This is a genomic window from Pseudomonas sp. HMSC08G10, from assembly GCF_001808425.1.
Taxonomy (GTDB): Bacteria; Pseudomonadota; Gammaproteobacteria; order Pseudomonadales; family Pseudomonadaceae; genus Aquipseudomonas; species Aquipseudomonas guariconensis.
Window position 1 is genome coordinate 54,604 of the sequence record NZ_KV793306.1, and the last position, 114,719, is coordinate 169,322.

A 114,719-nucleotide genomic window follows, 5' to 3' on the forward strand; every position below is an offset into this window, starting at 1 on the left:
GCAACACCACCGCCGCAGCTGCGTTGGCCAGTGTCCTGTTGGAGTGCTCGGCGCAGGCCCTGAGCGGTCCGGGTACCGGTCTGGATGCTCTCGGCGTGCGGCACAAGGCGCAGGTGATCGAGCGTGCCCTGGCGCTGCACGGCTTGCGTGCCGACGACCCGCTGCAGGCCCTGGCCTGTGTCGGTGGTTTTGAAATCGCCGCGCTGGTCGGTGCTTACCTGGCCTGTGCCCAGCAGGGGGTGGCGGTGTTGGTGGACGGCTTCATCTGCAGTGTCGCTGCCCTGGTGGCGGTGCGCCTGAACCCTGATTGCCGACCTTGGCTGCTGTTCGCTCACCAGGGCGCGGAGCCGGGACATCGGGCATTGCTCGAAGCGCTGCAAGCGACCCCGCTGCTGGCCCTCGGCTTGCGGCTGGGCGAGGGCAGCGGTGCGGCATTGGCCGTGCCGCTGATGCGTCTGGCCTGCGCCTTGCACGGGCAGATGGCGACCTTCGCCGAGGCCGCAGTGGCGGATCGCTCGGCATGAGGCTCGACCTGCTACGCCACGGCGAAACCGAATTGGGCGGTGGCCTGCGCGGTAGCCTGGACGACGCCTTGACCGAGCGCGGTTGGGCACAGATGCGCGAAGCGGTAGCCGATGCGGGGCCCTGGGACGTGCTGGTCAGTTCCCCGCTGCGTCGCTGCGCACAGTTTGCCGATGAGCTCGGCGCGAGACTGGTGCTGCCGGTGCAACGCGAAGCTGGCGTGCGTGAGCTGCACTTTGGGGATTGGGAAGGGCGTAGTGCTACGCAGATCATGCAGGAACAAGCGGATGACCTGGGGCGCTTCTGGGCCGACCCGTATGGCTACACGCCGCCCAATGGCGAGCCAGTGAGTGCATTTGCCGAGCGGGTGCTCGCGGCCGTCGACGACTTGGGCAGGCAGCACCTGGGCAAGCGCGTGTTGATGGTCACCCATGGCGGCGTGATGCGGCTGCTGCTGGCGCGTGCCCGCGGCCTGCCGCGTGAACAGCTGCTTCAAGTCGAGGTCGGGCACGGGGCGTTGCGGCGCTTGCGCCTGGCGAGCGATGGCCAGTTGCGTGAGGAGGGCTGAAGTGCTGCCGTTCTGGATCGCCCTGCAGTTTCTCAGCAGTTTGCCGGTGCGCTTGCCGGGGATGCCGGAGCCTCGGCAGATGGGCCGTTCGTTGTTGTTTTACCCGGTGATCGGCCTGCTGTTCGGCCTGCTGCTGTGGTTGGCCAGTCATTGGCTCGCAGGTGTCGCCGCGCCCTTGCACGCGGCCTTGCTGCTCACACTGTGGGTGCTGCTCAGTGGTGCGCTGCATCTGGACGGCCTGGCCGACACTGCCGACGCCTGGCTGGGGGGCTTTGGTGATCGCGAGCGCACCTTGCAGATCATGAAGGACCCACGCAGCGGACCGATCGCAGTCGTAACCGTGGTACTGGTGCTGTTGCTCAAGTTCTGCGCTCTCTGGGTGCTGGTGGAGCGCGATGCAGGTGCCTGGCTGGTATTGGCCCCAGTGGTCGGCCGGGCTGCCTTGCTGGGGCTGTTCATGGGCACCCCTTATGTGCGACCGGGAGGACTTGGCCAGGCGCTGGCCGACCATCTGCCCAGGCAGGCGGCGGGCTGGATTCTGGTTGCCAGTGCGCTGGTCTGCGTGCTGTTCGGTGGTTCGACGGTGCTGTGGGTGCTGCTGGTGTCGGTCGTGGTCTTTTTCTGGATTCGTCACCTGATGTGCCGACGCCTGGGCGGGACCACAGGGGACACCGCCGGGGCTCTGTTGGAGCTCTTGGAACTGACGGTGGTATTGGGGCTGGCGTTGTCGGGGCATTGAGGTCTCTGTTGTCAAAGCTGGATTTTTCACGTGCAAAGGCCTGACACAACGACACCATGCAACTTCCCGCAATGTTGCTGAACGGTTTCCCTGGCGAGGCGGGCGTATGCTCACGGGCCGACTCATAGATCAGGGAGCCCTCGCATGCGCCATTGGATGTTCGCCAGCCTCTTGGCACTGGCAAGCCTGCCGGCCAACGCTGCAGACCTCATCGATTTCTGGAACACCCCCCGCCATGGCGGCAACAGCTTCAATCGTTTGCCTCCCGATCAATCCTACTTCCAGGCACTGAGTGGCTACGGCGCCACCTGGGTGCGGTTGTCATACGACAAGTGGAAGCCTGAGGGGCGTGACTTTCTGCTCGGTGATGCTGACGCCTACAACAGTCTTTCACAGCAAGATCTGGCGCAGTTGAAGACCGTGCTGGACAACGCCCATGCCGCAGGTCTGAAGGTGGTGATCGCCCCGCTTTCGTTGCCGGGCATGCGCTGGTCACAAAACAACCAAGGCCAGTTCGACGACCGACTCTGGCAGGACAAGCGCTACTGGGCCCAGGCGGTCAACTTCTGGCGCGACCTTGCCCAGGCACTGAAGGATCACCCTGCCGTGGCGGCCTACAACTTGATCAACGAGCCTGCGCCAGAGCGCAATGCCGGCCTGGCCGAGCATGCCGAGCAGCAGCGTATGCAGCAGTGGTACGCCGGCGAGCAGGGTGGGCCGCGTGATCTGCCGGCCCTGTATCGCGAGCTGGTGGCGGCAATTCGTGAGGTGGATGCGACCACCCCGATCATGGTCGATGCCGGCTGGTACGCAGCAGCCGATGCCTTCGGCTATTGGCCGGCGGCTTTGGCGGATGGGCGAGTGCTCTACAGCGTGCACATGTATGAGCCGTACTCGGCCACCAGCGCGCCGAACATGGCGCGCAAGCAGCCGATTCCCTATCCGGGGCCGGCACCCTTCGGCGGCAAGCGTGAACGATGGGATGGTGAACGGGTAGCGGCTTATCTTCAAAAGCCGCTGGATTGGGCGGATGCGATGGGGGTTCCCCGCTCTCGTCTGGTGGTGGGGGAGTTCGGCTGCATGCGCCGACTGGCCGGTTGCAAGCAATACCTCGAGGATGTCCTCACTGTCTTGGACAAGCAGCAACTGCACTGGGCCTTCTACAGCTTCCGGGAAGACAACTGGGACGGCATGGACTACGAACTGGGCGCGACCAAGGTCCCCTGGCGCTACTGGCAGGCGATCGAAAAGGATGAACCTGATCCGCTGGCCCGCCAGGCCACGGCTGAGTTCGAGCCGATTCGCCGGCGGTTGGCGCCATAACATCAACTTTGAAATTTATTGCAACATTTCGGATGCGGGTATATACACGCACTCATGCTGACCAGTGAATGCATCTGTACCCATCTGCGCCGCGCCGCCCGCGGGGTGAGCCGGCACTACGACGAAGCCCTTGCCGGCTTCGGTGTCAATGTCGCGCAGTTTTCCCTGTTACGTCACCTGCAGCGGCTCGATCGGCCAAGCATCACCACCCTGGCCGAAGCCATGGGCCTGGACCGCAGCACCCTAGGGCGCAACTTGCGCGTGCTGGAGGCTGAAGGGCTGGTGAAGCTGTCCGATGGCGATGACCAACGCAATCGCCTGGTGCTCCTGAGCGCGACGGGCGAAGCGTTGTTGCGCGCTGCGCACCCCGCGTGGGAACAGGCTCAGCGGAAATTGATCGAGCGATTGGGCGAAGGGCAGCGGGACGTGCTGATCGGGCTGCTGGAACGCCTGGCCTGATGTTTTACAACTAATAAGTGGGTATATACCCGCATGAACCTTGCGATGTGCTGGAGAGAACGACGATGACCTCGGTATGGCGAACCAGCGGGTGGGTATTGTTGGGGGCGGCGCTGATTTTGGCGTTGTCCCTGGGGGTGCGGCATGGCTTTGGCCTGTTCCTGGCGCCCATGAGTTCCGAGTTCGGCTGGGGAAGGGAAGTGTTCGCCTTCGCCATTGCCCTGCAGAATCTGATCTGGGGCCTGGCCCAGCCCTTTGCCGGGGCCCTGGCTGACCGCCTGGGCGCCGCGCGGGTCGTGATCATCGGCGGGATTCTCTACACCGTTGGGCTGGTATTGATGGGCATGGCCGACTCGGCCTGGTCGCTCTCGCTAAGCGCGGGTCTGCTGATCGGCATTGGGCTGTCCGGTACATCCTTCTCGGTCATTCTCGGGGTTGTGGGACGCGCGGTCCCGGCGGAAAAACGCAGCCTGGCCATGGGTATCGCCAGTGCCGCCGGCTCATTCGGCCAATTCGCCATGCTGCCGGGGACGCTCGGCCTGATCCAGTGGCTGGGTTGGTCGGCGGCCTTGCTGGTACTGGGCCTTCTGGTGGCTTTGATCGTGCCGTTCGTGGGCCTGTTGCGTGATCGACCGCTTCCGAATCACGGTACCGAGCAGACACTCGGCCAGGCGCTGCGCGAGGCGTGTTCGCATTCAGGGTTCTGGTTGCTGGCGCTGGGCTTTTTCGTCTGCGGTTTCCAGGTGGTGTTCATCGGCGTACATCTGCCGGCCTACCTGGTGGACCAGCATCTGCCGGCGACCACCGGCACCACCGTGCTGGCGTTGGTCGGGCTGTTCAATATCGTCGGTACCTACACCGCCGGTTGGTTGGGCGGGCGCATGTCCAAACCGCGTTTGCTCACGGGCTTGTACCTGTTGCGGGCGGTGGTGATCGTGTTGTTCCTGTGGGCGCCGGTGACTCAGGTCAGTGCTTATCTGTTTGGCATCGCCATGGGGCTTTTGTGGTTGTCCACGGTCCCGCTGACCAATGGCACCGTGGCCACAGTGTTCGGTGTACGTAACCTGTCCATGCTCGGTGGCATCGTCTTCCTGTTCCATCAGTTGGGCGCCTTCCTCGGTGGTTGGCTGGGCGGCGTGGTGTATGACCGTACCGGCAGCTACGAGCTGGTCTGGCAGATCTCGATTCTGTTGAGCGTGTTGGCTGCTGCCCTGAACTGGCCTGTGCGCGAGCGTCCTGTGGCACGCCTGCAGGCCCAGCCAGCATGAACCGCTCCCTGACGCGCGGGTTGCTGGCAGCAGGCGCGTTCGTGCTGCTGGCACTGGCATGGTGGGGCTGGCATGAGGGTGGTCTGGCGTTGATGCAGTTGGGCATGGGCGTTTGTTAGGCGCTACCCTGCAGGTAACGGATTTTCATCTTGCAGGAGTGCCGACGATGTCTCTACGCAGGTTTACCCTCTCGTTACTGGTTCTTGCCGCCGCTTCGTCCAGTTGGGCGGCCGATTGCCCCGCCTTGCTGCAAGGCAGCCTGCCCGAACTGCGTGGCAAGGAGCAGATCGATTTGTGTGAGCGCTTTGCCGGCAAACCGCTGGTGGTGGTCAATACCGCCAGCTATTGCGGTTTTGCGCCGCAGTTCGAGGGGTTGGAGTCGACCTACAAGGCTTACCACGAAAAGGGCCTGGAAATGCTCGGCGTGCCTTCGAACGACTTCAAGCAGGAAGATGCCGACAGTGAGAAGACCGCCAAGGTGTGCTACGCCAACTATGGCGTGACCTTCACCATGACCAAGGCCCAGGCTGTGCGTGGCAAGGATGCGGTGCCCTTGTTCGTTGAGCTGGCGCGTCAGAGCAGTGCGCCGAAATGGAATTTCTACAAGTACGTGGTAGATCGCCAGGGCAAGGTGATCGCCAACTTCTCCAGCCTGACCAAGCCTGACGACCCCGCCTTCCAGGCAGCGATCGAAAAAGCCATCGCTTCCCAGCCATGATGTTCAGTGCGCGTGGGGGCGTTGATCCCACGTTGGCCGAGCCTGGGTTGGTACAGGCATGAAAAAACCGCCACGAGGGCGGTTTCTTCATGTAGCGGGTGCAACTCAGAAGCGGTAGGTGAGGGATGCACCGATGCCGTGAGCGCTGTTTTCGTACTTGGCCTGGTAGCTGCCCTTCAAAGCGCCTTCCTGCAGGGAGTCCGGACGATTGTTGACCTTGGTGTCTTCTTCCCACAGGTAGGAGTAAGCCACGTCGATGGTCATGTCGTCGTTCGGGCTCCAGCCAGCACCGAAGCTGACCGCCTTGCGATCGCCAGTCGGGATACGTGGCGAACGGTCGTGGTTGTTGGTTGGCGACTGGTCGACGGAGAAGCCTGCGCGCAGGGTCCACTCCTTGTTCACCTTGTAGGCTGCGCCAATGGCGTGGGCCCAGGTGTCGTGCCAGTTCTGCTCTTCGGTGATGGTCTTGAGCGGATAGCCTGCGGGAGCCTCGTTCTCGACAGTAATGTTTTCCAGACGGCTCCAACGAGTCCAGGTGCTACCGGCATACAGCGTCCAGTTGTCATCCAGTTCGTGAGTAATGGAGAAATCTACCGACTCAGGGGTCTTGATCTTCAGACTGGCGTCGAACTTGCCGCTCAGGCCGATGGGCAGAGGGTATGAAACGCGGGTGTTGCCTTCGAGCTTGTAGTCGACCATCGAATGGTAGGTCAGGCCCAGGCGGGTGCGATCAGTGGCCTGTACCAGTACACCGATGTTGTAGCCCACGGCGGTATCGTCGCCCTTGATCTTGACTTCGCCATCGCGAGAGCCCGGGCCAGCAAAGGCCTGGCTGCTGAGGTTCGAACCCAGTTCACCCTTGATACGGTTGATGGTCGGGCCAAAGCCAATCGACACCTTGTCGTTGAATGCATAGCTGACGGTCGGCTGGAATGTTACGACCTCGACTTTGCTCTTCTTGCCCCAGTAACGTGCGGCATCATCTCCACCGTAGTCGGTGATCAGGCCGAAGGGTACATACACACCGAAGCCTACGCTCCAGTGGTCATCGATCGGCTTGACGTAGTAACCCATTGGTACGCCGACGGTTGGCACCATGTCACCGTCAGTCTCACCCCCGTAGTTACTTCCGCGACCCGAGATATCGGTCTTGGCGATGACGGCAGCTCCGCCGACGGTAACTTGTTCGCGCTTCAGGCGCGACATGCCGGCAGGGTTGCCATAGACAGTGCTGGCATCTTCGGCAGAAGACGAACGCCCTGCGAAACCTGTCCCCATACCGCTGACGCTTTGTTCGTTGAGGGCGAAACCTGCTGCGAACAGTTGGCTGGATGCGAGGGCGACAGCTACACCGAGGGAGGTTTTGAGCATTGCTTTTTTCATTATTGTGAAACTCCTTGGGTTCTCCGGGGCGAAAAGCTACCAACAATTTACGTGCTGCGCTATAGGCTCAATCGCAGCAGTTCGTGTAGTTTTGTAGGACAATCCGACCAAAATTCCCTTTTTTCCGGTTAATTTGTAAGGCACCTCTTAAGATGCTTCCGAAAGAATGGGGTTCACACAAAGATGCCAAGCGTGGGTGAAATCGCGCAGGCGCCCTTGGGGGTGGAAGATTTGGCGCCAGATGCGCGCCAGTCCCAACAGGTCATCGGCAGCTGGCAATCGAGGGGCCTGCTCTTCGATGAGCATCCAGGCGATCGCGGTGGAGTAACGCAGGTTGACTGCAAGTTCTAGGTGAGGACCGCGAAGGAATGCATGTTGGCTGGCCAGGCCGCGGACCAGGCTCGCCAGATCCGGATCGCGTGCCAGGTAGTCGTCCCAGAGGGCCTGATGTCGAGTTTCGCCGATTCGGTAGAGGCCGTGACCGCGCCTGTCGTGCAATGCCGAGCCGAGTGCCGACTGGCTAGCGGCCACGCCCAGCAGCAAGGCTTCGGCGCTTTCGCAATGACGATCCAGGTAGATCAGGGTCGGTCGGATCACATACTGACACAACTCTTTCGCTGCGATGCCCATGATGCCCTCGATCAGTTAAGGGCCGACGGGCGCTGGAGCTTGGCAGCTGGTGAATTGATCAGGCCCGCCGGAAGCGGCTCGCACCGCTCGAGTTGAAGTGTAGTGTGATAATCGTGGTGTAAAGGGCTGTTTTTAAATCGATTGCTGCCGGACGCCTCGGCGTATATGCCTTGTAGCAATTACGCCAAGAACGATCAGGCTGGCAAGCGAAGGGGTTACCGAGCGTGTGAATACATGGGTATATGTCGTTCACGCGGCCAACGACTGGCGAGTGCGCTCGATGATGGCCTGCAGCGGCGCGCTGCGGTTGTACTGCTCGGGGTACAGACGTTCGGTATGGCACGCGACGCCATGCTCGTCGACCAGGGTGAAGCTGAAGCTGCCCTTGCGAGGTGCGACGATGAGGCACTTCAAGGGGGCGAAGGCCTGGGACAGGGTGCCGATGGCGGATTGGATCTGATGATGAGTATTCATATTGTTTGGATGTTCCTGCATTTAACACGGGGTTCGATCCGTGCATCTTAGAAACGTTCCAGTGACGCCTTTATTAAGGGACGAAGAACCTGACTGGAACAGGGCAGCCAGAGGAGGCGCAAGCAAAATGTGGGCGCTGGGCTGACTGGTAGGTACATCAGAAGGCGGGCAAGGCACGCCAGGACCAAGGTTCGAGGCCTCTGGGTGAAGAATCCCGATCAATCTGTTACGTGATTCGTGATGGAGCAGCGGGGCTGCCTGGGAATCATCGAAAGGGCCGGTCCTGGTTTCAGCAATGGCTACTCGTTGGGTCGAGCGAGGCACTGCAAGGACACTGTTGGCCAGAATTGACTTTCAGCTGGGTACTAACGGTGAGCACCCTACCCTAACCATCTGTACCTGGCAAGCGATTTCGTGTTTTGCCAGGCTAGCCGAGCAGTATGGCGTTTAATTGACTGACTGTGAAGTGGGGCGCAGCCCGGCAGTGGGGACGATGCCTACACCAGTGACATCCAAATGGCTTTAAATCGCTCACTTGTGCACACACTGACAACGACTTGTAACAACTTGGCAACAGGCTACGGGAGCCTCGCCAATGACTTGACTGTGCGCTTAAGTCAATGAAAAAAAACACTAATTTTTGCTGGTGAAAAAATCGACAGTTTGACCAAAAGCCCCATTTCATGGGGCTTTGAGGCCTCGTAGGGGGGGTTGTCCACCGAGTTATCCACAGCTTCTGTGGATTGTCCCGAGCGCTTGCTCTAGGACGGGCGTGCCAGCTGTTTTTCGAATTGTCCGACAATCATGAGGCAGCCCAGAAGCGATACCATGGCTTCAAAAAACGTCAAGAAAAGATCATAGAAATTTTTTTACTTCGCCCCAAAAGCGCCGGGTCATCCGGATAAAAAAAGAGTAGAGTGGCGCGCCTCTCGAGTTGCCTTCGCTGTTGGTCATGAAGTTTCGCGGTAAACACCTCGCCAGTCCTCCTGTCTCTTCGTCAGAGCCTTATTCCAAACGCTTTTCCTTGAAAGTGGCCCTGTGGCTGCTCGACAGTCCACGCCTGGGGGACAAGACGCACGTCAAGCACCTGGCCGGCCGCCTGTTAAAGCAACCCGCGCGCCAGGGCGTGGTAGTGGCCCAGAGCCGCCTGGGGCAGATGCTTTGCCGGGAGTGCGGCAATGCCCGCGACCGGCGCATCGGTCATGACCTGTTGCGCCAGGCTGCGCGCGCGGGCGATCGTCGTGCGCAACTCGAATATGGTCGCCTGTGTCAGGCCAGCGAGCCGGAGCAGGCCCGTTATTGGTTGGAGTTGGCGGCAGGGCAGGGGTCGCAAGAGGCGCGGCGGTTGCTCCGACAGCTGCTTCCGGTTTGAGCGCCTATCGCAGGAGAGTCCTGCTACGCCCGCGATGGAGCAGGCTTTACCCTTGTGGCAGGAGCGGTAAAGCCACCCAAAGCCTCAACTGATAAGCTGCACGGCATTGTCGAACATCGATTGGAGTCGCTATGGCAGTGGATCTTGCCAGTATCCTGCTGGGCCTCGTTGCCGCAGCCGTCCCTTGCCTGGGTTGGGCATTGCAGTTGCAGCGACAGCTGTCGGCCAGGCAATCGGAGCTGGCCTTGGTGCAAGAGCGCCTGTCCAGCGCCCAACTTGCCCAGGAAGGTCTGCAAGCGCAACTGGAGGCTTGCCGTGATGAGATCAGCGACCTGAGCGAGGCGAACGTGGTCAAGCAGACCACCTTGGCGGCCCAGGCCCGAGAACTCGAGTTATTGCAGATCGATCGCGACAACGCCCGTGATGCCGCCCACGCCTGGCAGCTCGAGCGGGCCAATCGCGAAGCCGAGCAGCGTCGCCTGGAGGCCCAGGCCGCACGCCTGGAGGCCGAGCTGCGTGAACAGCAGGAAAGCCACCAACAGCGTCTCGAAGACCTGCAGGAGGCGCGCGATACCTTGCGTGCCCAGTTCGCCGAGATGGCTACCAAGATCTTCGATGAGCGTGAACAACGTTTCACCCAGACCAGCCAGCAGCACCTGGGCCAGTTGCTCGACCCACTCAAGGAACGCATCCAGGCGTTTGAGAAGCGCGTTGAGGAAAGCTACCAGCAAGAGGCGCGCGAGCGCTTTTCCCTGGGCAAGGAGCTCGAGCGCCTACAGCAGCTCAACTTGCGCCTGTCGGATGAAGCCACGAACCTGACTCAAGCCTTGAAGGGCCAGAAGACCCAGGGCAACTGGGGGGAGCTGATTCTCGAGCGGGTGCTGGAGCATGCGGGGCTGGAGAAGGGGCGGGAGTACCAAACCCAGGTTAGCCTCAAGAGTGCCGACGGGGAGCGTTACCAGCCCGACGTGCTGATCATGCTGCCAGGCAACAAACAGGTCGTGGTCGATGCCAAGGTCAGCCTCACGGCCTACCAACAGTTTGTGGCTGACACCGATGCCGAACGCGCCCAGGCTGCCCTCAAGCAGCACGTTCAATCCCTGCGCAGCCATGTCAAAGGGCTATCAAGCAAGGATTACAATCGTCTGGACGGTTTGCACAGCCTGGATTTCGTCCTGCTGTTCGTGCCCATAGAAGCGGCGTTCTCGGCAGCCTTGCAGGCTGAGCCCAACCTGTTCCAGGAAGCCTTCGATCGGCAGATCGTCATTGTCAGCCCGACCACCTTGCTGGCGACTTTGCGGGTCATAGACAGCCTGTGGAAGCAGGAGCGCCAGAGCCAGAATGCCCGGGAAATCGCCGAGCGAGCCGGGTGGCTGTACGACAAATTCGTCTTGTTCATCCAGGACCTGGACGAACTGGGCAGCCGCCTGCAGCAGGTAGACAAGGCCTATGCCGCTGCCCGCAACAAACTCTGCGAGGGTCGCGGCAACCTGGTCAGCCGCAGCGAGCAACTCAAACTGCTTGGCGCCCGGGCCAGCAAGAGCCTGCCGGGCGAATTGCTCGAGCGGGCGCTTGCCGAGGGTGTGCCGGCTGGCGAAGCGCTTACTGAACCAGGCTCAGATGGCGATTGAGCAAGGCGCGCAAGGCCGCCGGCTTGACTGGTTTAGCCAGGTAGTCGAGGCCGGCGGCGTGCACCATGGCGATGGTTTCGTTGCGCCCGTCCGCGCTGATCACCACGCCAGGCACCGGTTCGCCCAGGCGGGTGCGTAGCCAAGCCATCAGCTCGGTACCGGTCTCGCCATCGTCCAGGTGGAAATCCACCAGCGCCAGGTGCGGGCGCATGCCTTGGGCCAGCAACTCTTCGCATTGTTCCCGGTTGCGCGCCGTCCAGACCTGGCAGCCCCAGCGGCTGAGCAGGCTGTTCATGCCCAGGAGAATGCTGTCTTCGTTGTCCACGCACAGCACCTGCAAGCCGGCCAGGGGCTGGCTGACCTGTTCCACGGGCGTGCGGGTCTCGGGCGCCGGGGCTCGGGCGATCGGCACGCTGACCCTGAAGACACTGCCCTTGCCTGGCCAGGAGCGCACTTCCAGTGGATGCCCCAGCACCCGGCACAGGCCATCGGCGATTGCCAGGCCCAGGCCCAGGCCTTTTTCAGCGCGGGTCTGGTGACTGTCCAGGCGCTTGAACTCTTGGAAGATCACCTGCAACTTGTCGTCGGCAATACCCGGGCCTCGATCCCAGACCTCCAGCCACAGGCGCTCGCCCTGGCGGCGCACGCCGAGCAGCAGCGGACTCTTGCCGTACCGTAGGGCGTTGGTCAGGAAGTTCTGCAACACCCGGCGCAGCAGTTTCATGTCGCTTTCGACCCGCAGCCGGCTGCCCCGCAGGCGGAACTCCAACCCCTTCTCCGCCGCCAGCACCTTGAATTCGGTACCCAGGGTATCGAACAGTTCGTTGAGGGCGAACGGCTTGGGATCGGGCGTGATCTTGCCGTTTTCCAGCCGTGAGATGTCCAGCAGGTCGCTGATCAGTTCCTCCGCCGAGCGCAGAGAGCTGTCCATGTGCTGCACCAGTTGCCGGGCCTCTTCGTTCATGCCTTCAGCCTGTTGCGACAGGGCGGCGGAGAACAGCCGCGCAGCATTGAGCGGCTGCATCAGGTCATGGCTGACCGCGGCCAGGAAGCGGGTCTTGGACTGACTGACCGCTTCGGCACGGCTCTTGGCTTCCGATAACGCCTGGTTGAGCTGGGAGAGTTCTTGGGTCCGTTCGGCTACCCGTTGCTCCAGGCTTTCGTTGGCATCCTTGAGCGCCTGTTCGGCTTCGCGGAAGGGCGTGATGTCGGTGAAGCTCATGACAAAGCCCCCGCCTGGCATGGGGTTGCCGATCAACTCGATGACCCGGCCATTGGGGAACAGCCGCTCGGAGGTGTGTGCTCGGCCCTGGCGCATCCAGTGCAGACGGCGTGCGACATGCACCTGTGCCTCGCCTGGGCCGCACAGGCCGCGTTCGGCGTTGTAGCGGATGATGTCGGCGATCGGCCGACCCACGCTGATCAGCCCGTCGGGGTAGTTGAACAACTCCAGGTAGCGGCGGTTCCAGGCCACCAAGTGCAGGTTCTGGTCTACCACGCTGATGCCCTGGTTGATGTTCTCGATGGCGCCTTGCAGCAGGGCGCGGTTGAACTGCAGCACCTCGCTGGCTTCGTCGGCGATGCGAACCACGTCTTCAAGCTGCATCTCTCGGCCTTCGATGGCCGCCTTGACCACTGCGCGGGTCGAAGAGGTGCCAAGCACACCCGCCAACAGCCGCTCAGTGTGCTCGATCCAGTCGCCGTCGGCGTTCTGGTTGGGGTTGAAGCCCTTGCCCTGGCGATAGGCGAAACGAATGAAGCTCTGCCGCGCCCGCTCTTCGCCCACAAAGCGCGCAGCCAGCTTGAGCAGATCGTCGATCTGTACCGCCAGCAGCGACCGGTTGCTGGGCCTGGCGCTGCTCTGTTGACCGATGAAGCGGCCTGCCTGCCAGTGCTCCGAGACGCGTGTGCGCGACAGGATCGAGACCCAGGCGAACAGGATGAAATTACCCGCCAGGGACAGCACCACACCCTGGGTCAGTGGGGTGATCGGCAGGTTCAGCGGGTTGCCGTGCAGCCAGGCAAGGCCGGGGAACAGTTGCAGTGACCATCCCAGGCTGTGGGCGGCGATCGGCAGCACCAGGGTGTAGAACCATAGGAATATCCCGGCCGCGAGGCCTGCGAATACGCCGCGGCGGTTGGCCTGCTTCCAATACAGCGCCCCCAGCATGGCTGGCGTCAATTGGGTTACGGCGGCGAAGGCGATCTGGCCGATGGTCGCCAGGCTCGCGGTGGAACCCAGCAGACGGTAGCTGACATAGGCCAGCAGGAGAATGGCAACGATGGTCACTCGGCGCACCGAGAGCATCCAGTGGCGGAACGCCTCGAACGGCCGCTCGGCGTTCTTGCGACGCAGCAGCCACGGCAGCAGCATGTCGTTGGATACCATGGTCGACAAGGCCACCGCCTCGACGATGACCATGCCGGTGGCGGCTGAGGCACCACCGATGAACGCCAGCAATGCCAGGCTCGGGTGGGCCTCGGCCAAGGGTAGGCTGATGACGAAGGAGTCGGAGATCACCGTGCCTGGCAGCAACATCTGCCCGGCCAGGGCGATCGGTACCACGAACAGCGCGGCCAGTGCCAGGTACAGGGGGAACACCCAGCGGGCCATACGCATGTCCTGAGGCTCGATGTTTTCCACCACAGTGACATGGAACTGGCGGGGCAGGCAGATGATGGCCATCATCGCCACGGCAGTCTGCACCACCATCGAAGGCCAGTTGACGGTTTCCTGCCAGTAGGTTTCTAGATGCACCGACTGTCGCGCCTGAGTGAACAAATCATCGAAGCCGTCGTACAGATTGAACACGACGAACGCGCCGACGGCGAGGAAGGCCAGCAGCTTGACCAGGGATTCGAAGGCAATCGCCAGGACCATGCCCCGGTGGTGTTCGGTGACATCAAGGCTGCGCGTGCCGAAGACGATGGCAAATAATGCCAGCACCAGCGAAATCACCAGTGCGGTGTCTTGCACTCGGGGGCCAGTGGCGTCGGCGTTGGCACCGATCAGCAGATTGACACCGAGCACGATGCCCTTGAGCTGCAAGGCGATGTAAGGCAGCACGCCTACCAGGCAGATCAGCGCCACCACCACCGCCAGCGACTGGGACTTGCCGTAGCGTGCGGCGATGAAGTCGGCAATCGAGGTGATGTTCTCTTGCTTGCTGATCAGCACCATCTTCTGCACCACCCAGGGCGCGAAGACCAGCAGCAGCACAGGCCCCAGATAGATTGGCAGGAACGCCCAGAGCTGTTCGGCAGCCTGGCCGACCGCGCCGAAGAAGGTCCAGCTTGTGCAGTACACCGCCAGCGACAGGCTGTACACCCAGGCGCGCAGGCGTGGCGGCAATGGCGTGCTGCGACGGTCGCCATAGAAGGCGATGGCGAACATGATGGCCATATAGGCCAGGGCGACCACGGCGATCAGCCCACTGGACAACGACATGCAAACTCCGGAGCAAAAAAGGAAACGCGGTCCCGATCAATCAGTCTGGCACGCAGTCTGGGGTTCGTCAGCGCAGACGATGGTCGCAGTGGCAGGACGCCGCAGGCCTGGGCTTTGTCACGACCCTGTCGGCGCCGGCTTGGCACAGCAGGTGGCGTATTAAGGCGTCATGGCCGCTCCATCGCACCTCTTGTCCCCAGGTAATAGAACCCTGCCGCCAGTATCACCGACAACACCAGCAGGTAGAAGATTGCCACCGGCACCATCAGCCCCAGGGCGAAACCGACGAGCACAGGTCCCAGGGCCGCGCCGAGGTTGGAGAGGTTCTGCGCGCCATAATAGACCCCGCGCAGGTGCTCCGGCGCGATCAGGTCGATGAACATGTATTCGGCCGGGATCACGATGATCTCGCCCAAGGTGAACACCAGCATCGCCAGGCACCAGGCCATGACCGAGCCTGCCAGGGAAAAGCCCAGCAGACCGAGCACGAACAGTGTCATGCCGGCCATCAGCCAAGGCATCAGACGCTGGCGGTCGATGCGGCGGCCCACCAGGTACTGCAGTGCGATCACCGTGGTGGCGTTGGTGGTCACAAGGTACCCCACCAACCTCGCTGCCTCGCTGGCGCTGGTGGTGACCACCAGGTATTGGGAGAGGTAGGCGGTGAACTGTCCGAACACCACGGCACTGAGCACGCCGCCTAGGGTGAAACACACCAGCCGACGGTCCCGCGCCAGTTGCAGACCGACCTGGGCAAAGCCGGCGCCGGGCTGGTTTGGCTCGCTTATCTTCAGTTGTCGCACGCCCAGGCGCTGGTACAAAAGGGCCATGCCCAAGCCGATCGCTGCGGACACCACAAAAGGCAGGTGGTCGTTCAGCTCGAGCAGGGCCACCCCGAGCAGAGGGCCTGCTGCATAGGCGATGTTGCTCAAGGTGTACTTTATGGCGAATACCTCGGCCCGCTCGGACACTGGCAGTAATGTGCAAAAGCCTGCCTTGGCGGCGATGTCGACCACCGCCAGGGCCAGGTTGATCAGCACCAGGCACAGGAAGAACAATGCGGCCCAGCGGCTGGCGATGGCGCCGACGAAGGCCAGGGCGAACGTCAGCATGGCGCCGATTAGCAGGGCATAGTTGCTCAGGGTGTCGACCAGATGTCCGCCATACAGGCTCAGCAATGACGCCAGGATCAGCGCGCCGCCGATCAGCAGCCCGATGTGGCTGACCGGCAACTGGAAGTTGTCCGCCAGGTAAACCACCAGGTAAGGAAGGGTAATCGCCCGGGCCAAGGTCAGTGCGAACGTGATCGCAAGCAGCAGGCGCACGGGGGTGGGGTAGCGATATAGGGCGGCGAGCATCGGACATCCTTGTTGTCGAGTGGTGCCAGTGGCCAAGCATAAGGATAGGCACACGGTTTGTCGTGTGTCCGGTGGAGGAGGGCGTGGCGGTCGCAAATAGCCGCACGCATTCTTCCGGTTGCCAGTGAGCCCCATTCCCATGCAGATTTGTGGCTTCTCGCGCTGTGCGTGCCTCCAATGTAAAAGCCCAATCAGGTACACGGACGATGAGTCACCCCTCGCAATTCACCCTGCTCGGCAAGCGGCGTTTTCTGCCGTTCTTCATTACCCAGTCGCTGGGTGCCTTCAACGACAATCTGTTCAAGCAGTCGCTGATCCTGGCGATCTTGTACAAGCTCAGCCTGGAAGGCGATCGCTCGATTTGGGTCAATCTCTGCGCGCTGCTGTTCATCCTGCCGTTCTTCCTGTTCTCGGCACTGGCCGGGCAGTTTGGCGAGAAGTTCGCCAAGGATGCGTTGATCCGCGCGATCAAGTTGGCAGAGGTCGTCATCATGGCCATTGGCGCGACCGGATTTGTCACTGGCCACCTGTACCTAATGCTGCTCGCGTTGTTCGCGATGGGCACCCATTCGGCGCTGTTCGGCCCGGTGAAGTACTCGATCCTGCCCCAGGCTTTGCGTGAAGAGGAACTGGTCGGCGGTAATGGCCTGGTGGAAATGGGCACCTTCCTGGCGATCCTGGCCGGAACCATCGGGGCTGGGGTGATGATGTCCTCTGGCAGTTATGCTGCGGTGGTCGCAGGGGGAGTGGTCGGCACCGCGGTGCTCGGCTACCTGGCCAGCCGCTGGATCCCTCGGGCGGCCGCCGCTGCCCCGCAAATGAAGCTGGATTGGAACATCTTCAAGCAATCCTGGGCCACCTTGCGCCTGGGGCTGGGGCAAACGCCAGCGGTGTCGCGCTCGATCGTCGGCAACTCCTGGTTCTGGTTCGTCGGCGCCATTTACCTGACCCAGATCCCGGCTTATGCGAAGGACTGGTTGCACGGCGATGAGACCGTGGTGACGCTGGTGCTGACGTTGTTCTCGGTGGGTATCGCCTTGGGGTCGCTGCTCTGTGAGCGTTTGAGCGGGCGTAAGGTGGAGATCGGCCTGGTGCCGTTCGGCTCCTTCGGCCTGACCCTGTTCGGCCTGCTGTGGTGGTGGCACTCGGGCGATGTACCGGCAGGGGAGGTGCCCCATGACTGGCTGGCGCTGCTTGGCATGGGCCAGGCTTGGTGGATCCTGCTTTCGATCGTGGGCCTGGGGGTGTTTGGTGGCTTCTATATCGTGCCGCTGTACGCCTTGATCCAGGCGCGTACGCCCGAAGACCAGCGGGCCCGGGTGATCGCTGCCAACAACATCCTCAATGCGCTGTTCATGGTGGTCTCGGCGATCATCACCATCGTGCTGTTGAGCGTGGCAAAACTGAGTATCCCTCAGCTGTTTCTGGTGGTGTCGTTGCTCAACGTCGCGGTCAACGCCTACATCTTCCGCATCGTGCCCGAATTCACCATGCGCTTCCTGATCTGGCTGCTCAGCCACTCCATGTACCGCGTCGAACATCGGGACCTGCAGTGCATCCCCGATGAGGGCCCGGCGTTGCTGGTGTGCAACCATGTGTCTTTCGTCGATGCACTGCTCATCGGCGGCGCCATTCGCAGGCCGATACGCTTTGTCATGTACTACAAGATCTATAACCTGCCGGTGCTCAATTTCGTGTTCCGCACCGCCGGGGCCATCCCCATCGCCGGACGCAGCGAAGACGAGGCCACCTATGAGCGCGCCTTTGCGCGAATTGCCGAGTACCTGGCCGATGGCGAACTGGTCTGCATCTTCCCTGAAGGAAAGCTGAGCGCCGATGGCGAGATAGATGTGTTCAAGGGAGGGGTGAGCCGCATCCTGCAGGAAACACCCGTGCCGGTGATTCCGCTGGCCTTGCGAGGGCTCTGGGGCAGCTTCTTCAGCCGCGATCCGAACAAGGGCTTTTTCAAGCGTCTTTGGTCGAGGGTGACGTTGGTGGCTGGCGCCGCCATCCCGGTGGAGGCGGCGCAGCCCAATGCACTACGCGAGAAGGTCAGTGCCCTGCGTGGCGATGTGCGTTGAGTGATGTGGGCGCAAGGTCAGCTAGTGCTGACCTTCAGGCCGATCAGGCCGGCGATGATCAGTGCAACACTGATTAGGCGCATGATCGCCATGGATTCGCCGAACAGGATGATGCCAGCGATGACGGTGCCGACGGCGCCGACGCCGGTCCATACGGCATACGCCGTGCCCAGCGGCAGCTCCTTCATTGCCAGACCCAGCAGGCCCAAGCTCACGGCCATGGCGGCAACAGTCAGTGCGGTGGGGAGTGGACGGGTGAAACCGTCGGTGTACTTCAGGCCTACGGCCCAGCCGACTTCGAACAGGCCAGCGAAGAACAGGATGATCCAGGACATGGTGGGTCTCCATCGTTGTTAAGGATGGGGCCGTCCCCCTGAATGATCACGCAGAGCGTCGTGAGGTCGTCCTCACAGTGCGCACTATACTGCCCATTTCCAGAAAACAGGGCAAGTCCGACGGACTCACGGTGTCGCAGCTTCAAGCTCCAAGCCTTAAGTGAAGCAGCACGGTGCTGGCCGCACCGCGCTGTCGCTTTTGACTTTCTTCTTGCAGCTTGTGACCGCTCTTAGACCCCCTGCGGGATCTCCTCGCCACCCAGGGCTTCGAACAGCGCCGGCAGGAACTCGGTGAAGGTCATCATCATCAGGGTGAAGCTGGCATCGAACTGCTGCTGGGCTTCTTCACCGCCATCCTGCTCGGCTTGTTCCTGCAGCAACTCCTCGAACTTCAGGCGCTTGATCACGGTCTTGTCGTCCAGCACAAACGAGAGCTTGTCCTGCCAGGCCAAGGCCAATTGGGTGACTACCTTGCCGGTGCCCAGGTGCAGCTGGATCTCTTCGCTGGCCAGATCCTGACGCTTGCAACGAACGATGCCGCCGTCCTCGTGGGTATCGCGCAGCTCGCACTCGTCCAGGACGAAGAAGTCTGGTGCAGGTGCCTGAGACTTGACCCAGTCGGTCATGGTCGCGCTCGGGGCGATCTTCACGGTGACCGGACGCACCGGCAGCGAACCCATGACTTCACGCAGGGTCGACAGCAGGTCTTCAGCGCGCTTGGCGCTGGCCGAATTGACTAGGATCAGGCCTAGGCGCGGGGCGATGGCGGCGAAGATCATCGAACGGCGGATGAAGGCGCGGGGCAGGAACGATTGGATGATGTCGTCCTTGATCTGGTCGCGCTCCTTCTTGTAGACCTTGCGCATCTGTTCGGTCTCGATCTCCTCGATCTTTTCCTTGACCGCATCGTTGACCACGCTGCTTGGCAGGATGCGCTCTTCCTTGCGCGCGGCGATCAGCAGGAAGTCACCGCTGACGTGCACCAGAGGAGCATCCTCGCCCTTGCCGAATGGGGCGACGAAACCGTAGGTGGTCAGCTCCTGGCTGGCACAAGGGCGGGCCGGCTTGCTGGCCAAGGCGGCTTCCAGCGCCTCGGGTTCGAACGGGATGTCCTGGGTCAGGCGGTAGGTCAGCAGGTTCTTGAACCACATGAGGGGGAATCTCTCCTTAATGCATAAGGCGGGCATTATTCTCCGAGGGGCGGTCACAGGCCAACCCTGTCAGAGGGCCACCAGACACTTATTCATAAGGAAAAGCCTGGTTGTGCTAGGTCTTTGAAAGATCTGAAAATTTTTTTTAAAAAAGTGCTTGCCAGGGTGGCAGGTCCTCCGTAGAATGCGCGCCACACCGAGACGTTGGGTGATTAGCTCAGCCGGGAGAGCATCTGCCTTACAAGCAGAGGGTCGGCGGTTCGATCCCGTCATCACCCACCACTTCTCGATGTTTAGCGCAGCGGTAGTTCAGTCGGTTAGAATACCGGCCTGTCACGCCGGGGGTCGCGGGTTCGAGTCCCGTCCGCTGCGCCATATTCCAGCTTCCAGGGCCCACTGAACACCCGGAAGCCACAAAAAAAGCGACCTTAGGGTCGCTTTTTTTGTTTCTGCTCTTCTCATCCAGGCTTCGCGAGCGTGGCGCTCGGCATCGTGATTGGGGCGCCGCTTACGCCCCTTCCCGGAATTCAAGCCATCGCGGTTGCCAAGGCCTTTTCTTCCTCGCGCAGCGTCAGCACTTCCACGCTAGTCTCTGTCACGGCCACGGTATGTTCCCACTGGGCCGACAGCGAATGATCGCGGGTAATCACGGTCCAGCCATCGCGCAATGTACGCGTACCACGCCCACCCTGGTTGATCATCGGTTCGATGGTAAAGACCATGCCAGGCTTGAGTTTCATGCCCATGCCCGGCTGGCCGAAGTGCAGCACTTCAGGGCCTTCGTGCATCTGCTGGCCGATACCATGGCCGCAGTACTCCCGGACCACGCTGTAGCCTGCCGCCTCGGCATGAACCTGGATGGCATGGCCGATATCGCCGAGGGTCGCGCCGGGGCGTACCTGGGCGATGCCTTTCCAGAGCGCCGTATAGGTGGTATCCACCAGGCGCCGGGCGTCATCGCTGACCTGGCCGAGACAGTACATTTTCGATGAGTCGGCAATGTAGCCGCCCTGTTCCAGGGTGATGTCGACGTTGATGATCGACCCTTCCCTAAGCACCTCATCGGCCTTTGGCATGCCATGGCACACCACGTGGTCCACGGAGGTGTTCAGCGCATAAGGAAAGCCGTACTGCCCCTTGCTCGCCGGCCGCGCCTTGAGCGTCTGGACGATGAAGGCCTCGGCGCGGTCGTTGATCTGCAGGGTGGTCACGCCAGGGCGAATGAAGCTGTCCAGGTCAGCGAACACCTGGGCCAGCAGTTGACCTGCCCGGCGCATGAGGTCGAGTTGGGCCGGGGTCTTGAAGATCACTTGGGACATGGGCAGGGCTAGGATCACAATGGCAAAGAGTCGCCAGAATAGCCCTACGGACGATACATGCGCCACCGCTTGCCAGGGAGGGCGAACAGGTGCTTGAAGCGCGAGGCCCGAAGCTGCAAGCTGCCGGGCATGAACCTCGATACCCGCATCAAGTACCGCCATCTGTTGTGTTTTCTGGAGATTGCCCGCCAGGGTAGCCTGGCCAGGGCTGCCGATGTATTGGCGATCAGCCAGCCGGCGATATCCAAGACGTTGCGCGAGCTCGAAGAGCTGCTCGAAACCCGCCTGTTCGAGCGCACCCGGCAAGGCGTCGAACTGACCGCCGCTGGCACCTTGTTCATGCGTTACGCCGGGCCCAGCGTCCACGCTCTACGTGAAGGCGTGGGAAGTGTGCGCGGCGAGGCGCGGGCGCCGTCGCAGGTGCGCATCGGTGTGTTGTCGACAGTCGAGAGCCTGCTCATGCCGGAGGTGCTGTGCCGGCTTCACCAGCGGCATTCGGCCTTGGTGATCGAAGTGGTGACTGGCGCCAGTGCGCAACTGCTTGGGCAGTTGCGTCTGGGTGAGCTGGAGCTGGTTGTAGGGCGCATGACCGACAGCCCCCAGATCCAGGGGTTGTCCTTCGAGCATTTGTACAGCGAGTCGATGAGTTTGGTGGTACGGCCCGGCCATCCTTTGCTGGCGCGCCATCCCATTGAGCGCGCGCGGGTTGGCGACTACCCGCTGGTCCTGCCGCCCCAGGGCACGACCATCCGCCAGCACGCTGATAGCCTGTTCGTGCAGTGCGCGATCCAGATGCCAGCCCAGCGCCTGGAGACCTTGTCCTTGGCCTTGAGCCGTCGTTACCTGCTCGGCAGCGATGCGGTCTGGGTGGCGCCGCGTGACGCGGTACTGATCGACTTGGGGCGTGGCGAATTGGTCGAACTCGACCTTGGTGTGCGCGAGCCTGGTGGTTCGGTGGGTATCTGTCGTAATGCCGCGTTGCCCCAGGGTGTGCCTGGACAATGGGTATGCGAGGTGATGCGTGAAGTCGCAGGGCAGTACCGGGATGGTCTGTATCCGTGAGCGTGCAGGCCTTTGGCCATGCTGAAGGTGCACGGGCAGCTCAAATCTGACTTACGTAGGGACAATGACACCTTCAATTGATCGGAAATATCCGTGAACTTATCGGACATTCCCTGCTCTCATGCCGGTAGCCATTGGTCACGGCCGCCTGCTAAGCTCGCGGCTTTACCTGATTGCCCTTATGGCGCATGAACAAGGAACTAGCATGAAACAGCATCGTTTGGCGGCTGCGGTTGCCCTGGTTGGCCTGGTCCTGGCGGGCTGCGACGCTCAGACCAGCAGCGTCGAGCTGAAGACTCCGGCACAGAAAGCCTCCTACGGTATCGGCCTGAACATGGGCAAGAGCCTGGCTCAGGAAGGCATGGAAGACCTTGATTCCAAAGCAGTAGCTCTCGGTATCGAGGATGCGGTTGCCAAGAAAGAGCAACGCATCAAGGATGAAGAATTGGTCGAGGCTTTCACCGCGCTGCAGAAGCGCGCCGAAGAACGCCTGGCCAAGGCCAGCGAGGAAGCGGCTAGCGCCGGCAAGAAATTCCTCGAAGAAAACGCCAAGAAGCCAGGCGTGGTCACCACTGCGTCGGGCCTGCAGTATGAAGTGGTCAAGAAAGCCGACGGCCCGCAGCCCAAGCCTACCGACGTGGTGACTGTCCACTATGAAGGCAAGCTGATCGATGGCAAGGTCTTCGACAGCTCCGTCGAGCGCGGCAGCCCGATCGACCTGCCTGTCAGCGGTGTGATCCCAGGCTGGGTAGAAGGCCTGCAACTGATGCACGTCGGCGAGAAGTACAAGTTGTACATCCCGGCTGACCTGGCTTACGGCGCCCAGAGCCCGAGCCCGCTGATCCCGGCCAACTCGGTCCTGGTGTTCGACCTGGAACTGATCGGTATCAAGGATCCGGCCAAGGCAGAAGGTGAGGCCGAGGCTCCGGAAGCTGAAGCACCTGCCAAGTAATCGCGCTGTTTACAACGCCCCGTCTCGACGGGGCGTTGTCGTTTCTGGGATTTGACGAAGGCGAACCTCGCCGCGGCTGTACGGTCGTAGCAGGAGTAGGGCAGCCCCGCAGCAAAACGTTTGCGGTTATGAAACGACTGTGTAAAAAACGCCCGATCTGAGCGAGACCCTTGCCCAGTGGGCGCCTCGCGTCGGAAACTGCACCCTGTTCACAAGGTTATCCACAATAAATGTGGATAACCTTCCCTGCCGATATGGAGGCCTCATGAGCGCACCCTGGAATTTTGCCCGCTTCCTGCCCTTGGCGGAGCGTCTGCTCAGCCGTGGCCGTCTGCCAGCCCTGTTGTTCGCCGTCGCGCGCAAGGGGCCGAAGCTGAGCCAATTGCGTGAGGATGTGCGTCTGCTGCAGGCCCTGTGCCTGGCGTGGTGGCGTGGCGAGTACCGGGCCATCAGCCCCAAGGCGCTGGTCACGGTGGTGGCTGGCCTGCTGTACTTCGTAAGCCCGCTGGACGCCATTCCCGATTGGCTGGTGGGCATTGGTTTTCTCGATGACATCGCCGTGCTCGGCTGGGTGCTCAAGACCGTGGCCGATGAGTTGAACCGCTTCAAGGCCTGGCGCGACAGCCAGGCGCCCGAGCGGCTGCGGGTGGTGGAACGGCTGCCGGATTCCCCTGAAAGCCTGCGCCTGGAGCGTCGCGCCCCTTGAGGATGGCACCGGATTCCTTGCCGTTCTGATATGAAACTGAGCCTATTTCGTCATGCAAAACGCTGATCTGCCCGACCTGCACAGACGCCCGCGCTTGGACATATAATTGGCATAAGGATTATGCCTACGGATTACATGCTGTAATCCTACGTAAAGGGGGTTGTAATGGGTATTCAGGTCATCAGCCGGGACGGTCAACCCGAGTACGCCGTAGTTCCCTGGGAGCAATATCAGGCGTTGCTCAAGGCGGCCGGGCAGGCGCCTGCTAGCGTTGAACCAAAAGCCACTGTGGATGCCCAGGCGCCGAGCCTGGCATCGTTGAGCGATTTGACGCGATTGCGTGAAGCCAAGGGGCTGGCGCCGGAACAACTGGCACGCAATGTCGGTATCAGCCCCGCCTATCTGGGCATGATCGAGTCCGGCGAGCGCCAACCAGACGCTGCGATCCTGCGCAGCCTGGCCTGGCATCTGGGTATCGCAGGCTGGAGCGAGCCATCATGAGCCAGGTCAGGATCAGCCGACAGCATTGGGAGAGCCTGCTGGGCGAACTGGATGTGGCCCGGCGTCAACGTCACCTGCTCACGTACCGTGCCTTGATCGAACGCCTGCAGCTTCCCAGCCCGGCCATGCAGACCTTGACCGCTGCCCTGGAGTACCTCGCTGTCCTCGATGCCCGTGCCGATCAGCCATTGCGCAGCTCGTTGGTGATCAGCCAAGGTGCCAGCCGCCTGCCGCGTACCGGCTTTTTCGAGTGTGTCGAGCGTCTGGGGCGTTTCTCCGGGCCAGTCGATGGCCTGGAAGCGGCGTCTTGGCATGCCTCCGAAGTGGTGCGGGTGTTCGAGTACAGCTATCCGGAACACGCCTGACGCAGCAGCACGTTCAGGCTGCGGTCTGTTCGGTGATCAACCTCAGCAGGTCCAGCACGCGTCCTATGCCCAGATAACGGCCGTTTTGGGTGATGACGAAGTCCTCATCGAGGCGTTGGCGAACCCGGCTGGTGATCAGGCGGCTGGCCTGGCGTAGTGAGTGCAGACGCTCCATGGCCAGAAACTCTACGCTCATCAGTTGCGCAACCGCCTTGCCCGGAGTGATCAACAAGTCCTGGCGATGGATGAGGCCGCAAGGCCTGCCATGATCATCCAGCACAGCCAGGGAATTGACCCCGGCGCAGGCCTTGAAGGCATTGAGCACCTCTTCAATCTCGCTATCAACCCTCACTGCCCGCTGCTCGATCAGCAACGCGCGCAAATCGTTAGGCCTGGCCCTGGCGGCAGGCGCCTCGCTGTCCGTCTGCAACAGCGGCTGGAAGTCTTCGCGTAGCGGATACTCCTGCGGGCGGCCGAGCAGATAGCCCTGAACCAGATCCACGCCCATTTCCCCAAGTACCGTCAGTTCTTCGGCCAGCTCGATGCCTTCGGCGATCACTTGGGCCTTTGAGGCGCGGGCGATCTGCAAGATGGAACCAACGAATTCGCGCTTGAGCGGGTCCAGGTGGATACCGTCGATGAAATGACGATCGATCTTCACGTAGTCCGGCCGCAGCTCCGACCACAGGCGCAGGCTGGAATAGCCTGCGCCCAAATCGTCCAGGGCGATGGAAAAGCCCATGTCGCGGTAGTGGTGCAAAGCGTTGGACAACAACTGGAAATCGTCGGTCGGGGTGTGTTCGGTCAGCTCGATGACCACTCGGCTCGGCGGCAACCCGACTTGCTCCAATAGCTTGAGGGTGCGGCCGGAGGGGTAGTTGGGTTCGAGCAGCGACTCGGGTGAGACGTTGAGAAACAGCTTGCCCTCCAGTGCCTGGTCGCAGAACCGCCGGCAGGCACTGTCGCGGCAGGCTTCTTCCAGTTCAGTGAGGCGGCCGGCCTGATGGGCGATGGCGAACAGGTTCAGGGGCGCGTGCAACGGGCTGTTGGAGGGGCCGCGACTGAGTGCCTCGTAACCGAGGACGCGGCGTTCGGAAAGACAGATGATCGGCTGGAACAGGCTGTGGATGCTGCGTTGAGCCAGGATGGCGCTCAATGCGCTGAGCTGTTCGGTGACGGTCATGGACTGCTTCCTGAAAGAAAAAGGGCCGGGCGCTTGCGCGTCCGGCCCTTCTATTTCACGACAGCCGAATGACTATTTGATGACAGGTCGCATTATTCTGCCATCACGCTCTCAGTGCTTGGCCACCTGCGAATTGAGGCTCAGGTAGTCGAGTAGGATGCGCCCTGTCTCGGACAGGTAGGCATCGTCTTCCGGCTTGGTGTCCTCGTCCTCGGTGGGCAAGGCGTCCTCGTCTTCCTTCTTGAGCTCCTTGAGTGGCTCTTCGCCCTTGGCTTTGCGACGGATGTTCTCCAGTGCCAGTTGCTTGGCTTCGATCTCGTCGTGGCGGGCGCGGCGCTCCTGCTCGTTGAGGCTGACAGTCTTTTCGTTCATCAGCTTCTGGGTCAGGGCCAGGCGATCGCGGATATAGGCAAATTCCGGATCCTTGGCGCTACGCGCATCGTGACGGGCCTTGAGCTCGGTCAGGAACGGCTTGAACGGGTCCATGGCCGGGCGCACGACAGGGCGGATGGTGTCCCATGGCATGGCTTCGGGCAGGGCGCTTTCGCCGATTTCCTTGGTGTCGATGATCGATGGGTAGTCGATATCCGGCAGCACGCCCTGGTGCTGGGTGCTCTGTCCGGAAACCCGGTAGAACTTGGCCAGGGTCAGTTTCAGCTCGCCGTGATTGAGCGGCTGGATGGTCTGCACGGTGCCTTTGCCGAAGGTCTGGCCGCCGATGATCAGGGCACGATGGTAGTCCTGCATGGCACCGGCGAAGATCTCCGAGGCCGAGGCCGAGAGGCGGTTGACCAGCAGGGCCAGCGGGCCTTTGTAGAAGGCACCGGGGTTTTCATCCTCGAGCACGTCGACACGGCCGTCGCTGTTGCGCACCAGCACCGTCGGGCCTTTCTCGATGAACAGGCTGGTCAGTTCGGTGGCTTCCTGGAGGGAGCCGCCGCCGTTGTTGCGAAGGTCGATGACCACACCGTCGACTTTTTCTTTCTGCAGCTCGGTGAGTAGCTTCTTCACGTCGCGGGTAGTGCTCTTGTAGTCCGGATCGCCTGCGCGATAGGCCTTGAAGTCCAGGTAGAAGGCTGGAATCTCGATGATGCCCAGCTTGTACTCGCGCCCATCCTGCTTGAGCTTGAGCACCGACTTCTTGGCGGCCTGCTCCTCGAGCTTCACCGCCTCGCGGGTGATCGACACAATCTTGCTGGTCTGGTCGTTGGGCGCGTTGCTGGCCGGGATGATCTCCAGGCGCACCACCGAGCCTTTCGGGCCGCGGATCAGCTTGACCACTTCGTCCAGGCGCCAGCCGACCACGTCGACCATTTCCTTGTTGCCCTGGGCCACGCCGATGATCTTGTCGGCCGGTGCCACCTGCTTGGTCTTGGCCGCCGGGCCTGCCGGCACCAGGCGCACGATCTTGACCTGGTCGTTGTCACTTTGCAGCACAGCGCCGATGCCTTCGAGCGACAGGCTCATGTTGATATCGAAGTTTTCGGCGTTATCCGGCGACAGGTAGTTGGTGTGCGGATCGTACGACTGGGCGAAGGTATTGATGTAGGCCTGGAAGATATCCTCGGCACGGGTCTGGTCCAGGCGCGAAAGTTGGTTCTTGTAGCGCTTGGTCAGGGTTTCCTGGATCTGCTTGGGATCTTTGCCTGCGATCTTCTGGCGCAAGACTTCATCTTTGACGCGCTTGCGCCACAGGTCGTCGAGCTCGGCCTCGTTCTTCATCCACGGGGCATCCTTGCGGTCGACCAGCAAGGTTTCGCGGGTGGTGAAGTCCATTTTGTCGACGCCCTTGTCCAGCTCCGCGAGCGCGAAGTCCAGGCGCGATTTCACGCGGTCCAGGTAGCGCTTGTAGATGGTGAAGCCAGGCTCCAGGTTGCCGCTTTTGAGGAAGTCGTCGAACTGGGTCTTCCACTTGTCGAACTGGGCGATGTCGGCGGCGGTGAAGTAGCTACGCGAAGGATCGAGCAGCTTGATGTAGCTGTCGTAGATGATGATCGAACGGGCGTCGTCCAGCGGCGGCTTGCTGTAGTGGTGGCGCTTGAGCAGTTCCACTACGTTGAGACTGGCGACGATCTCGTCGCGGTCAGGCTGCAGGCTGTCCCACTTGTTGGCGGCCGATGCATTGCCGCCGAGCGTGAGACTGCCGAGGCCGATCATGAGGGCGAGGGCTGTGCTGGGCAGGAAATGCTTCATGCTGATTCGACGTAAAGGCAATTGATCACGCATAGTAGGCCGTCTTTTCCGTTCGCCGGCTCCAGGAGAGCCGGACGCATACTGCAAAAAGCCCGGGACATGGCGATCCCGGGCTCAGTCATGACTCAACTATGGAGGCACTGTGAAGGCATTGCAAGGCGTTGACGGACATGTGGCCTGGGTAGAAGCCGAGCGCCCGGCCTGTGATGCGGGTCAGGTCCGAATCCGTGTGGCTGCAGCGGGACTCAACCGTGCCGATCTGCTCCAGCGCGCAGGCTTGTACCCGCCGCCCCCAGGTGCCAGCCCGTACCTGGGCCTGGAGTGCGCGGGGGTGATCGCGGAGGTCGGCCCGGGCGCGGATTGGCGTGTTGGCGACCGGGTTTGCGCATTGCTCGCAGGTGGCGGCATGGCCGAGGAGGTGGTGGTCGATGCCCGCCATGTCCTGCCGGTCCCCGAAGGCCTGAGCCTGCACGAGGCGGCAGCGATCCCTGAGGTGTATGCCACGGCCTGGCTGAACCTGTTCCAGCTAGCGGGCCTGCAGGCCGGTGAAAAGGTCTTGGTACATGCCGGGGCCAGTGGAGTGGGGTCGGCGGCGATCCAGCTGTGCAAGGCGTTCGGCAACCCCGTGTGGGTCAGTGTCGGCTCGCAGGATCGTCTGGCCTACTGCCAGGCGCTGGGTGCGACCGGTGGCGTGGTGCGCAACGAGAATCTGGAGGCGCTGGAAGGCTTCGGCCCGTTCGATGCGATCCTCGATCCGGTGGGGGCCAGCTACGGGCCGCTCAACCTCAAGCTGCTGGCCCGAGACGGGCGTTGGGTGATCATCGGTCTTATGGGCGGGCGCAAGGCCGAGCTGGACTTGGCGCAACTGCTGGCCAAACGGGTGCAAGTCACAGGCTCCACGCTGCGCAACCGTGACGATACCTTCAAGGCTGAACTGCTGCGAGACCTGGGCCAGCAGGTGTGGCCGCTGTTCAGCGAAGGTCGGCTTTCACCGCAACTGGTGGACACCTACCCGGTGGCCTTTGCCGAGGCGGCGTTTGCGGAGCTGGCGAGCAACCAGGTGTCGGGCAAGCTGGTGCTGGTGATCGATCCTGCCTTGGTGTAAGCCGGGCAGGCCTGTTCGCAGGTAAGCCGCTCCCACTGGTGTTGTGGGAGCGTTTCTACCCGCGAACAGGCTGTGAACATCAGCTCCAGCTCAGGATTGGCCACCCATTGATCTGCGCATGCTCACGCAACACCGGGTCCGGGTTGACCACATGCGGGTAGTCGACTTTCAGCAGCAGTGGCAGGTCATTGCGCGAGTCCGAATAGAAGCTGGCGCCTTCGAGGTTCTCCTGCTCTTGGTCCAGCCACTCCAGCAGTCGGGTGATCTTGCCTTCACGATAGGTCAGCACGCCATGGGTCTTGCCGGTGTACACGCCATTCACCGCTTCCAGCTCGATGGCCAGGTATTCGTCCACGCCCAGACGCGCCGCGATCGGTCCCACCAGATGGGTTCCCGAGGCGGAGATGATCAGGATGCGGTCGCCACGCTTGCGGTGTTCGGCAATGCAGCGGCAGGCATCGCCAAAGATGATCGGTTCTATCACGTCTTCGACCCAGGGCTCGATCAGGTGTTCGACCTCCTCGAGGGTACGTCCTGCTATCGGCTCCAGGCTGAAGGCCATGTACTCTTCCATCTGCAGGTGGCCTTTGCCATAGGCTTCCATCAATTCCTGGTCGCGTCGCAGGAATTCCTTGCCGTCGACCCAGCCCAACTGAGCCATCTGCTTGCTCCACAGCGAGGCGCAGTCGCCGTGGATCAGGGTTTCGTCCAGATCGAATATTGCCAATGCCATTGTGTTGTTCTCCTTAGGCCACTTCTCGTAGCGCCGTGGGGTCGATCGACAGGGACACCCGCTGGCCATCGGCATGCAGGTCGGCCGATGAGCGATTGAGTACGTCCACCACCAGTTCCACGCCACGCACCTGCACCCGGTAGCGGATGACGTTGCCCAGCAGGCTGTGGCTGCGTACCTGGCCTTCGAGCTCGCCGTCCAGGTGCAGGCTGATGGCTTCCGGGCGGATCGCCAGGCGGGCGGCCACCGGGCGCTGCAACAGGCGGCTGGCGGCGTCCGGGTCGAGCAGGTTGTAGTTGCCGATGAAACCTGCGGCGAACAGGTCCACGGGTGCTGTATAGAGGGTTTCGGCATCGCCGCTCTGGACAATGCGTCCTTGGTTCATCAGGAAGATCCGATCGGACATCGTCAGCGCTTCTTCCTGGTCGTGGGTGACGAAAATGGTGGTCAGCCCCAGCTCGCGTTGGATCGCGCGGATCTGCTCTCGCAGGTGCTTGCGGATACGCGCATCCAGGGCCGACAGTGGCTCGTCTAGCAACAGCAGACGAGGGCGGGTCACCAGCGATCGGGCCAGGGCCACGCGCTGGCATTGGCCGCCGGAGAGCTGGTGCGGATAGCGCCCGGCAAAACTGCCCAGCTCCACCAGCTCCAAGGCCTCGCGAACCCGGGCCTGGCTCTCGTCGGCCTTGGTCTTCTGCATGCGCAGGCCGAAGGCGACATTCTGCTCCACGGTCATGTTGGGGAACAGCGCGTAGCTCTGGAAGACCATGCCGATGCCGCGCTTCTGCGGGCTGACGGGCACCAGGTCTTGGCCATCGAGCAGGATCCGGCCGCTGTCCACGGGGGTGAGGCCGGCGATGCAACGCAGCAGGGTCGACTTGCCGCAGCCGGATGGGCCCAGCAGTGTGACGAACTCGCCGCGTTCGATCTGACAGTCGATGTCGTGGAACACCGGGCTGCCGGCATAGCTTTTGTGCAGTTTCTGTACGCTGACGAAGCTCATGTCAGGATTTGTCCTTGTTCAGGCGATTGGCGACCCAGGTCAGCACCAGCACGAAGGCGAAGTAGGAGATTACCAGTGCACTGTTGAAATGGCCGCTGCTGTTGCGCATGTTGTTCAGGTACACCTGCAAGGTCTCGTAGCGTGTACCCACCAGCAGGTTGGCGAAGACGAACTCGCCGAACAGGAAGGAGAACGACAGCAGCAGTGCCACCATCAGGCCCTTGCGCAGGTTCGGCAGCACCACCAGGAACGCTGCCTGCCAGGTGCTGGCACCAAGCAGTTGGGCGGCGTCCATCAGGTCGCGCAGGTTGATCGCCTGCAGGTTGTTGGTGATCGCCCGGTACATGAAGGGCAGGGCGATGGTGAAGTAGCAGCCGATCAGGATCCAAGGCGTACCGACCATGGCCATCGGGCCACTGCCATACAACTGCAGCAGGCCCACCGAGGACACCACTGGTGGCACGGCGAACGGCAGGAGGATGAGGATGTTCATCAGCGCGTCCAGCCGCGGAAAGTGGTAATGCACCACGAACAGCAAAGGCAGGATCAGCACCACCGACAGCACCAGCGCACCTACGCACACCAGCAGCGACTGGCCGAAGGCTGCGAGAAAGCGCGGCTCACTCCACAACGCCAGGTACCACTTGAAGGTCAGGCCGCTGGGCAGCAGGCTCGCCGACCAACTGGTGGCCAAGGAGTAGAGCAGGGTGCCGGCCAGCGGCAACAGCAGGATAATGAACAGCAGGTACACCACAACCCGGTGATAGAAGCTGGTGCGAGGTTCAGCGCGCATGGTAGCTCCTCTTGAGCAGCCATTGATGGACCACGGTGACCAGTGTCATCAGCCCCACCAGCACCATGGCCAGGGCGCTGGCCAGGTTCGGATCCAGGGTGATGTCACCGGCCACCAGGGCGGCGATGCGGATCGGCAGTACGTTGAAGTTGCCGGTGGTCAGGGCGTAGACGGTGGCGTAGGCGCCCAGAGCGTTGGCCAGCAGGATCACGAACGTGCCCAGCAACGCCGGAGCCAGCACCGGCAGGCCGATGTGCCGCCAGAACTGCCAATGACTGGCACCCAGCAGGGCTGCCGACTCGCGCCAGTCTTCCCGCAGGGCGTCGAAAGCCGGGTAGAGCAGCAGCACGCCGAGGGGAATCTGGAAGTAGGTGTACACCAGGATCAGGCCGCTCTTGGAATAGATACTGAAATCCTCGAGCAGGCCCACCTGCTTGAGCAGCAGGGTCAGGGCGCCGTTGAAGCCGAGCAGGATGATGAAGGCGAAGGCCAGCGGTACGCCAGCGAAGTTGCTGGTCATGTTGGCGAAGGCACTGACGAAATCACGCAAGCGTGAATCCACCTGGCGCAGGGAGTAGGCGCCGAGGGTCGCGATGACGATGCCGAACAGGCTCGACCAGAAGCTGATCTCCAGACTGCGTTGCAGCGCCTGCAAGTAGAACTTCGAGGCGAAGACCTTGCTGAAATTGGCAAGTCCCCAGCCGCTTTCACTCTGCAGGCTGTTGATGGCCACCCAGGCCAAGGGCGCGATCTGGAAAACAATGAAGAACACGGCAAACGGGAGCAGGCAGAGCAGGGCCAGGTAGCGGCCACGTTGGCTGGCATTCACTTGAGCAGCTCCCGGCAGACTGGCTTGTCATGTGGCGCGCCGAGCAGCTCGCAGATCGTGCCGCACAATTCAGTCTGCAGGGGCGTGGCCGCAGGGTCCAGGCTGAATGCCTCGCCGAACACGAACAACGGCACTTCGCGCTCCTCGGCCAGCAAGCCATTGTGCGAGCGGTCGTTGTTCATGCCGTGGTCGGCGGTCACCAGCACCTGATAGCCCTCCTGCAGCCACAGCGGTAGGTAGTCGGCCAGCAGGATGTCGGCGCTGCGAGCGGCATTGCGGTACTGGCTGCTGTCCAGACCATGGCGGTGCCCGGCGTCATCGATGTTCATCGGATGGACCAGCAGGAAGTTCGGCGCATGGCGCCGACGCAGGTACTCGGCATCGGCCAGCAAGTGCGAGTCGGGGTAGTGGTCGGCGTAGTAGAACAGGCCGTGTTGGATCGGCAGCTTCGGCGCGTGGGTGTGACGGTCGCGCAACGGGTCGAAGGGCGAGCGGTTGTACAGCTCGCTAAACCAGTGATATGCCGCCGCCGCGGTCCCTAGGCCCGCTTCGCGGGCATAGTGGAAGACACTGCGCTGGGTGGACAGACGATTGATGTTGTTGTGCACGATGCCGCTGTCGATGGGCGGGACACCGGTGAGAATGCATTCGTACAGCGGGCGTGACAGCGATGGCAGCTCGCACTCTACGCGGTACAGGGCGGCACGGTCGGCCTCGACATAGGCATGCAGATGACCCATGGCGTGGTGGGCCACCTGATGGTTGAGGCCGTCGAGCAGGACCAAGATGACGTTGTGTTGCATGGTGGCTCCCAGTGGAGCTGCAAGCTGCAAGCTACAAGCGGCAAGAAGAAGCAGGCATGTCGATCACCTGCTTTGACTTGAAGCTTGCAGCTTGGCACTTGAAGCTTTTTATTCCATCTCGATGATCACTTGCTCTTGCCACATCTGCGGCAGCTTCTTGGAAGTGGCCTCCCAGGCCTCGGCATTTTTGATCGGTTGGGCGGCGCTGTACTGCTCGTTCGGCAGCAGCTTGGCCTGCACCTCGGCCGGCAGCTTCAGGTGTTCGGCGCGAATCGGACGGGCGTGGCCGATGGCCAGGTTGGTCTGACCGGCATCACTGAAAATGTACTCACGCGTCAACTTGGCCGCGTTGGGGTGCTTGGCGTACTTGTTGATGATAGTGGTGTAGCCGGAGATCACTGAGCCATCGGACGGGATCAGCACCTCGAAACGCTTGGGATCGATCTGCTCCCGGTAGCTCAGGCCGTTGAAGTCCCACACCACGCCAACTTCCACTTCACCCTTCTCTAGAGTCTGGATGGTCGGGTTGGCCAGCGACAGGCGCTTTTGCTGGGCGAGTTTGGTGAACAGTTGCAGGCCGGGTTGCAGGTTGCTCTCGTCGCCCTTGTAGGCGATGGCTGCGGCGAGCACGCCATTGGCAGCCTGGGCGGCGGTGCCTACGTCGCCGATGGCGACCTTGTACTTGCCTTTTTCCAGGTCGTGCCAGGTTTTCGGGCGCTCGCTTTCCTTGACCAGGTCCTTGTTGATGATGAACGCGATGGTACCGGTATAGGCCAAGGCCCAGTGGCCGTCCTTGTCCTTGGCCCACTCTGGAACTTGATCCCAAGTACTGGGTTTGTACGGTTGGGTCACACCTTTGGTGGCGGCGATGGGGCCGAAGGCGGCGCCCACGTCACCGATGTCGGCACTGGCATTGTCCTTCTCGGCATCGAGCTTGGCGATCTCCTGGGCCGAGCTCATGTCCGTGTCGCTGTGCTTGAGCCCGTATTTGCTGGCAAGGTCCGCCCAGGTGCCTTTCCAGTTGGCCCAGGCATCCGGCATGCCCACGCTATTGACGGTGCCTTCCTTGCGAGCGGCCTCTTCCAGGGCCTTGAGATCGGTATCGGCGGCCATGGCCGAGGTGCACAGGGCGATGGCCGAGCCCAGCAGTGACGCCATGAAGAACTTTTTCATCCGAAGCTCCTTTGGTGGGGCCTTGCAGTGTTGTTGTAGGAAAACCGTTCGTTTGCGAACCTTTGGTCTAGGTCAGCAATCCTCGAGCCAAGGTAGGCCGGTTGCGTGACAGTTTGATGTACGAGCAGACCCGCAACCCTGCGATGCAGGCCCTGGCACTACAGCGTAGACCAGATCGCAGGCCTTTATTCGCAAGGCCTTGCTCGTTTCCCGGGCCAGCACTGGTAGTCTTTGTCACAGGATGTTCATCAGCCCTCCCTAGGCTTGCACTATTCTCCAATTGCCCAACATTGGGGCTGGACTAGTCCATACAGGTAACCTTGATGCACTCGACGCCACCGCGCGCGGTAACAGCCATCTGCCATGCCCTGCAGGAGCAGATCGAACACGGCCTGCTGGCGCCGGGCGGCAAGCTGCCGGCCGAACGCAAGCTCAGTGAGGTGTTCGACACTACTCGCATTACTCTGCGCGAGGCGCTGGTGCAGTTGGAAGCCCAGGGGCTGATCTATCGTGAGGAGCGGCGGGGCTGGTTCGTGGCGCCGGAGCGGCTGACGTACGATCTGATCGAGCGCAGTCACTTCCATGCCATGGTCCGGGCGCAGGGGCGGGTGCCGAGCACCGAATTGCTGTCGGCGCGCTTGCAGCCGGCTTCGGCGGTGATTTGTGCGCGGTTACGCTTGCCGGCGTTGTCCAGCGTGGTGCAGATCTGCCGCTTGCGGCGCATCGACGGGCGTGCGGTGCTGTATGCCGAGCATTACCTGAACCCTAAGTATTTTCCTGGGATCCTGGAGTTGGATCTTGGTCAGTCGCTGACCGAGATCTATGCCAGAGCCTATGGGATCGCTTATGGCCGGGTATGCTTCGAGATCCTGCCGACCGCGTTGCCGGCTCCGGCTGCCGCAGCCCTCAAGGTCTCGGCGGGTAGCCCGGGGTTGCATGTCACCCGGGTCAACAGCGACCAGCATGGGCATCTGATCGACTGTGACCTGGAATATTGGCGTCATGACGCGATACGGATTCGGGCTGAGGCGGGGTGAGTTCAGGCATTGGGGTACCGCCGGTCTTGCATGCAGCAGACCGGCGGGGCCGGTTGTTGAGATCGCTTAAGTACGAAATTTTTTTTCGTACTTAACGTACAGTTCGTTAAGTTTATCCAGTTCGGCCAAGGCTGCCTGGTAAGGCTTCTCGACCTCCGATCTTCCCACCCATGCATCAGGGTTGAACGGGTCATTATTCAATGTAATGGAAAGCTCTCGTGGGCCATCGGGTATGAAAGGCCTCAACAGGCTTTTACGGCTGCGCATGCTGCTGAGCTTACCGAATTGCGCGTCTATCTTTGAGTAAATGGCATGAAGGGCACCTTTTGCATTCTCTACTTGAGCAGGTATTGCCCCGGCTACTGCATGTTTTGTGGTAACGGTTATTGATTTTTCCACTTCTGTGGCGACTTTTATCGCTTTTGATACGGGAAGGGTAAGAGGGTATTGTGGTAAACCCACGCCTGTCGCCATTTTGTTTGCATCGTTGGTCATTTGATCATCGGTTATTTTTTCACGGAGCTTTTCCATGGTTATTTCTTTTTCTAGGAAATGTTTGATTTTATGCCCAAGGCCGCCTTCGGCCGTTTCGTTTATTTTTTTTGTCATGTCGAGGTCTGGCGTCAACTCAGCCTGCGGGAGTATTTTCTCTGCCGCTTTCTTTACAACGGTTTTCCCGACGAGCCCTCCTACGCTAGCCCCCCAGGTTGCGCCTACAGCGGCTCCTGGAACGTTGGCGATAACCCCTCCTACAGCGCCTCCTATAGCCCCTCCCGCCGCACCGCCCAGAAGGCCGCCGGCCATGCCAATGGTCGTAGCGAGCGCTTCCAAAACGATCGACATCAACACGTAAATAATCCGGCTTTCGGTTTGGCTTCGCATATAATCTTGAATTTGAAGCCTGGTGTTACGGATCATACTGGGTGCGCTCTTCAGCGCTTGGAACTCATGGTAATACCCTTCGGCATTCAACCCGTTGTTGTCTTTTAAGGCAATGGGGTTGTTTCGTACCATTCGATAAAGATTAAGTCCATCGACCGTACCGGCTGGGTCTGCACTGAGCCAGCGCCCTACCCAGGGTTGGTAATACCGATAGCCGTAATAATAGAGTCCCGTGGCATCGCGCTCTTTCCCGGAGTAACGCACGGTTTTGTAATCGGCTTCTGTCTGGTTGCGGGCAGTCCATACCGCAGAACCGCCGTAGGGGTAGTACTCTTCATAGCTGATGATTTGACCGTCGCTATCGAGTTCGAGCCCGACGCTGTCTATGAGATTGGAATAGCCGTAGCGCAGTGAGTCGTTGCTGACGCCTGGCGGCGTGCCGGTTTCCCAGTGCAGTAATCGCACTTGAGCATTACCTGCTTCGCCGACGGTGATCACGTGAAGCCGTTCTTTTATCGCATCGCCCCTGGCACGGGCACGCATTTCCAACCCTGGCAAATAAAGTACGTATCCCGTTTGGGCGCCTGCCTGTTGGGAGTTGTATTTGGCGATCCGTTGGCCGTCTGCACCGTAGCGGTAGCTTTCCTGGTCGACGGCGCTTTCATCACCGGCCTGTGGCACGACCTTGTCGAGCTGCCCGCGGGGCGTCCAATGAAGGGATTGGCCAGGTTGCAGTTGCAACTGATTGCCCGCTGCATCGAACAAGGCATCGACCTTTGCAGGGTCTTCGGTCAGCGACTGCAATACCGCCCGATTGCTGCGATTGGACACTGTCATGTCCAGGGTGTAGCTGTTGTTGGAAGCGGGTGCGCTGTGTGAGATACGCGTCAGGTTGCCAGCGCGATCGTATTGGTAACGACGTGTGTAGTTGGTGTAGGCCCCGTCGTTGGTCGGGAGTGGGATGGTGGGGGAGGGAGGCCTAGGGCCTTGGCGGGGCATATCGGCCATTTCACGGCCGCTGGCTGAGATCAGTTGATAGAGGCTGTCATATACATAGCGATTGACCGGTACGATCTTCTGATTACGCCAGAACCGCGTCGCCTCCGCATCATTGTGCACACTCAGGATATTACCAACTGGGTCATATTCGTACCGTATGTCTTGCAGGACTTTCGCCTCGCTGCGCCCGGCACGTCGTTCGATCTTGCTACCTAGCAGGCGCTGAGTCCGCTGTTCGTAGGTGTAGGTGGTAATGACGCCGTTGCCCTGTTCTTCCCACAGCTTTTGTCCGAACGCGGAGTATTCCACAGCCTTCAAGATAACCCGCGTCGTACCGCCTTTCATGATCAGCCGAGTGCTACGCAGCATGCCGGCTATGTCATAGGTCTGGCATCGGGTATGGCCGAGCGCATCGCGTTGCTCGATGGCGGCTCCCGTCGCGTCGATACGATATGAGGTCGTGAACGCATCCGGTGCCAGTAGCTTGTCCCAAACTGCCGCGTCCTCTCCCTGCCAATCGGCTTCGGTGCCTTCCGCCAGCAACTGTTGGGTGGCGGAAAGTACGCTTGCGGTCAAGCCGGCGCTGTCCGTCTGCCAACAACCTGCCGTGTCATAGTGGCGCACGCATCGGCCTGCAAGATTCTGATCCTTCGCAGTCTGGGTGTTGTCGCCCCAGACCAAGCGTTCTGTGATGCGGGGGGGGGCTTCGGCGATATGCTCACTCACGTGTAGCAATCGCCCTGCAAGCGGTGGGGTTTCATAGTGCCAGCGATGGAGCACGCCTGTGGCGCCAATGCTCAGGCACGGGCGGCCGTGAACATCGTTGAGCGAGAGCGTGACGCCCGCGTCGGCACTGTCGCTACGCAGGACATCGCCCGTCAGCGAGTTATGAAATTTGTAATTGGGTTGGGTCGTCGCGTCTACGGCTTGGCGTTCATGGAGGCGAGGATCGATGCTTTGCTCAAGCTGCGCAAGGGCGTTGAACCGGTGGCGGGTGATGCGTTCGTCGAGTTGTTCGGGCGTATCGGGATGGCGATGATAAGCGATATCGCGGATGCCTAATCCTCGGTTGTCTCGGACGGTGACCGTAGGCGTTCCGTTATGAAGTGAAAAGTCTATGTGTCTCAACTTGCAGTTACCTTGATCATGTTGATTTTTCGCCACCCCCAGAGGGGAGTGAAGAATCAGCTTGATTTGGCTGTATGGCTGACTGCTAGTCGGAAAGCGCTGTTTGATGTATCGGAAAAGCCGCCAGGCATGGCGGCATCCCTGTCGTAATCAGATGAGTATCAATCGGCGGCCGTGCCTCCACCCGCCGTCACGACCTGCACCGACAACCGTGGTGTCGCCAGATCCAGCCCTGCTTCATCGAGCTGGCGCTTCAAGGCCAGATTGAATGCCCGCGACACCTCCCATTGCTTGATGGGCGCCGTCTTGAACCGCGCCCGCAAGATGGCCGACCCTGATTCGAAGCTCTCTACCCCCTGCAGCTCCAAAGGGGACCAGATGTTGCGCCGCATCAGCGGGTCGTTGCGCAGCTTCTGCCCGACCTCGCGAATCAAGGTGATCGCTTGGTCGATCGCCATGCTGTGGGGAATGGCCACCCTGAAGATCGCGTAGCCGAACTCGCGGGAGTAGTTCTTGATGCTCTTGATCTCGCTGAACGGAATCGTATGCACGATGCCGTCGATGTCTCGCAGCCGCACGGTACGAATGGTCAGGCCTTCGACCGTGCCCAGGTGACCACCGACATCCACATAGTCATCGATGGCCAAGGAGTCCTCGATGATGATGAACAGGCCGGTGATCAGATCGGCTACCAGCGACTGGGCGCCGAAACCGATCGCCAGGCCGATGACACCGGCACCGGCGAGCAGCGGAGTGACATTCATGCCCATGTTCGCCAGGGCGACGATCACCGCGATGATGAAGATCGCCACGAACATGACGTTGCGGATCAGCGGCATCATGGTTTGTGCGCGAGCGTTGGCCAGGCCCCGGCGTGAGCGCACCAGAGCGTGGTGTACGGCCGTGTCGGCCAGGATCCACACCAGCCAGGCAGCAATCATGGTTCCTGCCAGACCCACCAGGCGCATGCTCACTTCATGGCCATCGCCCCCGGCGAAATTGATCATCGACAGCCCCCAGACCCGCAGGCCCAGTTCGATGAACACCAACCAGATGAACAGGTGCACCAGAGCGTAGCCGAAGTTGCGCAGGCGCTCGGCGTATACCTCCTGGCGTCGGTTGGCGCGCTTGGGGTTGGCCGCGTGACGACGCACCAGGCCGTTGAGCACCATGCACACCACCACTAGCACGGTGCACATCAGCGACTGGCGCAAGGCCGTGCTGGTGTCACCGGCCGAGACGAACGTGGCGAACAACGAGACAGCTACCAAGAGCAGCGCCGGTACGAACCAGAAGCTGCCGAGGATCTCGATGGTGTCGCTCAGGGTTCGCCGGGTCAGGCGTCGGGACAACGGCTGGTTGCGAATCAAGTGAGCGATGGGGCGGCGAAAGCGCAGGATGAACAGGCCGGTGCACACCGCCGCCACCACATTGGCCAGTGTCGCCAGGGCATGGGCCAGGTGGCTGCCCAGGGCGGTCGTCATGCGCGGGTCGCTCATCGCCTCGCCAAACGCGGCGAAGCTGCCGATCAGCCACAGCGGGCGGAACGCCTGATGGCGCAGGATGTACAGGGCGCGGTGGCGATGCGGGCCGTCGAGCAGTGAGAAGGCGATCACGCAGATCGCCGAGAACAGGGTGCCGACCACCAAGGCGTAGGCCAGGACCATGGCCAGTGATTTGCCCAGGGAAGAGGGCAGGGCGAAGCTCAGGTAGACCGTGAACACCAGTGCCACCATCCAGGGCCCAAGCTTGCGCAAGGCAAAGCGGACCAAGTCCCAGGTGCGCGGGTGTTGGGGTAGTTCTTCGGTCAGGCCGAAGCGCAGGCGCACGCGATGGCCGATCCAGTTGAAGGCATACGCCAGCAGGCTCCAGACCGCGATGATCGCCGCGAAGCCGAACAGGATCGCCGGCCATTGATGCACGGGAACGATCAGGGCCGCGAGTTCCTGCTGGGCCTGGTCGATTTCCAGGGACCAGCGCCGGAATGGGCTGGCGTCGCCGCTGAATTGCTTTTCCAGGTCGTGCAACGCGCCGCCGATCAGCCCGAGCACGCCTTGTTCGACGGTCGGTTGCGACTGTTTGGTGGCATCGCGCAGTTTTTTCAGGTCGGCCAGCAGCTTGGCGCGTTGCTGGTCGTTCTCCAGGTTCTTGATCACCTCATCGAGCGACTTGCCCAAAGGCTCGGTCGCCTCCGGCTGCGCTGGCGCACTCGATCCGAGCAGGCTTGGCAGGCCCGCGGCCTGGGCCGGGGTGATGAACAGGAACAACAGCAGGAACAGGCAACGCAGGAGTGCAGGCACCGGGAAATCTACCTCAGGTCAAACGATTGACCGAGTGTAGAGGTTTATGAGGGCAGTTGCTCCAGGATCTTCCAGCAAGTGAGGCCGAAGATACCCAGGGTTCCGATCCACATCATCAGCACGCCGATATTGCGTTCGCGCAGGCTGAAACCGATGGTTAGCAGCAGCAGGAACAGGAAGACCGGCAGGAACAGCGACAGGAACGTCATGGACAGGAATCCTTCTGAAAGATGGGGCCATGCTTTAAGCATAGCGGCTCGGGACGCAGGCGAGATTGATCAAGGACAGGAATCGAGCATGCCGACAGGGCATCGGTGGGTGCTGGCGACGCCGGGAAAAGGGCCGCAAAGCGGCCCTTGGGCCACTCAGGGCAGTTCGCGGCTACGGTAGAACGCGGTGAGCACCTTCACCAGGTGCGCCAGGTCATGGCTGCCGCATAGCTCGCGGATCGAGTGCATGGCGAAGGTCGGCAGGCCGATGTCCACCGTGCGCACGCCCAGGTGGCTGGCGGCGATCGGGCCGATGGTCGAGCCGCACCCCATGTCGCTGCGTACCACGAAGCTCTGCACCGGCACTTCCTCGGCCATGCACAGGTGGCGGAAGAAGCCCGCGGTTTCGCTGTTGGTGGCGTAGCGCTGGTTGTTGTTGACCTTGATGACGGGGCCCGCGTTGAGCTTCGGCCCATGGTTGCCGTCGTGCTTGTCGGCATAGTTGGGGTGCACGCCGTGGGCGTTGTCAGCCGAGACCATCAGCGAGCGCTGGATGGTTCGCACATAGTCGTCGCCATCGGGCAGCAGGCGCTGCAGGGTCTGTTCGAGCATTGGACCGTCGGCGCCGCAGGCTGAGCAGGAACCGACTTCCTCGTGGTCGTTGCATACCAGCACGCAGGTTTCGTCGCTGTCCGCCGCCAACAGCGCCTGCAGACCGGCATAGCAGGAAAGCAGGTTGTCCAGGCGGGCAGCAGCGATGAAGTCACCATTGAGGCCGATCAGCGCAGCATCCTGTGTGTCGTAGAAGCTCAGCTCGTAATCCAGCACCACGTCGGCATTGAGGTCGTGCTCGCGCGCCAGTTGCTCGGTGAGCAGGGCCCGGAAGTCCACGCGCTCGTCACCGGCCACCTGGGCCAGGATGGGGGGCAGTTCGAGCTGAGGGTTGATCGCCCAGCCTTCGTTGGCGGTGCGGTTGAGGTGGATAGCCAGGTTCGGGATCACCGCGATCGGCAGCTTGAAGTCCACCAGTTGGCTCTCGACCTTGCCGTCGCGACGGAAGGTGACCCGGCCGGCCAACGACAGGTCGCGGTCGAACCAAGGCGCGAGCAGCGCGCCGCCGTAGACCTCGACGCCCAGTTGCAGAAAACCGTGGCGCTGCAGCTCAGGCTGCGGCTTGACGCGCAGGCACGGGCTGTCGGTATGGGCGCCGACCATGCGGATACCGCCGAGCAATGGCGATTGCTTGCCCAGCTTGATAGCGATGATCGAGGAGTCGTTGCGGGTCACGTAATAGCGGCCACCTGGCACCGTCGCCCAGCTGTCGCGCTCGTCCAGGCGCTGATAGCCGGCGGCCTCCAGACGTTGGGCGAGGCTCGCGGTCGCATGAAAAGGCGTCGGGGAGGCCTTGAGGAAATCGATCAGGCCAGCATTCAGGGAATCGCGCATAACTCACTCCGGTTCGAGCTTCAAGCTTTAAGCTGCAAGCTTCAAGCAAGAGCGGCAGCTTGGGCAAGTTCCGCGCCATCCGCTTTAGCTATTTCTTGCAACTTGTCGCTTGAAGCTTGTAGCTCAAAAAGGTGCCGGGCACTCGAACTTCAACCGCTCGCCCGTCACCGGGTGGGTGAAGCTCAGCATGCTCGCATGCAGGCACAGTCGATCGTGGGCGGCCAGGGCTTGGGGATTGGCGTACAGGCGGTCGCCCAGCAGTGGGTGGCCGATCGAGAGCATGTGCACGCGCAATTGGTGCGAGCGCCCGGTGATTGGGGTCAGCTCCACCCGGCAGTGATCGCCGCAGCGCTCGAGGATGCGCCAGAAGGTCAGGGCATGCTTGCCCTGTTCGTGGTCCACCACATGACGGGGTTTGGTCGGTGGGTCGTAGCGCAGGGGAAGATCGATGCTGCCGCTGTCCAGCGTCGGTTGACCCCAGCACAACGCGGTGTAGGCCTTTTCGGTCTCGCGGTCATGGAACTGGCGCGAAAGCTCGCGGTGGCTGTCGGCATCGCGGGCCAGCAGGATGATCCCGGAAGTTTCCCAGTCCAGTCGATGAACGATCAGCGCATCAGGATAGCCGTTGTGCTGCAGGCGGGTGATCAGGCAGTCCTTGTTGTCCTCGGCGCGACCTGGCACCGACAGCAACAGTGTCGGCTTGTTGACCACCAGGATGGCAGCGTCTTCATGGAGGATCTGGACGTTCGACAGCGGCATTGCAAAGTCTCTTTGGAAAGCACTGTGGGAGCGGCTTGTCCAATGCTTGCGTCAGCCTGGGCTGGCACGATCATCGGACAAGCCGCTCCCACAGGGGCGACCCGAAATAGCTGGATCAGCGATCGGGCAGGGTGATGTTCAGCTCCAGGATCGAGCAGCTACCCTGGTTCTCAAGCTCGATATGCACGTCGTCGCTGCCGATGTTCACGTACTTGCGGATCACTTCCAGCAGTTCTTTCTGCAGGGCTGGGAGGTAGTCCGGCTCGCTACGTTGGCCGCGCTCGTGCGCCACGATGATCTGTAGACGCTCTTTCGCTACCGACGCGCTGCTTTGTTTCTGTCTGCCACGAAAGAAGTCAAAAAGGTTCATGGTTTACTTGCCTCCAAACAGGCGCGCGAAGAATCCTTGCTTCTGCACATCGATGAACCGCAGTGGCTTCTCTTTGCCCAGCAGGCGGTCGACAGTGTCGCTGTATGCCTGACCGGCATCGCTCTGGTCGTCCAGGATCACTGGAATACCTTGGTTGGAGGCCTTGAGCACGGCTTGGGATTCAGGGATCACACCCTTGAGCTTGATCGCCAGGATCTCTTCGACGTCGGCGATGCTGAGCATTTCGCCCTTTTCGACGCGCTCAGGATGGTAACGGGTGATCAGCAGGTGTTCCTTGATCGGCTCTTCGCCGTTCTCGGAGCGGCGCGACTTGCTCGACAGGATGCCCAGCATGCGGTCGGAGTCACGAACCGAGGAAACTTCCGGGTTGGTCACCACGATGGCTTCGTCGGCGAAGTACATCGCCAAGTGAGCGCCTTTCTCGATGCCGGCCGGGGAGTCGCAGATAACGAAGTCGAAGGATTCCTTGAGCTCCATCAGGACCTTCTCGACGCCTTCCTGGGTCAGGGCGTCCTTGTCGCGGGTCTGGCTGGCAGCCAGCACGAACAGGTTTTCCAGGCGCTTGTCCTTGATCAGGGCCTGCTGCAGGTTGGCTTCGCCGTTGACCACGTTGACGAAGTCATACACTACGCGGCGCTCGCAGCCCATGATCAGGTCGAGGTTACGCAGGCCCACGTCGAAGTCGACGATGACAGTCTTGTAGCCACGCAGTGCGAGGCCGGTACCGATAGCGGCGCTGGTGGTGGTCTTGCCCACACCCCCCTTGCCGGAAGTAACCACGAGAATCTTGGCCAAGGTGTTTCACCCCTAAATAAACGGGACGCGTGTCCCTGCAAATACAAAAAACGGCAACGGGAAAAAAGTTGCGCTAAAAATGCCGGCAAGTATCCGTTAAAGACGGGTGATGTTCAACACATCGCCGGACAGGCTGATCTGCACGCCAGCCCCCCACAGCGGGTCGCGACGCAGGTCTTCGCACACCTTGTACTGACCGGCGATGGAGACCATCTCCGCCGTCATCTGCTGGCAGAAGATACGGGCCCGGGTGTTGCCCTTGATGCCAGCAAGCGCGCGACCGCGCATGGCGCCGTACACATGGATGTTGCCATCGGCGAGAAGTTCCGCGCCGGGGCTGACCGAGGCAGTGACGATCAGGTCGCCGCCCTGGGCGTAGATCTGCTGGCCGCCGCGTACCGGCGTCGTGATGATGCGGGTGGGGCGCACTTCAGGTTCAGCCGGTGGTGGCGGCGGAGCTGGCGCGGGTTCGGGTTTCTTCACCTCGGGCTCCGGTTCCAATGGCCGCTCACGCGCACCGGAGGGCGGCAACACGGGCAGATCGATGGCGATCGCCGCGGCGATGTCCTCGATCCGGCTGGCCCGCACGGCCAGGGTGCGCAGGCCATGGTGGCGGCAGACGCGCATGAGGCCGGGGAGGTCGATCGTCCCGCAGTCGGCCGGCAGCTTGTCCAGGGCCAGTACCAAGGGGGTATTGCTGAAGAAATTGGGGGCCTGGGCCACTTTCGCCGCCAGTTGCCGGTCGAGGGCTTCGAGGTCGTTGCGCGCCAGTTCCAGCACAGTGATGGCAAGCATGCTGCCTTTGAGCTGGAAGACGGGTGCGGTATCGGAGGTCGGGTTGAGGCTCATGGTCTGCATAGACGGCTTGTTGCGAAAAAAGTGCCCTGACTTATAACGATAAGACCCGTTGGCCGCAACCGCAGCCGAACCGATGTAGAATGGCCACCTTTGTCTTGCCGGAAGCTTCAATGGAACGCCCGCGTTTTCGTCCGTATTTTCTTCACCCACGATTTTGGGGTCTTTGGTTGGGCCTTGGCCTGCTGTGGCTGGTCGCCCAGTTGCCATACCGTGCCCTGTTGGCCTTGGGCCGTGCCTTGGGCGCGCTGATGTACCGGGTCGCCGGTGAGCGCCGGCGTATTGCCGCGCGCAATCTGGAGCTGTGTTTTCCGGAGCTGTCGCGCGACGAACGGCAACATCTGCTCAAGGAAAACTTCGCTTCGACCGGCATCGCCTTCTTCGAGATGGCCATGAGCTGGTGGTGGCCCAAGCCGCGTTTGGCACGCCTGGCCCATATCGAGGGCCTTGAGCACCTGCAGGCCGCCCAGCGGGAGGGGCAGGGTGCCATCCTGATGGCTGTGCATTTCACCACTTTGGAGATCGGCGCCGCCCTGCTGGGCCAGGCCCATACCATCGATGGCATGTACCGAGAGCACGGTAACCCGCTGTTCGACTACATCCAGCGCCTTGGTCGCGAGCGCCACAACCTCGATTCGCTGGCGGTGGAGCGCGACGATGTGCGCGGCATGCTCAAGCTGCTGCGCGGCGGCCGCGCCATCTGGTACGCGCCGGACCAGGACTACGGCGCCAAGCAGAGCATCTTCGTGCCGTTGTTCGGCATTCAGGCCGCAACCGTCACGGCGACCACCAAGTTCGCCCGCCTGGGCAAGGCCCGGGTGATCCCTTTCACCCAGAAGCGCCTGGAAGATGGCAGCGGCTATCGTTTGGTCGTTCACCCACCACTGGAGGACTTCCCCGGCGAGACCGAAGAGGCCGATTGCCTGCGTATCAACCAATGGGTCGAAGGTGTGCTGCGGGAGTGTCCGGAGCAGTACCTGTGGGCCCACCGGCGTTTCAAGTCGCGTCCGCCGGGAGAACCGCGGCTTTATGACAAGAAAAAGCGCTGATCGCGAGTGACAACGATGGCGCCCCTCCCCACCACAGGCCTGATTCTCTCCGGCGGCGGCGCCCGTGCCGCCTACCAGGTGGGGGTGCTGGCTGGTATCGCCGAGTTGCTGCCGCCGGGCGCGGCCAACCCGTTCCCCGTGATCGTCGGGACCTCGGCTGGCGCCATCAACGCCGTCACCCTGGCCAGCGGGGCTACGCGCTTCACCGAGGCGGTACAGCGGCTGACAACCTTCTGGCAGAACTTCCGCAGCCACCTTGTGCTGCGCAGCGACTGGCCCGGTGTCATCCGCCAGGCCAGCCGCTTCGTCAGCCACAATCTGTTGGGGATCGGCGGTCAGGTCCCGGTGGCGCTGCTCGACAGCAGCCCCTTGCGGGGCCTGCTGCAATCACATCTGGATCTTGATGGAATCGGCCACTCCCTGGCTGCCGAGCAGCTCAGGGCGGTGGCCATCACTGCCTTCGGTTATGAGTCGGGCCAGGCGGTGACGTTCTATCAGGGGCGCGGCACCATCGAGCCCTGGTTGCGCCATCGGCGCATTGGCGTCCCGACTTCCCTGACCATCGAGCACCTGTTGGCGAGCTCGGCGATTCCGTTGCTGTTCGCCCCGGTCAAGCTCGACGATGAGTACTTCGGCGATGGTGCGGTACGCCAGTCGGCGCCGATCAGCCCAGCGCTGCACCTGGGCGCCAGCCGGGTGCTGGTGGTAGGGGTCAGTGGCAACCCGCAGCGGCCTTCGGCACCGATGCCAAACCAGCGGGTATTCAGTGGCCAGCAGCCCAGCCTTGCGCAAATCGGCGCGCACATGCTCAACAGCACGTTCATCGACAGCCTCGAGGATGACATCGAGCTTCTCCAACGCCTGAACCACCTCAGCCACCTGCTGCCGGCACACCTCAATGCCCGGCGCCTGGGTCTGGCACCGATCGATGTGTTGGTGGTAGCGCCCAGTCAGCCGCTGGACGAAATCGCAGCGCGCCATCGCCGCGAACTGCCGGCGGCGCTGCGTCTGTTCCTGCGTGGGCCGGGGGCGACCCGTACCAGTGGCGCGGGGGTGTTGAGCTATTTGTTGTTCGAGGCCAGCTATTGCAGTGAACTGATCGAGCTTGGGCGTAAGGATGCTTTGGCCAAGCGGCGGGAACTGTGTCAATTCCTGGGGTTGAATCCGCCTTGATGCCGACGAGGGCCGCGCCCACAAGTTTCCTACGTGTGGGCGCGGGTTTGCCCGCGAAGGGGTGAAGGATCTACTCGGCGATCTGTAGCTTGCGTGCCTGGGTGTATACGTAGCGCACCTTCTCGTACTCGAAAGGTGAGTTCAGCTGCCCGTAGCGGAAGTTGGTGGTGTAGCGCTTGTCCACTGCCCGCAGCACAGTGATTTCCGGGTGATCGCTGCTGGCATCGGCAACATTGAGGAAGTTCGCCTCCCGTTCACCCACATAATCCACCGCCAGCCCGGCAGTGTCGCGCAGGTTCGACGGCCCCAGGATCGGCAGCATGATGTAAGGCCCGTCAGGCACCCCATAGAACCCAAGGGTCTGGCCGAAGTCTTCGCTCTGGCGCGGCAGGCCCATCTTGGTCGCCGGATCCCACAACCCACCTACGCCTATGAGGGTGTTGAACATCAGACGTGCGGTGATCTCGGCCGAGCGCTTGGCTTTGAGTTGCAACAGACTGTTGAACAGGTTGGGCACATCGCCCAGGTTATTGAAGAAGTTGCTTACCCCGGTGCGTACGAAGCGTGGAGTGACGTAGCGATAGCCGTCGACCACCGGCAGCATCACCCACTGGTCGAAGCGGTAGTTGAAGTGATACACGCGCCGGTTCATCGACTCCAGCGGGTCATAGACATTCAGCGCGGTCAGGGTGGAGCGTTCGAACTCGCGCTGGTCAAGCCCTGGGTTGAATTTCAGTTCGCGCAGTGGGTCGAGGAAGCCGTCGGGCTCGACCGTCGGGGAGTCGGCCTTGTCGGCTTCCACCACGCTGGTGCGGGGCGCTGTCTCGGCTGCCAGGGCGTTGCCGGCGACGAGCAGGGCGGTGACGAGCAGCAATTTGTTAACCACGGAAGAACTCCAGCATCGCATCGCTGTTGACGCGGTAGTTGAGGTTGCCGCAATGGCCGCCATGAGGGTAGAGCGTCAGGCGATCACCGAACACCTTGCGCAGGAAGCCGATATCGCCAGGGCCGAGGATGACGTCGTCGGCGTTGTGCATCACGGCGATCTTGGGACTGTCCCGCAGGTAGTCGGCCAGTGCGTAGAGGCTCACCTGGTCGATCAGTTGCAGCACGCTGCCGCCATCGGTGCGGGCTCGCCACATCGGAATCACCTGCTCGGTGATGTAGCACTCGAAATCGCACTGCAGCGCACGCTTGAAGAACGGCGTGAGGCTGCTGCCTTCGGTGATCGGGAATTTCGGCGGAGTGATCAAACCACGGCGGTTGACCAGGTCGGAGGTAAAGGCGATGTCGGCCGCCGAGAAGCGGAACGAGGTGCCGATCAGCATGGCCATCTGCTCGTTGGACAAGTGTTGGCGCGACTTCTGGAAGTCGTAGAGCAGCGCCTCGTTGAGGTCGATGTAGCCCTTCTGCTGGAAGTACAGGGTGAGCTTTTCGAGCATCAGCTCATAGAACGTGGTGCTGCGATCGATGCCTTTGACCCGAGTTTGCACCAGCTTGTCCAGATTGCTGACCGAGGTGTAGAGGTTGACCGGTGGGTTGAGCAGCAGCACGCGCTTGAAGTTGAAGCTGCGCCGGGTCTCGTCCAGGTGGCTGACGAAGGCTGCGTCTAGGGCTCCGAGGCTGTACCCGGTGAGGTAGAACTCGCTCACCGGCAGGCGCGGGTGTTGGGCACGCACGGCCTGCATGACGCGATACAGATCCTCGGCATCGTCCTTGCTCACGCCCGGCGTGGCAAAGCGCGAGGCAGCGCTCATGAAGTCCCAACTGGTGGGCGAGGACAGTTGCACCACATGGAAGCCCGCCTGGTAGAAGAGCTTTTTGAGGTATTCGTTGATGCTGCTGGAGTAGGGCGCGCCGGTGCCGGCGATGAGGAAGATCAGCGGTGCTTCGTGATCCTGGCGGGCCAGACGGTATTTGAGCTTGCGCACCGGCCAGAAGTTGTCCGGCAACGTGAAGGCTCGCTCCGGTCGCAGGTTGAGGCTGTAGTCGGATTGGCTGATGTCCTCGTCGTTGGGCAGCGTCGGGCGCTGCTCTGGCGGCGTGGTGGCGATGGTGGCCTCGAACGGATTGGTCAGCGGATAGCCATAGCTCGCGGCGTCGATATCCCGCGCCGAGGCGGCTGTGGCCAGGAGCAGGCCGCAGAGCGAGGCGACGAGGCACAAGGGTCGAAGCATGGGATCCCCCAAGAAAGTACGTAAGGCAAATCGCTACCTAGGACCATGATAGGCAGGGCAAAGTTGCCTGCCGCAGTGTTCTTTGTCGTGCCAGATGTTGCCGCGACAGTCTACGGCGCGGCAAACGGTCATTCTTGGAACATAGCCGCCATGCGCGGATTTTGCCTTGCAAGGTAGGCACGGGCGTTTATGCTGGCGTTTGTTTTCAACCCGTTGGAGTTCCCATGGCCCGCTCGTTGCCCATCGCCCTGTTCCTGCTGTTGCTGTCGGCGTGGCTGGCGGCCAGCTATGGGGTACGTTATGGGCTGATGGAGGATGCCCGCTGGGTCGGGCTGTGCAGCGCGGCGCAGGGGTACTGGCAATGCCAGGCCCGCTCGCTGCTGGGATTGGGCATCCATCATCAGGTGCTGGCCTGGGGCGCGCTGGGTATTTCGCTGCTGGCGCAGTGGGTGCCGGGGCGGGGCGGGTGGGGGCTGGCGGTGCTGGGGCTGTTGTTCGGGATTCCGGCTTTGGTGTTGTATACCGCGAGCATTGCGGTATTCGCGGTGGTGCTGGCGGGGTTGCGGTTGGTTCGGCAGCCTGCGTACTAGCCAACACCCGGGAGCTCCTGTTCGTGGGTAAACCCGCTCCCGTACGAAGCACCGCGGGCGTTGCGGGAGCGGGTTTACCGTGAAGGCACCTCTTCGTTTTTGCGCAGACTGCGCCACAACGCTGCAACCATCGCCGCGCTGACAACCGCCCAGCCCCACGCCTGGACATTGTTCGCCCCTTCGATGAACAACTGCGGTGCGATCCCGGCCCCTACAATGAGCGCCAGCAACGCGATCTCAGCCCTGGGTGCCGCCACGGGGCGCGCCAGGTAGACCACTGCCGGCAGCACCAGTGCCGCCGTTGGGAAGCTGCGATAACGCGGGTCGAACACCATCGCCAGCATGCTCACCGCCGCCGCGAAACCCGCCGCCAGCAGCCACCATCGGGCGTGATGTTCCAGCCAGGCGAACAGACGCTCACGCCAGCCGCCGCGAGCGGCCAGTGCCAGCGCGCCATGGGCCAGCACTACCAGGTTGAGCCCGGCCAGCCATCCTGCCCACACCCACTCGCCGGTGAAGCGTGCGTTCGTGCGCACCAGCTCGCCCCACAACCCCAGGCTTGCCGCGCCCAGCGCGGCCAGCAGCGGCAGCAGCGTGGCCGCGTGCCGATTGCCAGGTCGTCCAGCCAGCAGCAAGGTGGCCGCACACAGCAGCACACCTGCCAGCCACCACTGCGTCCAGTACGGCAGGTTGCTCACCGGTCCTTCGAGCACGCCCTTATCCTGACGGTCGGCGTCGTACAGCCCCCAGTAACCGCCAACTGCTCCCTCGCTGGCGCGCTTCCAGGGCTGGTCAAAGGCTTCGATCAGGTTGTAGCGCCAACCGTTGGCTTCGGCCAATGCAACGAAACCACGGATGAAGCGTGCTTCGTTGGCTCGGCTTGGTGTGGCGGTTTCACGCTGGCGCCCTTCGCTGGGCCAGCCGGTCTCGCCGATGAGAATGTCCTTGGGGGCAAAGCGTGCGCCGAACTGTCGGCGCACATCGGCCACATGGGCCAAGGCATCGTCGATGCCGCGGGGGTCGTCCTCCCAGTAGGGCAGCAGGTGGATGGTGAGAAAATCCACCTCCGGTGCTATCTGCGGATGCTGCAGCCAGAATTCCCAGACGTCGGCATAGGTCACCGGTACCTTCACCTGGCTTTTGACCCGGGCGATCAAGCCAGCCAGGCGGTCGCCGGTCACTTCCTTGCGCAGTAACGCCTCGTTACCAACGATTACGGCGCTGACCACATCCGGATTGGCGTTGGCCGAGGCAATCAGCGCGTCGACCTCCTTATCGGTGTCCACCGGGTTGGCATTGACCCAGGCGCCAAGCATCACCTTTAGCCCATGTTTGCGCGCCAGGCCCGGAATCGCCTCGAGACCGGTCATCGAGTAGGTGCGGATGCACTCAAATCGCTCGGCCAGCAGCGCAAGGTCCGCGTCCATGCGGGCCGGACGCAAGCGGAAGGGTTGGTCGAACGGCGACTGGTCCTTGTCGAACGGCGTATAGGAGGCGCACTGCAATTTGTGCGTAGGGCTGGCCGCATCGGGCAGGTGCACAGGCTTGCCAAGCCCGTACCAGAGCGACCCGAGCCCGATCAGGGCGAACAAGCAGGCGATCAGGTAGAGGGGCAGAAGGCGTGTGCTGCTGGGCATCGGGCGGTCCGTCGTCAGGTGCAAAGGGCTAGATGATAGCCGCAAACGCTCTAGATCAAGTATTCACCATGCAAGGATCACGCAGGGCGCATGATGGCTCAGTGATTGATGGCGATTTGCTGTCGTTTATCGGTCGGTAAAGGTCGTGCTCAGAGCAGGTCGGCTATGGTGTGAGGATGATGATGCAACTTCCGAGACCTGACGAGGGGATGCTTTGATGGCTACGTTTACAAGAATGCGACGTGTCCTGGGTGTGGGGACAGCCCTGGTTTTGTCCATGAGCGCTGCACAGGCAATGGCCAAAGAAGTAAGCATAGGTTACGTGGATGGTTGGTCCGACAGTGTGGCAACCACCTATGTGGCCGCCGAAGTGATCAAGCAGAAACTCGGTTATGACGTGGACCTCAAGCCCGTCGCCACCGGCATCATGTGGCAGGGCGTAGCCACCGGTAAGCTCGACGCCATGCTGTCGGCCTGGCTGCCGGTCACCCACGGGGAATACTGGGGCAAGAACAAGGACAAGGTGGTCGACTACGGCCCCAACTTCAGGGATGCCAAGATCGGCCTGATCGTGCCGGAGTACGTCAAGGCTGCCAGCATTGCCGACCTCAAGACCGATGAGAGCTTCAAGCACAAGATCGTTGGCATCGACGCCGGTTCCGGCGTGATGCTCAAGACCGACCAGGCCATCAAGGACTACGCCCTGGACGGTTACAAACTGCAAGCCAGCTCCGGCGCGGCGATGACTGCCGAACTGGGCCGCGCCTACGCCAAGCAGCAGTCCATCGCCGTGACCGGCTGGGTGCCGCACTGGATGTTCGCCAAGTGGAAACTCAAATTCCTTGAAGATCCGAAAGGTGTGTACGGCGCCGCCGAAACCGTCAACAGCATCGGCAGCAAGGAACTGGCGACCAAGGCGCCAGAAGTGGCCGAGTTCCTGAAGAACTTCCACTGGCAGTCCAAGGATGAGATCGGCGAGGTCATGCTGGCCATCCAGGAAGGTGCCAAGCCCGATGCCGCGGCCAAGGATTGGGTTGCCAAGCACCCAGAGCGCGTGAAGGAGTGGACCGGCAAGTAATCAGCCTCTGTAGTCGACTCTGCTGTTTTCGCGGGTAAACCCGCTCCTGCAGGTATTGCACAGGCCTGTATGAGCGGGTTTACCCGCGAATTTGTTACGCAATCTGTAAAACACCGTTGCATCTAAGACTAAGGTCGTCTGGTTGGTGTCCATCGGCAGAATAAAGTAAGGGCGGGTTCTCCCTTATTTGCGTTGCTGCTAGGACAAAAACAATGAACGACAGCATCTACCAATCGATACAGAACAGTCCGCGCTTCAAGGAACTGGTCACCAAGCGCGAGCGTTTCGCCTGGATTCTTTCGGCGATCATGCTCGGTCTCTACTGCGGCTTCATCCTCCTCATCGCCTATGGCCCGCAAATCCTGGGCTCCAAGCTCAGCCCTGACTCGTCGATCACCTGGGGCATTCCCTTGGGCGTCGGCCTGATCGTTGCGGCATTTGTCCTGACCGCTATCTACGTGCGTCGCGCCAATGGCGAATTCGATGAGCTGAACAAAGAGATCCTCAAGGAGGCGCAACAATGATCCGCCAAGCCAAAGCCCTGGCCGTACTGGCCTGCGGCGCTTTCGCACCCGCCGTGTGGGCCGCCGATGCCCTGACCGGCGAGGTGCACAAGCAGCCGCTCAACGTCTCGGCGATCGCCATGTTCGTCGCTTTCGTCGCCTTTACCCTGGGTATTACCTATTGGGCCTCCAAGCGCAACAAGTCGGCCTCGGACTACTATGCCGCGGGCGGTCGTATCACGGGCTTCCAGAACGGCCTGGCGATTGCCGGTGACTACATGTCGGCCGCTTCCTTCCTAGGGATTTCCGCGCTGGTGTTCACCTCCGGCTATGACGGCCTGATCTATTCGATCGGCTTTTTGGTCGGCTGGCCGATCATCCTGTTCCTGATTGCCGAGCGTCTGCGCAACCTGGGCAAGTACACCTTCGCCGACGTGGCTTCCTATCGCCTCGGGCAGAAGGAAATCCGCACGCTGTCGGCTTCCGGTTCTCTGGTGGTCGTGGCGTTCTACCTGATCGCCCAGATGGTCGGTGCCGGTAAGCTGATCCAACTGCTGTTTGGCCTGGACTACCACGTCGCGGTGATTCTGGTGGGTATCCTGATGTGCCTGTATGTGCTGTTCGGCGGCATGCTGGCCACTACCTGGGTACAGATCATCAAGGCCGTGCTGCTACTCTCCGGCGCGAGCTTCATGGCGCTGATGGTGATGAAGCACGTAGGCTTTGACTTCAATACCCTGTTCTCCGAGGCGATCAAGGTCCACGCCAAGGGCGAGGCGATCATGAGCCCGGGCGGCCTGGTCAAGGACCCGATCTCGGCGTTCTCTCTGGGTCTGGCGCTGATGTTCGGCACCGCCGGCCTGCCGCACATCCTGATGCGCTTCTTCACCGTCAGCGACGCCAAGGAAGCGCGCAAGAGCGTGCTCTACGCCACCGGTTTCATCGGTTACTTCTACATCCTGACCTTCATCATCGGCTTCGGCGCGATCCTGCTGGTGAGCACCAACCCGGACTTCAAGGACGCCGCTGGCGCCCTGATCGGCGGCAACAACATGGCGGCGGTGCACCTGGCCAATGCCGTGGGCGGCAGCGTGTTCCTGGGCTTCATCTCCGCAGTGGCCTTCGCCACCATCCTGGCGGTAGTGGCGGGTCTGACCTTGGCCGGCGCCTCGGCGGTGTCCCATGACCTGTACGCCAGCGTATGGCGCAAGGGCAAGGCCAACGACAAGGACGAGATCCGTGTGTCGAAGATCACCACCATCGCCCTGGGCGTGCTGGCGATCGGCCTGGGCATCCTGTTCGAGAACCAGAACATCGCCTTCATGGTGGGCCTGGCCTTCTCCATCGCCGCCAGCTGCAACTTCCCTGTGTTGCTGCTCTCGATGTACTGGAAGAAGCTGACCACCCGCGGCGCCATGATCGGTGGCTGGATGGGCCTGGTCAGCGCGGTCGGCCTGATGATCCTTGGCCCAACCATCTGGGTGCAAATCCTCGGCCATGAAAAAGCCATCTACCCGTACGAGTACCCGGCGCTGTTCTCCATGCTCATCGCCTTTGCCGGTATCTGGTTCTTCTCGGTGACCGACAAGTCCAAGGCTGCCGAAGACGAGCGCGCGCTGTTCTTCCCGCAGTTCGTCCGTTCGCAGACCGGTCTGGGGGCCAGTGGCGCGGTTTCCCACTAAGGTCTTGCTTCTGCCAATGACGCCCCGCCAGTCGGGGCGTTTTTATTGGCTATGAGAAATTTCGCAATCCCATAGGACGTTTCGCAGTTTCATTGGGACCAGTCTCGTTAAAAAGGTAAGCCAGATTGCCCACACTTCCCGCTTCGACCCCGTACTTCCGGCAAGGCCGATTGACGACCTCATGGGGCGCTTTTACACGTTGAAGCCCGTTGCATGACTGATGCCTGGATGTAGGTTTCGTCTGACACGCCAGGCGGATGTTTCCTATTACGTTTGGGAGGTGTCCGACTATTCATATGCGTCAATCAGCGAACAATAGATCCAGTGATAGTCAATTGGCCACTATCGGACTTCTGCAAAGGCCAACTGCTGATTTGTAAAGGATGACACTCCATGAAAGTTGTGATCGTGGACGACCACCCCTTCATCCGTTCCAGTGTGAGCATGCAGCTTCGCCAGGACAGGCTCGAGGTGGTCGGCCAGGCAGACAACGGCGTCGATGCCGTGCGCCTGGTGCGCGAGCATGTGCCGGATCTGGTGGTGCTGGATCTTGTGCTGCCCGACATGGACGGCCTGCAGGTTCTGCTCCGGATTCGGGACATGCCTCAGCCACCGAAGGTCTTGGTGCTGACTTCGCACCTGGCCGACTATTTTTCCTTGCGATGCATGCGGGCAGGGGCGTCGGGATTTTTGTCCAAGAGCGACAATCTCGATGAGCTGAGCAAGGCCGTGCTGGCCTTGCGCTCTGGGTACAGTTATTTCCCGGATGTGTCGTACAGCTCCGTCAACCATAAGGACATGATCACCACCGAAGCTCAACGCATCGCTGCGCTCAGCGACCGTGAAGTGATCATTTTCCAATACCTGGCGCGTGGCATGAGCAACAAGGTCATTGGTGAATTGATGCTGATCAGCAACAAAACGGTCAGTACCTACAAGACACGTTTGCTGGAAAAACTCAGGGTGAGCTCGTTGATCGAGCTGGCCGACCTCGCTCGCCGCAATCAGCTCATCTAGAACATTTCTCCGTGCCCTTACGTCTTTTACTGACGGCGTTGCTGTATTGCATCGCCGTCTCTGTCGCCCATGGTGCTCCACAACTCAACACGCATCCCTTTTCCGAAGGTGCGCGGCCGGACCTGGACAATCGACAGCTTCGTTGGTTGTGGGAGCGCCGCACCTTGCGCCTTGGGGTGATCGATCGAGAGAACCCGCCGTTCGAAATTCTGGGCACAGGCTTGTCTTTCGAAGGTATCACCGCCGACTACGCCAGCCTGTTGGCTGCACAGTTGCGGCTACAGGTGAAGGTCAAGGTGTACACGTCCTTGGGCGGTGCAATCAAAGGCTTGCGCGAGGGGGATATCGACCTGCTTGGCTCGATGACACTGGAACAGGCCAAGGCCCAGGGCTTGCGGCTGTCCCGCCCCTATGTCAGCGATGCGCCCACCTTGTTGGCGCCGAGCATGCGTGCGCTCCTGGACACCAGGCAGGCTGTGCGGCTGGCAATGGTCGACGGCTACCGTGCACCGGATCAGGTGGAGGCGGCCTTTCCCCAGGCCCAACTGCAAACCTTTCCTTCGCCGGCGAGCGCCTTGGCCGCGCTGTCGCTTGGCCAGGCGGACCTTTACCTGGGCAGCGCGCTGGGTGTGCGCTATGTGCTGGGGCGCAATGAGTCTGGTGGCTTCGAGGAGGTTGGGCGTGCCAGTCTGCCTGAGCAGATGCTCGGCTTTGCCATGGCCGAGGGCGCCAGTCCGTTGGCGGATCTGATCGATATCGCTCTGGACAGCCTCTCGGTGTCTCAGCGCCTTGAGGTGAGCAAGCGCTGGCGGCCCACGTTGATCGACAGTCACCATCCCGAGCCTCTGCAATTGAGTGTCGCCGAGCAACTCTGGCTGCGCGACAACCCGCGCGTGACGGTATTGGCCGATGAGCATCTGGTGCCGTTGAGCTATCACGACGCCAACGGCAACTGGCGAGGCATGAGCCTGGACATCCTGCAGTTGATCGAGCGTCGTACCGGTTTGCAGTTCGATGTTCGGCCTGGCGGTACCATCGAGCGAATGATCGATCAACTGCGCCAGGGGCAGGCGCAGTTGATCGCCGGCTTGCCCGATAGCCCCGGACGGCGCCGATATTTGAGCTTCAGTCGTGCCTACCTGAGTGCACCGCGGGTATTGGTGACGCGCGATGAACCGCAGGCGCCGACAGCGCTTGCGCAGTTGCAGGGGCAGCGGTTGGCGCTGGTCCAGGGCAGCGCTGTGCAGGACGAACTGCGACAGCACCATCCAAAGCTTCGTCAGTTGAACGTCGCAACCCCTTTGGACGCGCTGCACGCCGTGGCCAAAGGCAAGGCCGCCGCTGCCGTGCTGTCACTCGACGACGCCCGGCCGCTGATCATCCGCTGGTACCCGGGACGCTTGAAGATCGGCGCCAGCCTGGCACTGCCGCCTGTGCATTTCGCCTTGGCGAGCCTTCGCGGCGCGACAGAGCTGCAAGGCATCATCAATAAGGCCATGTTCAGCCTGGCACCACAGGAAATCGACGCGCTGGTGCGCCGCTGGCGCAACCCCATGATCGTCGCCGACGGCAACTGGCCTCGTTACCGGGCCAAGGTGATGGCAGGCTTTGCCGTGATCGTCGTATTGCTGGCCATGGCATTGCTGTGGGTGCGTTATCTGCGGCGCCTGCACCTGCAACTACGGGGTGCCAAGCAGGACGCCGAGCAAGCCAACCAGGCCAAGACCCATTTCCTGGCCACCATGAGCCATGAAATCCGCACGCCCTTGCATGCGGTGCAGGGCATGCTCGAACTGGCCCAGCGCAAGGCGGCCCAAGGGGTACTCGATCGGCTGGCCATCGAGGTTGCCAGCGATGCGGCACGCGGCCTGCTGGAGCTGATCGGCGACATACTCGATATCACGCGTATCGAGTCCGGGCACCTGCAGCTGGTGCTTGAGCGGGTTCGATTGGATGAGCAGGTTGCCCGGGTCGTGCAGCTTTTTGCCCAACAGGCCAAGGGTAAAGGGCTGGAGTTGCTCTTGGACACGCAAGGTCCGGTCGATACGCAGGTGATGCTCGATCCGCTGCGGTTCAAGCAAGTGCTGGCGAATCTGTTGAGCAATGCGGTCAAGTTCACGCCCCAAGGCCATGTGCGGGTGTGGGTGCGGGCCTTGCAGGATGAAACGAGGCTGCTGGTCGAGTTGCATGTCGAGGACACCGGTATCGGCATCGATGCAGCAGAGCTGGATGCGCTCGGCCAGCCTTTCCGCCAGGCCAGCAATCAGCGTCAATCGGCCCGCTGTAGCGCCGGCCTTGGCCTGGGTATCAGCCGCAGCCTCTGCCAGATGATGGGCGGCGACCTCAAGTTGCATAGCGTCCTGGGGCAGGGAACGCGTGTGGAACTGAACCTTGACCTGGCGCTGGCACCTGAGCGTGAGCAGGCCCTGCCCGCCAATGCGCCTCCGGACCTGGCGGGGGAACTGCGCTTGCGGGTACTGGTGGTCGATGATTATCCGGCCAATCGCCTGCTGTTGGCCCAGCAACTGGACTTTCTCGGTCACCATGCCCGGGTGGCCGAGGATGGCTCGCAAGCACTGCGTCTGTGGCTCAAGGAGCACTTCGATGTGGTGATCAGCGACTGCAACATGCCGCAGCTCAACGGCTATGCCTTGGCCCGAGCCATTCGCGAACACGAGCGTCGCAGCGGCAGGTCGCGCTGTCGCTTGATCGGCCTGACGGCCAGCGCCATGACGCGCGAGCGCCGGCGGTGTCGTGCCGTGGGCATGGATGATTGCCTGTTCAAGCCCCTCGGCCTGGATAGCCTGCAACGGGCACTGGCCGATGGCATGCGCCAGCAAAACGCAGAGCAGCCCATGCTCGACCTCGAACACCTGCAACGTCTAGTCAACCGGGACCAGGCTGCGCTCAAGGCCTTGCTGGGTGACCTGCGCAGCAGTAACCGAGAAGACCTGCAGCGCCTGGAGGCTGTGGGCAACGATGCGTCGGCATTGGCGGAGCTGGCCCATCGCGTGAAGGGTGGGGCGAGAATCGCCCGGGCTGATCGACTGTACGACCGCTGCGAACAGCTCGAGCGCAGTTGTACCGCGCAACCGCTGGATGTCGAGCGCCTGCGCAGCGATGTCCAGGCGCTACGCCGAATGATGATGCAGCTGGAGCATCAATTGGCAAGGATGCCAACCCACGGTTTTCCAGGCTGAGTGCCGTCTGAAATTTCCACAGTACGCTCGGAGCGGTCCTGCATATACACGTACAGCGCATGCCGATAATTCACTCCGTCAGCGGCGAATTGCCGAGATGACATTTGAGATTTTTCAAGGAGATGAATGGAATGAAAGCGCGTTTTCTGGCTATCCCTTTTCTGGCGCTGGCGGCAGGTTCGGTGACAGCCGCCGAGACGATCGAGAAGCAGGTCCAGGTCGTTGCCCAGGTACCGACCGAGAAGTTCTATGTCGAGCCAGTCGGCAACTGGATGGACGATCCGCAAGCGCTTACCTGGAACCCGCAGCGTGAGGACTTCAGCGAAATTCGTCGTCAGTTCCAGGCCAAGAGCACCATCGGTCCAGTGACTGCCTTCCTGCTCAACCAGCCAGAGGTCGTCAGCGGTATCGACAAATTCGGCCTGAATGTCACCCTGGCTGGCAAGGCGCTGGGCCTTACGCCTGTTCCGCTGTTGACCAAGGAGCAGGCCGCTGCCGGCACCACCATGGATTTCGTGGTCAGCGCGGTGAAACCAGCCGGTGGTTACAAGGCTGGCTCCTATCAAGGCATGGTCAACATGATGTTCGAAAGCGAAGCTCCAGGCGGCGCCTGATCCCTCTCTGCGGCACACCGCACTCCCTCTTCATTGCCTCCCTCCGCTGCTCGATGTTCTTCGAGCGGCAGGGGGTAGGCTTTGCCTGCGGAAAGAGTCATGTTCCACTTCATTGCACTTCACCGTTGTCTGCGCGGTTGGCTGGTCTGTAGCACCTGCCTGATGCCCTTGCAGACCTGGGCCGAATCTCAGGTCCCACCTTCGGTGGTTCGCCAGTTCGATGGGTTGCCGCGCGAGTTCGAGGCGCATTTTTTCGACGTGCCGCTGGCGGTTCGCGTCGAGCTCGACGGGCGCTATCTGGGCGACGCCATGGTGATCCTGACCCGCGACGAACGCGTGCAACTGCTCGAGTTCACCGATACCCAGGAAAGCCGGGAGTCGCCTGTGGTCCGGCGTCAATGGCAGGAGCGTCTGCAGGCCGGGCGCCTGCTCGGAGACTGCACCCGCAACTGCCCCGATGGGTTGCAGGCCATCCATTACAGCCTGGCCAACTCCCAGCTCTCGCTGGTCACGGCCAATGCCGAAAACAATGCGCAACAGTTGCGCTATCACAAGATGCCCGAAGGCGGCAGCATGGGCTTGCTGGTGCGTAACCAGCTCAACCTTGTCCATGATGGTGACGACACCACCGGCCGCGTCGCGTTCCAGAGCCAAGGCAGTCTGGGCAACTGGACCGCGGTCGCCGATGCCCAGGCCGACCGTGTCAGCCAAAGCCAGGCGGGCACACGCTATCGCATGGACCAGCTCTATGCCGAGCGTCTGCTCGAACAGAATTTCTTTCGCCTGGGTTACTTCACCCCGGGTGCCCAGGGCCTGACGCGTCAGCCCACGTTACTGGGTGACGCGCCCGATACCACGCTCGGGTTGATGTTCGGCAGCAGTGACAGTCTGCTGATCGACAACGGCCAGCCCAGCTCCACGCCGATCTATGTCACGCCCAATCGCCAGGGGATCGTCGAGATCTACCGCAACGGCGTGCTGATCAACAGCCAGCCGGTACAGCCGGGTCTGCAAACCCTCGATACCCGCGTTTTGCCTGGTGGCATCTACGAGGTGGAAGTGCGCCTGCTCGAAGACGGTCAGGAGACCTCGCGTACCGAGGCGTTCATCTACAAGCCTTCCAATTGGCGCAACCCGGAAAGCCGCTGGCGCTACAACGCCTACCTGGGGCAGCAAACCAGCCTGTTGAACAACTGGGGCTATGAACGTCAGGACAGCTTCGGCGCCGGCGTCATGAGCAATTACCTGCTGCATCCGCGTGCGGTGCTTGGCCTGTCCGCTCAGCGAGTGGACGAGGCGCTGCAGTACGGCACCTCGCTGGACTGGGATGTCCTGGAACGGCTGAAACTCTATGGCAACGTCAATTACACCGAGGATCGCGGCACGGGCTACGACATGCAGCTCATCCAGTCCTACGCCCAAGGCTCTATGGTCCTCAGTCACAGTCAGTCGTGGGTCGAGACCGGCCGCACCCATCGAGGCGAGGCGTCCCGGCAGGAGCAACGCAGTCAGTCGAGCCTGTCGCTCAGCCACCGGGTCACCCAGCGCAGCAGTGCCACCTTGCGTCTGTCCCACAGCTCAGGTTCGGCCAGTGGTACAGGCATCGACTTGGGCTGGGCGTTCTTCGGGAAGATGTTGGGCTCGGAGACCAACTGGCGTCTTTCGGTGTTCGACCGCCCCGGTACCGCCAGCAGCGGCGATGCGCGCAGCCGTGGCGTCAACCTGACGCTGAGCATGAACCTGGGCGGGCCAGGCAAGCGTATCGCTGCCAGCCTGGGCAGCCGCACTTCCCGTGATGGACGCAGCGACCAGCACGCGTCGGTCTCCTATCAGCAGGATGTGGACGCAGGCCCTGTGCAAAGCCTGGGCATCAGCACGACGGTCGACCGCTACGGCAGCGGTTTCGGCGGCAATGCCCAACTGCAAAGCGACAGCTTGTACGGGGATGCTTATGCGCAAACCTCGACCCTCAACAACAAGCTCAGCGCCGGCCTGAATCTGCAGAGCATCACGGCCTTCGGTGGCGGCAAGATGGCCATGAGCGGCCAGTATCTGACACACGAGGCGGGTCTGATCGTGGATGTGGACTCCGATGTCGATGGCCTGAAACTGCGCGCCGATGACCAGCAGGGCAGCAGCGCCAATTTGCGTCCAGGTCGCAACATCATCCCGGTCACGGCGTTCAAGTCAGGTCATGTGCAGTTCGATTTCGACGGGGACGATGCTCCGGCTGCTGTCATTCAGCCGTCGAGCCTGGACTATCACCTCAACCGGGGGGGCGTGGAGTACCGCCAGTTGCATGTGATGCGAACGGTCACGGTGCTTGGCAGGCTGCTCGACGAGAAAGGCCAACCCATGCGTGGCGCGCATGTCATCAACCATGCCAGCCGCGGTGTCAGCGAAGTCGATGGGTTCTTCTCGGTGGAAATGAGCCATTCCACGCCGACTTTGGAAATTCGCCAGGCCGGTGCGGTGAGCTGCCTGCTCAGCTTGCCGGTGAGCAGCTTGAAGCGTGAAGGGGATGTGCTGCTGGCGGGCGACCAAGTGTGCCGCACCAGCAGTCTGGCCGATCGCGGCAACGCACCCACAGGTGATTCATGAGATGCGGCCTGCGGTATCGAGGCCGCAGGCCAAGGATGTGCTTAGCAAATCGGAGGTTGAAAATGCACGGGTTCAAATCGCTGTGTCTGGCGCTGTTGTTGGTACCACTGGTGGCCAAGGCAGGCCCCGAGCTCAACGTCGGCGGTCTTTACGACTACCTGGACGACGGCAAGAGCACCCTGCTCAAACGTATCTACAACGGCGGGGACGCCACGGCCTTCGTAAAGGTCAGTGTCGCCGAGCTGGTCTACGGGGCAGACGGGGTGCCAAAGGAAGTGGACCTGGAGCAATTGCCTCTGGAGCAGCGCGGCGTGATCGCCAGCCCCGCACGACTGATCGTGCCGGCGCGCGGCATGCAGGCCGTGCGCCTGCTGTATCGCGGTGAGCGCGACAAGGAGCGCTACTTCCGCCTGCGCTTCGTGCCTGTGCTGCCGGAAAAGAACGATGGCTTCGCCATCAGCGAGGAAGAGGCCAAACAGTACAGCGATACCCTCAAGGCCGGCGTTCAATTGCTGGCAGGCTATGGCACTTTGCTGTTCGTTCGCCCTCAAGGCGCGCACTTTCGCACGCCCATGCATCGTGAGGGCGCGGACTTCGTGGTGGCCAACCAGGGCAACAGTACGGTGGTGCTGGACAACTTCCGACATTGCGTTCGAAACGGCACCGAATGCGTTGCAGGCACCAAGCATCACCTCTTGCCCGGTGTGACGCGCAAGTTCCCCGAGCAGCCAGGGCGTGAGTATCGCTTCGAGTTGCTCGAAGGAGGGCAGCGCCAGGAACTGGCGTTCAAAGACTGAAACGGCCCACGCCCATGCATGATCACCAGGAGGGCATGTCGATGGGGTATTTCCCCGCGGGGTTGCGAGCGGCCGTGGTTCTGCTCGTTCTTTTGCTATCGTCGTGGGCCGAAGCGGCCAATGTCACGATTGGTGCGCGGTTTCGTACCGAGACGGGCAGCCAGTTCCTGCGCTATGGCTCGTCCAATGAGTGGATCTGCAAAACCTGGCGAGACCTGTGCAAAAGCGCGTCGGAAAATGCAGTGGACCTACCGATCAGTTATCGCAAAACGACCCTTAAGGACAGGCTGGCTCGGCAGCAGTATTACGTGAGGGTTCCGCAGCCTCGAAGCCTGCTGGTGCGTCGTGACGGTGGTAGCGAGACCTTGAATTTGAAGTTCGAGGTCACGCATATCAGCCAGTACGCGATCGTAACTGCCGAAAGTCCTGTAGCCAGCAACAGCCCGATTGCGACACGCGATGTGCAAGGCTCGTGCAGCGTGGTGCGTGCACCGTTTCCGCCGGAGGGGCTTGGGGGCACCTTTCAATGGGCGTTCTGGGAGCGTGATTCGAAGTGGTGTTACGCCAGCAGCCCGCGAGGAGAGTCGGGCGATCTGAAAGTCTCGCTCGTCAGCCGAACGGGAATCGGCTACAGGCTGAGTCTGCCAGCACCGACCAACATCGTCTCAGGCATATACAGGGGGACTCTCGTCTTCACGATGGAGGGCGCCGCTGCGGATTTCGACTTCGGTGAAGGTGTCCGGGACTTGGACAGCACGCTGACGGTCGAATTCGAGATCGATCTACGGCACGAACTGAAGGTCGAGTTCCCGCCGGGGACGGACCGTGCCGTGTTGGAGCCACCAGGCGGCTGGGGGGTATGGTCCGGTGGGCGAGCGCCTGCTCAGATTACACGCGACCTGCCGTTTCGCCTGACCACATCCGGTCCTTTGACCGTGTACGCAACGTGTTCCGATCAGCTTCCCGGTACCTCGTTATGCCTGATCGGAAACGACCAGGGGCATCGTGTGCCCTATTTCGTCGAGATGACGCTTCCCTCCAGCGTGCAGCATGGTAACGGGCCAGTGCAGCGGCTGATCATCATTCCCGACCCATTCCGTGCACGGCGGTTGGTGCCGGTGTCGGCTATCGCCAATGCAAAAGGGACGTTGCATCTCACCGTGCGAGCAGGGCATGTCGGCAGCATGCTTGGATACCCCGGCAGTACCTACGCAGGGACGGTAACGCTCATCTTCGATGCGCAGGTGCTCTAGCACTTTTGTGCGAACGCGTTCAGCGCGCAGCAGTTACGCCTCCTTGTATAAGGGTTTCCTTACAAGTTTTATGGATTGTCCGTCTTCTTCGGGGGCGACTAACTGACGATCATCTCCGCCACTCAATGCGTTGGGCGATTGCCCAGTAGCGCATTTGAAGCGCCTGCCTGGTTAATGACCGCACAGTGAACGGCGATTTATCGGGCAGACCAGTATCGTTCATGGTTGAGAATCAAGCGTAGTTATGTCCGGAACACAATCGAAGATCGGCAAGGTGCGCGTGCCGCGCGTGCAAATTACCTACGACGTAGAAACAGGGGGCGCTGAACAAAGCAAAGAGTTGCCGCTGGTGATTGGTGCGGTAGGTGAATTTGCAGAAGAGGATAACGATCTTCGCGAGCGCAGTTTCATCAACATCGATAAAGACAACTTCAACGAGGTGATGAGCAGCCTGCGCCCCTGCGCGGACGTGATAGTGGACAGCGTATTGCCCGGTAAAGAGGGGGCAATGGCGTTGGCCTTGACGTTCTCGTCCATGGAGGACTTCACGCCCGACCAGGTCGTGCAGAACGTTCCTGAACTCAAGGCGTTGCTGCAAATGCGCAACGAGCTGAGCGAGCTGCGTAATCGCGCCGCCAGCAATATCCAATTGAAAGAGCGCCTTGGCGCTGCGTTGGAGCAGGGCTACCGCCCCGAAGGGCAGCCAGGCGACGATGGGGAAACCGCATGACGCAGGTAGCCCATCAAGAACAGCTCGCCCAGCCTGTCGCCACGCAATTGCTCGACGAAATCATCGATTCCACCAACGCCATCCGTCGCGAGTCCGACCGTGGCAAGTTGCGCACGCAGTTGACACATTTTTTCCAGGAGCTCGAGGCGGGCTCGGTCATGTTGTCCAGCGATCTGGTCTCGAGCCTCGAGGCACGTATCGCCCAGATCGATCAGCTGCTTTCCGAACAGGTCAGCCTGATCATTCAGGCGCCGACGTTCAGGCAGCGAGAGTCGGCTTGGTCGGGGCTGCATAAACTGGTCCATACCAGCGTGACGGAAAACGTGCGGGTGCGCATGCTCAATTGCAACAAGCGCGAACTGCTCAAGGATTTCAAATCGGCGTCGGATTTCGATCAATCCGTCTTGTTCAAGGCTGTCTACGAAAGCGAATACGGCACTTATGGCGGAACGCCATTCTCCGCTTTCGTCGGCGACTTTGCCTTCGATAACACCGCAGAAGACATCCAGTTGCTCGAGCAGATCTCCCATGTCGCCGCTGCGGCCCATGCGCCGTTCTTCAGTGCCGCGGCGCCAGGCATGTTCGCAATGAACAGTTATCGGGATATCGCTCAACCGCGCGACTTGGGCAAGCTGTTCGACACCACCGACTACGCCCGCTGGAACAGCTTCCGCCAGACCGACGACGCGCGTTACGTCGGCCTGACTTTGCCGCGTGTCATCGGGCGTTTGCCTTACGGCAGCAAAACGGTGACTGCCGAAACCTTCCAGTTCGAAGAACGCCATCTCCAAGTCAGCCCGGATGAAAGCTACCTGTGGGTCAATGCAGCCTACGAGTTGGCCGGCCGGTTGGTCGAGGCATTCGAAGAGTACGGTTGGTGCGCGAATATCCGCGGTGTCGAAGGCGGTGGCTTGGTGCGGTCTCTGCCGGCCCACACCTACACGGCGCAGAGCGGCGAGCGCTTGCTTCAATGCCCAACCGAAGTGGCCATTTCCGACCGCCGGGAGAAAGAGCTCGCCGACCTCGGCTTCATTCCCCTGATTTACTGCAAGAACACCGATTTCGCTGCGTTTTTCGCAGTTTCCTCAGTCAACAAGCCGCGCAAATACCTGTCCGACCACGCCAACGCCAATGCGCGCTTGTCCAGCCAGTTGCCCTACATCCTGACGACGTCCCGCTTTGCCCATTATTTAAAGGTCATCGTGCGCGACAAAGTGGGCAGTTTCATGTCTCGCGAACAATGCCAGGACTATCTGCAGGCCTGGATCGACCAGTACGTGTTGGCTTCCGATTCCGCCTCTGCGGAATTCAAGGCGCGTCGGCCGTTGCGTGAAGCCCGGGTGGAAGTGTCGGAAGTCGCGGGCGCTCCCGGCGTGTACCGCGCAGTGGCCTACCTGAAACCGCATTACCAATTGGAAGGGCTCACGCTCTCGCTTCGCCTGGTGGCAGAACTTCCTGCCTCGGCATCTTAATCAACCAACCACTGGAGCAGTACGATGAGTAAGACAGTCGCCGTGTACCTTGACGGGATTGGCGGTATGAACAAAAGCGATTTCAGTACCTGGGCAACCGCGCGAAATTTCCCTTCGCTGCATATGGTGCGCCGCATGCAGCGTACCGCCGATGGCAAAGCGCTGACCGTCAACGAGGCGCCGGAGTACTTCGATATTCCAATCCAACTGTCACTGTCCGACAACATGGCCGGCGATATCCATGATCATTTCATCAACAAAAAAGAAGCCATCAAGGAAGTGGTCATTGCCGCTGTTGCGGACCGCAACGACAAAAATGCCAAGCCCCTCACTCAAGTGACGTTGACCAATGTCATCGTGCAGGACCTGAGCCTGGATACCGAAGAAACCTCGGGTGAATACGTCGCGGGCTTCGTACTCGATTTCCAAACCATCCAGACTCAGTACGCCAATGGCGCGCAGAAGAAGGACATCACTTGGGAGAAGGGTGTTCGTCAGCATTGACGCACGTCCACGCTGAGGGAAGCTGATGTGTCCTTGTTGTCTCGTTTGATCGAACACGAAGTGTCGTGTGACGAAAAGGCATGGCTGCATCAGCTGCTCAGTGAGCTGGAAATGGTGCTGCAGTCCAAGGCGGCAGCACCTGTCGGGGCAGGTGGCGAAGACACCATCCTGCAGTACGGAATTCAGCTGGAGCGTATCGATGGCTTGCCTCTTGCCCAGAAGCAGGAAGAAATTGGGCGGCGTTTGCTGGAGGCGATCCTGGCATTCGAGCCCCGCATGCACCAAGTGCGACTGCTCGAGCAGCAGCAGTGCTCGGCAGGTATGACCTATTCGTTCGTCGCCGCCGTCGGCGATGAAGACATCGCTTTTTCCATCGTCTGGAACGATGCCCTCGATAGCGCAGCTATCCGTCCCTAGACGAAGAGACTCTATGCGTAACTTGATGTCTTATTTCCGCCAGGAGCTGCAGTTGCTCGCGCAGCAGGGAAAGTATTTTTCCCGACGGTTTCCGGGCGTCGCCCAGGCATTGGGTATGTCAAAAGGCAATTTCGACGACCCGCATACCGCACGGCTGATGGAGTCGTTCGCGCTGTTGACCGCGCAACTGCACCAGCGGCTGGACGAGGATGTCCCGGAAATCGCCAACGGCGTGATGCAAAACCTTGCGCCACAACTGCTCAGATCCTTTCCCTCGTCGTGCATCGTGCAGTTTCAGCCGGATGTCCAGCAAGGGGGCATGACCCAGGTGCGGAACATCCCGGCAGGGTTCGAGCTGCAGAGCAATCCCATCGACGGGCAGACCTGTCGGTTCCTGACTCATTACCCCTTGCGGATCTGGCCGGCCCGAGTCGATGACGCGTGCCTTGCGCAGTCACACCTGGATGATACGTGGCAGTTGCGTTTGTCAGTGCAACCCTGGCCAGGGAGTGTCATTCGCGAAAACCATCTGCGCGTTTGGCTGGAGGGCAGCGAAGAACTGGTGCATACCCTGCTGGCCCAGTTGTGCGCGCATGTCCAGCACATCACGGTGCGTCACGCTGGCAAGCGCTTCGATTTGCCAGTGCAGCGCCTTCGACACGTGGGATTCGAGCAAGACGAGCTGTTGTTGCACAAGCAGGCGCGGACCGCGCCGACCCATGGCCTGATGCTGGACTTCGCGCAGTTCGCGCAACGCTTTCACTTCCTGGATCTGCCATTACCGGAGAAGACAAGTCTTGCCGGGCCGGAGCCCTTGGAATGGGAAATCACGTTCCGGCGCAATTGGATGGCGCCTGCATTGGCTGCTATCGCACCTTTGGTAAGTGCTGCCAACTTCCAGATCAATTGCACACCAGCGCTTAATTTATTCGCATGCCGCGCAGAGCCGATCACCTTGCAGTCGCAAGTCGACGAACATCCGGTTATCGCGGACATGAAAAACCAGAAGAGCGTAGTGTTCTGGGCCATTGAGTCGGTCAGGCTGCGCCAGGTCAAAGGCGATGAAGCGGTCACGACGATCCTTTCGCCACTGTTGGGCCTAGAGGGCTATCACGTCGATGCCGGGCCGGGGCTGCATTGGCAGCTTGTGCAACGAGAGCTACTGCGAAAGGACGGCGCTGGCATCGGCACGTTCATCGCGTTTTCCGACCGCCGTCCCTTGCCCCATTCCGAGCTCGCGGGCGTCGTGATGCTGGAGATTCTTTGCACTAACGGCGCGCTGCCTACGGAAATGGCCAACGGGCATCCTGATGGAGACTTCGTGGCACCGGCCGAGCTGCCAGGGATGACCATCAACGCCCTGACGCGTCCCTCGGCACCCGTACATCCACCGCAGGGGACGGCCTCGGTCTGGCGGTTGGTTTCCCAGTTGACCCTCAATCATCTGCTGCTGAGCGATCAACAGGGGTGCCAGTATCTCAAGCACAGCTTGTCGCTCTACAACCTGAGCCATTGTCCACGCTTTCGCCAAGCGATTGAGCTTGTCCGGGACCTCCAGATGACCTCGATCCACGAACGCCTGATCGCCAGCGACCCCCATTCAACGGCACGCGGGCTGAGCATAACGGTCAGCTTCGCCACCCAGGCCCGGACCTTTGGCTATTACACCCTGTTCTGCTGTTTTCTTGACCATCTGCTGGGTCTATATGCCCCAGTCAATGGGTTTTCGCGCCTGACTACCTGCATCGAGGGAGTCGAGGAGTCCCGCCAACAGTGGCCGATCAGGGCGGGGAGGCTTTCGTGGCTGTAAGGCTGTCGGCGGTCAACCGGCATTTTTACCAATATGTACGCCAACTGCTGAACCGCATTGCCGGCGAGCGGCCAGCGGGAAAGAACGAGCTGTTGCAAGACTCGCTGGAGATGGTTTCACCGCTCTCGCTAGAGGCCTCGCCCACTGAAGTCAGCGATGCGCACAAGGTGGAGGGCCGTTGGCGAATCACTGTTTGGCAGCGTGGTCTGGTAGGAGCATTGGGCGCGCTGCCGACGGCTTACACCCAATGGCTGATCGACCGCTACTACACCCGTGGTGAGCGTGCGGCCAAGGCATTTCTGGATCTGTTCACGCATCGCTTGCAGGTGCTGCGTTTTCTTGTCTGGGAGAAAAGCCGGTGCTATGCGCGTGCAGAGCTGCGCGACGAGGTACCACTGAGTACGGCCAGCCGAGCTTTGAGCGGCGTGCTGAACAACCCCCGTGACGAAGCATTGTTGTCGTACCGCTATGCGTCGCTGCTGGCGCAGCCGGTTCGCTCGCTCACGGTGCTCGAAAGCTGGATACAGCAGGTTTTCGACGTGCCAGTGGTGATTCGTCCGTTTACCGGCAGTTGGCAACCAGCCAGCGAATACACGCTGTCGCCCCTGGGCGCAATGAAATTGCCCCTGGGCCATGCGCCGATGTTGGGGGGCGTGCGTTGGGTGCCGCAAAGCCGTTTTGCCCTTTCGATAGGTCCGGTGGGTTCCCTGCAGGCGCAGTCGTTCATGCCTGGGCGTGACTCGTTGGCGCAGCTGCATCGCTGCCTGCAGTACTTCGTCGGGGCCGATCTTGGCTTCGACATCGAAATCACCATCCATGAACCGATGCCGCTGCCTGCCGTGCTGGGCAAGCGGCGGTTGGGCATGTGCGCTTGTCTCGGTCAAGGGCAGGTCGAGCGCCGTATCAAACTACCCTGGGAGCTAGTGACATGATCCTCACCAAACTGAGCTTCAGTTCACCCGCGCACGCACGGTGGGAAATCCACCGGGTCGAGGGGCGGGAAGCACTTTCCTCGTTGTTCGAGTACACGATGACCATACGTGCCTACCCCGGTGAGCCCGTCATCGACGCGCTGGGTACCCTGGTGAGTTGTCGGATCGCATCCGCCGGAATCGACCGCTTCATTCACGGGTATGTCAGCAGCGTCAATCAGTGCGAGGAGCACCGCTGGCAGCTCAGTGTGGTTCCGCAACTGGCGGTGACTCGACAACGTCGGAATCTGCGGGTTTTCCAGAACATCAATGTGGTCGATCTGGTGGTTTCGATCCTGGCCGAGTATGGGTTGTCCGCACAGACGACGCACTTGATCGGCGAGTACCCCGAACAACCGTTCTGGTTGCAGTACCAGGAAACCGACTTCGACTTCATATCGCGTCTGCTCGAGCGTGCGGGCATCCACTATTTCTTCCGGCATGCACCCGATGCCCACCACCTTGTCTTGATTGACCATACCGGCGGCTGTGAACGCGCCAAAGGCCCGACATTGATCTGGCAGGAAACATGGCGCGATTTGGAGCTCAACAGTCTTCGAGGGGTGGTCGCGAGTCAGTGGGCGCCGGCACCGCCCGAAGCGGTCGAGCCGGTGCACGGCTGGATCGACAGCGCGGCATTGCCCGTGCTGGACCCCAACGGTGAGCAATGGACGCGTCGGGCTGACAGCGAAGCGAAAGTACGCAACGAAGAAGCCGCGTCGCGGGGCATCCTGCACGCCGATGCAATGGCATTCTGGATTAGTGTTGGAGAACGGGTCAGCCTGGGCAGAAACCCTACGCACGAGGGCGAGTACTGTGTGGTTTCGATGGACATGTCCATCGACAACCGGTCTGCCAACAGCAAGGCCGAGCCGGCAAGGCTTGGTCTGCAAGCGAAAAGCCTCAAGCTGCGGCCTCACTGGAAAACACCGGTTCCGGTCATTCCGGGCGTGATGATGGCAACCGTGGTGGGGCCTGCGTCCGAGGCGGTCAATGTCGATGAACATGGCCGTATCAAAGTGCGCTTTCACTGGGATGAAGCGCAGCGTCAGAGTGACTCCGCGTCCTGCTGGATTCGCGTGGCCCAGGGCTGGGCAGGGCCAGGCTTTGGCGCGTTCTGCCTGCCCCGAGTGGGCACCGAAGTCCTGGTGAGTTTCATCCAGGGCAACCCCAATAGCCCGGTGGTCACAGGCTCGCTTTACAACGAACGCGATAGCTGGCCGGTGCCGCTGCCAGCGCAAAAGCTCAGCAGTGGGATCACCACGCGCAGCGAGCCTGGCGGCGATACCCGTCACGGTCATCGCCTGGTGTTCGATGACCGAAAAGACGCGGAACTGATCCAGCTGCACTCGGAAAAGGACCTCTCGCTAAAAACCCGGCATGACTTGCTGGCCGAGTTCGGCAATGCCGTCCATATCACCGTCGGTACAGGACGAAGCACGCAGATCAAGGAAGGCGATGACCTGTTAGACCTAGGGCAGGGGAGTTACCGCCTCACGGCAAAAGGCGATTGCACCCAGGAGTTCGATGGCCAGCACCGGATAAAAAGCCGCACGGCAGGCAGCACCATCAGTGCGGCGAAGGCGTGCCTGATCGAGTCCAACGAGAATGTGGTCATCAAGGTGGGTAGCAGCGAGATCAGCATCAGCCCTGCCGGTATCTCTCTCAAAGCCCCGCAGATCACCCTCAAGGGTGACGCTTTGACGGTCATCGATGGTGGCCTGATCAAAATTGGATAGCGAGCGCACACCATGAGCCAGCCAGCAGCACGTCTGGGCGATATGCACCTTTGCCCGGCCGCTGACCCAGTTCCCCATGTCGGCGGGCCTATCACCGGGCCCGGCAATCCGAAAGTGCTCATCGGTGGCATGCCCGCAGCGGTGGTCGGCGACTTGCTGACCTGCACCGGGCCCGCGGACACCATCGTCAAAGGCAGCGCCAAAGTGTTGATCGGCGGCAAGCCAGCCGCGCGTATGGGTGACCAATGCGCGCATGGCGGCAGCATCGCTGTGGGATACCCGAAAGTTCTGATTGGATAACAACCCAGATGAGTGAAGAACATAACGTGCGGATTCAGGCGTTGATGGCGCCAATCGGCTCCGAGGCCCCGGCGGGGCACGACATCGAGTACGACAGCCTCTATGAGCAGATTCGCCAGGCGCGCGAACACGAGGAGGTGGTGGCCGAGGACGAGTGGGCCTGCGAAGCCAAGGTCGCCGACTGGCAGCAAGTCATTTTGCTCGGGGAGGAGGTGCTCAGGGAGCACTCCAAGCACTTTCAGATCGCTTGCTGGGTGACCCAGGCCTGGATGCACCAGCAAGGGCTGACAGGATTGGCCCAAGGCCTGGCCTTGCTCGAAAGCATGGTGCGCCAGTGGTGGGCGAGCGGCTTTCCGGCCTTGGAGGCCGACGGCGAACCTTATCGGTTGGCGATGTTCGGTCGCCTGGATCGGGACATTGGCCAATGGCTGCTAACCCACTCGATGACCGGCTCGCCGCAGTGCTCGCTGGCTTGGTGGCAGCAGGTGCTTCGTCATGAGCACCTCAAGCGCAGCGAAGAGACGAACACACCGGACGAATACAGCCTGGAGCAATTTCGTCTGTGGGTGGTTCGGGAACTGGAGGCTGCGCAATTGGATGCTCTGCTTGAGCAGGTCAGGAACTGTCGCAGCCTGTTGCAACCGTTCGCCCACGGGTTGTCCGCAGTCATGGCCAGCAGTGGCGCAAGCGTGATGGCCAAAACCCAGGAAAAGTTTGATGAGTGGGACGCTTTTGTGTCGCGGATGCTGGAATGGTTTGCTCCGCTCGGAGTCAGCGATGAAGGGGGGCAGGCGCCATCCCCCGAGCGTGTGGCGGAACGTGCGGCGCAGGGAGCCCAGTCTCGTGAAGCCGCAATCAGCCAGATGCAGGACATCGCCCGGTATTTTCGTCAGCACGAGCCCTCCAGTCCTGTGCCGATGCTGATGGACCGGGCGGTGCGCTGGGCGAGCATGCCGTTGCAGCAATGGTTGGCGGAGATGGTGCGCGACGAGAACTGCCTGAGGGACATCAACCTCGTCCTGGAGGGGCCGCAAGCATGATGCGTCCACTTCGATGGTTTGTGCTGCTGTGCGTTGCGGGTCTGTCTAGCGCGTGTTCGTTGAACGAGGCGCAGCGCCAGAAACTGCTGCAACAATCGCCGCCCTGGTATGCGGAGGCCGGCATCGTGGTCAATGTGAAGACCGAGCCGACGCTCAATGCCTGGAAAGGGCTGGCCAACTCGGTATCGCTGTTGATCCTGCAAGCGCGTGACCAACACAGCCTTAACGCGCTCGTCGCATCAGAAAAGGCTGCTCGCGCGTTGTTCAGCGGTGCGGCATTGCCGCCGCAGATACTTGCGATCGACCGTTTCACGGCTTTGCCTGGCCAGCAGGCCACCCTGCATGTGAACCGTGTCGAGAACGCCCGGTACGTCGCAGTCATCGCTGGCTACTATCCCGTGCCCGGCGCCCAGCAGGCTGCGGTGGTTGCTGTACCGGTTGAAATCAAGCGGGGATGGCTCGGCTGGAAGGTATCGATCGAGACCTTGCGTTTCTCGACATTGTGGGGGGAGCGCGCGCTGGTGAAGCTCGAGGGCGCGACGAACCTGCTGCCGACCTCCTCGGATCGACAGGAGTATGGGCAATGATCCAGGCGCAACTACCCGTTTACTGGTACTCCGGGCTCTACCTGCAGCCGCAGCATTTCCAGTCGATGGATCTTCATCAAAGCTGGCAGCATGCGCAGCATTGGCGCCATGGCAAGCCGTGGCAGTCAGGGATCGTCAAGGCTCAGGTCAACCCGCACGCCTTGCTCGACTTCACGGTGGAGTTTCACGCTCTGGAAGTGGTGACAGCCGCCGGTGAGTACCTTGCGTTTCCAGGCAACTGCCATCTGCAAAAACGCTGTTTTCGTGAAGCCTGGAAGCAGCGTGACAAGCCGTTCACCATCTGGGGAGCGCTGCGCCGGCTCGACCCGCAGCAACAGAATGTCACCGTGCTAGAGCAAGGCCGCGAGCAGCCACTGACGCGCTGGGTCACGGCGACTCCCGAACACACGATGCGTGATCTGTATCACCAGGGCCCGGAAGTCGAAGTGCCGCGTGTCCTTCACAGCCTGCGTCTGCTCTGGGACGACGAGCGCCAGGAGGCATTGAGCGATCAGTGCTTCCCATTGTTGCGTGTGCGTATGCGCGACCATGAAGTGGTCGTCGACGAAACCTACGCACCACCTGGCATCGTCTTGGACAGTTCCGAGGCCTTGCGTTCGAAACTCGAGCAGATCTTTTTCGAACTGACCCAGCGTACGCAGGGCCTGGCTGAGCTCAAACACTCGTTATGCAGGCTCACCAGCGAAGTCAGCAATGAGTCCTTGGTGCTGACCCTGGTCATGCGTTCGCTCAATCGTGCGCTGCCGATGTTGCAGGCCTACCTGGGCGCGCCGGGTGTCCACCCCTGGCAGGCGCACCTGTTGTTGGCCCAGTTGGTCGGCGAACTCTCCACCTTCAACGATGACTGCAACCATTTGGGCCAGTGGCAGCACGATGCGTCGGCAGCGCTGCAGTACGACCACGACCGGCTGTTTGAAAGTTTCGAGCAAGTCCAGCGAGTTTTGCACAGGCTGCTCAACAGCATTGCGCTGGAAAAAAATACCTATCGCACCTTCGAGCGGGACGAGCGAGGGATTTATCAAAGCCGCCTTGATCGGCAAATGATCGCTCAAGCCAAGAGCTTATATATAAAACTTCAAAGCAGCAGGTTCATTGACAACGAGGCGATGGTTCATGGGCTGGATACCGCCAAACTGGCCGACCCTCAGAGAATGGAGTCATTGATTCAGCATGCATTGTCAGGTGTTTCGCTACGCCTATGTCAGAAAACACCTATAGAGCTGCCTAGGCGTGAAGATACATGCTATCTGGAAATTGATATCCGTGACCCAAATTGGGTAACGGCGGAACAGTTTCAGAAACTCAGTTTCTTCTGGGCATACGCGCCCGATGATTTGAGCGTTCAGCTGGTTTATGCAGGGCGAATTGATGCAGGTCGTTGAGTGTTACCTTCCCTTGATCCAATTCATTGCCAGCACAAAAGCGGATACGGCAGGGGATTTCACCGCGTTTCGGCAACAGGTGGAGCGGTACTTGGCCGAAGCCGCACAGGCCAGCGCGATTCTTGTCGGCAAGGATGATCTACATGCCTCGCGCTTTGCCATCATGGCTTGGGTCGATGAATGGGTGCTGTGTTCCGCGTTGGCGCTGCGCCATGAGTGGCGCGACCGTTTGCTGCAGTCTGAACACTATCAAACAGTGGTGGGCGGGGAAGCCTTCTTTACCAGGTTTGACGCTCTGGACGCGTGCAATCACCAAATACGCATGGTCTATCTGACTTGCCTGTCGCTCGGATTCCAAGGCAAGTATCGCCATCTTGAGCCGGCGCAATTACGGGCACGTATCGCGTCGGCGCGCCAAGCGTTGCCCCACGCCTGGCAACCCGAACACAGTTGCGCAGAAATAACACCTGTCGACCGTCAAGGCATCAAGCGTAAGCGTCGGCATCTTTGGATATGGCGTTATCGTTTTTTTCTGACCCTGACAGTCTTGTGGGCGATGGTTTCTGTTGGATTGTTGTTCACCTTCTTGTAGTCAAACATGAAAAAGATACTTTCATCCTCCGGCTGGATTTTACTGGCTGGCTTGCTCTTTTTGTTGTGCGCGTTAGTTGCACTCGCTCGAGAGGGCTCGTTGTTTGCTGCCTTGTTTATGTGGGCCGGTGTTCTGTTGGTTATTCTGCTGTTTCGCCTGTTGATGGTGGCGTTCGGCGAACTTCGCGGGCATCCGCGTATGCATCGGTTCCTCGCCGGCTTTCAAGTTTCCCGAAAGGTTTTCTTGTTGCGTGAGCATTGGCGAAGCGGGGCGCGTACATTAAAGCGCTTGAATCGCTTTGGTGCGCAAATGCCCTGGTTTGTATTCGTAGGTGGGCGCGATGGCAAGACGACGCTGCTCGACAGCGCACAACTGCCCGTGTTGTCCCAGTTGGATACGCGCGAACGGATACTCCCGACCCGGACATTGAAATGGTGGTTCTTCAAACACCTGTGTGTGCTGGACGTCGGTAGTCATTTCTCAACGGGCAATGCCACGGCACAGCGCAGTTGGAAACGCCTGGTGCGATGGGCCAGGCAGGTCCGGCCACCCCAGGGCGTGCTCGTCTCGATCAATTGCACGGCACTGCAGACGCATTCTCCGGTGCAGCTGCATGAACATGGGCGTCGCCTGCGTGAGCAGCTTGAACAACTGATCAAAGCCTGCGGCCAAGCATTGCCGGTGCATGTCGTGATTACCGGTATCGATGCCTTGCCAGGCTTCAACGCCTGGCAGCGCACGCTGACGGATGAGCAGCGTGAACACGCTTTGGGGTACCAGTGGGATCGCCCACCGGTCGTCGATCGAAACACGTCGTTTCTCGAGCCGTTGTTCGACACGCTCTGCGACGGATTGCTGACCCAGTGCCTGAGCACGCTGGACGCCACGCCGCCTGGCCAGGCCACGGCGCAGCGCCTGGGATTCCCAGGGCGGGTGCGGGCGCTCAAACCCGGCCTACTGCGTTTCGTGGTCGCGCTCTGCGAACCAGACCCTTACCACGCCACGGGGGTACTCAAAGGCGTGTGGTTGACGGCTGCGCCCGGAATGGCCCAAGCCGGAGAAAAACGCCAGGGATATTTTGTTGCAGAGTTGTTGAGTCAGCGCTTGCTGCAGGTCGCGCAATCGTCGGCAGGGGAGCGGTATGTACGTTGCCCAGGTGTGCACAGGCCGTCGCTTGCTAGGGTGGTATTCGCCTTAGCGGCCGGGGCGCTGCTGTGGAGCGGCTGGAAGACGTATCACCTGTATGACGCACCTCCCCCTTCGGAGTTGCCGGTCAGTGTCGTGCGGCTGGCGCAACTGGATGCAGGTTTCGCTCAGCCGATGCTGCATATGCCTTATGTGCCGTTGATGAGGTATTGGCAGGCACGGCTCGAGCGGCAGTTGCTCGAGTCCGGGGGATGGCGCGAAAACGACCAGTCGGCGGCCCAGGTCCTATGGCAACAGCAGTTCGCACAGGCTGACGCCGCGCAGAAACGGCAAATGATCCTGCAACTGAGCTCGGCTGTGCTTTTGCAGGAAGCGGTGCTCGATCAGCAGACATTGCCAGTGCTCGCACCGCTGCACTGGGAGGGCAATAGTTTCTATCCGCTGACGTTCGACAAATCACTCAGCCCGAAGGAAGTGTTGTTGATCACACGGGCATGGGGGCGGCGCAACCCTGATCGCTTGCCGTTGGCCGAGCAGCGCGCGCTGCTGTTGTCGTGGGTCGAGCAGGACCCGGCCTGGACTTGGCTTTTGCAAGGGCGCGACACATTACCGGCATTGCGGTCTGCCCAATTTTGGCAACATTGGCCCGTGCAAACCGAACTGTCGGGCCTGTGGCTGCAGGCGGGCGAGCGAACAGTGCAAGAAGAAATCACCTTGGTCTCCCGCGCATTGCACAGCGCCGATCGGCAGCCATTCCAAGCCTTCTGGAAAACCTGGAACTCGCGTCGGCAGGAAGCTTGGCTGGCCTTTATCGGCGATACGATCGCGCAAGTCCACGCACACGCAGAACACCCCCTTGCCAGCGACGAGAGCGTGGCATTGCTCAACGGGCAGGATCCGGCGAGCCGCTTTATCGCGCGCACCGTATCGGAGCTGGCGACCATCCCTGGCGCTGAAAGCCAGACATGGCTGAATGAAATGCGCCGTGTGTCGCACCTGCAGGCCCAGTGGCGACCGGCCACCGTGCAGGAGCGGTTGTTCGTCTGGGAAAAAGGCGCTCGGGGTTGGTTCTATCGACAGTGGGGTAGCACGCGTAGCCAGGCCTATGCCAGCCAGCAGGACCGTGAGGTATGGCAAGCATGGAGGGACAACCTTGCTGCGGCAGTGAACATGACATTGCGGCCTACAGACTTAGCCAGGACGGCGCAAGGGTTGTTCGTTCATCAGGAAAGTGAGGGGCAATCGGCGTCCAACGTGCTGGAGGCGTTGCACGCGGCGTTCACCCGACTTGAGGAACACATGGCGTTGCCCGCCCAGGGGCAGGGCAGCGGCACGGTCTGGGAGCTGTTGCGCACACAGGTTGACGCGCTGACGGCCAATGCCGTTTCGGTCGTTGCCTGCGAACTGGAAGGGCATTGGCAGAACCAGGTCTTGCAGCCTTTGAGCGACACGCGGCTTCAGCACAACGCCCGTCGCCAGGAGGAAATGGCCTGGCAATTGTTCCAAGGCTTCTTGAAAGACAAGGCCCTGGCGTATCTGACGCCCGGCCAATCGGGGCTTTCGCCGAAGTACTGGCAGGACAGCGCGATACCGTTCACGACGGAGTTCCTGCAAGTGCTCAACAGCGCGACTTCGTCCCAGGATCTGGAGCGTCTGCCGCTGCGCGAACAAACGCGCAATCAAGATGAACTCTCAGCGCAGCAAACTGAGCTGGCAAGGCTGAAGGACCTGGGCGCGGCGATGAGCGAGCAATGGCTCGAAACCCGTGTCACCACCCAACCAGCCACCATTCCTGGTGGGGCAGCGCTGATGCCGATTGGTACGAAACTCGGTTTGTCTTGCGGCAAGCAGACCACAGCGCTAACCAGCGCAAACCTGTACGAGGAGCGTGTGTTTCGCTGGGCGCCGGGCCAGTGTCAGAGCGTGAGTTTGTCGGTGGTGTTTCCACAAGGCGAGTTGAAGCGCCAGTGGCTTGGGGACGATGCCTGGCCGCGATTTCTCCAGGAGCTTGCAAGTGGCGAGCACCGTTATGCGCTGGAGGCGTTCGAGGCCGCCGATCCCTTGGTGTTCTCGCTGCAAGGCGTCAACGAGATCCTCGTGCGTTTTTCCTTGGAAGGGCATGAGCGCGCCTTGGAGCGATGGCGTGCCTGGCAACAGGTGACGCAGGCCATGGCACCGGTACGGGGGCAGATCTCGGCTTTACAGGACGCTGCAAAGCAGCATGGCAATTATTTCACCGGCAATTTGACGGCTCTGCCCGTCAGCGCCGTCCAGTGTCGACGTTAAGGGCTACGGGTAATGCACGATACATTGAGATCACGGGTGGCTTCTTTGTCGATCGAAGCGCGCAAGGCTCTGGATGAAGCAGCCTTGCGTGCCAGCGAGGCCGGACATTGCGAGATCACCTGCGATCATTTTCTGTTTGCGCTGATTTGCCAGCAGCCCCACTTGGCTGAAGGGCTTTCGCGCCATTGCGACCTAGATCTTCAGGCGCTGCAGGTCGAGCTGAAACGCCGATTGCAGGATAAACCCGGCGGTAATACCCAGAGCGTGGTGTTTTCCGAGTCGTTGGTCGGTGTCTTGGACGACGCCTGGGAGCGGGCCTGCCTGCAATGGGGGCATTCGTCGATTGGCGTGGCGTGTTGTTGGGCGTCATGGGTCGAACAGGGCGGATCGCGTCATCCGGAAGTGGCCTCGCTGCACGCCTGGCTTACCTGCGATGCGTCTGCGGCAGTGGCATGGTTGTGCACCCAAGGTCATGGGCAGCCAACGTCTGGACAGGAAGTCGGGGCGTTGAAAGCGTATGGCCACAACTTGACGCAGCAAGCGCGTGAGCAGCGCCTCGATCCTGTCATCGGGCGCGAAAAGGAAATTCGCCAGGTCATCGATGTCTTACTGCGTCGTCGCCAGAACAATCCGCTGCTGGTCGGTGAACCCGGTGTGGGAAAGACTGCACTGGTCGAAGGGGTCGCGCAGCGCATTGCGGCCGGCGACGTGCCGCAAGTCCTGAAAAACTGCGAAGTCTACAGCCTGGACCTTGGGCTGCTGCAGGCAGGGGCGAGTGTCAAAGGTGAGTTTGAAAAGCGGCTACAAAGCGTGGTGGAAGAGGCTGCGGCTTCGCCTGTTCCGGTGGTGCTGTTCATCGACGAAGCCCATCGACTGCAAGGCGCAGGCGGCATGGCCGGGCAGAACGATGCGGCAAACATGCTCAAGCCGGCGCTCTCCCGAGGCCAGTTTCAGGTCATCGCCGCGACCACCTGGGCCGAGTACAAGAGCATCTTTGAAAAAGACGCCGCGCTGGCGCGCCGTTTCCAGTTGATCAAGGTCGAGCCACCGAGCGAAACATCCGCCATTGCGATGCTGCGCCATGTCGCTCCGCTGCTGGAGCGGCACCATGGGGTGACCATTCTCCACGAAGCGATCGAAGCGGCCGTGCGCTTGTCAACGCGCTACATCATCGATCGCCAGTTGCCCGACAAATCCCTGGCATTGCTCGACACAGCCTGTGCACGGGTCGCGCTCTCGCAAACCCATGTTCCGCACGCCTTGGAAGACCTGGATGCACAACTGGCCAGTCTGGGCAGCCATCGGGATTGGTTGGCGCGCGAGAAGCGCGAGGTTCGGCTGCTGGAGAAGCTTGTCAGCACCCAAGCACGGCTCCAGCGAGCTCGAGAGGATGTTTACCAGCAATGGCAGCAGCAAAGAGCCTGGGTACAAGAGACGCTTGCCGGAGTGCCCGCTGGCGATGCCGCCAGCCGATCCCTGGCCGAGGCGCATGAACAGCAGGTGATGGTCCATGCCCACGTCGATGCGATGTGCGTGGCGCATGTGCTTTCGGGCTGGACCGGAATCCCGCTTGGCAAGCTCAAGGAGCGCACGCAAGCCAGCGAAACGACATTGCTCGGCCAGCTGCAAACCTACGTGGCCGGTCAGGAACCGGCATTGAAGGCGCTGGCCCGCAAACTGTTCATCACCCGAGCGGGGCTGCAGGCACCGGACAAGCCGGCTGGAGTGTTCATGCTGGCCGGCCCCTCGGGGGTGGGCAAGACAGAAACGGCATTGGCATTGGCACAGGTGTATGGCTCAGGGCCAGAGAGCCTGATCACGCTGAACATGTCCGAATATCAAGAGGCGCATACGGTCTCTGCACTCAAAGGGGCACCGGCCGGCTACGTAGGCTATGGCAAAGGCGGACGATTGACCGAAGCGGTCAGGAAGAGACCGCACTGCGTGCTGTTGCTGGACGAATTCGAAAAAGCTCACCCCGACGTACGCGAGATGTTCTACCAGGTCCTGGATAAGGGCTGGATGGAGGACGCCGAAGGGCAACGCGTGAGTTTCCATGATGCCTGGGTGGTGATGACCACTAATGTGGGATCGGAACTGCTGACTGAATGTCGTGCGGACGATGAGGTGATGTCGCATGTTCGCCAAGCCTGTGCCCAGGTGTTCAAGCCGGCCTTCATGGGGCGGGTGAATCTACAGGTCTATCAACCGCTGTGCCTCGAACAGTTAATGGCAATTGCCCGGCTCAAACTGGACAAGATCGTTGATCGCGTCGGTGAAGCCTCCCGAGGGTATATGCAGCTGGTCGTTAAACCGGCCATCGTCAAAGCGATTGCAACGGCGTGCCGTGTGAGCGAAAGCGGGGCGCGAGAAATCGATGAACTGATCGATGAACACGTGCTTCCCGAGGTGGCGAGGGTGGTAGCGACCGAACAGGGCAAGACAGGGGTGCTGACTCTGTCGTTCTCGAAAAACCGCTATCAGTGTCAGTGGAAAAACCTTTCGGCGGTCGAAGCGTAGGGGGCAAGAATGAGCATCTTCAATTCCAAGGTAGCGTATAAACACGCCATGCCGTCGGTTTCCAACTTTGAAATGCGTGGCGTCCTACCTGGCCCGCGGTACTCGACGAATCCAGCGACAGAGTCCAAGTTGGGTGAATGGGCGAATCTTTCTGCTAAAGGCCTTTGCCTGGTGCACGCGATCAGGACTGACCATGGCCTCTCGAGTGAATTGACGAGAAGGCCCGCTGAGGAGGTATTCCAGCGGTGGGACGTGTTCTCGACCTCCTTGATTGCCTCTCCGAGCGGTAAAGCTGGGAATCAACGGACGCCACATGGAACGTTTGCCGCGATTGGATTGATATTGGAGGTCCCGCCTGAAAATATCTTGGGTACGTTCAGGGGGGATGTGTACTTTCCCACCCATGAAACGGGTGAGAAGAATAAGTTTGCCCGATCCGTATTGTCCGGGCGTTCGACCTATAAAGACAAGCCGTTGGGGCGACGCGTTTATATAAAAGGCGGCTACAATCGTATCGAGACGCCTGAGTGGGTGGCGTCGAAGATTTATATATACAGTGAAGTTCTCGTCGTGGGCAGGCCGGGGTTCAAGTTGCACTACGCAATGACCAAGCCCATCAAGGTTGTCGGTATTCTCCACTATCAGAATTGCGAGTTGTCTTTGCGTGACCTGCCTTGGGAAAGGGCTGCGTTACTGCGAAGGTTGTGTGAGCTAAATCCGAAGTTGCCGCTTAGTGTTGTTTAAGATTGTCGAGATGTGATCAATCGCCGATATCGATTCTAAAATGCTAGCGACTAAATCGAAGTGGCGAATGGTCGAATATTATCTGTGCGAACGAAATCTGAAAGTGAGAGGCTCATGACTGATTTGAAGTCCAAGTCGGAAACTGCTACGTCGTCTTTGCTGCGGCGGCGACCCACCAACACCAAGTTCAATATGCATGGCAAGGCATGCACGCCAAAATACTCCCTCGAACCCAAATTGGAACAGCGATTGACGACGTGGGAAGACCTGGACGATCGCGACCTTTTCTTGGCACATCCCGTGACGCTGGAGTGTTTCTTGAGCAGTGATCTGAGTCGGCGAAAAGCGGAGGATGTTATCGAGGAGTGGGATGTGTTTTCCACCTCATTGGCTTCGTATGGCAACCCTGCCTCGGTACCATGGACTCGCGGGATTGGTCTGATTCTGGACATAAATCCTCAAAATATTCTCGGGACGTTTTCTCGGCCTGTCGGGCTGCCGTTTCCTGGACGGACCTCTAAGTATCAGTTGGCCCACAGCATAGAGGCGGGTATTAGCCGGAGCGGAAAGAAAATCAAAGGTGGGTATCGTAAAATTATGACGCCGGAGGAACTGCTCAAGTACAAAAATGTTGGCAATGAAGTACTGGTGATTGGTCGGCCCTACACGCGTGTGCATTTTGCCCAGACGCGCAAAATCAACGTAAAGGGTGTGGTAATTGTCAATCGGTACGATAGTGAAAAACTGCGTGAAGATTTTAATTTGATTAGGCTGCTGCGAGTGCAGAATCCAGGCCTTGAAATCTTTGCCATGTAAGACCTTATTGAAGATTTGTAAAGGTGCGGTGCGTTCATACATGCTGACGTGCCGTAATGTACGAACGGGCACTTGGACTATCGATGGGCAGGTTGAGCGACGCGGGGCGGCTGCACCCCAAATACTCATGATAAAAGTGTCGAGCACGCGCTAGGCCAATGGGAGCGACTGGCGGAGCAGAACAGTTTTGCAATGGCTGGTGGAGAAATATAATAAGGTCGTTCCGCCAAGCGAAATCATTGGACGAACGGCGTTTCATAATGAAGTTCTGGTCGTCGGCAAATCCAATGTGAATATATATTGCACGATGACGCAACCGATCAGGGTGCGCGGTATGCTCTATGCGTCTAAATACGAGGTTGCGGAAAATGATCGGGATCGATCGAGTTTCGAACTGGATTTTATCAGTCGCCTTCGTCAGTTGAGTCCAGGGCTTGGTGTTGTGCAGGTCTAAAGCGTGGGGTAATACGAGGTGTCATGTGGGTTGGTTGAATAAAATACGCGTCAGTTCGATATTCGAAGCGCTATCGGGTGAGGAGTCGAAAGCGGCTTTTACCTTCAAGCCGGCGACTCCATATCCAGCATATTCTTGCGACAAGAAAGTCGAAAAAAATTTGCAAGAGTGGGGGCGTATTTCCGAGATGGGGCTCTGCTTGGTGCATGCCGTGGGGGAGCATGCGCTGCCCGACAGCAAGTTGTTCCAAGGTCCGGCGCAGAATATCTTGAGCGGATGGGATGTTATTTCCACATCTTTGATCCATCGCAGACGATTATGGGCGCAAGCGCAGATCCGTAATCCGGCTCCAAATATAGCAAGGCTGCCGAAGAAGGCGCCGAGAATGTATGCAAATGTCGCGTTGATTCTACAGGTGCCGCCAGAAAATATTTTAGGCACTTTTCCAGAAGACGTCTTTTTTCCGACACATGCATCTGCAGAAAATTACGAGTTTGCGAATAGGATTCTAGGCGACAGAAGTGCAGCGCATCCCCTGCGCGGAGGCGCGTATACTAAAATTGAATCGCCGCGCAAGATAATGAAAAAAACCGGAATGGGACTCGGGAGATATAACGAGATTTTGATAGTGACCCGCCCGAATGTCCGGGTGCACTTTTCAGAAACGAAAAAGGTGGAAGTGAAGGGGATTATTTACACGCGGGGACGTTTCGGGTTTAGTCCGGAGGACGTCGAGATACTTCAGCGCTTGTGCGAATTGAATCCCGATCTTCCAGTCGAGGAAGCGTAAACCTGTCTTGGCGAACAGTGTGAATCTGAGCGATGGTTTCAAAAGCGAAAGAGCGAAAACTATATTCCGATCGCACCGCGATGCAGCATGACGGCGATTACGCAACTCAAGCTGAACAACGTCGTCCACCGTCTCGAGGCTGCATCTGGTGGTGATGTGCGAGAAATCGATGGGTTGATTGATGAGCATTTGCTACCGGACGTGGTGAGTGCACTGCTCAATAAGCAGTGAAGGCGTGGTGTGTTGACGTTGTCTTTCTCAAGACAGCGCTATCGATGTCAGTGGAAAAGCGGTGGTAGCAATGGGCTGCCCAATGCGCTTCAATTTTAGATACATGAGAGCTATAAACAGGCACTAGGAGCGTCGCGATGTTTGGTTGGGGGAAGTGCACCAGGGGGGAGACGAAGATGCCGAGATATTCCTACAACAGCAAGACTGAACGTACGCTGTGTCAGTGGGCGCAACTGGCAGTCGAGCAAAAGAAGTTCTTGGTGTACCGGGTGAACCTAGACAAGTTCGAAGGCAGTCCCTTGTCAAGGTGTAGGGCTGAAGATGTGCTCAATGAATGTGATGTTTTTCCTACCAATTTGATCGATATCAAGCAGGTATCACTAAGGCGGCACGATGATCGCCACATGAGCATTAGAAAATCGCATGAGCACACATTTGGCGAAGTGGCGCTTGTGTTGGAAGTCCCGCCTCAAAACATTCTAGGTGTTATCCCTCGGGGTTTTTCATGTTCGCCGATTTACTTTTTCAATGATTATCAGTCGCCCTATAGGCTTACCCAATTGGATTGGTTTAAGCTTCTGAAAAAATACAGGGTGCTGGTGACGCCTGATAAAATTCTCCGAAATCACAAGTATCATAATGAGGTGCTGGTCGTGGGTAGGCCGAGTCTGGAAATAAATGCCTTGAAAACACGGAGGATCAAGGTGGTGGGTATTATATGTACCCGAGAGCACGTGAGTGATGGTTTGAAAGACGGGAGTGCCACGCGAATGGCTATCTTGAGCCGTCTTTGTAAAATCAACCCAAGCCTAAGTGTCACGGTTGTATGAATCGGATATTGCTTAATAGCAACTAGCGGTTGTGCAGGCCGCTGTCTCTGACTCACTCAGCGATGATGAAAGAGTCGAAGGGTTGGGGACTGCGCCAGTCGCAACATTCGTCGATGTACTGCTAAGTGGCTTGGGTTTGTCAAGGGGCGGAACTGGGTTCGTGCGGGGTCCGTAAGGCTGAAATAATACTGTTAGAGTATATAAATTTACTTTATTTAGAACGCTACGCACGTGGGAGGGCATCAACGATGTATGGCCTCTAATTAGTGCATGCTGTGAATCTGCAAAAATATCACTGGGCTTTGATTTTCAGGCTAAAGCGCATGAATCCAGATCTTAGAGTGAACGTTATATCGTTGTGACGGGAGCGGTTATGTTCGAATGGATGTCGCGAATGTGCAGGACGAAAAAAAATGAGCAGCGGTCGAGTGGACCCAAGTACTCCTATGATAAAAAAATCGAACGTACGTTGCAGCAATGGGAACGTTTGGCAGATCGAAAGCGATTCCTGGTGCATGGGGTGAGCTTGGAAAAATTTGAAAATGGTCCTTTGTCAAAGCGTCAGGCTGAAGAGGTACTCAACAGTTGGGACGTTTTTTCCACGAGTTTGGTCGATATCAAACGGATTTCGCAATATAGGCATCGGGATCAAAAGAGAGGAAGGGCGCGATCCACACAGCTCTTCGGTGAAGTGGGGTTTCTACTCGAAGTGCCTCCGCAAAATATTCTCGGTACCTTTCCTCATGATGTCTTATTTCCGACGCATGTTAGTGCCGAGAATTTTGCTTTTGCCGATGCCATATTCAATGGTACTTCCAAGTTTGGGTGGATTAAGATGGTGGAGCGATACAATAAGATTGTGCCCCCCGATGACGTCATCGGGAAAACGTTGCTGCACAATGAGGTGCTTGTTGTGGGTAAGTCGAATGTAAAAATATATTTTCCGTTGACAGAGGCGATCAAGGTTGTGGGGATCATCTATGCGCCTCGTTACTTAGGAGGTGGTTTGAGGAAAATGAGTTTTGAGCGGCTGGTTTTATTGAACCGACTCCGTCAACTGAACGCGGGGCTGGATATCATTATTGTGTGAGGAGGGTGTTTGCCATGAGGCCTGATTGGAGAAGTGGAATTTAGCTGAGCTGTGCTCGATCCCACGTTCATCGCATTTACAGGATGACGAAGCCAAACTGTCACACCAGTGGGAAGGCTTGTGTCTGAGTCAACATTAAGCAGTAGCTGTATGATCATGCGTTCTGCGTTGCGATCGTTGCCATCAGAGGCTAGAGAGCCGTCCATGCTTGCTTTCGCCTCCGTTATGCTATGCGTCGTTCAATGGGCAGGATGGCCGGTGTGATCAATTACCTATGGTTTTTCTTGGCGGCGCTGTTTGAGATTGGCGGCTGCTATGCATTCTATCTCTGGCTGCGCCTGGGCAAGAGCGCTTGGTGGGTGGTGCCTGCGCTGGCCAGCCTGACGGTGTTCGGGCTGATCCTCACCCGCGTCGAAGCGGCGTATGCCGGCCGTGCCTATGCCGCCTATGGCGGTATCTATATCGTTGCCTCATTGCTGTGGCTGGCGCTGGTGGAGCGGGCTCGGCCGATGTCCAGCGACTGGCTAGGGGCGCTGCTCTGTGTGGCGGGCGCAACCCTCATTGTGTTCGGGCCGCGGTTGCAGCAAGGGTGATGCAGGTAAGGCTGTAGGTGGAATCGCCTGTGTGTGTGGGATGCGTCTATTTCGCCTGCGTAACGTTGTGCGGTTGAATGAGCCCCAGGCAGTCTCTGGTTTTCCGTTGGATTGGAGGGTCAGACATGTTGGTGATAGGGCGTCAGGTGGGGCAGGCGATCAAGATCCGGGACGACATCACGATTCGGGTGTTGTCCGTGCAAGGGAGTGAACAGGTGCGTCTAGGCATCAAGGCACCTGCTGATATCACGGTAAACCGGGAAGAGATCAGCGACAGCGTCAAACAAGCCCTGGCGCAGCGGCGTCAGGGCAAGCAGTCAGTCGAATAGCTCCCTGGGCACTTCGTGCTTGGCCAGCAATTGGCATTGCTGACTTTCAAGATCGAACAAAATGAACGCCTGTCCTTTGGCCAGTGCCTGGCGGACCCGCAGTACGCGGGTTTCCAGGGGCGTGTCGTCGCCGTTATCGGTGCCGTCGCGGGTTACGAAGTCCTCGATTAAACGGGTGAGGGTTTCGGCTTCGAGTTGGTCGTAGGGAATCAGCATGGTCACAAAGTCTTGGCTGGGATGGGGTGCATGCTACGCCAATCGCGAGGGGCTTGCCTGAGGCTACTGCGTCTCCTCGCTTCAGGCGCTCAAGCCTTGTTGCCAATCAGGCTGTCCACTGTCGGCACCCTCGTCTCGCTTTCCATCTGGGCATCATGCTCCAACTGATGGCTGAAGCGCTCGAGCGATGCGTTCGCAGGGTGCGAATCGCTGGCGAATACCGGTGGACTGAGCAGATAAGCAGCCAGCAATCGGCTGAGGGCGGCCAGGCTATCGATATGCGTGCGCTCATATCCATGGGTGGCATCGCATCCAAACGCCACCAGCGCGGTGCGGATATCGTGCCCGGCCGTGACGGCCGAATGGGCATCGCTGAAGTAATAGCGGAAGAGGTCACGGCGCACCGGTAGGTCCTGGTCGCCAGCCAGTTTCAGAAGGTGCCGCGAGAGGTGGTAATCATAAGGGCCTGAGGAGTCCTGCATGGCCACGCTCACGGCATGTTCGCTTGAGGCCTGCCCGGGCGCCACCGGAGCGATGTCGATGCCAACGAACTCGCTCACGTCCCAAGGCAGCGCTGCCGCGGCACCAGAGCCTGTTTCTTCGGTGATGGTGAACAGCGGGTGGCAGTCGATCAACGGTTGTTGGCCGCACTCCACCACGGCCTTGAGTGCTGCCAGCAGTGCTGCCACGCCAGCCTTGTCGTCCAGGTGGCGCGCGCTGATATGACCACTTTCAGTGAACTCCGGCAGCGGATCGAAGGCGACGAAGTCGCCAATAGCTATCCCCAGTGCCTCGCAGTCGGCGCGTGTAGCGCAGTAGGCATCCAAACGCACTTCCACATGCTCCCAACTGATCGGCATCTGATCGATGGCAGTGTTGAAGGCATGCCCGCTCGCCATCAGTGGCAGCACGCTGCCGCGGTACACACCCGTGTCGGTGAACACGCTGACGCGACTGCCTTCGGCGAATCGACTGGACCAGCAGCCCACCGGGGCCAGGGCCAGACGGCCGTTATCGAGCAGTTGGCGCACGCTGGCGCCGATGGTGTCCAGATGCGCCGAGACGGCGCGGTCAGGCGTGTTCTGACGGCCTTTGAGCGTTGCGCGGATGGTGCCGCGGCGGGTCAGTTCGAAGGGGATGCCCAGCTCGTCCAGGCGTTCGGCCACGTAGCGTACGATGGTGTCGGTAAAACCGGTGGGGCTAGGAATGGCGAGCATTTCCAGCAGCACGCGTTTGAGGTACTCGAGATCGGGTTCGGGGTGTCCGTTAGACATCAGGTACTCCTTGGGTTAACGCTGTTCTCTCGCGGGTAAGCCCGCTCCCACAGAGCTGCGCCGAGCCCAATGGGAGCAGGTTTACCTTGTGCACGGTTTCATGTCGGTGCTCGGCTGTGGGGAAAGAGCAGGTCGACGAAGCGCTCGGCGGTCGGTTGCGGCTCGTGGTTGGCCAAGCCCACCCGCTCGTTGGCTTCGATGATCACGTAGTCCGGCTGCTCAGCATCGCGCACCATCAGGTCCAGGCCCACCACAGGGATGTCCAGGGCGCGCGCGGCGCGCACGGCGGCGTCAGCCAGCACCGGATGCAGGCGCTCGGTGACGTCTTCGAGCGTGCCGCCGGTGTGCAGGTTGGCGGTGCGGCGCACGGCAAGGCGTTGTCCTGTCGGCAACACGCTGTCGTAGTCCAGGCCCGACGCACGCAAGGTGCGTTCGGTCTCCTCATCGAGCGGGATACGGCTTTCGCCGCCGGTGGCAGCCTGGCGTCGTCTGCTTTGGGCTTCGATCAAGGCCTGGATGCTGTGTTTGCCGTCCCCGATCACCTGGGCCGGGTGACGGATCGCTGCCGCCACCACTTCGAAGCCGATCACCACGATGCGCAGGTCCAGACCAGGGTGATAGCTTTCAAGCAGTACCCGGCTGTCGAAGCGTTGAGCCTGCTCGACGGCCTGGTTGATCTCCTCCAGAGTGCCCAGGTTGACTGCGACACCTTGGCCTTGTTCGCCATCCACCGGCTTGACCACCACCGCGCCGTGCTCTTCGAGAAAAGCCAAGTTGTCATCGGCATTACCGGCCAGCTGTTGAACCGGCACGTGCAGACCGGCGGCGTCCAGAACGTGTTGGGTGAGACGTTTGTCCTGGCACAAGGTCATGCTCACGGCACTGGTCAAATCGCTCAAGGATTCGCGGCAACGGACACGGCGCCCGCCCAGGCTCAGGGTGAACAGGCCGGCGCTGGCGTCGTCAACTTGCACGTCAATGCCGCGCCGGTAGGCCTCGTCGACGATCAGACGGGCGTAGGGGTTGAGCGAAGCCTCTGGGCCAGGGCCGAGGAACAGTGGCTGGTTGATGCCGTTCTTGCGCTTGACCGCAAAGGTCGGCAGGTTGCGAAAGCCCAGCTTCTTGTACAGGCGCTTGGCTTGGCGGTTGTCGTGCAACACCGACAGGTCCAGATAGGCCAGGCCGCGGCTCATGAAGTGCTCGACCAAATGACGCACCAGCACTTCGCCTACGCCTGGGCGGGTGCATTGCGGGTCGACGGCCAGGCACCACAGGCTGCTGCCATGTTCAGGGTCATCGAAGGCCTTGCTGTGGTTCAGCCCCATGACGCTGCCGATCACAGCGCCCGTGTCCTCGTCTTCGGCCAGCCAGTACACCGGCCCGCCCAGGTGATGGGGAGTGAGCAGCTCTGGGTTGACCGGCAGCATGCCTCGTCCCTGGTAAAGGGCGTTGATGGCATGCCAGTCAGCGTCGGCCTGAGCCCGGCGGATGCGAAATCCACGGAACACGCGTTGCGCAGGGCGGTAGTCGGTGAACCACAGGCGCAGGGTGTCCGAAGGATCGAGGAACAACTGTTGCGGGGCCTGGGCCAGCACTTGTTGGGGAGCGGCCACATACAGAGCGATATCTCGCTCGCCGGGGCGCTCGTCGAGCAATGCCTCGGCGAGCACGGCCGGATCAGGGTAGGTGTGGCCGATCAGCAGCCGGCCCCAGCCGCAATGTACCGCGCGGGGTTGGCCGTGGGGTTCGCTGCCATCACCGGCCAATTGCGCCTGCAGGCGCTCGTAGGAGGGGGCTTGTCCGCGTAGCAGGCGCTGGCCATAGGCGGTTTGCGCTTTCATCGGTCAGATTCCTTGTTCGCTGAGCCAGAGGTTCAGGGCGGCCAACTGCCAAAGCTTGGAGCCTCGCAGCGGCGTCAATTGACCCTGAGGGTTGCTCAGCAGGCGATCGAGCATGGTCGGATTGAACAGACCTCGGTCTTGGCTTGGGTCGGTCAGCAGTTCACGAACCCAGTCCAGCGTGGCGCCTTGCAGGTGCTTCAGACCGGGCACCGGGAAGTAGCCCTTCTTGCGGTCGATCACCTCATGTGGGATTACCCGTCGCGCCGCAGCCTTGAGCACGTGTTTGCCACCGTCGGGCAGTTTGAATCGGGCCGGGATGCGCGCCGACAGTTCCGCCAGTCGGTAATCGAGAAACGGTGTGCGGGCTTCCAGGCCCCAGGCCATGGTCATGTTGTCGACGCGTTTGACCGGGTCGTCGACCAGCATCACGGTGCTGTCCAGGCGCAGGGCCTTGTCCACAGCCTCGCTGGCGCCAGGGCGGGCGAAATGCTCGCGAACGAACTCGCCGGCCGCGTCGCTTTCCAGCAGCCACGGGGCCTGGACCGTGTCGCGGTACTCGGCATGGTCGCGGTCGAAGAAGGCGGTGCGATACGCCTCATAGGCATCGTCGGCGCCGTCCACCTGCGGGTACCAGTGGTAGCCGGCGAACAATTCGTCGGCGCCCTGGCCGCTCTGCACCCCCTTGCAGTGCTTGGCCACTTCCCGCGAGAGCAGGTAGAAGGCGATGCAGTCATGGCTGACCATCGGCTCGCTCATGGCGCGGAACGCCGCCGGCAGCTGTTCGATGATCTCGCGCTCGTCGATACGCAATTGATGGTGGCGCGTGCTGTAGTGGCGGGCGATCAGGTCCGAATACTGGAACTCGTCCCCGCGCTCGCCGCCGGCATCTTCGAAACCGATGGAGAAGGTCGACAGATCGTCCACCCCTACTTCGCGCAGCAGGCCGACCAACAGGCTGGAGTCGACGCCGCCGGAGAGCAGCACGCCGACGTCCACCGCCGCACGTTGGCGGATGGCCACGGCGTCGCGGGTGGCGTCCAGCACGCGTGTGGTCCAGTCTTCCAGGTCCAGGTGCTGTTCATCCGGACGCGGACCGTAGTGCAACTGCCACCAGGTCTCACGCTGCACCTCGCCGTGGCGGTCGATGCGCATCCAGGTTCCGGGTTCGAGCTTCTGCACATTGGCCAGCAGGGTGCGAGGCGCCGGCACTACAGCGTGGAAATTAAGATAGTGGTTGAGCGCCACCGGGTCGATCACCGGATCGATATCGCCGCCCTTGAGCAGCGCGGGCAGTGTGGAGGCGAAGCGCAAACGCTCACCGTTGCGCGACAGGTACAACGGTTTGACACCGAGACGGTCGCGGGCCAGGAACAGGCGCTGGGCATCGCGTTCCCAGATGGCCAGGGCGAACATGCCGTTGAGCTTGGGCAGCAAGGCTGCGCCCCAGGCGTGATAGCCCTTGAGCAACACTTCGGTGTCGCCGTCGGAGAAGAAGCGGTAGCCCAGGGCTTTGAGCTCTTCGCGCAGTTCGGGGTAGTTGTAGATGGCGCCATTGAAGACCATCGACAGGCCCAAGGTGTTGTCGACCATGGGCTGGGCCGAGGCGTCGGACAGGTCCATGATCTTCAGACGCCGGTGGCCGAGGGCGATCGGGCCCTGGCTGTGGAAGCCCCAGGCGTCGGGGCCACGAGGCGCCAGGTGATGGGTGATGCGCTCTACCGCAGCGAGGTCCGCCGGGCGAGGGGCTTGGTCGATGGGGGTGAAACGTAACTCTCCTGCTAATCCGCACATAGGTCCTTACCGGTTTTGCCGTTGGGGAATATGCGCCCCGAAATGGGGCGCATATGGGACTGACCCATGGGGGTTGTGAGAGTTTTAGATCAATCTGTTATATGGGTTGAGCGACCCCTTTGCGGGTAAGCCGCAGTCTGTCTATTTGCCGCGAATCAACCGGCGCAACGCAAACCGGTTCGGATGACACGCCTGCGCCACCGCGCGCGGCAGCGGCAGCGGATCACCGCACACCCAGGCTGCGACCAGCTCGCCGCTCAACGGCGCGGTGATCAAGCCTCGCGAACCATGGCCGCTGTTCACGTACAACCCGTCGAGCCAAGGGCAGGGCGTGTCCGGCACCTGTCGCGCGTCTTTAGCGAGCACCGCATAGGCGTCGGTGAACGCTTGCCCATCCGCCACGGGCCCTACGATCGGCAGGTAGTCTGGGCTTGTGCAACGGAACGCCGCTCGGCCTTGCAACTGGGCGGGGTCCAGCACGCTGGTATTGAGCCGCTCGGCCAGGTCCGTGGAGATTTCATCGAGCAGGGCCAAGTTGCCCTGGTGTTCGGCGACAGTCGGTGCCAAGTCGTCGTTATGGAAGTCGAAGCTTGCGCCCAAGGTGTGCTCATTGCCACGCGGCGGCGCGACATAGCCTTCGGCACACACCACGGTGCGCAAGGCGCGGCTGGCCTCTGTGGCCGGCAGTCGGGTGATCTGCCCGCGGATGCGCTTGAGCGGCAGCTCGGCGCAGGCCTCGAAGCGGCGGATCTCGGCGGCTCCGGCGAGCACCACCACTGGCGCGCTGGCCAGCAGACGCTCGCCATCCCACGCTTGCCAACGGCCATCGACTTTGCGCAGTTCGATCACCTCCTGGTGGGTCAGCAACTCGATGCGTGGATGTTGCAACTGTGCCTTGCACAGCGCTGGCGGATGCACCCAGCCGCCTTCGGGATAGAACAACCCACCGGCAGGCAGTGCCACACCTGCGACCGACTCGGCCTGGGCCTGATCGAGCACGTGCAGCAATGTGCTGTCGAAGGCCTCGGCCAGCTTGGCCTGGCGCTGTGCTTCCTTGTCGTCGAAGGCCAATTGCAGCACACCGCAGTCGTCCCAGTCCTGGCCGCGTTGCAACTGATGCAGCCAACGGCGGGTGTAGCCGAAGCCCGAGAGGATCATCTGCGACAGCGTCGTGCCGTGGGCCGAGAGTTTCAGGTAGAGCACGCCCTGGGGGTTGCCCGAGGCTTCCTGGGCCGGGGCGTCATGGCGCTCCAGCACGCTGACCTGCCAGCCACGGGCCGCGAGGCTGGCAGCCGTGGCGCTACCGGCAAGGCCGGCACCGATGACCAAGGCATGCCGCGGGCCTTGCACAGGGGCAGGGCGGGCGTACCAAGGTTCGGGTTCGGCTGGGGCGGGTTGCTCAGCGGGCCAGCCCTGGAACTGGCCGTGCATGACTTCCCATTTCTTGCCGATACCTGGCACCTTGCGCATGGCAAAGCCTGCCGCGATCAGGCCACGACGCACCCAGCCGGTGGTAGTGAAGGTGCCCAGTGTGGTGCCGGGCCGGGACAGCCGGGCCAGTTGCGCGAACAGCTCCGGCGTCCACATGTCGGGGTTTTTCGCCGGGGCGAAGCCGTCGAGGAACCACACATCGACCTGCGCATCGAGCGTAGGCAATTGCTCCAGGGCATCGCCCACCATCAGGGTCAGGGTCACCCGCCCATGGTCGAAGCTGAACTGCTGGAAGCCGCCATGTACCGCCACGTACTGTGCCAGCAGCGGCTGCCAGTAAGGTTCGAGTTGCGGCCATAGCTGTACCGCGCGGGCGAGGTCTTCGCGGGTGAGCGGGTACTTTTCGACGCTGACAAAATGCAGGCGCGCCCCCAGCGGGGCGTGTTCGGCGAACAACTGCCACGCACAGTAGAAATTCATGCCCGTGCCGAAGCCGGTCTCGCCGATCACCAGGCAGTCCTGGGGCGTCAGGGCGGCGCAGCGTTCACGCAGGCGGTTCTGTTCGAGGAAGACATGCTGGGTTTCCTCGATGCCTTCGTTCTTGGAAAAGTAGACGTCGTCGTACTGCCGCGAGTGAGGGCGGCCCTGGTCGTCCCAGTCGATCTGGGCGTGCTGTAAGAAGGTGTCAGGCATGGTTGGCTCAGCATGTCGCGGGAGGGCGATTTTAAGCCATTTACGCACCTGTCGCTGCGCCAACCGAACAGAACCGAACGTGGCCAGCGATTGGACCTGAAGCCTGGCGCACAATCCGCTAGTCTTGGTTATCCATTGAAGGAGCCAAGGCAACTCATGTTCGAATCCGCCGAAATTGGTCACAGCATCGACAAGGAGGCTTTCGAGGCCGAAGTACCCGCCCTGCGCGAGGCGCTGCTCGAAGCCCAGTACGAACTCAAGCAGCAGGCGCGCTTTCCGGTGATCGTGCTGATCAACGGCATCGAGGGCGCCGGCAAGGGCGAGACGGTCAAACTGCTCAACGAGTGGATGGACCCGCGTCTGATCGAGGTACGCACCTTCGACCAGCAGACCGATGAGGAACTGGCCCGTCCGCCGGCCTGGCGCTACTGGCGGGCGTTGCCGCCCAAAGGGCGCATGGGTGTGTTCTTCGGCAACTGGTACAGCCAGATGCTGCAGGGACGGGTCCATGGTCTGTTCAAGGATGCGGTGCTCGACCAGGCCATCACCGGGGCCGAGCGTCTGGAGCAGATGCTCTGCGATGAGGGCGCGCTGATCATCAAGTTCTGGTTCCATCTGTCCAAGAAACAGATGAAGGCGCGTCTGAAGGCGCTTAAGGACGACCCTTTGCACAGCTGGCGCATTAGCCCGCTGGACTGGCAGCAATCGCAAACCTATGACCGCTTCGTGCGTTTCGGTGAGCGGGTGTTGCGTCGCACCAGCCGCGACTACGCGCCCTGGCATGTGATCGAGGGTGTCGATCCGTACTACCGCAGCCTGGCGGTGGGGCGCATCCTCCTGGAGAGCCTGCAAGCGGCGCTGGCCAACGATCCGAGTAGCAAGCACAAAGGCAACGTGGCGCCATTGGGGCGCAGCATCGACCAGAAGAGCCTACTCGGCGCGTTGGACCTGAGCCGGCGCCTGGACAAACACGATTACCAAGAGCAACTGGTCACCGAACAAGCTCGCCTTGCAGGGCTGCTGCGCAACAAGCAGATGCGCCGCCATGCACTGGTGGCGGTGTTCGAAGGCAATGACGCGGCAGGCAAGGGCGGCGCTATCCGCCGGGTAGCCGCGGCGCTCGACCCCCGTCAGTACCGCATCGTACCGGTCGCCGCACCCACCGAAGAGGAGCGGGCCCAGCCTTACCTGTGGCGTTTCTGGCGGCATATTCCGGCGCGAGGCAAGTTCACCATCTTCGACCGTTCTTGGTATGGCCGGGTGCTGGTGGAGCGGGTGGAGGGCTTTTGCACCCCAGCCGACTGGATGCGTGCCTATGGCGAGATCAACGATTTCGAGGAGCAACTGACCAACGCGGGCGTCGTGGTGGTGAAGTTCTGGCTGGCGATCGACCAGCAAACGCAGCTGGAGCGCTTCGAGGAACGCGAGCAGATCCCGTTCAAGCGCTACAAGATCACCGAGGACGATTGGCGCAACCGCGACAAGTGGGACCTGTACGTAGAGGCGGTGGGGGACATGGTCGACCGCACCAGTACCGAAATCGCGCCCTGGACCTTGGTCGAGGCCAACGACAAGCGTTGGGCGCGGGTGAAGGTACTCAAGACCATCAACGAGGCGCTGGAAGCGGCATTCCATAAATCCCGCAAGTAAGTGCTTGGCTGTTACCTATTTGGCGAGCGAACCCGATTCCACAGACTAGCGGTGCACCTGTGGCAGCGGGTTTGCCTGCGAAAAGGCCAGCGTGGGCGACAGGGGAAATCCTGGCATGCCCGCAAGGAATGACCCGATGAATTCTTTTCCCGCGACTTTTCCCCAGCCCTGTACTCCAAGCCCTTAGAATTTCCAGTACCCCCACCCGCAGGGCCTGATTCGAGGACGCTATGCACATTTCTTCCGGACGCTGGGGCTACGGCCTGTTCCTGGCACTGCTGACCGCGTTTCTCTGGGGCATCCTGCCGATCAAGCTCAAGCAAGTCCTGCAGGTGATGGACCCGATCACCGTCACCTGGTATCGCCTCACGGTTTCTGGCTGCCTGCTGTTCGCCTGGTTGGCGGTCAATCGGCGCTTGCCGGCCGTCGGCAAGCTTGGACGCAAGGGCGCAGGCCTGATCGCCGTGGCGGTCTTCGGCCTGATGGGCAACTACGTGCTGTACCTGATCGGGCTCAACCTGCTCAGCCCTGGCACCGCACAATTGGTGGTGCAGATTGGCCCGGTATTGTTGCTGGTGGCCAGCGTGTTCGTATTCAAGGAGCGCTTCAGCCTGGGACAGGGGCTTGGGTTGTTGGTGCTGCTGGCTGGATTCGGGCTGTTCTTCAACCAGCGGCTCGAAGAGCTGCTGACCTCGTTGGGCGTTTATACCACCGGCGTGTTGACCATTCTGCTGGCCACGAGCATCTGGGTGTTCTATGCCCTGAGCCAGAAGCAACTGCTCACGGTGTGGCATTCACAGCAGGTGATGATGGTGATGTACCTGAGCTGTGCGCTGTTGCTGATGCCCTGGGCGCATCCATTGGAGGCATTGCAGTTGAGCCCGCTGCAAGGCTGGCTGTTGCTGGCGTGTTGCCTCAATACCCTGGTGGCGTACGGAGCGTTCGCCGAGGCGCTGGCCCATTGGGAAGCCTCGCGGGTGAGCGCGACCTTGGCGCTCACACCTTTGGTGACTTTCCTCGCCGTGGCCGCGGCGGCTGTGCTGTGGCCGGATTATGTCCAGGCCGAAGACATCAACGCCCTGGGATACGTCGGGGCGGTGACGGTGGTGGTGGGGTCGGCCCTCGTGGCGTTGGGGCCTTCATTGATGGCCGGCTGGCGTGCGCGGCGTGCGCGATTGGCACAGGTTCAGTGAACCAGACGTGGCTGCGCCAGCTCCCGTAAAAGAGCTGGCGCAAACGGGTCTGCATGGCCTGACGGTCAGCCTTTGGCGCCGGGCGCCAGCATGTTCTCTGGCCGCACCCATTGGTCGAACTGCTCGTTGGTCAGGTACTTGAGTTCAAGCGCCGCCTCACGCAGTGTCTTGCCCTCGCTGTAGGCCTTCTTGGCGATCTCGGCAGCCTTGTCGTAACCGATGTGCGGGTTGAGCGCGGTCACTAGCATCAGCCCGCGCTCCAGATGCGCGGCCATCTGCTCGGCATCCGGCTCGATCCCGGCCACGCAGTGCTGCTGGAAGTTGCGGCAGCCGTCGGCCAGCAACTCGATCGATTGCAGCAGGTTGTGGATGATCACCGGCTTGAACACGTTCAACTGCAGATGCCCTTGGCTGGCGGCAAAGCCGATCGCCGCGTCATTGCCCAGCACTTGGCAGGCGAGCATCGACAGGGCCTCGCATTGGGTCGGGTTGACCTTGCCGGGCATGATCGAACTGCCCGGTTCGTTGGCCGGCAGGCGTACTTCGGCGAGCCCTGCGCGAGGGCCGGAGCCGAGCAGGCGCAGGTCGTTGGCGATTTTCATCAAGGCCACGGCCAGGGTCTTGAGGGCGCCGGCCAGGGTGGTCAGCGGCTCATGGCCGGCCAGGGCGGCGAACTTGTTCGGTGCGGTGACGAAGGGCAGGCCCGAAAGCGCCGCCAGCTCTGCGGCGATGGCTTCGGCGAAGCCGTGCGGAGCATTGAGCCCGGTACCCACCGCAGTCCCGCCCTGGGCCAGCTCGCACACTGCCGGCAGGCTGGCACGAATGGCGCGCTGGGCATAGTCAAGCTGGGCGACGAACGCCGAGACTTCCTGGCCGAAGGTGATGGGTGTGGCGTCCATCATGTGGGTACGGCCGGTCTTGACCAGGTGCTGGTGACGCGCCGACAGCTCGGCCAGGCCCGCCGAGAGTTCGGCGATCGCTGGCAGCAGTTTGTCGTGCACGGCCTGTGCAGCGGCGATGTGCATGGCGGTGGGGAAGCAGTCGTTGGAGCTCTGCGAGCGGTTGACGTGGTCGTTGGGGTGTACCGGCGCCTTGCCGCCTCGACCCTTGCCGGCCAGCTCGTTGGCGCGCCCGGCGATGACTTCGTTGACGTTCATGTTGCTCTGGGTGCCGCTGCCGGTCTGCCAGACGACGAGCGGGAACTGGTCGTCATGTTCGCCTTGGAGCACTTCATCGGCGGCCTGTTCGATAAGACGGGCGATGTCGGCCGGCAGGTCGCCATTGCGGTCGTTGACCCGCGCTGCAGCTTTCTTGATCAGCGCCAGGGCGTGCAGTACAGCCAGGGGCATGCGCTCCTTGCCGATGGCGAAGTTGATCAGCGAACGCTGGGTCTGCGCGCCCCAGTAGGCGTCCTCTGGAACTTCGACCGGGCCCAGGCTGTCTGTCTCGATACGGCTCATGCTGCGTTCACTCCTTTGTCAGTCCGAAACCGCAGTTTAGGCCTTGATTCGCTCGAGCGGTTCCGTCGCTCGTCATGCCACTTGAGCACTATGGCGCCACAGCGCAGAATGCTCTCCCCGAGGTACCCGCCTCCCTTTCTTTCATGAAGGAAATGCAATGACTCGTCTTCGCGTCCTCTGTGCCGCCATCGTCCTGGCTTGCGCCAGCGGCCAGGTACTCGCCGCCACTGCCAGCCACAACGCTGCCGCCGAGAAATTCCTGACTCTGGTCAACGCCGACAAGCTGGGCACCCCGGTGTACATGCAAGTCCAGCAGATGTTCGCCCAGCGTTTCGCCCAGACCAAAGCGCCTGAGTCCAAGAAAAACGTGCTCGACAGCTACCAGGCCAAGGCCAATGCTGCCCTGGACAACGCTATCGGCTGGAAGAAGATCAAGCCGAAGATGGTCGACCTGTATACCCAGACCTTCACCGAGCAGGAGCTCAAGGACCTGGTCAAATTCTACGAATCATCGCTGGGCAAGAAGGTCCTGCGCGAGATGCCCCGCGTGACCCAGCAGTCGGCCCAGCTGACCCAGCAGAGCCTGGAGCCGGCGGTGCCTGTGGTCAACAAGCTACTTGACGACATGACCAAGGAACTGGACCCGAACGCCGGCAAGGCCCCAGCCAAGAAGTGAGTGACACCCGATGAACATGCAGCAACGCATCGAACAGCAGTTGGCCGCCCTGGCCCCGGCGCACCTTGAGGTGCTCAACGAGAGTCACATGCACAGCCGTGGCCAGGAGACCCACTACAAGGCGGTGATCGTCAGCGAGCAGTTCGCCGGGCTCAATAGCGTCAAGCGCCACCAGAAGGTCTACGCCACCATGGGTGAGCTGATGGGCCAGATCCACGCCCTGGCGATCCATACCTATACGTCCGAGGAATGGGCCAACGTCGGTGCGGCGCCGGCCTCGCCGGTCTGTGCCGGCGGGGGGCACTGAATCCCTTCCGTCGTTCTGGTACAATCCGCGTCATCCGGGGGCCGCTAAAGCGGCCCCCTGCTTTTTGTCAAACCCGGTCCGCCCCTTACGAGGGTGACCACCTGGAGAGTTGTTTCATGTCACAAGCTATCGTCGTGGCGGCGCTGTACAAGTTCGTCACCCTGGAAGACTACGTCGAGCTGCGCGAGCCGCTGCTCCAGACCATGGTCGACAACGGCGTCAAAGGCACCTTGCTGTTGGCCCTGGAAGGCATCAACGGTACCGTCTCGGGCACCCGTGAAGGTATCGACGGGCTGCTCACCTGGCTGCGCAACGACCCGCGCCTGGTCGATATCGACCACAAGGAATCCTACTGCGACGAGCAGCCTTTCTACCGCACCAAGGTCAAGCTCAAGAAAGAGATCGTCACTCTGGGCGTGCCGGGCGTTGACCCGAACCACAAGGTCGGTACCTACGTCGAGCCCAAGGACTGGAACGCCCTGATCAGCGACCCGGAAGTGCTGCTGATCGACACCCGCAACGACTACGAAGTGGCCATCGGCACGTTCAAGGGCGCCATCGACCCGAAGACCGAGACCTTCCGCCAGTTTCCCGACTACATCAAGGCCAACTTCGATCCGAGCAAGCACAAAAAGGTTGCGATGTTCTGCACCGGCGGCATCCGCTGCGAAAAAGCCTCCAGCTACATGCTCGGTGAAGGCTTCGAGGAGGTCTATCATCTTAAGGGTGGGATCCTGAAGTACTTCGAGGAAGTGCCTCAGGAGCAGAGCCTGTGGGATGGCGACTGCTTCGTCTTCGACAATCGCGTCACGGTGCGTCATGACCTGACCGAGGGCGAATACGACCAGTGCCATGCCTGCCGCCACCCGATCAGCGTGGAGGACCGTGCGTCCGAGCACTATTCGCCAGGCGTGAGCTGCCCGCATTGCTGGGACAGCCTGAGCGAGAAGACCCGGCGCAGCGCTATCGACCGGCAGAAGCAGATCGAACTGGCCAAGGCGCGCAACCAGCCCCACCCGATCGGTTACAACTACAAAGCCGAGGCTTGATGCATGTCCGCACGCCTGCTGTATGTGATGGACCCGATGTGTTCCTGGTGCTGGGGCTTCGCTCCGGTGGCCGAGGCGTTGATCGCCCAGGCGCGTGAGGCTGGCGTGCCGACGCGCTTGGTGCTGGGCGGCCTGCGCTCGGGCAGCAGCGCCTTGGATGCCTCGACCCGTCGCTACATTCTCGAGCATTGGCAGGCGGTGGCCGAAGCCACCGGCCAGGCGTTTCGCTTCGAAGGCGCCATGCCGGACGGCTTCGTCTACGACACCGAGCCCGCTTGTCGCGCTCTGGTGGCAGCGCGCGAGCTGGACGCCGAGCGAGTCTGGCCTCTGCTGGGGTTGATTCAGCGGGCGTTCTACGAGCAGGGGGTGGACGTTACCCGCGCTCCGCAACTGGTGGAGCTTGCCGAGCAGGCCGGTTTTGACCGAGGCCATTTCTCCGAGGCGTTTTCCCGGGCCGATACCCGTGCCGCCACCGCGGCCGATATCAGTTGGGTGCAGGACCTGGGCATCGCCGGCTTTCCGACGCTGCTGGCCGAGCGCAACGGCCAGCTGGCCTTGCTGACCAACGGCTACCAGCCGCTGGACCGGCTGCAACCTTTGCTCGGCCGCTGGCTGCAGCAGGCCGCCTGTGCTTGACCTGCCAGGGTCATCCGACCCTGTGCCGGGGAAGGCCCCCGCCGTGGCCGATCGTCTGAGCTGGGCGGAGATCCGCCGCCTGGCGTTGCATCACAAGAAGGCCCTGTGGTCCGCCAACCTTGTGGCCGTGCTCGCGGCTTTGTGTAGCGTGCCGATCCCTTTGCTGCTGCCATTGCTGGTGGACGAAGTGTTGCTCGGCCATGGCGATGCGGCGCTCAAGTGGATGAACCGCTTCCTGCCGGACAACTGGCAGGTGGCGGCCGGCTACATCGGCTTGATGCTGATCGCGACCCTTGGCCTGCGCCTGGCTGCACTGGCCTTCAACGTGTTGCAGGCCAAGTTGTTCGCGGGCCTTGCCAAGGACATCGTCTACCGCCTGCGCATTCGCCTGATCGAACGGCTCAAGCGGATCTCCCTCAAGGAATACGAAAGCCTGGGCAGCGGCACCGTGACCACGCATCTGGTGACTGACCTGGACACCCTGGACAAGTTCGTCGGCGAGACCTTGAGCCGCTTCCTGGTCGCCGTCCTGACCTTGACCGGCACCGCCGCCATCCTGATCTGGATGCACTGGCAGCTGGCACTGTTGATCCTGCTGTTCAACCCACTGGTGATCTACTTCACCGTGCAACTGGGCAAGCGGGTCAAGCACCTGAAGAAGCTCGAAAACGACAGCACCGCGCGCTTTACCCAGGCTTTGGCCGAGACCCTGGACGCCATCCAGGAGATCCGCGCCGGCAACCGTCAGGGATATTTTCTCGGTCGCCTCGGGCTGCGTGCCCGGGAAGTGCGCGACTATGCCGTGGCCTCCCAGTGGAAGAGCGACGCCAGCGGTCGTGCCAGCGGGCTGTTGTTCCAGTTCGGTATCGATATCTTCCGCGCCGCGGCCATGCTCACGGTGCTGTTCTCCGATCTGTCCATTGGCCAGATGCTGGCTGTATTCAGCTACTTGTGGTTCATGATCGGGCCGGTGGAGCAATTGCTCAATCTGCAATACGCCTACTATGCCGCCGGCGGCGCCCTGAGTCGGCTCAATGAGCTGCTGGCGCGGGCCGACGAGCCGCAGTATCCGGCGGCGGTCGATCCCTTCGCCGGGCGCGACACGGTCGGCATCGAAGTGCGCGACCTGCGCTTTGCCTATGCCGACGAGCCGGTGCTCGAGCATCTGGATCTTTCCATCGCCCCGGGCGAGAAAGTGGCTATTGTCGGGGCCAGCGGTGGCGGCAAGAGCACCTTGGTACAGCTGCTTCTGGGCCTGTACAGCGCCCAGGCCGGTACCATCCGCTTCGGTGGTGCGAGCCTTCAGGAGATCGGCCTTGAGGCGCTGCGCGAGAATGTCGCGGTGGTGCTACAGCACCCATCGCTGTTCAACGATAGCGTGCGCGCCAACCTGACGCTGGGCCGTGACTGCACCGACGAGGCCTGCTGGCAGGCTCTGCGCATCGCCCAGCTCGATGCCACCATCGCCGCGCTGCCCCAGGGCCTGGACAGCGTGGTGGGGCGCTCCGGCGTCCGTCTGTCCGGTGGTCAGCGCCAGCGCCTGGCCATTGCCCGAATGATCCTCGCCGAGCCCAAGGTGGTGATTCTCGACGAGGCCACCTCGGCCTTGGACGCTGCCACCGAATACAACCTGCATCAGGCCATGGCGCGGTTTCTCAATGGCCGTACCACATTGATCATCGCCCACCGGCTGTCGGCGGTGAAACAGGCAGACCGGGTGCTGGTGTTCGATGGCGGGCATGTGGCCGAGGATGGCGGTCACCAGCAGTTGATTGCCGAGGGCGGGTTGTACGCCAAGCTGTATGGGCATTTGCAGCAGAGCTGAACGTGCCTGGGGGCGTTGCGGGAAAGCGCGTCTCGTCGCGAGCACTGCCACGGCCGGTGCCATTGCCCCGCAACGCTTGCTTCAGGGGTGAGGCCTTCCCCACAGCTTGGGGCGCATGATCCAGGCCAGTACCGGTAAGGCGGTAACCCACTTCAATTCCCATCCAAAAACCCCGTCGTCTCGCTGGCAAATGACCTACGCTGTGCTTGTCTGGGTCGACATGCGCCTTTCTGCTCAGTGACAGGGATTACATGAAGGGAAATCGGACTCTCGAAGCGCCAAGGCTGCTGGGCATCATCTGGCCCTTCATCGCCGTTGTGATTTTCCAAATGCTGTTGGGCAGCATGAGTCTCTACGCATTGTCTGCCGTACGCGCCTATGTGGCAGGTGAAAGCCTGTGGTCCAAGGCCCAGAAGGACGCCATCTACTACCTGAGCCTGTACGCCGATACCCGTGACGAACGCACCTACCAGCGTTACCTGCAGGCAATCGACGTGCCCAAGGGTGACTACCAGCTGCGTCTGGCGCTGGACCGACCTGATCCTGACATTGAGGCGGCGCGCAAAGGTGTCCTGCAAGGCGGCAACCACCCGGATGATGCTTCCCGGATCATCTGGTTCTACCGCAATTTTCGCCACGTCAGTTATATGGAAACCGCCATCGCCTATTGGGACATCGGCGATAACTACCTGCGTTTGCTCGATGACGTGGCCCGGGAGATGCGCGAGGGGTTCGTCAATGGTCAGGTCACCACCAGCGACCTGGACCGCTGGCGTGCGCGCATCGTCTCCATCAACGAGGGTGTGACCCCGGCTGCCAAGGCCTTCAGCGATGCACTGGGCGAAGGGTCGCGGATGTTGCTCAGGATGCTGATGATCACCAATCTGGCGACGGCGCTGTTTCTCATCAGTATCGCCTGGCGTCGTTCGAGCAAGCTGCTGGCCCAGCGCCAAGCGTTTGCCCAGGCCCTGCAGGCCGAACGGGAGCGGGCGCAGATCACCTTGCAGTCCATTGGCGATGCGGTGATTACCACTGACGTCGAAGGCTGCATCGTCTACATGAACCCGGCCGCCGAGCTGCTCACCCACTGGCAGGCCAGCCAGGCCCAGGGCATGCCGCTGGCGGCGTTGTTCAGCTTGGTAGACGAGCATGCCGAGCACGACAACCGCACCCTGGTCGAGCAGGTGCTCAGCGGCAGTCTCAAGGGGGGCTCCGAGCATGCCCGGCTGATACAGCGGCTTGATGGCAGCACGGTGTCGATCAACCTGGTCGGCTCGCCGATCGTCAGCGATGGCCAGGTCAGTGGCCTGGTGCTGGCGTTGCATGACATGACCCAGGAGCGCCAGTACATCGCCAGCCTCTCCTGGCAGGCGACTCACGACGCTTTGACGGGCCTGGCCAACCGCCGCGAGTTCGAGTATCGCCTCGAGCAGGCCCTCAACAGCCTGGCACGCCAGCCCGGGCGGCATTCGCTGATGTTCCTGGACCTGGACCAGTTCAAGCTGGTCAACGACACCAGCGGCCATGCTGCTGGCGATGAGTTGCTGCGCCACATTTGCGCGGTATTGCAGGCTGGCCTGCGTGAGGGGGACACCTTGGCGCGGCTGGGGGGCGACGAGTTCGGCGTGCTGCTGGAGAACTGCCCGCCCGAACAGGCCGAGCGTATTGCCGAGCAACTGCGCCAGACTGTGCAGAGCCTACATTTTGTGTGGAAAGGCCGGCCGTTCGTCACCACCGTGAGTGTGGGCCTTGTGCATATCGCCCAACCGGCCGGCACCCTGGAAGCCTCGCTGCGTGCGGCCGACATGGCCTGCTACATGGCCAAGGAGAAAGGCCGCAACCGGGTCCAGGTGTACCACGCCGACGACACTGAACTGTCCCTGCGCTTTGGCGAGATGGCGTGGATCCAGCGTCTGCACGTAGCCTTGGAGGAGAATCGCTTCTGCCTCTATGCCCAGGAAATCGCGCCGCTTTCGTCTATGGAAGGGCCTGGCCATCTGGAGATCCTGCTGCGCCTGCACGATGAAAGCGGCCGCACCATCCTGCCCAGCACCTTTATTCCGGCCGCCGAACGCTACGGCTTGATGACTGCCTTGGATCGCTGGGTGGTGCGCAACGTGTTCCAGGTCATTCGCCAATGCCTGGACGAAGGCAGGGAAGGGCCGCTGGCCATGTGCGCGATCAACTTGTCTGGATCGAGCATTGGCGACGACAAGTTCCTGGAGTACCTGCGCTCATTGTTTGGCGAGTATTCGATTCCACCGCGGCTGGTCTGTTTCGAGATCACCGAAACCAGCGCCATCGCTAACCTGGGCAGTGCGATTCGTTTTATCAACGAGTTGAAGGGGTTGGGCTGCAAGTTCTCGTTGGATGACTTCTGCGCGGGTATGTCGTCATTCGCGTATTTAAAACATTTGCCTGTAGACTTCCTGAAGATCGACGGAAGTTTCGTAAAAGACATGCTCGACGATCCGATCAACCGCGCCATGGTCGAGGTGATCAATCATATCGGGCATGTGATGGGCAAACGGACCATTGCCGAATTCGTCGAAACGCCGTTGATTGAACAGGCGTTGCAGGAGATCGGCGTGGATTATGCCCAGGGTTACCTCATCGAGCGGCCGCAGGTGTTCACCTGCGACAGCCTGCAACGCCAACGAATAGCCGCAAGGCCCCTGTTGCACCGGGCGCCTGGGACCTTTCGTTGAAGAAGGTGTCGTCCGGAAATCACATGGATTCAAGGAGCAGAAAGTGATTGATACCTTCGTACGAATCGGCCCATTGATGGATGCCGCCAGTTACCCCGATTGGGCTCAGCAATTGATCGAAGAGTGCCGCGAAAGCAAGCGGCGGGTGGTGGAGCATGAGTTCTACCAGCGCTTGCGCGACGGCCAGCTCAAGCAGGCCACCATCCGCCAGTACCTGATCGGTGGCTGGCCGGTGGTCGAGCAGTTCTCCCTCTATATGGCCCACAACCTGACCAAGACCCGCTTTGCCCGACACCCAGGCGAAGACATGGCCAGGCGCTGGCTGATGCGCAACATCCGAGTCGAGCTCAACCACGCCGACTACTGGCTGCACTGGTGCCAGGCCCACGGGATCACCTTGGCTGACCTGCAGGCCCAGGAGGTCCCGCCGGAGCTCAATGGCCTCAATGACTGGTGCTGGCGGGTTTGTGCCACCGAGTCGCTGGCGCTGTCGATGGCCGCGACCAACTATGCGATCGAAGGCGCGACAGGTGAGTGGGCGGCGTTGGTGTGTTCCACCGACACCTATGCCTTGAGCTTCCCCGAGGACATCCGCAAGCGCGCGATGAAATGGCTGAAGATGCATGCTCAATACGATGATGCGCACCCGTGGGAGGCGCTGGAGATCATCTGTACGCTGGCTGGCGAGCACCCGACTCCGGGCTTGCGGGCCGAGCTGCGCAGGACGATCTGCAAAAGCTATGACTGCATGTTCCTGTTCCTGGAGCGATGCATGCAGCTGGAGCATCGTCAGCCAGGGCGTCTGCGGCCGGCGCTGGCCATAGGGTAAGGTCTGGGGGGCTTGCCCATCGCAGGCTGCGCCAGCTCTTACAGGGGCAACACGTTACCTGTAGGAGCTGGCCTGGCCTCTGATCGTGTCAGGCTGGACGGCCCAGTTACTGGGCGTCGAACGCCTGCCCGTTCACCCCGGCACTGTCAGGACCCATCAGATACAAGTACAGCGGCATGATCTCTTCGGGCAGCGGATTGTTCTGCGGGTTCTCGCTCGGGTAGGCCTGGGCACGCATCGCGGTGCGGGTGGCGCCAGGGTTGATGCTGTTTGCGCGCACCGGCGCTACGCCGTCCAGTTCGTCGGCCAGGGTCTGCATCAGCCCTTCGGTGGCAAACTTCGACACACCATAGGCGCCCCAGTATGCGCGGCCCTTGCGCCCGACGCTGCTGGAGGTGAACACCACCGACGCGTCCTCCGACAGTTTGAGCAGCGGCAACAGCGTGCTGGTCAGCATGAAGGTGGCATTGACGTTTATGTGCATCACACGCATGAAGTTCTCGCCCGAAAGCTGCTCCAGCGGCGTGCGCGGGCCAATGATCGAGGCATTGTTGAGCAGGCCGTCGAGGCGGCCGAACTGCTCTTCGATCATCACGGCCAGTTCGTTGTACTGGTGGGGCAGGGCGGTCTCGAGGTTGAACGGGATCACTACCGGTTGCGGATGGCCGGCCGCCTCGATCTGGTCGTAGACCTCGTTGAGGTTGGCCTCGGTCTTGCCCAGCAACAGCACGGTCGCCCCCAGGGCGGCATAGGCCTTGGCGGCGGCAGCACCGATACCACGGCCAGCGCCGGTGACCAGAATGATCCGGCCTTTGAGCAGGTCGGGGCGGGCGGTGTAGTCGTACATGTCAGGTGTCCTTGCTTGTCAATCTTGCACGGCCCCCTGGGTGAGCGGGTTCCACTTGGGGCCGCATCAGGGGTCAGCAGCCGCACAGCGCGCTGTCGATCACCTTGCGCAGTTCCAGAGGGTGGTCCACCACCACGTCTGCTCCCCAGTTGTTGGGATTGTCCTGAGGATGAATATAGCCATAGCGCACCGCCGCCGTGCGGGTACCGGCATCACGGCCGGACTCGATGTCGCGCAGGTCATCGCCGACGAACAGGACACTGGCCGGGTCCAGGTTCAGGGTCTTGCAGGCGAGAATCAGCGGCTCGGGGTCGGGCTTGCTGTTTTTCACATGGTCCGGGCAGATGAGCAGGGCCGAGCGCTCGGCCAGGCCCAGGCGCTGCATGATCGGCTCGGCGAAGCGCACGGGCTTGTTGGTGACCACGCCCCACAGCAGGTTGCCTTTCTCGATGTCCTGGAGTAGCTCGGCCATACCGTCGAACAGCTTGCTGTGCACGGCGCAGTCGCGCTGGTAACGCTCGAGGAACTCCAGGCGCAGGGTTTCGAAGCCTTCGGCGTCCGGATCCATGGCGAAGGTGGCTGCGACCATGGCCCGGGCGCCGCCTGAAATCACGTCGCGAATGCGCTGGTCATCGATGGCCGGCAGACCACGGTCGGCCAGCATGGCCTGGCAGATGGCAATGAAATCCGGCGCCGTGTCCAGCAGGGTGCCGTCCATGTCGAAGAGTACTGCTCGCAAACGCATGCTCATTCCTCGCGCAGGGTCTGGATCATGTAGTTGACGTCGACGTCGCTGCTGAGCTTGTAGTGCTTGGTCAGCGGGTTGTAGGTCAGGCCGATGATGTCTTTCACCTCGAGGCCCGCGACGCGGCTCCAGGCGCCCAGCTCCGACGGGCGGATGAACTTCTTGAAGTCGTGGGTGCCGCGCGGCAGCATCTTGAGCACGTACTCGGCACCGATGATCGCCAGCAGGTACGCCTTGGGGTTGCGGTTGATGGTCGAGAAGAAGACCTGGCCGCCCGGCTTGACCAGGCGATGGCAGGCGCGAATCACCGAGGAGGGGTCAGGCACGTGTTCGAGCATTTCAAGGCAGGTGACCACGTCGAACTGGCCGGCCATTTCCTCGGCCATGTCTTCGGCGGTGATGCGGCGGTACTCGACTTCGACGCCGGACTCCAGCTGGTGCAGTTGGGCCACGGCCAATGGCGCCTCGCCCATGTCGATGCCGGTGACGCTGGCGCCACGCAGGGCCATGGCCTCGCTGAGGATGCCGCCGCCGCAGCCGACGTCCAGCACCTTCTTGCCGGCCAGGCCCACGCGCTCGTCGATCCAGTTGACCCGCAGCGGGTTGATGTCGTGCAGCGGCTTGAACTCGCTCTCGCGGTCCCACCAGCGGTGAGCCAGGGCTTCGAACTTGGCGATTTCGGCGTGGTCGACGTTGCTCATGGAACAATCCTCTGAATCTTCGATAAAAGTGTTACAGGCGCAAACCCAAGGCTTGCGGCCGTCATTCGTGACCTGCGATGCGCGCGCCCCAGGCGCGGGCCGTGGTCGTCAAAGCCTGTTCGTCCATCTGCGTCAGGCGTCGGTCGTCGAGCAGTTGGTGGCCGGCGACCCAGACATGCCGTGCGCAGTCGCGGCCTGTGGCGTAAATCAATTGCGAAACCGGGTCGTGCACGGGCTGCTGGGCCAGCCCCGAGAGGTCGAAAGCCACCAGGTCTGCAGCCTTGCCCAGCTCCAGCGAGCCGGTGACCGCCTCAAGGCCCAGGGCGCGGGCACCATTCAAGGTGGCCATGCGCAGGGCTCGGTGGGCATCCAGGGCTGTGGCGGAGCCGGCGACTGCCTTGGCCAGCAGGGCCGCGGTGCGGGTTTCGCCGAGCAGATCCAGGTCGTTGTTGCTGGCCGCCCCGTCGGTGCCCACCGCCACGTTGACCCCGGCCTGCCATAGCCGTTCCACCGGGCAGAAGCCACTGGCCAGCTTGAGGTTGGATTCGGGGCAATGGACAACGCTGGTGTCGCTTTCTACCAACAGAGTGAGGTCATCGTCGCTGATCTGGGTCATGTGCACCGCCTGCAGCCTTGGGCCCAGCAGGCCGAGACGGGCCAGGCGCGCCAGCGGGCGCTCGCCGTTCTCGGCCAGGGCTTGTTCGACTTCGCCGGCGGTCTCGTGGATATGCATGTGCAGCGGGGCGTCGAGCTGGTCGGCGATGACGCGGATCTTCTCAAGGCTCTGATCGCTGACCGTATAGGGCGCGTGAGGCCCCAGGGCGACACTGATGCGTGGGTGGTGGCGCAGGTCATCGAACAGCTCGATGGCCAGGTGCAGGCCTTCGTCGGGCGTGCGGGCGCCAGGGATGGGGAAATCCAGCAAAGGCACGGCGATCTGGGCGCGAATACCGCTGCGGTGCACTCGGTCGCAGGCCTCCCGCGGGAAGAAATACATATCGGCAAAGCAGGTGATGCCGCCCTTGAGCTGCTCGGCGATGGCCAGGTCCGTGCCATCGCGCACGAAGGCTTCATCCACCCAGCGGCCTTCGGCCGGCCAGATGTGCTCTTTGAGCCAGGTCATCAACGGAAGGTCGTCGGCCAGCCCGCGCAGCAGGGTCATGGCGGCGTGGCCATGGGCGTTGATCAGGCCGGGGCACAGCAGACAGTCGGGCAGCTCGCGTACTTCCCGCGCAGCCGGTGCCCGTTCACGTGGGCCGAGCCAGGCGATCAGCCCGTCACGGATGCCCAGGGCGTGCTCCTTGAGTACCACGCCGGCCGGCTCCACGGGGACCAGCCAGCCCGGTACGAGCAGCAGGTCGAGGGGGGAGGGGGCTGTGGGCATGCGAAGGGCACCTGGTTCGGTTGAGTCAAGCGCGCAGTATACCCGAGCGTCCAGGGCTGAGGCTCGCTATAATCGGCCGCTTTTGATCAGCGAACGACGGGGAGAGGCGATGCGCGAGCGACTTTTGGCGGCGGAGAAGGTGACCGGCATCCAGTGGCGTAATGGCACCTTGCATCTGCTCGACCAGCGCCTGCTGCCTGTCCGTGAGCATTGGTTGGCCTGCACCGACGTGACGGCGGTGGTCGACGCGATCCGCCAGATGGCGGTGCGCGGTGCGCCGGCCATCGGTATCAGCGCCGCCTACGGCCTAGTGCTTGCCCTGCGCCAGCGTCTGGCCGAAGGGGAGGACTGGGAGCACGCGCTGGAGGAAGACTTCCTTGCGCTTGCCGAAGCCCGGCCTACGGCGGCCAACCTGTTCTGGTCGCTCAACCGCATGCGCGAGCGCCTGCAGCGTCTGCGTGCCGACGAAGACGTGCTGGCGGTCATGGAGGCCGAAGCGGTGGCAATCCATGAAAGCGACCGCGAAGCCAACCTGACCATGGCCCAGCACGGCCTGGAGCTGATTCGCCGCCAGCAGGGCAACGCGCAGACCATCCTTACCTACGGCAACGCCGGTGCCCTGGCCAGTGGCGGCTTCGGCACTGCGCTGGGGGTGATCCGCGCGGCCTACCTCGAGGGCATGGTGGAGCGGGTCTACGCTGGCGAAACCCGGCCCTGGCTGCACGGCTCGCGCATCACCGCCTGGGAGCTGGCCCACGAAGGCATCCCGGCGACCCTGTGCGCGGATTCGGCGATGGCCCACCTGATGAAGACCAAGGGCATCACCTGGGTGGTGGTGGGCGCTGACTGCATCGCCGCCAATGGCGATGTGGCTGGCAAGATCGGGACTTACCAATTGGCGGTCGCGGCCATGCACCATGGCGTGCGCTTCATGGTGGTGGCGCCGAGCACCACCATCGACCTGAACCTTGCCACCGGCGAGGACATTCCCCTTGAGGAGCGCGAGGCCGACGAGCTGCTGGATGTGGCGGGTAACCGTGTGGCAGCCGAGGTGGAGGTGTTCAATCCGGTATTCGATGTGACGCCAGCGGACCTGGTCGATGTGATCGTGACCGAGCGAGGCGTGGTAGAGCGGCCTGATACCGCCAAGATTGCCCAGTTGATTTGTCGCAAGCGTTTGCACTGATCGCTCAGGATTTTACGATGGCCTCATCGTGGGGCAGGAAAAACGGCGTTTTTACAGGCGCAGCGGCAACCTGCCATATCTCCCACGCCCCACGCCTTTGTGATACCATCCGGCAGTTTCCAGGGCCGCTCGTTGAAGCGGCCTTCATTGCGCAGATCCATGGCTCAACTCATTGATTTGTCGTAAGTCGTCGCACCCCTTTGCGTGCGGCGGCGAGCTTCGTTCGTCCTACGAGGGAAACGACGAAGTTTCACCAGAAAAAGGAATCAGGCTTCTCATGGGCGAACTGGCCAAAGAAATCCTCCCGGTCAATATCGAAGACGAACTGAGACAGTCTTACCTCGACTACGCGATGAGCGTGATTGTCGGGCGTGCGCTGCCCGATGCGCGTGACGGCTTGAAGCCCGTGCATCGCCGCGTTCTCTACGCGATGAGCGAACTGGGCAACGACTGGAACAAGCCGTACAAGAAGTCCGCGCGTGTGGTCGGTGACGTCATCGGTAAGTACCACCCCCACGGCGACACTGCGGTCTACGACACCATCGTGCGTATGGCCCAGCCCTTCTCGCTGCGTTATCTGCTGGTCGATGGCCAGGGTAACTTCGGTTCGGTCGACGGCGACAACGCCGCAGCCATGCGATACACCGAAGTGCGCATGGCCAAGCTGGCCCACGAGCTGCTGGCCGACCTGCACAAGGAAACCGTCGACTGGGTGCCCAACTATGACGGCACCGAGCAAATCCCGGCGGTCATGCCGACCAAGATCCCCAACCTGCTGGTCAATGGTTCCAGCGGTATCGCCGTGGGCATGGCAACCAACATCCCGCCGCACAACCTGGGCGAGGTCATCGACGGCTGCCTGGCGCTGATCGACAATCCCGAGGTGTCGATCGATGAACTGATGCAGTTCATCCCCGGTCCCGACTTCCCCACTGCCGGCCTGATCAATGGCCGCCAGGGCATCATCGAGGCCTACCGCACCGGCCGTGGCCGCATCTACATGCGCGCCCGCTCCGAGATCGAGGACATCGACAAGGACAAGACCGGCGGTCGCCAGCAGATCGTCGTCACCGAGCTGCCGTACCAGCTGAACAAGGCGCGGTTGATCGAAAAAATCGCCGAGCTGGTCAAAGAGAAGAAGATCGAAGGCATCACTGAGCTGCGCGATGAGTCCGACAAGGACGGCATGCGCATCGTCATCGAGCTGCGTCGCGGCGAGGTGCCGGAGGTGGTGCTCAACAATCTCTATTCGCAGACCCAGCTGCAGAGCGTGTTCGGCATCAACATGGTCGCGCTGATCGACGGCCGTCCGCGTCTGCTCAACCTCAAGGACCTGCTCGAGGCGTTCGTCCGTCACCGTCGTGAAGTGGTGACCCGCCGTACCGTGTTCGAGCTGCGCAAGGCGCGCGAGCGTGGCCACATTCTTGAAGGCCAGGCGGTTGCGCTGTCCAACATCGACCCGGTGATCGCCCTGATCAAGGCCTCGCCGACCCCTTCCGAGGCGAAGGAAGCCCTGATCAGCACGGCCTGGGAGTCCAGCGCCGTGCAGGTCATGGTCGAGCGTGCCGGTGCCGACTCCTGCCGTCCGGAAGACCTGCCGGAGCAGTATGGTCTGCGTGATGGTAAGTACTACCTCTCGCCGGAACAGGCCCAGGCCATCCTCGACCTGCGCCTGCACCGCCTGACCGGCCTTGAGCACGAGAAGCTGCTGGCCGAGTACCAGGAGATCCTCGAGCAGATCGGCGAGCTGATCCGCATCCTGAGCAGCGCAGAGCGCCTGATGGAAGTGATCCGCGAAGAACTCGAAGCGATCCGCGCCGAGTACGGCGATGCCCGTCGCACCGAAATCCTCAACGCCACCCATGACCTCAGCTACGGCGACATGATCCCGGAAGAAGAGCGCGTGGTGACCATTTCCCACGGTGGCTATGCCAAGACCCAGCCGCTGTCCGCCTATCAGGCCCAGCGCCGTGGCGGCAAAGGCAAGTCGGCCACTGGCGTGAAGGACGAGGACTACATCGAGCACCTGCTGGTCGCCAACAGCCACGCCACGCTGCTGCTGTTCTCCAGCAAGGGCAAGGTTTACTGGCTCAAGACCTACGAGATTCCCGAAGCGTCCCGCGCCGCCCGTGGCCGTCCGCTGGTCAACCTGCTGCCCTTGGAAGAAGGTGAGCGCATCACCGCCATGCTGCAGATCGACCTCGAAGCCCTTCAGCAGAACGCCGATGGCGACGAAGAACTGGAGGATGCCGACGACACCGTGCTCGAAGGGGAAGTGATCGAGGCTGAGGAAGTCGACGAAGAAGACGGTGACACCCCGGAATGGGTGGCAGAGCCGACCGGCGCGTACATCTTCATGGCGACCGCCTCCGGTACCGTTAAGAAGACCCCGCTGGCCCAGTTCGCCCGTCCGCGTTCCAGCGGTCTGATCGCCCTGAAGCTCAAGGAAGGTGACACCCTGATTGCCGCGGCCATCACCGACGGCGCCAAGGAAGTCATGATGTTCTCCGACGCCGGCAAGGTGATCCGCT

General features: G+C 61.2%; 100 protein-coding genes, 2 tRNA genes and 1 pseudogene (2 of these 103 only partly in view). 66 read left to right on the plus strand and 37 right to left on the minus strand.

What is annotated here, in order from left to right; translation table 11 throughout:
- The 8 genes from cobT to HMPREF3173_RS10695 all read left to right on the plus strand — a co-directional run.
- Positions 1–524, plus strand: the 3' end of a protein-coding gene (cobT, locus tag HMPREF3173_RS10665; RefSeq protein ID WP_070572985.1) for a nicotinate-nucleotide--dimethylbenzimidazole phosphoribosyltransferase. 532 nt of this gene lie to the left of the window's left edge; 524 of the gene's 1,056 nt are visible here — the last part of the coding sequence; its start codon lies beyond the left edge, outside the window; it ends in the stop codon at positions 522–524.
- Entirely contained in the window at positions 521–1,090 is a 570-nt protein-coding gene (gene cobC / locus HMPREF3173_RS10670; protein ID WP_070572987.1) for an alpha-ribazole phosphatase family protein, read from the plus strand. Before cobT ends, cobC begins: the two co-directional genes overlap by 4 nt.
- A gap of 1 nt (position 1,091) precedes the next feature.
- Positions 1,092–1,829: an adenosylcobinamide-GDP ribazoletransferase gene (locus HMPREF3173_RS10675; RefSeq protein WP_070572989.1), complete on the plus strand. Its 738-nt coding sequence runs from the start codon at positions 1,092–1,094 to the stop codon at positions 1,827–1,829.
- A 144-nt stretch (positions 1,830–1,973) separates the two neighbouring features.
- Positions 1,974–3,152, plus strand: a complete 1,179-nt coding sequence (locus tag HMPREF3173_RS10680; RefSeq protein WP_083299992.1) for a glycoside hydrolase family 5 protein — start codon at positions 1,974–1,976, stop codon at positions 3,150–3,152.
- 54 nt (positions 3,153–3,206) lie between these two features.
- The gene (locus tag HMPREF3173_RS10685; protein ID WP_070572991.1) at positions 3,207–3,611 is read left to right on the plus strand and encodes a MarR family winged helix-turn-helix transcriptional regulator; all 405 of its coding nucleotides are present in this window, start codon (positions 3,207–3,209) and stop codon (positions 3,609–3,611) included.
- A 65-nt stretch (positions 3,612–3,676) separates the two neighbouring features.
- Positions 3,677–4,879, plus strand: coding sequence for an MFS transporter (locus HMPREF3173_RS10690; RefSeq protein WP_070572993.1), 1,203 nt, complete (start codon positions 3,677–3,679; stop codon positions 4,877–4,879).
- On the plus strand, positions 4,876–4,998 hold the full coding sequence (locus HMPREF3173_RS24975; protein WP_256544373.1) for a hypothetical protein: 123 nt from the start codon (positions 4,876–4,878) through the stop codon (positions 4,996–4,998). The genes HMPREF3173_RS10690 and HMPREF3173_RS24975 overlap by 4 nt, the downstream gene beginning before the upstream one ends.
- A gap of 47 nt (positions 4,999–5,045) precedes the next feature.
- Positions 5,046–5,597, plus strand: coding sequence for a glutathione peroxidase (locus HMPREF3173_RS10695; RefSeq protein ID WP_070572995.1), 552 nt, complete (start codon positions 5,046–5,048; stop codon positions 5,595–5,597).
- Positions 5,598–5,702: 105 nt separating this feature from the next.
- Here the strand turns inward: HMPREF3173_RS10695 and HMPREF3173_RS10700 are convergent, their stop codons facing one another.
- From HMPREF3173_RS10700 to HMPREF3173_RS10710, 3 genes are all read right to left on the minus strand, one after another.
- Positions 5,703–6,980 (minus strand): OmpP1/FadL family transporter, encoded by a 1,278-nt coding sequence (locus HMPREF3173_RS10700; protein WP_043215732.1) that lies wholly within the window; start codon positions 6,978–6,980, stop codon positions 5,703–5,705.
- A 147-nt stretch (positions 6,981–7,127) separates the two neighbouring features.
- Positions 7,128–7,610, minus strand: coding sequence for a hypothetical protein (locus HMPREF3173_RS10705; RefSeq protein WP_070572996.1), 483 nt, complete (start codon positions 7,608–7,610; stop codon positions 7,128–7,130).
- A gap of 249 nt (positions 7,611–7,859) precedes the next feature.
- Positions 7,860–8,084 carry a hypothetical protein gene (locus tag HMPREF3173_RS10710; protein ID WP_043215552.1) on the minus strand — a complete coding sequence of 75 codons (225 nt, stop codon included), beginning with the start codon at positions 8,082–8,084 and terminating at the stop codon, positions 7,860–7,862.
- A gap of 952 nt (positions 8,085–9,036) precedes the next feature.
- Between HMPREF3173_RS10710 and HMPREF3173_RS10715 the strand changes: the two genes are divergently transcribed.
- Together HMPREF3173_RS10715 and rmuC are read left to right on the plus strand one after the other, a co-directional pair.
- A complete protein-coding gene (locus tag HMPREF3173_RS10715) occupies positions 9,037–9,456 on the plus strand; it encodes a tetratricopeptide repeat protein (protein WP_043215564.1) in 420 nt (139 codons plus the stop codon).
- Positions 9,457–9,701: 245 nt separating this feature from the next.
- Positions 9,702–11,087, plus strand: a complete 1,386-nt coding sequence (gene rmuC / locus HMPREF3173_RS10720; protein ID WP_168166383.1) for a DNA recombination protein RmuC — start codon at positions 9,702–9,704, stop codon at positions 11,085–11,087.
- Here rmuC and HMPREF3173_RS10725 read toward each other — a convergent pair.
- Positions 11,059–14,535 (minus strand): hybrid sensor histidine kinase/response regulator, encoded by a 3,477-nt coding sequence (locus HMPREF3173_RS10725; protein ID WP_070573000.1) that lies wholly within the window; start codon positions 14,533–14,535, stop codon positions 11,059–11,061. The genes rmuC and HMPREF3173_RS10725 overlap by 29 nt on opposite strands.
- 167 nt (positions 14,536–14,702) lie before the next feature.
- A complete protein-coding gene (locus HMPREF3173_RS10730) occupies positions 14,703–15,893 on the minus strand; it encodes an MFS transporter (protein ID WP_070573002.1) in 1,191 nt (396 codons plus the stop codon).
- Between the two features lie 206 nt (positions 15,894–16,099).
- On the opposite strand from HMPREF3173_RS10730, the gene HMPREF3173_RS10735 reads away from it, so the two are divergent.
- Positions 16,100–17,974 (plus strand): MFS transporter, encoded by a 1,875-nt coding sequence (locus tag HMPREF3173_RS10735; protein WP_070573004.1) that lies wholly within the window; start codon positions 16,100–16,102, stop codon positions 17,972–17,974.
- A 17-nt stretch (positions 17,975–17,991) separates the two neighbouring features.
- Here the strand turns inward: HMPREF3173_RS10735 and sugE are convergent, their stop codons facing one another.
- Together sugE and rdgC are read right to left on the minus strand one after the other, a co-directional pair.
- Positions 17,992–18,309 (minus strand): quaternary ammonium compound efflux SMR transporter SugE, encoded by a 318-nt coding sequence (sugE, locus tag HMPREF3173_RS10740; protein WP_043215559.1) that lies wholly within the window; start codon positions 18,307–18,309, stop codon positions 17,992–17,994.
- Positions 18,310–18,539: 230 nt separating this feature from the next.
- Positions 18,540–19,460: a recombination-associated protein RdgC gene (gene rdgC, locus HMPREF3173_RS10745; protein ID WP_043215562.1), complete on the minus strand. Its 921-nt coding sequence runs from the start codon at positions 19,458–19,460 to the stop codon at positions 18,540–18,542.
- A 206-nt stretch (positions 19,461–19,666) separates the two neighbouring features.
- Between rdgC and HMPREF3173_RS10750 the strand changes: the two genes are divergently transcribed.
- A tRNA-Val gene (locus HMPREF3173_RS10750) sits at positions 19,667–19,742 on the plus strand.
- Positions 19,743–19,758: 16 nt separating this feature from the next.
- A tRNA-Asp gene (locus HMPREF3173_RS10755) sits at positions 19,759–19,835 on the plus strand.
- Positions 19,836–19,987: 152 nt separating this feature from the next.
- Here the strand turns inward: HMPREF3173_RS10755 and map are convergent.
- The gene (gene map, locus HMPREF3173_RS10760) at positions 19,988–20,779 is read right to left on the minus strand and encodes a type I methionyl aminopeptidase (protein WP_070573007.1); all 792 of its coding nucleotides are present in this window, start codon (positions 20,777–20,779) and stop codon (positions 19,988–19,990) included.
- Between the two features lie 129 nt (positions 20,780–20,908).
- Between map and pcaQ the strand changes: the two genes are divergently transcribed.
- The 5 genes from pcaQ (at position 20,909) to HMPREF3173_RS10785 (ending at position 24,365) form a co-directional block, all read left to right on the plus strand.
- On the plus strand, positions 20,909–21,841 hold the full coding sequence (gene pcaQ, locus HMPREF3173_RS10765) for a pca operon transcription factor PcaQ (protein WP_070573009.1): 933 nt from the start codon (positions 20,909–20,911) through the stop codon (positions 21,839–21,841).
- Between the two features lie 205 nt (positions 21,842–22,046).
- Positions 22,047–22,793, plus strand: coding sequence for a BamJ family beta-barrel-assembly machinery protein (locus HMPREF3173_RS10770; RefSeq protein WP_070573011.1), 747 nt, complete (start codon positions 22,047–22,049; stop codon positions 22,791–22,793).
- Between the two features lie 265 nt (positions 22,794–23,058).
- Entirely contained in the window at positions 23,059–23,499 is a 441-nt protein-coding gene (locus HMPREF3173_RS10775; protein WP_070573013.1) for a YkvA family protein, read from the plus strand.
- Between the two features lie 165 nt (positions 23,500–23,664).
- A complete protein-coding gene (locus tag HMPREF3173_RS10780) occupies positions 23,665–24,000 on the plus strand; it encodes a helix-turn-helix domain-containing protein (RefSeq protein ID WP_070573015.1) in 336 nt (111 codons plus the stop codon).
- Positions 23,997–24,365 (plus strand): hypothetical protein, encoded by a 369-nt coding sequence (locus tag HMPREF3173_RS10785; RefSeq protein ID WP_043206664.1) that lies wholly within the window; start codon positions 23,997–23,999, stop codon positions 24,363–24,365. Before HMPREF3173_RS10780 ends, HMPREF3173_RS10785 begins: the two co-directional genes overlap by 4 nt.
- Before the next feature lie 28 nt (positions 24,366–24,393).
- Here HMPREF3173_RS10785 and HMPREF3173_RS10790 read toward each other — a convergent pair.
- Positions 24,394–25,548, minus strand: a pseudogene (locus HMPREF3173_RS10790) (EAL domain-containing protein); the annotation flags it as partial.
- A 111-nt stretch (positions 25,549–25,659) separates the two neighbouring features.
- Positions 25,660–27,741 carry a carboxy terminal-processing peptidase gene (locus HMPREF3173_RS10795; protein ID WP_168166377.1) on the minus strand — a complete coding sequence of 694 codons (2,082 nt, stop codon included), beginning with the start codon at positions 27,739–27,741 and terminating at the stop codon, positions 25,660–25,662.
- A gap of 142 nt (positions 27,742–27,883) precedes the next feature.
- On the opposite strand from HMPREF3173_RS10795, the gene HMPREF3173_RS10800 reads away from it, so the two are divergent.
- Positions 27,884–28,846 carry an NAD(P)H-quinone oxidoreductase gene (locus HMPREF3173_RS10800; protein ID WP_070573019.1) on the plus strand — a complete coding sequence of 321 codons (963 nt, stop codon included), beginning with the start codon at positions 27,884–27,886 and terminating at the stop codon, positions 28,844–28,846.
- A gap of 79 nt (positions 28,847–28,925) precedes the next feature.
- Here HMPREF3173_RS10800 and HMPREF3173_RS10805 read toward each other — a convergent pair whose 3' ends face one another.
- The 6 genes from HMPREF3173_RS10805 to HMPREF3173_RS10830 all read right to left on the minus strand — a co-directional run bounded on the left by HMPREF3173_RS10805 (position 28,926) and on the right by HMPREF3173_RS10830 (position 34,180).
- The gene (locus HMPREF3173_RS10805; RefSeq protein WP_043206661.1) at positions 28,926–29,579 is read right to left on the minus strand and encodes an HAD family hydrolase; all 654 of its coding nucleotides are present in this window, start codon (positions 29,577–29,579) and stop codon (positions 28,926–28,928) included.
- Positions 29,580–29,592: 13 nt separating this feature from the next.
- On the minus strand, positions 29,593–30,582 hold the full coding sequence (locus HMPREF3173_RS10810; protein WP_070573021.1) for an ABC transporter ATP-binding protein: 990 nt from the start codon (positions 30,580–30,582) through the stop codon (positions 29,593–29,595).
- A gap of 1 nt (position 30,583) precedes the next feature.
- A complete protein-coding gene (locus tag HMPREF3173_RS10815; RefSeq protein WP_070573023.1) occupies positions 30,584–31,375 on the minus strand; it encodes an ABC transporter permease in 792 nt (263 codons plus the stop codon).
- Positions 31,365–32,204: an ABC transporter permease gene (locus tag HMPREF3173_RS10820; protein WP_043206657.1), complete on the minus strand. Its 840-nt coding sequence runs from the start codon at positions 32,202–32,204 to the stop codon at positions 31,365–31,367. The genes HMPREF3173_RS10815 and HMPREF3173_RS10820 overlap by 11 nt, the downstream gene beginning before the upstream one ends.
- Positions 32,201–33,007, minus strand: coding sequence for an alkaline phosphatase family protein (locus tag HMPREF3173_RS10825; RefSeq protein WP_043206656.1), 807 nt, complete (start codon positions 33,005–33,007; stop codon positions 32,201–32,203). The genes HMPREF3173_RS10820 and HMPREF3173_RS10825 overlap by 4 nt, the downstream gene beginning before the upstream one ends.
- 108 nt (positions 33,008–33,115) lie before the next feature.
- On the minus strand, positions 33,116–34,180 hold the full coding sequence (locus tag HMPREF3173_RS10830) for an ABC transporter substrate-binding protein (RefSeq protein ID WP_070573025.1): 1,065 nt from the start codon (positions 34,178–34,180) through the stop codon (positions 33,116–33,118).
- 323 nt (positions 34,181–34,503) lie between these two features.
- Between HMPREF3173_RS10830 and HMPREF3173_RS10835 the strand changes: the two genes are divergently transcribed.
- Positions 34,504–35,217 (plus strand): UTRA domain-containing protein, encoded by a 714-nt coding sequence (locus HMPREF3173_RS10835; protein ID WP_070573027.1) that lies wholly within the window; start codon positions 34,504–34,506, stop codon positions 35,215–35,217.
- 66 nt (positions 35,218–35,283) lie between these two features.
- On the opposite strand, the gene HMPREF3173_RS23910 is transcribed toward HMPREF3173_RS10835, so the two are convergent.
- From HMPREF3173_RS23910 to minC, 8 genes are all read right to left on the minus strand, one after another.
- Positions 35,284–38,226 carry an RHS repeat domain-containing protein gene (locus HMPREF3173_RS23910; RefSeq protein WP_218188844.1) on the minus strand — a complete coding sequence of 981 codons (2,943 nt, stop codon included), beginning with the start codon at positions 38,224–38,226 and terminating at the stop codon, positions 35,284–35,286.
- Positions 38,227–38,387: 161 nt separating this feature from the next.
- The gene (locus tag HMPREF3173_RS10850; protein ID WP_070573034.1) at positions 38,388–40,526 is read right to left on the minus strand and encodes a mechanosensitive ion channel family protein; all 2,139 of its coding nucleotides are present in this window, start codon (positions 40,524–40,526) and stop codon (positions 38,388–38,390) included.
- A 44-nt stretch (positions 40,527–40,570) separates the two neighbouring features.
- Complete coding sequence (locus HMPREF3173_RS24575; RefSeq protein WP_167358066.1) at positions 40,571–40,735, minus strand: hypothetical protein; 165 nt, start codon at positions 40,733–40,735, stop codon at positions 40,571–40,573.
- A 156-nt stretch (positions 40,736–40,891) separates the two neighbouring features.
- Positions 40,892–42,181: a M18 family aminopeptidase gene (locus HMPREF3173_RS10855; RefSeq protein WP_043206652.1), complete on the minus strand. Its 1,290-nt coding sequence runs from the start codon at positions 42,179–42,181 to the stop codon at positions 40,892–40,894.
- 123 nt (positions 42,182–42,304) lie between these two features.
- Complete coding sequence (locus HMPREF3173_RS10860) at positions 42,305–42,940, minus strand: RluA family pseudouridine synthase (RefSeq protein WP_070573036.1); 636 nt, start codon at positions 42,938–42,940, stop codon at positions 42,305–42,307.
- A gap of 115 nt (positions 42,941–43,055) precedes the next feature.
- Positions 43,056–43,310: a cell division topological specificity factor MinE gene (minE, locus tag HMPREF3173_RS10865; protein ID WP_043206650.1), complete on the minus strand. Its 255-nt coding sequence runs from the start codon at positions 43,308–43,310 to the stop codon at positions 43,056–43,058.
- 3 nt (positions 43,311–43,313) lie between these two features.
- Positions 43,314–44,126, minus strand: a complete 813-nt coding sequence (minD, locus tag HMPREF3173_RS10870) for a septum site-determining protein MinD (protein ID WP_043206649.1) — start codon at positions 44,124–44,126, stop codon at positions 43,314–43,316.
- A 96-nt stretch (positions 44,127–44,222) separates the two neighbouring features.
- Positions 44,223–44,984 carry a septum site-determining protein MinC gene (gene minC, locus HMPREF3173_RS10875; RefSeq protein ID WP_043206647.1) on the minus strand — a complete coding sequence of 254 codons (762 nt, stop codon included), beginning with the start codon at positions 44,982–44,984 and terminating at the stop codon, positions 44,223–44,225.
- A gap of 110 nt (positions 44,985–45,094) precedes the next feature.
- Here minC and HMPREF3173_RS10880 point away from each other — a divergent pair, with 110 nt between their 5' ends.
- Positions 45,095–46,030 carry a lipid A biosynthesis lauroyl acyltransferase gene (locus tag HMPREF3173_RS10880; RefSeq protein ID WP_070573038.1) on the plus strand — a complete coding sequence of 312 codons (936 nt, stop codon included), beginning with the start codon at positions 45,095–45,097 and terminating at the stop codon, positions 46,028–46,030.
- Positions 46,031–46,045: 15 nt separating this feature from the next.
- Positions 46,046–47,203 carry a patatin-like phospholipase family protein gene (locus HMPREF3173_RS10885; protein WP_070573040.1) on the plus strand — a complete coding sequence of 386 codons (1,158 nt, stop codon included), beginning with the start codon at positions 46,046–46,048 and terminating at the stop codon, positions 47,201–47,203.
- Between the two features lie 70 nt (positions 47,204–47,273).
- On the opposite strand, the gene HMPREF3173_RS10890 is transcribed toward HMPREF3173_RS10885, so the two are convergent.
- On the minus strand, positions 47,274–48,008 hold the full coding sequence (locus tag HMPREF3173_RS10890) for an MlaA family lipoprotein (protein WP_371906668.1): 735 nt from the start codon (positions 48,006–48,008) through the stop codon (positions 47,274–47,276).
- A 73-nt stretch (positions 48,009–48,081) separates the two neighbouring features.
- Complete coding sequence (locus HMPREF3173_RS10895; RefSeq protein WP_070573044.1) at positions 48,082–49,380, minus strand: alpha/beta fold hydrolase family protein; 1,299 nt, start codon at positions 49,378–49,380, stop codon at positions 48,082–48,084.
- A 224-nt stretch (positions 49,381–49,604) separates the two neighbouring features.
- On the opposite strand from HMPREF3173_RS10895, the gene HMPREF3173_RS10900 reads away from it, so the two are divergent.
- Complete coding sequence (locus HMPREF3173_RS10900; RefSeq protein WP_070573046.1) at positions 49,605–49,970, plus strand: hypothetical protein; 366 nt, start codon at positions 49,605–49,607, stop codon at positions 49,968–49,970.
- A 74-nt stretch (positions 49,971–50,044) separates the two neighbouring features.
- On the opposite strand, the gene HMPREF3173_RS10905 is transcribed toward HMPREF3173_RS10900, so the two are convergent.
- Positions 50,045–51,607, minus strand: coding sequence for a glycoside hydrolase family 17 protein (locus HMPREF3173_RS10905; protein ID WP_070573048.1), 1,563 nt, complete (start codon positions 51,605–51,607; stop codon positions 50,045–50,047).
- A 217-nt stretch (positions 51,608–51,824) separates the two neighbouring features.
- On the opposite strand from HMPREF3173_RS10905, the gene HMPREF3173_RS10910 reads away from it, so the two are divergent.
- The 32 genes from HMPREF3173_RS10910 (at position 51,825) to HMPREF3173_RS11055 (ending at position 87,746) form a co-directional block, all read left to right on the plus strand.
- Positions 51,825–52,685 carry a glycine betaine ABC transporter substrate-binding protein gene (locus HMPREF3173_RS10910; RefSeq protein ID WP_070573050.1) on the plus strand — a complete coding sequence of 287 codons (861 nt, stop codon included), beginning with the start codon at positions 51,825–51,827 and terminating at the stop codon, positions 52,683–52,685.
- 212 nt (positions 52,686–52,897) lie between these two features.
- Positions 52,898–53,209 carry a DUF485 domain-containing protein gene (locus HMPREF3173_RS10915; protein ID WP_043206637.1) on the plus strand — a complete coding sequence of 104 codons (312 nt, stop codon included), beginning with the start codon at positions 52,898–52,900 and terminating at the stop codon, positions 53,207–53,209.
- Positions 53,206–54,870, plus strand: a complete 1,665-nt coding sequence (locus tag HMPREF3173_RS10920) for a cation acetate symporter (RefSeq protein WP_043206636.1) — start codon at positions 53,206–53,208, stop codon at positions 54,868–54,870. The genes HMPREF3173_RS10915 and HMPREF3173_RS10920 overlap by 4 nt, the downstream gene beginning before the upstream one ends.
- Positions 54,871–55,263: 393 nt before the next feature.
- A complete protein-coding gene (locus HMPREF3173_RS10925) occupies positions 55,264–55,887 on the plus strand; it encodes a response regulator transcription factor (RefSeq protein WP_070573051.1) in 624 nt (207 codons plus the stop codon).
- Between the two features lie 11 nt (positions 55,888–55,898).
- Entirely contained in the window at positions 55,899–59,087 is a 3,189-nt protein-coding gene (locus HMPREF3173_RS10930; protein ID WP_256544387.1) for a transporter substrate-binding domain-containing protein, read from the plus strand.
- Positions 59,088–59,218: 131 nt separating this feature from the next.
- On the plus strand, positions 59,219–59,701 hold the full coding sequence (locus tag HMPREF3173_RS10935; RefSeq protein WP_043206633.1) for a CS1 type fimbrial major subunit: 483 nt from the start codon (positions 59,219–59,221) through the stop codon (positions 59,699–59,701).
- A 99-nt stretch (positions 59,702–59,800) separates the two neighbouring features.
- Positions 59,801–62,302 carry a TcfC E-set like domain-containing protein gene (locus tag HMPREF3173_RS10940; RefSeq protein WP_070573055.1) on the plus strand — a complete coding sequence of 834 codons (2,502 nt, stop codon included), beginning with the start codon at positions 59,801–59,803 and terminating at the stop codon, positions 62,300–62,302.
- A gap of 62 nt (positions 62,303–62,364) precedes the next feature.
- Entirely contained in the window at positions 62,365–63,099 is a 735-nt protein-coding gene (locus tag HMPREF3173_RS10945; RefSeq protein WP_043206632.1) for a pilus assembly protein, read from the plus strand.
- 14 nt (positions 63,100–63,113) lie between these two features.
- Positions 63,114–64,352 carry a hypothetical protein gene (locus HMPREF3173_RS23915; RefSeq protein ID WP_083299996.1) on the plus strand — a complete coding sequence of 413 codons (1,239 nt, stop codon included), beginning with the start codon at positions 63,114–63,116 and terminating at the stop codon, positions 64,350–64,352.
- A 244-nt stretch (positions 64,353–64,596) separates the two neighbouring features.
- The gene (gene tssB / locus HMPREF3173_RS10955; RefSeq protein WP_070573057.1) at positions 64,597–65,082 is read left to right on the plus strand and encodes a type VI secretion system contractile sheath small subunit; all 486 of its coding nucleotides are present in this window, start codon (positions 64,597–64,599) and stop codon (positions 65,080–65,082) included.
- On the plus strand, positions 65,079–66,554 hold the full coding sequence (gene tssC / locus HMPREF3173_RS10960) for a type VI secretion system contractile sheath large subunit (RefSeq protein ID WP_070573060.1): 1,476 nt from the start codon (positions 65,079–65,081) through the stop codon (positions 66,552–66,554). Before tssB ends, tssC begins: the two co-directional genes overlap by 4 nt.
- A gap of 24 nt (positions 66,555–66,578) precedes the next feature.
- Entirely contained in the window at positions 66,579–67,058 is a 480-nt protein-coding gene (locus tag HMPREF3173_RS10965; RefSeq protein ID WP_043206629.1) for a hypothetical protein, read from the plus strand.
- A 27-nt stretch (positions 67,059–67,085) separates the two neighbouring features.
- The gene (locus HMPREF3173_RS10970; protein WP_070573062.1) at positions 67,086–67,475 is read left to right on the plus strand and encodes a hypothetical protein; all 390 of its coding nucleotides are present in this window, start codon (positions 67,086–67,088) and stop codon (positions 67,473–67,475) included.
- 13 nt (positions 67,476–67,488) lie between these two features.
- Positions 67,489–69,285 carry a type VI secretion system baseplate subunit TssF gene (gene tssF / locus HMPREF3173_RS10975; RefSeq protein ID WP_070573064.1) on the plus strand — a complete coding sequence of 599 codons (1,797 nt, stop codon included), beginning with the start codon at positions 67,489–67,491 and terminating at the stop codon, positions 69,283–69,285.
- Positions 69,276–70,217: a type VI secretion system baseplate subunit TssG gene (gene tssG / locus HMPREF3173_RS10980; protein ID WP_168166378.1), complete on the plus strand. Its 942-nt coding sequence runs from the start codon at positions 69,276–69,278 to the stop codon at positions 70,215–70,217. The genes tssF and tssG overlap by 10 nt, the downstream gene beginning before the upstream one ends.
- Positions 70,151–71,995 carry a type VI secretion system Vgr family protein gene (locus tag HMPREF3173_RS10985; RefSeq protein WP_139146836.1) on the plus strand — a complete coding sequence of 615 codons (1,845 nt, stop codon included), beginning with the start codon at positions 70,151–70,153 and terminating at the stop codon, positions 71,993–71,995. Before tssG ends, HMPREF3173_RS10985 begins: the two co-directional genes overlap by 67 nt.
- Positions 71,996–72,007: 12 nt before the next feature.
- Positions 72,008–72,295 carry a PAAR domain-containing protein gene (locus tag HMPREF3173_RS10990; RefSeq protein WP_070573068.1) on the plus strand — a complete coding sequence of 96 codons (288 nt, stop codon included), beginning with the start codon at positions 72,008–72,010 and terminating at the stop codon, positions 72,293–72,295.
- Positions 72,296–72,303: 8 nt separating this feature from the next.
- On the plus strand, positions 72,304–73,335 hold the full coding sequence (gene tssA / locus HMPREF3173_RS10995) for a type VI secretion system protein TssA (protein ID WP_070573070.1): 1,032 nt from the start codon (positions 72,304–72,306) through the stop codon (positions 73,333–73,335).
- Positions 73,332–73,922: a type VI secretion system lipoprotein TssJ gene (gene tssJ, locus HMPREF3173_RS11000; protein ID WP_070573073.1), complete on the plus strand. Its 591-nt coding sequence runs from the start codon at positions 73,332–73,334 to the stop codon at positions 73,920–73,922. Before tssA ends, tssJ begins: the two co-directional genes overlap by 4 nt.
- Positions 73,919–75,325, plus strand: coding sequence for a type VI secretion system baseplate subunit TssK (tssK, locus tag HMPREF3173_RS11005; RefSeq protein WP_070573077.1), 1,407 nt, complete (start codon positions 73,919–73,921; stop codon positions 75,323–75,325). The genes tssJ and tssK overlap by 4 nt, the downstream gene beginning before the upstream one ends.
- A 13-nt stretch (positions 75,326–75,338) precedes the next feature.
- Complete coding sequence (locus HMPREF3173_RS11010) at positions 75,339–75,917, plus strand: DotU family type IV/VI secretion system protein (RefSeq protein WP_168166379.1); 579 nt, start codon at positions 75,339–75,341, stop codon at positions 75,915–75,917.
- A 309-nt stretch (positions 75,918–76,226) separates the two neighbouring features.
- A complete protein-coding gene (locus HMPREF3173_RS11015; RefSeq protein ID WP_168166380.1) occupies positions 76,227–79,349 on the plus strand; it encodes a type VI secretion system protein in 3,123 nt (1,040 codons plus the stop codon).
- 12 nt (positions 79,350–79,361) lie between these two features.
- Positions 79,362–81,869, plus strand: a complete 2,508-nt coding sequence (gene tssH / locus HMPREF3173_RS11020) for a type VI secretion system ATPase TssH (RefSeq protein WP_070573083.1) — start codon at positions 79,362–79,364, stop codon at positions 81,867–81,869.
- Between the two features lie 9 nt (positions 81,870–81,878).
- Positions 81,879–82,613, plus strand: coding sequence for a hypothetical protein (locus tag HMPREF3173_RS11025; RefSeq protein ID WP_070573085.1), 735 nt, complete (start codon positions 81,879–81,881; stop codon positions 82,611–82,613).
- 114 nt (positions 82,614–82,727) lie between these two features.
- Complete coding sequence (locus HMPREF3173_RS11030; RefSeq protein WP_070573087.1) at positions 82,728–83,429, plus strand: hypothetical protein; 702 nt, start codon at positions 82,728–82,730, stop codon at positions 83,427–83,429.
- A gap of 187 nt (positions 83,430–83,616) precedes the next feature.
- The gene (locus tag HMPREF3173_RS24330) at positions 83,617–83,883 is read left to right on the plus strand and encodes a hypothetical protein (RefSeq protein ID WP_139146837.1); all 267 of its coding nucleotides are present in this window, start codon (positions 83,617–83,619) and stop codon (positions 83,881–83,883) included.
- Positions 83,884–83,908: 25 nt separating this feature from the next.
- Positions 83,909–84,673: a hypothetical protein gene (locus HMPREF3173_RS24335; protein WP_139146838.1), complete on the plus strand. Its 765-nt coding sequence runs from the start codon at positions 83,909–83,911 to the stop codon at positions 84,671–84,673.
- Positions 84,674–84,760: 87 nt separating this feature from the next.
- Positions 84,761–84,904: a hypothetical protein gene (locus HMPREF3173_RS24580; protein ID WP_168166381.1), complete on the plus strand. Its 144-nt coding sequence runs from the start codon at positions 84,761–84,763 to the stop codon at positions 84,902–84,904.
- Positions 84,905–85,080: 176 nt separating this feature from the next.
- Positions 85,081–85,734, plus strand: coding sequence for a hypothetical protein (locus tag HMPREF3173_RS11040; protein WP_139146839.1), 654 nt, complete (start codon positions 85,081–85,083; stop codon positions 85,732–85,734).
- 373 nt (positions 85,735–86,107) lie between these two features.
- Entirely contained in the window at positions 86,108–86,824 is a 717-nt protein-coding gene (locus HMPREF3173_RS11045; RefSeq protein ID WP_139146840.1) for a hypothetical protein, read from the plus strand.
- A 260-nt stretch (positions 86,825–87,084) separates the two neighbouring features.
- Positions 87,085–87,417, plus strand: coding sequence for a YnfA family protein (locus tag HMPREF3173_RS11050; RefSeq protein WP_070573096.1), 333 nt, complete (start codon positions 87,085–87,087; stop codon positions 87,415–87,417).
- 125 nt (positions 87,418–87,542) lie between these two features.
- Positions 87,543–87,746: a carbon storage regulator gene (locus HMPREF3173_RS11055; RefSeq protein WP_043206614.1), complete on the plus strand. Its 204-nt coding sequence runs from the start codon at positions 87,543–87,545 to the stop codon at positions 87,744–87,746.
- On the opposite strand, the gene HMPREF3173_RS11060 is transcribed toward HMPREF3173_RS11055, so the two are convergent.
- From HMPREF3173_RS11060 to mnmC, 5 genes are all read right to left on the minus strand, one after another.
- Entirely contained in the window at positions 87,735–87,962 is a 228-nt protein-coding gene (locus HMPREF3173_RS11060) for a YheU family protein (protein WP_043206612.1), read from the minus strand. The genes HMPREF3173_RS11055 and HMPREF3173_RS11060 overlap by 12 nt on opposite strands.
- A gap of 89 nt (positions 87,963–88,051) precedes the next feature.
- Positions 88,052–89,236: an osmoprotectant NAGGN system M42 family peptidase gene (locus tag HMPREF3173_RS11065; protein WP_070573098.1), complete on the minus strand. Its 1,185-nt coding sequence runs from the start codon at positions 89,234–89,236 to the stop codon at positions 88,052–88,054.
- Positions 89,237–89,334: 98 nt separating this feature from the next.
- A complete protein-coding gene (gene ngg / locus HMPREF3173_RS11070) occupies positions 89,335–91,077 on the minus strand; it encodes an N-acetylglutaminylglutamine synthetase (RefSeq protein ID WP_070573100.1) in 1,743 nt (580 codons plus the stop codon).
- 3 nt (positions 91,078–91,080) lie between these two features.
- Positions 91,081–92,868 carry an N-acetylglutaminylglutamine amidotransferase gene (locus HMPREF3173_RS11075; protein ID WP_070573103.1) on the minus strand — a complete coding sequence of 596 codons (1,788 nt, stop codon included), beginning with the start codon at positions 92,866–92,868 and terminating at the stop codon, positions 91,081–91,083.
- Between the two features lie 141 nt (positions 92,869–93,009).
- Positions 93,010–94,992 (minus strand): bifunctional tRNA (5-methylaminomethyl-2-thiouridine)(34)-methyltransferase MnmC2/FAD-dependent 5-carboxymethylaminomethyl-2-thiouridine(34) oxidoreductase MnmC1, encoded by a 1,983-nt coding sequence (gene mnmC / locus HMPREF3173_RS11080; RefSeq protein WP_070573105.1) that lies wholly within the window; start codon positions 94,990–94,992, stop codon positions 93,010–93,012.
- A gap of 156 nt (positions 94,993–95,148) precedes the next feature.
- Between mnmC and pap the strand changes: the two genes are divergently transcribed.
- Together pap and HMPREF3173_RS11090 are read left to right on the plus strand one after the other, a co-directional pair.
- On the plus strand, positions 95,149–96,642 hold the full coding sequence (gene pap, locus HMPREF3173_RS11085; protein ID WP_043206607.1) for a polyphosphate:AMP phosphotransferase: 1,494 nt from the start codon (positions 95,149–95,151) through the stop codon (positions 96,640–96,642).
- 230 nt (positions 96,643–96,872) lie between these two features.
- Entirely contained in the window at positions 96,873–97,835 is a 963-nt protein-coding gene (locus HMPREF3173_RS11090) for a DMT family transporter (protein WP_043206606.1), read from the plus strand.
- 65 nt (positions 97,836–97,900) lie between these two features.
- On the opposite strand, the gene HMPREF3173_RS11095 is transcribed toward HMPREF3173_RS11090, so the two are convergent.
- Positions 97,901–99,295 carry a class II fumarate hydratase gene (locus tag HMPREF3173_RS11095; RefSeq protein ID WP_070573107.1) on the minus strand — a complete coding sequence of 465 codons (1,395 nt, stop codon included), beginning with the start codon at positions 99,293–99,295 and terminating at the stop codon, positions 97,901–97,903.
- 157 nt (positions 99,296–99,452) lie between these two features.
- On the opposite strand from HMPREF3173_RS11095, the gene HMPREF3173_RS11100 reads away from it, so the two are divergent.
- From HMPREF3173_RS11100 to HMPREF3173_RS11130, 7 genes are all read left to right on the plus strand, one after another.
- Positions 99,453–99,971, plus strand: a complete 519-nt coding sequence (locus HMPREF3173_RS11100; protein WP_070573110.1) for a DUF2059 domain-containing protein — start codon at positions 99,453–99,455, stop codon at positions 99,969–99,971.
- Between the two features lie 10 nt (positions 99,972–99,981).
- A complete protein-coding gene (locus tag HMPREF3173_RS11105) occupies positions 99,982–100,278 on the plus strand; it encodes a BolA family protein (protein WP_070573113.1) in 297 nt (98 codons plus the stop codon).
- 116 nt (positions 100,279–100,394) lie between these two features.
- Entirely contained in the window at positions 100,395–101,327 is a 933-nt protein-coding gene (locus HMPREF3173_RS11110; protein WP_043206602.1) for an oxygen-dependent tRNA uridine(34) hydroxylase TrhO, read from the plus strand.
- Between the two features lie 3 nt (positions 101,328–101,330).
- The gene (locus tag HMPREF3173_RS11115) at positions 101,331–101,963 is read left to right on the plus strand and encodes a DsbA family protein (protein ID WP_070573116.1); all 633 of its coding nucleotides are present in this window, start codon (positions 101,331–101,333) and stop codon (positions 101,961–101,963) included.
- A complete protein-coding gene (locus HMPREF3173_RS11120; protein ID WP_043206600.1) occupies positions 101,956–103,788 on the plus strand; it encodes an ABC transporter ATP-binding protein in 1,833 nt (610 codons plus the stop codon). Before HMPREF3173_RS11115 ends, HMPREF3173_RS11120 begins: the two co-directional genes overlap by 8 nt.
- 251 nt (positions 103,789–104,039) lie before the next feature.
- Positions 104,040–106,496, plus strand: a complete 2,457-nt coding sequence (locus tag HMPREF3173_RS11125) for an EAL domain-containing protein (protein ID WP_070573119.1) — start codon at positions 104,040–104,042, stop codon at positions 106,494–106,496.
- Positions 106,497–106,539: 43 nt separating this feature from the next.
- The gene (locus HMPREF3173_RS11130) at positions 106,540–107,325 is read left to right on the plus strand and encodes an iron-containing redox enzyme family protein (RefSeq protein ID WP_043206598.1); all 786 of its coding nucleotides are present in this window, start codon (positions 106,540–106,542) and stop codon (positions 107,323–107,325) included.
- Positions 107,326–107,431: 106 nt separating this feature from the next.
- On the opposite strand, the gene HMPREF3173_RS11135 is transcribed toward HMPREF3173_RS11130, so the two are convergent.
- From HMPREF3173_RS11135 to HMPREF3173_RS11150, 4 genes are all read right to left on the minus strand, one after another.
- Positions 107,432–108,172 carry a YciK family oxidoreductase gene (locus tag HMPREF3173_RS11135; RefSeq protein WP_043206597.1) on the minus strand — a complete coding sequence of 247 codons (741 nt, stop codon included), beginning with the start codon at positions 108,170–108,172 and terminating at the stop codon, positions 107,432–107,434.
- A gap of 73 nt (positions 108,173–108,245) precedes the next feature.
- The gene (gene mupP, locus HMPREF3173_RS11140; protein WP_070573122.1) at positions 108,246–108,917 is read right to left on the minus strand and encodes an N-acetylmuramic acid 6-phosphate phosphatase MupP; all 672 of its coding nucleotides are present in this window, start codon (positions 108,915–108,917) and stop codon (positions 108,246–108,248) included.
- Between the two features lie 2 nt (positions 108,918–108,919).
- Positions 108,920–109,618: a bifunctional 2-polyprenyl-6-hydroxyphenol methylase/3-demethylubiquinol 3-O-methyltransferase UbiG gene (gene ubiG, locus HMPREF3173_RS11145; RefSeq protein ID WP_070091629.1), complete on the minus strand. Its 699-nt coding sequence runs from the start codon at positions 109,616–109,618 to the stop codon at positions 108,920–108,922.
- A 61-nt stretch (positions 109,619–109,679) separates the two neighbouring features.
- On the minus strand, positions 109,680–111,002 hold the full coding sequence (locus tag HMPREF3173_RS11150) for a TRZ/ATZ family hydrolase (protein WP_070573124.1): 1,323 nt from the start codon (positions 111,000–111,002) through the stop codon (positions 109,680–109,682).
- Between the two features lie 109 nt (positions 111,003–111,111).
- Between HMPREF3173_RS11150 and mtnA the strand changes: the two genes are divergently transcribed.
- Together mtnA and gyrA are read left to right on the plus strand one after the other, a co-directional pair.
- Positions 111,112–112,188 carry an S-methyl-5-thioribose-1-phosphate isomerase gene (gene mtnA / locus HMPREF3173_RS11155; protein WP_043206593.1) on the plus strand — a complete coding sequence of 359 codons (1,077 nt, stop codon included), beginning with the start codon at positions 111,112–111,114 and terminating at the stop codon, positions 112,186–112,188.
- Positions 112,189–112,465: 277 nt separating this feature from the next.
- A protein-coding gene (gyrA, locus tag HMPREF3173_RS11160) for a DNA gyrase subunit A (protein WP_070573127.1) crosses the window boundary here: on the plus strand, positions 112,466–114,719 show its 5' portion. Its footprint extends 521 nt past the window's final position; 2,254 of the gene's 2,775 nt are visible here — the first part of the coding sequence; its start codon is at positions 112,466–112,468; its stop codon lies off the right edge, out of view.

What these genes read in the sequence shown, in the direction of transcription:
- cobC (WP_070572987.1), top strand. Translation starts at nt 521, where the DNA reads ATGAGGCTCGACCTGCTACGCCACGGCGAAACCGAATTGGGCGGTGGC.
- HMPREF3173_RS10680 (WP_083299992.1), top strand. Translation starts at nt 1,974, where the DNA reads ATGCGCCATTGGATGTTCGCCAGCCTCTTGGCACTGGCAAGCCTGCCG.
- HMPREF3173_RS10685 (WP_070572991.1), top strand. Translation starts at nt 3,207, where the DNA reads ATGCTGACCAGTGAATGCATCTGTACCCATCTGCGCCGCGCCGCCCGC.
- HMPREF3173_RS10690 (WP_070572993.1), top strand. Translation starts at nt 3,677, where the DNA reads ATGACCTCGGTATGGCGAACCAGCGGGTGGGTATTGTTGGGGGCGGCG.
- HMPREF3173_RS24975 (WP_256544373.1), top strand. Translation starts at nt 4,876, where the DNA reads ATGAACCGCTCCCTGACGCGCGGGTTGCTGGCAGCAGGCGCGTTCGTG.
- HMPREF3173_RS10695 (WP_070572995.1), top strand. Translation starts at nt 5,046, where the DNA reads ATGTCTCTACGCAGGTTTACCCTCTCGTTACTGGTTCTTGCCGCCGCT.
- HMPREF3173_RS10700 (WP_043215732.1), bottom strand. Translation starts at nt 6,980, where the DNA reads ATGAAAAAAGCAATGCTCAAAACCTCCCTCGGTGTAGCTGTCGCCCTC.
- HMPREF3173_RS10705 (WP_070572996.1), bottom strand. Translation starts at nt 7,610, where the DNA reads ATGGGCATCGCAGCGAAAGAGTTGTGTCAGTATGTGATCCGACCGACC.
- HMPREF3173_RS10710 (WP_043215552.1), bottom strand. Translation starts at nt 8,084, where the DNA reads ATGAATACTCATCATCAGATCCAATCCGCCATCGGCACCCTGTCCCAG.
- HMPREF3173_RS10715 (WP_043215564.1), top strand. Translation starts at nt 9,037, where the DNA reads ATGAAGTTTCGCGGTAAACACCTCGCCAGTCCTCCTGTCTCTTCGTCA.
- HMPREF3173_RS10725 (WP_070573000.1), bottom strand. Translation starts at nt 14,535, where the DNA reads ATGTCGTTGTCCAGTGGGCTGATCGCCGTGGTCGCCCTGGCCTATATG.
- HMPREF3173_RS10730 (WP_070573002.1), bottom strand. Translation starts at nt 15,893, where the DNA reads ATGCTCGCCGCCCTATATCGCTACCCCACCCCCGTGCGCCTGCTGCTT.
- HMPREF3173_RS10735 (WP_070573004.1), top strand. Translation starts at nt 16,100, where the DNA reads ATGAGTCACCCCTCGCAATTCACCCTGCTCGGCAAGCGGCGTTTTCTG.
- sugE (WP_043215559.1), bottom strand. Translation starts at nt 18,309, where the DNA reads ATGTCCTGGATCATCCTGTTCTTCGCTGGCCTGTTCGAAGTCGGCTGG.
- rdgC (WP_043215562.1), bottom strand. Translation starts at nt 19,460, where the DNA reads ATGTGGTTCAAGAACCTGCTGACCTACCGCCTGACCCAGGACATCCCG.
- map (WP_070573007.1), bottom strand. Translation starts at nt 20,779, where the DNA reads ATGTCCCAAGTGATCTTCAAGACCCCGGCCCAACTCGACCTCATGCGC.
- pcaQ (WP_070573009.1), top strand. Translation starts at nt 20,909, where the DNA reads ATGAACCTCGATACCCGCATCAAGTACCGCCATCTGTTGTGTTTTCTG.
- HMPREF3173_RS10770 (WP_070573011.1), top strand. Translation starts at nt 22,047, where the DNA reads ATGAAACAGCATCGTTTGGCGGCTGCGGTTGCCCTGGTTGGCCTGGTC.
- HMPREF3173_RS10775 (WP_070573013.1), top strand. Translation starts at nt 23,059, where the DNA reads ATGAGCGCACCCTGGAATTTTGCCCGCTTCCTGCCCTTGGCGGAGCGT.
- HMPREF3173_RS10780 (WP_070573015.1), top strand. Translation starts at nt 23,665, where the DNA reads ATGGGTATTCAGGTCATCAGCCGGGACGGTCAACCCGAGTACGCCGTA.
- HMPREF3173_RS10785 (WP_043206664.1), top strand. Translation starts at nt 23,997, where the DNA reads ATGAGCCAGGTCAGGATCAGCCGACAGCATTGGGAGAGCCTGCTGGGC.
- HMPREF3173_RS10795 (WP_168166377.1), bottom strand. Translation starts at nt 27,741, where the DNA reads ATGAAGCATTTCCTGCCCAGCACAGCCCTCGCCCTCATGATCGGCCTC.
- HMPREF3173_RS10805 (WP_043206661.1), bottom strand. Translation starts at nt 29,579, where the DNA reads ATGGCATTGGCAATATTCGATCTGGACGAAACCCTGATCCACGGCGAC.
- HMPREF3173_RS10810 (WP_070573021.1), bottom strand. Translation starts at nt 30,582, where the DNA reads ATGAGCTTCGTCAGCGTACAGAAACTGCACAAAAGCTATGCCGGCAGC.
- HMPREF3173_RS10815 (WP_070573023.1), bottom strand. Translation starts at nt 31,375, where the DNA reads ATGCGCGCTGAACCTCGCACCAGCTTCTATCACCGGGTTGTGGTGTAC.
- HMPREF3173_RS10825 (WP_043206656.1), bottom strand. Translation starts at nt 33,007, where the DNA reads ATGCAACACAACGTCATCTTGGTCCTGCTCGACGGCCTCAACCATCAG.
- HMPREF3173_RS10830 (WP_070573025.1), bottom strand. Translation starts at nt 34,180, where the DNA reads ATGAAAAAGTTCTTCATGGCGTCACTGCTGGGCTCGGCCATCGCCCTG.
- HMPREF3173_RS10835 (WP_070573027.1), top strand. Translation starts at nt 34,504, where the DNA reads ATGCACTCGACGCCACCGCGCGCGGTAACAGCCATCTGCCATGCCCTG.
- HMPREF3173_RS24575 (WP_167358066.1), bottom strand. Translation starts at nt 40,735, where the DNA reads ATGACGTTCCTGTCGCTGTTCCTGCCGGTCTTCCTGTTCCTGCTGCTG.
- HMPREF3173_RS10855 (WP_043206652.1), bottom strand. Translation starts at nt 42,181, where the DNA reads ATGCGCGATTCCCTGAATGCTGGCCTGATCGATTTCCTCAAGGCCTCC.
- HMPREF3173_RS10860 (WP_070573036.1), bottom strand. Translation starts at nt 42,940, where the DNA reads ATGCCGCTGTCGAACGTCCAGATCCTCCATGAAGACGCTGCCATCCTG.
- minE (WP_043206650.1), bottom strand. Translation starts at nt 43,310, where the DNA reads ATGAACCTTTTTGACTTCTTTCGTGGCAGACAGAAACAAAGCAGCGCG.
- minC (WP_043206647.1), bottom strand. Translation starts at nt 44,984, where the DNA reads ATGCAGACCATGAGCCTCAACCCGACCTCCGATACCGCACCCGTCTTC.
- HMPREF3173_RS10880 (WP_070573038.1), top strand. Translation starts at nt 45,095, where the DNA reads ATGGAACGCCCGCGTTTTCGTCCGTATTTTCTTCACCCACGATTTTGG.
- HMPREF3173_RS10885 (WP_070573040.1), top strand. Translation starts at nt 46,046, where the DNA reads ATGGCGCCCCTCCCCACCACAGGCCTGATTCTCTCCGGCGGCGGCGCC.
- HMPREF3173_RS10895 (WP_070573044.1), bottom strand. Translation starts at nt 49,380, where the DNA reads ATGCTTCGACCCTTGTGCCTCGTCGCCTCGCTCTGCGGCCTGCTCCTG.
- HMPREF3173_RS10900 (WP_070573046.1), top strand. Translation starts at nt 49,605, where the DNA reads ATGGCCCGCTCGTTGCCCATCGCCCTGTTCCTGCTGTTGCTGTCGGCG.
- HMPREF3173_RS10905 (WP_070573048.1), bottom strand. Translation starts at nt 51,607, where the DNA reads ATGCCCAGCAGCACACGCCTTCTGCCCCTCTACCTGATCGCCTGCTTG.
- HMPREF3173_RS10910 (WP_070573050.1), top strand. Translation starts at nt 51,825, where the DNA reads ATGGCTACGTTTACAAGAATGCGACGTGTCCTGGGTGTGGGGACAGCC.
- HMPREF3173_RS10915 (WP_043206637.1), top strand. Translation starts at nt 52,898, where the DNA reads ATGAACGACAGCATCTACCAATCGATACAGAACAGTCCGCGCTTCAAG.
- HMPREF3173_RS10920 (WP_043206636.1), top strand. Translation starts at nt 53,206, where the DNA reads ATGATCCGCCAAGCCAAAGCCCTGGCCGTACTGGCCTGCGGCGCTTTC.
- HMPREF3173_RS10925 (WP_070573051.1), top strand. Translation starts at nt 55,264, where the DNA reads ATGAAAGTTGTGATCGTGGACGACCACCCCTTCATCCGTTCCAGTGTG.
- HMPREF3173_RS10935 (WP_043206633.1), top strand. Translation starts at nt 59,219, where the DNA reads ATGAAAGCGCGTTTTCTGGCTATCCCTTTTCTGGCGCTGGCGGCAGGT.
- HMPREF3173_RS10940 (WP_070573055.1), top strand. Translation starts at nt 59,801, where the DNA reads ATGTTCCACTTCATTGCACTTCACCGTTGTCTGCGCGGTTGGCTGGTC.
- HMPREF3173_RS10945 (WP_043206632.1), top strand. Translation starts at nt 62,365, where the DNA reads ATGCACGGGTTCAAATCGCTGTGTCTGGCGCTGTTGTTGGTACCACTG.
- HMPREF3173_RS23915 (WP_083299996.1), top strand. Translation starts at nt 63,114, where the DNA reads ATGCATGATCACCAGGAGGGCATGTCGATGGGGTATTTCCCCGCGGGG.
- tssB (WP_070573057.1), top strand. Translation starts at nt 64,597, where the DNA reads ATGTCCGGAACACAATCGAAGATCGGCAAGGTGCGCGTGCCGCGCGTG.
- tssC (WP_070573060.1), top strand. Translation starts at nt 65,079, where the DNA reads ATGACGCAGGTAGCCCATCAAGAACAGCTCGCCCAGCCTGTCGCCACG.
- HMPREF3173_RS10965 (WP_043206629.1), top strand. Translation starts at nt 66,579, where the DNA reads ATGAGTAAGACAGTCGCCGTGTACCTTGACGGGATTGGCGGTATGAAC.
- tssF (WP_070573064.1), top strand. Translation starts at nt 67,489, where the DNA reads ATGCGTAACTTGATGTCTTATTTCCGCCAGGAGCTGCAGTTGCTCGCG.
- HMPREF3173_RS10990 (WP_070573068.1), top strand. Translation starts at nt 72,008, where the DNA reads ATGAGCCAGCCAGCAGCACGTCTGGGCGATATGCACCTTTGCCCGGCC.
- tssA (WP_070573070.1), top strand. Translation starts at nt 72,304, where the DNA reads ATGAGTGAAGAACATAACGTGCGGATTCAGGCGTTGATGGCGCCAATC.
- tssJ (WP_070573073.1), top strand. Translation starts at nt 73,332, where the DNA reads ATGATGCGTCCACTTCGATGGTTTGTGCTGCTGTGCGTTGCGGGTCTG.
- tssK (WP_070573077.1), top strand. Translation starts at nt 73,919, where the DNA reads ATGATCCAGGCGCAACTACCCGTTTACTGGTACTCCGGGCTCTACCTG.
- HMPREF3173_RS11015 (WP_168166380.1), top strand. Translation starts at nt 76,227, where the DNA reads ATGCCCTGGTTTGTATTCGTAGGTGGGCGCGATGGCAAGACGACGCTG.
- tssH (WP_070573083.1), top strand. Translation starts at nt 79,362, where the DNA reads ATGCACGATACATTGAGATCACGGGTGGCTTCTTTGTCGATCGAAGCG.
- HMPREF3173_RS11025 (WP_070573085.1), top strand. Translation starts at nt 81,879, where the DNA reads ATGAGCATCTTCAATTCCAAGGTAGCGTATAAACACGCCATGCCGTCG.
- HMPREF3173_RS11030 (WP_070573087.1), top strand. Translation starts at nt 82,728, where the DNA reads ATGACTGATTTGAAGTCCAAGTCGGAAACTGCTACGTCGTCTTTGCTG.
- HMPREF3173_RS24580 (WP_168166381.1), top strand. Translation starts at nt 84,761, where the DNA reads ATGACGGCGATTACGCAACTCAAGCTGAACAACGTCGTCCACCGTCTC.
- HMPREF3173_RS11040 (WP_139146839.1), top strand. Translation starts at nt 85,081, where the DNA reads ATGCCGAGATATTCCTACAACAGCAAGACTGAACGTACGCTGTGTCAG.
- HMPREF3173_RS11045 (WP_139146840.1), top strand. Translation starts at nt 86,108, where the DNA reads ATGTTCGAATGGATGTCGCGAATGTGCAGGACGAAAAAAAATGAGCAG.
- HMPREF3173_RS11055 (WP_043206614.1), top strand. Translation starts at nt 87,543, where the DNA reads ATGTTGGTGATAGGGCGTCAGGTGGGGCAGGCGATCAAGATCCGGGAC.
- HMPREF3173_RS11060 (WP_043206612.1), bottom strand. Translation starts at nt 87,962, where the DNA reads ATGCTGATTCCCTACGACCAACTCGAAGCCGAAACCCTCACCCGTTTA.
- HMPREF3173_RS11065 (WP_070573098.1), bottom strand. Translation starts at nt 89,236, where the DNA reads ATGTCTAACGGACACCCCGAACCCGATCTCGAGTACCTCAAACGCGTG.
- ngg (WP_070573100.1), bottom strand. Translation starts at nt 91,077, where the DNA reads ATGAAAGCGCAAACCGCCTATGGCCAGCGCCTGCTACGCGGACAAGCC.
- HMPREF3173_RS11075 (WP_070573103.1), bottom strand. Translation starts at nt 92,868, where the DNA reads ATGTGCGGATTAGCAGGAGAGTTACGTTTCACCCCCATCGACCAAGCC.
- mnmC (WP_070573105.1), bottom strand. Translation starts at nt 94,992, where the DNA reads ATGCCTGACACCTTCTTACAGCACGCCCAGATCGACTGGGACGACCAG.
- pap (WP_043206607.1), top strand. Translation starts at nt 95,149, where the DNA reads ATGTTCGAATCCGCCGAAATTGGTCACAGCATCGACAAGGAGGCTTTC.
- HMPREF3173_RS11090 (WP_043206606.1), top strand. Translation starts at nt 96,873, where the DNA reads ATGCACATTTCTTCCGGACGCTGGGGCTACGGCCTGTTCCTGGCACTG.
- HMPREF3173_RS11095 (WP_070573107.1), bottom strand. Translation starts at nt 99,295, where the DNA reads ATGAGCCGTATCGAGACAGACAGCCTGGGCCCGGTCGAAGTTCCAGAG.
- HMPREF3173_RS11100 (WP_070573110.1), top strand. Translation starts at nt 99,453, where the DNA reads ATGACTCGTCTTCGCGTCCTCTGTGCCGCCATCGTCCTGGCTTGCGCC.
- HMPREF3173_RS11105 (WP_070573113.1), top strand. Translation starts at nt 99,982, where the DNA reads ATGAACATGCAGCAACGCATCGAACAGCAGTTGGCCGCCCTGGCCCCG.
- HMPREF3173_RS11110 (WP_043206602.1), top strand. Translation starts at nt 100,395, where the DNA reads ATGTCACAAGCTATCGTCGTGGCGGCGCTGTACAAGTTCGTCACCCTG.
- HMPREF3173_RS11115 (WP_070573116.1), top strand. Translation starts at nt 101,331, where the DNA reads ATGTCCGCACGCCTGCTGTATGTGATGGACCCGATGTGTTCCTGGTGC.
- HMPREF3173_RS11125 (WP_070573119.1), top strand. Translation starts at nt 104,040, where the DNA reads ATGAAGGGAAATCGGACTCTCGAAGCGCCAAGGCTGCTGGGCATCATC.
- HMPREF3173_RS11135 (WP_043206597.1), bottom strand. Translation starts at nt 108,172, where the DNA reads ATGTACGACTACACCGCCCGCCCCGACCTGCTCAAAGGCCGGATCATT.
- mupP (WP_070573122.1), bottom strand. Translation starts at nt 108,917, where the DNA reads ATGCGTTTGCGAGCAGTACTCTTCGACATGGACGGCACCCTGCTGGAC.
- ubiG (WP_070091629.1), bottom strand. Translation starts at nt 109,618, where the DNA reads ATGAGCAACGTCGACCACGCCGAAATCGCCAAGTTCGAAGCCCTGGCT.
- HMPREF3173_RS11150 (WP_070573124.1), bottom strand. Translation starts at nt 111,002, where the DNA reads ATGCCCACAGCCCCCTCCCCCCTCGACCTGCTGCTCGTACCGGGCTGG.
- mtnA (WP_043206593.1), top strand. Translation starts at nt 111,112, where the DNA reads ATGCGCGAGCGACTTTTGGCGGCGGAGAAGGTGACCGGCATCCAGTGG.